The 115,343-nt window shown below is 61.8% G+C and carries 98 protein-coding genes and 2 pseudogenes (1 of these 100 running past the window's edge); 61 read left to right on the forward strand and 39 right to left on the reverse strand.

The features are described from left to right. Positions 1–2: 2 nt before the first annotated feature. Together G9X64_RS29400 and G9X64_RS29405 are read right to left on the reverse strand one after the other, a co-directional pair. Complete coding sequence (locus G9X64_RS29400) at positions 3–4,145, reverse strand: AAA domain-containing protein (RefSeq protein WP_171377940.1); 4,143 nt, start codon at positions 4,143–4,145, stop codon at positions 3–5. Positions 4,146–4,785: 640 nt separating this feature from the next. Further along, positions 4,786–4,968 carry a hypothetical protein gene (locus G9X64_RS29405; RefSeq protein WP_003548476.1) on the reverse strand — a complete coding sequence of 61 codons (183 nt, stop codon included), beginning with the start codon at positions 4,966–4,968 and terminating at the stop codon, positions 4,786–4,788. Between the two features lie 70 nt (positions 4,969–5,038). Here G9X64_RS29405 and G9X64_RS29410 point away from each other — a divergent pair, with 70 nt between their 5' ends. Next, complete coding sequence (locus G9X64_RS29410) at positions 5,039–5,680, forward strand: alpha/beta hydrolase family protein (protein WP_171377941.1); 642 nt, start codon at positions 5,039–5,041, stop codon at positions 5,678–5,680. Positions 5,681–5,724: 44 nt separating this feature from the next. Here the strand turns inward: G9X64_RS29410 and G9X64_RS29415 are convergent, their stop codons facing one another. The 3 genes from G9X64_RS29415 to pcaQ are packed head-to-tail and all read right to left on the reverse strand — an operon-like array spanning position 5,725 to position 7,892. Beyond that, the gene (locus G9X64_RS29415) at positions 5,725–6,396 is read right to left on the reverse strand and encodes an RES family NAD+ phosphorylase (RefSeq protein WP_171377942.1); all 672 of its coding nucleotides are present in this window, start codon (positions 6,394–6,396) and stop codon (positions 5,725–5,727) included. Continuing rightward, on the reverse strand, positions 6,393–6,914 hold the full coding sequence (locus G9X64_RS29420; RefSeq protein WP_171377943.1) for an MbcA/ParS/Xre antitoxin family protein: 522 nt from the start codon (positions 6,912–6,914) through the stop codon (positions 6,393–6,395). Before G9X64_RS29420 ends, G9X64_RS29415 begins: the two co-directional genes overlap by 4 nt. 57 nt (positions 6,915–6,971) lie before the next feature. Then, entirely contained in the window at positions 6,972–7,892 is a 921-nt protein-coding gene (gene pcaQ / locus G9X64_RS29425; protein WP_171377944.1) for a pca operon transcription factor PcaQ, read from the reverse strand. Positions 7,893–7,987: 95 nt separating this feature from the next. Between pcaQ and pcaD the strand changes: the two genes are divergently transcribed. From pcaD to G9X64_RS29450, 5 genes are all read left to right on the forward strand, one after another. Further along, the gene (gene pcaD, locus G9X64_RS29430) at positions 7,988–8,797 is read left to right on the forward strand and encodes a 3-oxoadipate enol-lactonase (protein WP_171377945.1); all 810 of its coding nucleotides are present in this window, start codon (positions 7,988–7,990) and stop codon (positions 8,795–8,797) included. After that, the gene (pcaC, locus tag G9X64_RS29435; protein WP_171377946.1) at positions 8,794–9,198 is read left to right on the forward strand and encodes a 4-carboxymuconolactone decarboxylase; all 405 of its coding nucleotides are present in this window, start codon (positions 8,794–8,796) and stop codon (positions 9,196–9,198) included. The genes pcaD and pcaC overlap by 4 nt, the downstream gene beginning before the upstream one ends. A gap of 9 nt (positions 9,199–9,207) precedes the next feature. Then, complete coding sequence (gene pcaH, locus G9X64_RS29440) at positions 9,208–9,957, forward strand: protocatechuate 3,4-dioxygenase subunit beta (RefSeq protein ID WP_003553667.1); 750 nt, start codon at positions 9,208–9,210, stop codon at positions 9,955–9,957. A gap of 2 nt (positions 9,958–9,959) precedes the next feature. Further along, positions 9,960–10,571: a protocatechuate 3,4-dioxygenase subunit alpha gene (pcaG, locus tag G9X64_RS29445; protein ID WP_171377947.1), complete on the forward strand. Its 612-nt coding sequence runs from the start codon at positions 9,960–9,962 to the stop codon at positions 10,569–10,571. 206 nt (positions 10,572–10,777) lie between these two features. After that, entirely contained in the window at positions 10,778–11,824 is a 1,047-nt protein-coding gene (locus G9X64_RS29450; RefSeq protein WP_171377948.1) for a 3-carboxy-cis,cis-muconate cycloisomerase, read from the forward strand. On the opposite strand, the gene G9X64_RS29455 is transcribed toward G9X64_RS29450, so the two are convergent. Next, positions 11,821–12,285, reverse strand: coding sequence for a helix-turn-helix domain-containing protein (locus tag G9X64_RS29455; protein ID WP_281360285.1), 465 nt, complete (start codon positions 12,283–12,285; stop codon positions 11,821–11,823). The two genes, G9X64_RS29450 and G9X64_RS29455, sit on opposite strands and share 4 nt — an antisense overlap. A 61-nt stretch (positions 12,286–12,346) precedes the next feature. Between G9X64_RS29455 and G9X64_RS29465 the strand changes: the two genes are divergently transcribed. Continuing rightward, positions 12,347–13,114: an SDR family oxidoreductase gene (locus tag G9X64_RS29465; protein ID WP_171377949.1), complete on the forward strand. Its 768-nt coding sequence runs from the start codon at positions 12,347–12,349 to the stop codon at positions 13,112–13,114. Between the two features lie 93 nt (positions 13,115–13,207). Here G9X64_RS29465 and G9X64_RS29470 read toward each other — a convergent pair whose 3' ends face one another. The 7 genes from G9X64_RS29470 to G9X64_RS29500 form a co-directional block, all read right to left on the reverse strand. Further along, positions 13,208–14,038: a shikimate dehydrogenase family protein gene (locus G9X64_RS29470; RefSeq protein WP_171377950.1), complete on the reverse strand. Its 831-nt coding sequence runs from the start codon at positions 14,036–14,038 to the stop codon at positions 13,208–13,210. 4 nt (positions 14,039–14,042) lie between these two features. Then, entirely contained in the window at positions 14,043–15,110 is a 1,068-nt protein-coding gene (locus G9X64_RS29475) for a Gfo/Idh/MocA family protein (RefSeq protein ID WP_171377951.1), read from the reverse strand. Positions 15,111–15,151: 41 nt separating this feature from the next. Beyond that, positions 15,152–15,916 carry an amino acid ABC transporter ATP-binding protein gene (locus G9X64_RS29480; RefSeq protein WP_281360286.1) on the reverse strand — a complete coding sequence of 255 codons (765 nt, stop codon included), beginning with the start codon at positions 15,914–15,916 and terminating at the stop codon, positions 15,152–15,154. 53 nt (positions 15,917–15,969) lie between these two features. Beyond that, positions 15,970–16,611, reverse strand: a complete 642-nt coding sequence (locus G9X64_RS29485) for an amino acid ABC transporter permease (RefSeq protein ID WP_129419371.1) — start codon at positions 16,609–16,611, stop codon at positions 15,970–15,972. Between the two features lie 10 nt (positions 16,612–16,621). Continuing rightward, the gene (locus tag G9X64_RS29490) at positions 16,622–17,290 is read right to left on the reverse strand and encodes an amino acid ABC transporter permease (RefSeq protein ID WP_171377952.1); all 669 of its coding nucleotides are present in this window, start codon (positions 17,288–17,290) and stop codon (positions 16,622–16,624) included. A gap of 31 nt (positions 17,291–17,321) precedes the next feature. Further along, positions 17,322–17,765 (reverse strand): type II 3-dehydroquinate dehydratase, encoded by a 444-nt coding sequence (aroQ, locus tag G9X64_RS29495; RefSeq protein ID WP_171377953.1) that lies wholly within the window; start codon positions 17,763–17,765, stop codon positions 17,322–17,324. 228 nt (positions 17,766–17,993) lie between these two features. Then, complete coding sequence (locus tag G9X64_RS29500; protein ID WP_130785015.1) at positions 17,994–18,824, reverse strand: transporter substrate-binding domain-containing protein; 831 nt, start codon at positions 18,822–18,824, stop codon at positions 17,994–17,996. Between the two features lie 248 nt (positions 18,825–19,072). Between G9X64_RS29500 and G9X64_RS29505 the strand changes: the two genes are divergently transcribed. Next, positions 19,073–20,968, forward strand: coding sequence for a bifunctional sugar phosphate isomerase/epimerase/4-hydroxyphenylpyruvate dioxygenase family protein (locus G9X64_RS29505; protein WP_171377954.1), 1,896 nt, complete (start codon positions 19,073–19,075; stop codon positions 20,966–20,968). Positions 20,969–20,976: 8 nt separating this feature from the next. Here the strand turns inward: G9X64_RS29505 and G9X64_RS29510 are convergent, their stop codons facing one another. Next, complete coding sequence (locus G9X64_RS29510; protein WP_131605632.1) at positions 20,977–21,651, reverse strand: GntR family transcriptional regulator; 675 nt, start codon at positions 21,649–21,651, stop codon at positions 20,977–20,979. Between the two features lie 73 nt (positions 21,652–21,724). Continuing rightward, a complete protein-coding gene (locus G9X64_RS29515; protein ID WP_168310360.1) occupies positions 21,725–22,393 on the reverse strand; it encodes a GntR family transcriptional regulator in 669 nt (222 codons plus the stop codon). Positions 22,394–22,877: 484 nt separating this feature from the next. Here G9X64_RS29515 and G9X64_RS29520 point away from each other — a divergent pair, with 484 nt between their 5' ends. The 3 genes from G9X64_RS29520 (at position 22,878) to G9X64_RS29530 (ending at position 25,125) form a co-directional block, all read left to right on the forward strand. After that, entirely contained in the window at positions 22,878–23,708 is an 831-nt protein-coding gene (locus G9X64_RS29520; RefSeq protein WP_168315241.1) for an MBL fold metallo-hydrolase, read from the forward strand. Between the two features lie 151 nt (positions 23,709–23,859). Next, positions 23,860–24,234, forward strand: a complete 375-nt coding sequence (locus G9X64_RS29525) for a GFA family protein (RefSeq protein WP_168315240.1) — start codon at positions 23,860–23,862, stop codon at positions 24,232–24,234. A gap of 24 nt (positions 24,235–24,258) precedes the next feature. Further along, entirely contained in the window at positions 24,259–25,125 is an 867-nt protein-coding gene (locus G9X64_RS29530; protein WP_171377955.1) for an alpha/beta fold hydrolase, read from the forward strand. Between the two features lie 119 nt (positions 25,126–25,244). On the opposite strand, the gene G9X64_RS29535 is transcribed toward G9X64_RS29530, so the two are convergent. Together G9X64_RS29535 and G9X64_RS29540 are read right to left on the reverse strand one after the other, a co-directional pair. Beyond that, on the reverse strand, positions 25,245–25,997 hold the full coding sequence (locus tag G9X64_RS29535; RefSeq protein WP_171377956.1) for a polysaccharide deacetylase family protein: 753 nt from the start codon (positions 25,995–25,997) through the stop codon (positions 25,245–25,247). Further along, positions 25,997–27,085, reverse strand: a complete 1,089-nt coding sequence (locus G9X64_RS29540; protein WP_171377957.1) for a glycosyltransferase family 4 protein — start codon at positions 27,083–27,085, stop codon at positions 25,997–25,999. The genes G9X64_RS29535 and G9X64_RS29540 overlap by 1 nt, the downstream gene beginning before the upstream one ends. A gap of 179 nt (positions 27,086–27,264) precedes the next feature. On the opposite strand from G9X64_RS29540, the gene G9X64_RS29545 reads away from it, so the two are divergent. The 3 genes and pseudogenes from G9X64_RS29545 (at position 27,265) to G9X64_RS29555 (ending at position 30,705) form a co-directional block, all read left to right on the forward strand. Continuing rightward, positions 27,265–28,983, forward strand: coding sequence for an adenylate/guanylate cyclase domain-containing protein (locus G9X64_RS29545; protein WP_171377958.1), 1,719 nt, complete (start codon positions 27,265–27,267; stop codon positions 28,981–28,983). Further along, on the forward strand, positions 28,983–29,861 hold the full coding sequence (locus G9X64_RS29550) for an FkbM family methyltransferase (RefSeq protein WP_168315235.1): 879 nt from the start codon (positions 28,983–28,985) through the stop codon (positions 29,859–29,861). The genes G9X64_RS29545 and G9X64_RS29550 overlap by 1 nt, the downstream gene beginning before the upstream one ends. A 294-nt stretch (positions 29,862–30,155) precedes the next feature. Further along, a pseudogene (locus G9X64_RS29555) lies at positions 30,156–30,705 on the forward strand (RES family NAD+ phosphorylase). A 42-nt stretch (positions 30,706–30,747) separates the two neighbouring features. On the opposite strand, the gene G9X64_RS29560 reads toward G9X64_RS29555, so the two are convergent. Next, positions 30,748–31,653 (reverse strand): NAD(P)/FAD-dependent oxidoreductase, encoded by a 906-nt coding sequence (locus G9X64_RS29560; protein WP_171377959.1) that lies wholly within the window; start codon positions 31,651–31,653, stop codon positions 30,748–30,750. Positions 31,654–31,784: 131 nt separating this feature from the next. On the opposite strand from G9X64_RS29560, the gene G9X64_RS29565 reads away from it, so the two are divergent. Beyond that, the gene (locus tag G9X64_RS29565; RefSeq protein ID WP_168310369.1) at positions 31,785–32,240 is read left to right on the forward strand and encodes an Rrf2 family transcriptional regulator; all 456 of its coding nucleotides are present in this window, start codon (positions 31,785–31,787) and stop codon (positions 32,238–32,240) included. 345 nt (positions 32,241–32,585) lie between these two features. Next, on the forward strand, positions 32,586–34,376 hold the full coding sequence (locus G9X64_RS29570) for an ABC transporter ATP-binding protein (RefSeq protein ID WP_168315233.1): 1,791 nt from the start codon (positions 32,586–32,588) through the stop codon (positions 34,374–34,376). 67 nt (positions 34,377–34,443) lie between these two features. Here the strand turns inward: G9X64_RS29570 and G9X64_RS29575 are convergent, their stop codons facing one another. Beyond that, positions 34,444–34,923: a class I SAM-dependent methyltransferase gene (locus G9X64_RS29575; protein ID WP_168315232.1), complete on the reverse strand. Its 480-nt coding sequence runs from the start codon at positions 34,921–34,923 to the stop codon at positions 34,444–34,446. 173 nt (positions 34,924–35,096) lie between these two features. On the opposite strand from G9X64_RS29575, the gene G9X64_RS29580 reads away from it, so the two are divergent. Continuing rightward, entirely contained in the window at positions 35,097–36,323 is a 1,227-nt protein-coding gene (locus G9X64_RS29580; RefSeq protein ID WP_168315231.1) for a DUF3095 domain-containing protein, read from the forward strand. A gap of 58 nt (positions 36,324–36,381) precedes the next feature. Here the strand turns inward: G9X64_RS29580 and G9X64_RS37175 are convergent, their stop codons facing one another. Next, positions 36,382–36,699 carry an adenine nucleotide alpha hydrolase family protein gene (locus G9X64_RS37175; protein WP_376766412.1) on the reverse strand — a complete coding sequence of 106 codons (318 nt, stop codon included), beginning with the start codon at positions 36,697–36,699 and terminating at the stop codon, positions 36,382–36,384. Here G9X64_RS37175 and G9X64_RS37325 point away from each other — a divergent pair. After that, a complete protein-coding gene (locus tag G9X64_RS37325) occupies positions 36,598–36,822 on the forward strand; it encodes a hypothetical protein (protein ID WP_246271064.1) in 225 nt (74 codons plus the stop codon). The two genes, G9X64_RS37175 and G9X64_RS37325, sit on opposite strands and share 102 nt — an antisense overlap. A gap of 1 nt (position 36,823) precedes the next feature. Here G9X64_RS37325 and G9X64_RS29590 read toward each other — a convergent pair whose 3' ends face one another. Then, entirely contained in the window at positions 36,824–37,069 is a 246-nt protein-coding gene (locus G9X64_RS29590) for a hypothetical protein (RefSeq protein ID WP_168315230.1), read from the reverse strand. Positions 37,070–37,183: 114 nt separating this feature from the next. Here G9X64_RS29590 and G9X64_RS29595 point away from each other — a divergent pair, with 114 nt between their 5' ends. Both G9X64_RS29595 and G9X64_RS29600 read left to right on the forward strand, forming a co-directional pair. Then, positions 37,184–37,717, forward strand: coding sequence for a DUF4142 domain-containing protein (locus tag G9X64_RS29595; protein WP_168315229.1), 534 nt, complete (start codon positions 37,184–37,186; stop codon positions 37,715–37,717). A gap of 50 nt (positions 37,718–37,767) precedes the next feature. Beyond that, positions 37,768–38,751, forward strand: coding sequence for a TIGR03885 family FMN-dependent LLM class oxidoreductase (locus G9X64_RS29600; RefSeq protein WP_171377960.1), 984 nt, complete (start codon positions 37,768–37,770; stop codon positions 38,749–38,751). Positions 38,752–38,822: 71 nt separating this feature from the next. Here the strand turns inward: G9X64_RS29600 and repC (G9X64_RS29605) are convergent. Both repC (G9X64_RS29605) and G9X64_RS29610 read right to left on the reverse strand, forming a co-directional pair. Continuing rightward, positions 38,823–39,087, reverse strand: a pseudogene (gene repC / locus G9X64_RS29605) (replication initiation protein RepC); the annotation flags it as partial. Then, positions 39,088–40,425: a nucleotide sugar dehydrogenase gene (locus tag G9X64_RS29610; RefSeq protein ID WP_171377961.1), complete on the reverse strand. Its 1,338-nt coding sequence runs from the start codon at positions 40,423–40,425 to the stop codon at positions 39,088–39,090. 475 nt (positions 40,426–40,900) lie between these two features. On the opposite strand from G9X64_RS29610, the gene G9X64_RS29615 reads away from it, so the two are divergent. The 10 genes from G9X64_RS29615 to G9X64_RS29660 all read left to right on the forward strand — a co-directional run bounded on the left by G9X64_RS29615 (position 40,901) and on the right by G9X64_RS29660 (position 55,539). Beyond that, positions 40,901–42,244 (forward strand): adenylate/guanylate cyclase domain-containing protein, encoded by a 1,344-nt coding sequence (locus G9X64_RS29615; protein ID WP_171377962.1) that lies wholly within the window; start codon positions 40,901–40,903, stop codon positions 42,242–42,244. Between the two features lie 154 nt (positions 42,245–42,398). Next, positions 42,399–44,288 carry an ABC transporter ATP-binding protein gene (locus tag G9X64_RS29620; RefSeq protein ID WP_168310376.1) on the forward strand — a complete coding sequence of 630 codons (1,890 nt, stop codon included), beginning with the start codon at positions 42,399–42,401 and terminating at the stop codon, positions 44,286–44,288. Then, positions 44,288–46,195 (forward strand): ABC transporter substrate-binding protein, encoded by a 1,908-nt coding sequence (locus G9X64_RS29625; protein ID WP_171377963.1) that lies wholly within the window; start codon positions 44,288–44,290, stop codon positions 46,193–46,195. Before G9X64_RS29620 ends, G9X64_RS29625 begins: the two co-directional genes overlap by 1 nt. Before the next feature lie 3 nt (positions 46,196–46,198). Next, complete coding sequence (locus G9X64_RS29630) at positions 46,199–47,197, forward strand: ABC transporter permease (RefSeq protein ID WP_017957812.1); 999 nt, start codon at positions 46,199–46,201, stop codon at positions 47,195–47,197. After that, the gene (locus tag G9X64_RS29635) at positions 47,197–48,369 is read left to right on the forward strand and encodes an ABC transporter permease (RefSeq protein WP_168315224.1); all 1,173 of its coding nucleotides are present in this window, start codon (positions 47,197–47,199) and stop codon (positions 48,367–48,369) included. Before G9X64_RS29630 ends, G9X64_RS29635 begins: the two co-directional genes overlap by 1 nt. Before the next feature lie 96 nt (positions 48,370–48,465). Next, the gene (locus G9X64_RS29640) at positions 48,466–49,674 is read left to right on the forward strand and encodes a glycosyltransferase family protein (RefSeq protein WP_171377964.1); all 1,209 of its coding nucleotides are present in this window, start codon (positions 48,466–48,468) and stop codon (positions 49,672–49,674) included. Positions 49,675–49,683: 9 nt separating this feature from the next. After that, positions 49,684–50,931: a glycosyltransferase gene (locus tag G9X64_RS29645; protein WP_171377965.1), complete on the forward strand. Its 1,248-nt coding sequence runs from the start codon at positions 49,684–49,686 to the stop codon at positions 50,929–50,931. Next, positions 50,928–52,073: a glycosyltransferase family protein gene (locus tag G9X64_RS29650; RefSeq protein WP_246271066.1), complete on the forward strand. Its 1,146-nt coding sequence runs from the start codon at positions 50,928–50,930 to the stop codon at positions 52,071–52,073. The genes G9X64_RS29645 and G9X64_RS29650 overlap by 4 nt, the downstream gene beginning before the upstream one ends. A gap of 182 nt (positions 52,074–52,255) precedes the next feature. Further along, a complete protein-coding gene (locus G9X64_RS29655; protein ID WP_171377967.1) occupies positions 52,256–54,970 on the forward strand; it encodes an ABC transporter transmembrane domain-containing protein in 2,715 nt (904 codons plus the stop codon). Positions 54,971–55,071: 101 nt separating this feature from the next. Next, positions 55,072–55,539: a cyclic nucleotide-binding domain-containing protein gene (locus G9X64_RS29660; RefSeq protein ID WP_020052920.1), complete on the forward strand. Its 468-nt coding sequence runs from the start codon at positions 55,072–55,074 to the stop codon at positions 55,537–55,539. 330 nt (positions 55,540–55,869) lie between these two features. On the opposite strand, the gene G9X64_RS29665 is transcribed toward G9X64_RS29660, so the two are convergent. Then, positions 55,870–57,201 (reverse strand): MFS transporter, encoded by a 1,332-nt coding sequence (locus tag G9X64_RS29665; protein WP_171377968.1) that lies wholly within the window; start codon positions 57,199–57,201, stop codon positions 55,870–55,872. Between the two features lie 378 nt (positions 57,202–57,579). Here G9X64_RS29665 and cyoA point away from each other — a divergent pair, with 378 nt between their 5' ends. The 5 genes from cyoA to G9X64_RS29690 are packed head-to-tail and all read left to right on the forward strand — an operon-like array spanning position 57,580 to position 62,616. Further along, positions 57,580–58,746, forward strand: a complete 1,167-nt coding sequence (gene cyoA, locus G9X64_RS29670; protein ID WP_171377969.1) for a ubiquinol oxidase subunit II — start codon at positions 57,580–57,582, stop codon at positions 58,744–58,746. 42 nt (positions 58,747–58,788) lie between these two features. Then, on the forward strand, positions 58,789–60,792 hold the full coding sequence (cyoB, locus tag G9X64_RS29675; RefSeq protein ID WP_171377970.1) for a cytochrome o ubiquinol oxidase subunit I: 2,004 nt from the start codon (positions 58,789–58,791) through the stop codon (positions 60,790–60,792). A gap of 5 nt (positions 60,793–60,797) precedes the next feature. Further along, positions 60,798–61,418 carry a cytochrome o ubiquinol oxidase subunit III gene (cyoC, locus tag G9X64_RS29680; protein WP_025397699.1) on the forward strand — a complete coding sequence of 207 codons (621 nt, stop codon included), beginning with the start codon at positions 60,798–60,800 and terminating at the stop codon, positions 61,416–61,418. Next, entirely contained in the window at positions 61,415–61,816 is a 402-nt protein-coding gene (gene cyoD, locus G9X64_RS29685) for a cytochrome o ubiquinol oxidase subunit IV (RefSeq protein WP_168310385.1), read from the forward strand. Before cyoC ends, cyoD begins: the two co-directional genes overlap by 4 nt. Then, the gene (locus tag G9X64_RS29690) at positions 61,813–62,616 is read left to right on the forward strand and encodes an SURF1 family protein (protein WP_171377971.1); all 804 of its coding nucleotides are present in this window, start codon (positions 61,813–61,815) and stop codon (positions 62,614–62,616) included. The genes cyoD and G9X64_RS29690 overlap by 4 nt, the downstream gene beginning before the upstream one ends. On the opposite strand, the gene G9X64_RS29695 is transcribed toward G9X64_RS29690, so the two are convergent. The 3 genes from G9X64_RS29695 to G9X64_RS29705 form a co-directional block, all read right to left on the reverse strand. Then, positions 62,597–64,525 carry a hybrid sensor histidine kinase/response regulator gene (locus tag G9X64_RS29695; RefSeq protein ID WP_168315216.1) on the reverse strand — a complete coding sequence of 643 codons (1,929 nt, stop codon included), beginning with the start codon at positions 64,523–64,525 and terminating at the stop codon, positions 62,597–62,599. The two genes, G9X64_RS29690 and G9X64_RS29695, sit on opposite strands and share 20 nt — an antisense overlap. Before the next feature lie 70 nt (positions 64,526–64,595). After that, complete coding sequence (locus G9X64_RS29700) at positions 64,596–66,002, reverse strand: FAD/NAD(P)-binding protein (protein ID WP_171377972.1); 1,407 nt, start codon at positions 66,000–66,002, stop codon at positions 64,596–64,598. Positions 66,003–66,351: 349 nt separating this feature from the next. Further along, positions 66,352–66,969 (reverse strand): flavodoxin family protein, encoded by a 618-nt coding sequence (locus G9X64_RS29705; RefSeq protein ID WP_168315214.1) that lies wholly within the window; start codon positions 66,967–66,969, stop codon positions 66,352–66,354. A gap of 122 nt (positions 66,970–67,091) precedes the next feature. Between G9X64_RS29705 and G9X64_RS29710 the strand changes: the two genes are divergently transcribed. From G9X64_RS29710 to G9X64_RS29735, 6 genes are all read left to right on the forward strand, one after another. Next, positions 67,092–69,053, forward strand: coding sequence for an ABC transporter ATP-binding protein (locus G9X64_RS29710; RefSeq protein ID WP_171377973.1), 1,962 nt, complete (start codon positions 67,092–67,094; stop codon positions 69,051–69,053). Between the two features lie 92 nt (positions 69,054–69,145). Then, positions 69,146–71,065: an ABC transporter ATP-binding protein gene (locus G9X64_RS29715; RefSeq protein WP_168315213.1), complete on the forward strand. Its 1,920-nt coding sequence runs from the start codon at positions 69,146–69,148 to the stop codon at positions 71,063–71,065. 1,109 nt (positions 71,066–72,174) lie between these two features. Further along, the gene (locus G9X64_RS29720; RefSeq protein ID WP_168315212.1) at positions 72,175–73,917 is read left to right on the forward strand and encodes an adenylate/guanylate cyclase domain-containing protein; all 1,743 of its coding nucleotides are present in this window, start codon (positions 72,175–72,177) and stop codon (positions 73,915–73,917) included. Between the two features lie 490 nt (positions 73,918–74,407). Continuing rightward, the gene (locus G9X64_RS29725) at positions 74,408–74,722 is read left to right on the forward strand and encodes a hypothetical protein (RefSeq protein ID WP_171377974.1); all 315 of its coding nucleotides are present in this window, start codon (positions 74,408–74,410) and stop codon (positions 74,720–74,722) included. Between the two features lie 202 nt (positions 74,723–74,924). Then, the gene (locus G9X64_RS29730) at positions 74,925–75,965 is read left to right on the forward strand and encodes a LacI family DNA-binding transcriptional regulator (protein WP_171377975.1); all 1,041 of its coding nucleotides are present in this window, start codon (positions 74,925–74,927) and stop codon (positions 75,963–75,965) included. A 131-nt stretch (positions 75,966–76,096) separates the two neighbouring features. Continuing rightward, positions 76,097–77,134 (forward strand): LacI family DNA-binding transcriptional regulator, encoded by a 1,038-nt coding sequence (locus G9X64_RS29735; protein WP_168315209.1) that lies wholly within the window; start codon positions 76,097–76,099, stop codon positions 77,132–77,134. Positions 77,135–77,167: 33 nt separating this feature from the next. Here the strand turns inward: G9X64_RS29735 and G9X64_RS29740 are convergent, their stop codons facing one another. Both G9X64_RS29740 and G9X64_RS29745 read right to left on the reverse strand, forming a co-directional pair. Then, positions 77,168–78,460: an MFS transporter gene (locus G9X64_RS29740; RefSeq protein WP_171377976.1), complete on the reverse strand. Its 1,293-nt coding sequence runs from the start codon at positions 78,458–78,460 to the stop codon at positions 77,168–77,170. A gap of 137 nt (positions 78,461–78,597) precedes the next feature. Further along, the gene (locus tag G9X64_RS29745; protein WP_168315208.1) at positions 78,598–79,797 is read right to left on the reverse strand and encodes a multidrug effflux MFS transporter; all 1,200 of its coding nucleotides are present in this window, start codon (positions 79,795–79,797) and stop codon (positions 78,598–78,600) included. 194 nt (positions 79,798–79,991) lie between these two features. On the opposite strand from G9X64_RS29745, the gene G9X64_RS29750 reads away from it, so the two are divergent. Next, positions 79,992–80,732 carry a TetR/AcrR family transcriptional regulator gene (locus tag G9X64_RS29750; RefSeq protein ID WP_171377977.1) on the forward strand — a complete coding sequence of 247 codons (741 nt, stop codon included), beginning with the start codon at positions 79,992–79,994 and terminating at the stop codon, positions 80,730–80,732. 29 nt (positions 80,733–80,761) lie between these two features. Here G9X64_RS29750 and G9X64_RS29755 read toward each other — a convergent pair whose 3' ends face one another. Beyond that, positions 80,762–81,202 carry a response regulator gene (locus G9X64_RS29755; protein ID WP_168310400.1) on the reverse strand — a complete coding sequence of 147 codons (441 nt, stop codon included), beginning with the start codon at positions 81,200–81,202 and terminating at the stop codon, positions 80,762–80,764. Between the two features lie 282 nt (positions 81,203–81,484). Between G9X64_RS29755 and G9X64_RS29760 the strand changes: the two genes are divergently transcribed. Continuing rightward, the gene (locus G9X64_RS29760) at positions 81,485–82,024 is read left to right on the forward strand and encodes a L,D-transpeptidase family protein (protein ID WP_171377978.1); all 540 of its coding nucleotides are present in this window, start codon (positions 81,485–81,487) and stop codon (positions 82,022–82,024) included. Positions 82,025–82,089: 65 nt separating this feature from the next. Here G9X64_RS29760 and msrA read toward each other — a convergent pair whose 3' ends face one another. Continuing rightward, on the reverse strand, positions 82,090–82,794 hold the full coding sequence (gene msrA / locus G9X64_RS29765) for a peptide-methionine (S)-S-oxide reductase MsrA (RefSeq protein WP_168310402.1): 705 nt from the start codon (positions 82,792–82,794) through the stop codon (positions 82,090–82,092). Positions 82,795–82,993: 199 nt separating this feature from the next. Between msrA and G9X64_RS29770 the strand changes: the two genes are divergently transcribed. From G9X64_RS29770 to cueR, 5 genes are all read left to right on the forward strand, one after another. Next, a complete protein-coding gene (locus G9X64_RS29770; protein ID WP_171377979.1) occupies positions 82,994–88,459 on the forward strand; it encodes an alpha-2-macroglobulin family protein in 5,466 nt (1,821 codons plus the stop codon). Then, positions 88,459–90,537: a penicillin-binding protein 1C gene (gene pbpC, locus G9X64_RS29775; protein ID WP_171377980.1), complete on the forward strand. Its 2,079-nt coding sequence runs from the start codon at positions 88,459–88,461 to the stop codon at positions 90,535–90,537. The genes G9X64_RS29770 and pbpC overlap by 1 nt, the downstream gene beginning before the upstream one ends. A 103-nt stretch (positions 90,538–90,640) precedes the next feature. Continuing rightward, positions 90,641–93,250 (forward strand): malto-oligosyltrehalose synthase, encoded by a 2,610-nt coding sequence (gene treY / locus G9X64_RS29780; RefSeq protein ID WP_171377981.1) that lies wholly within the window; start codon positions 90,641–90,643, stop codon positions 93,248–93,250. A 106-nt stretch (positions 93,251–93,356) separates the two neighbouring features. Continuing rightward, complete coding sequence (locus G9X64_RS29785) at positions 93,357–95,882, forward strand: heavy metal translocating P-type ATPase (RefSeq protein ID WP_171377982.1); 2,526 nt, start codon at positions 93,357–93,359, stop codon at positions 95,880–95,882. 9 nt (positions 95,883–95,891) lie between these two features. After that, positions 95,892–96,281 carry a Cu(I)-responsive transcriptional regulator gene (gene cueR, locus G9X64_RS29790; protein ID WP_168310407.1) on the forward strand — a complete coding sequence of 130 codons (390 nt, stop codon included), beginning with the start codon at positions 95,892–95,894 and terminating at the stop codon, positions 96,279–96,281. Between the two features lie 19 nt (positions 96,282–96,300). On the opposite strand, the gene G9X64_RS29795 is transcribed toward cueR, so the two are convergent. After that, positions 96,301–96,609 (reverse strand): hypothetical protein, encoded by a 309-nt coding sequence (locus tag G9X64_RS29795; RefSeq protein ID WP_171377983.1) that lies wholly within the window; start codon positions 96,607–96,609, stop codon positions 96,301–96,303. Between the two features lie 153 nt (positions 96,610–96,762). Between G9X64_RS29795 and G9X64_RS29800 the strand changes: the two genes are divergently transcribed. From G9X64_RS29800 to G9X64_RS29810, 3 genes are read left to right on the forward strand one after another with little or no spacing between them, the layout of a single operon-like run. Further along, on the forward strand, positions 96,763–97,302 hold the full coding sequence (locus G9X64_RS29800; protein ID WP_168310409.1) for a sigma-70 family RNA polymerase sigma factor: 540 nt from the start codon (positions 96,763–96,765) through the stop codon (positions 97,300–97,302). Then, positions 97,289–98,056 carry an anti-sigma factor family protein gene (locus tag G9X64_RS29805; protein WP_168310410.1) on the forward strand — a complete coding sequence of 256 codons (768 nt, stop codon included), beginning with the start codon at positions 97,289–97,291 and terminating at the stop codon, positions 98,054–98,056. The genes G9X64_RS29800 and G9X64_RS29805 overlap by 14 nt, the downstream gene beginning before the upstream one ends. Before the next feature lie 20 nt (positions 98,057–98,076). Further along, positions 98,077–98,787 (forward strand): Bax inhibitor-1/YccA family protein, encoded by a 711-nt coding sequence (locus G9X64_RS29810; protein WP_168266777.1) that lies wholly within the window; start codon positions 98,077–98,079, stop codon positions 98,785–98,787. Between the two features lie 223 nt (positions 98,788–99,010). Here the strand turns inward: G9X64_RS29810 and G9X64_RS29815 are convergent, their stop codons facing one another. From G9X64_RS29815 to repA, 4 genes are all read right to left on the reverse strand, one after another. Then, complete coding sequence (locus tag G9X64_RS29815) at positions 99,011–100,144, reverse strand: RHE_PE00001 family protein (protein ID WP_168310411.1); 1,134 nt, start codon at positions 100,142–100,144, stop codon at positions 99,011–99,013. A gap of 180 nt (positions 100,145–100,324) precedes the next feature. Then, positions 100,325–101,539 carry a plasmid replication protein RepC gene (gene repC / locus G9X64_RS29820; protein ID WP_171377984.1) on the reverse strand — a complete coding sequence of 405 codons (1,215 nt, stop codon included), beginning with the start codon at positions 101,537–101,539 and terminating at the stop codon, positions 100,325–100,327. Positions 101,540–101,693: 154 nt separating this feature from the next. Continuing rightward, positions 101,694–102,689 carry a plasmid partitioning protein RepB gene (repB, locus tag G9X64_RS29825; RefSeq protein WP_171377985.1) on the reverse strand — a complete coding sequence of 332 codons (996 nt, stop codon included), beginning with the start codon at positions 102,687–102,689 and terminating at the stop codon, positions 101,694–101,696. After that, positions 102,686–103,882 carry a plasmid partitioning protein RepA gene (repA, locus tag G9X64_RS29830; RefSeq protein WP_168310414.1) on the reverse strand — a complete coding sequence of 399 codons (1,197 nt, stop codon included), beginning with the start codon at positions 103,880–103,882 and terminating at the stop codon, positions 102,686–102,688. The genes repB and repA overlap by 4 nt, the downstream gene beginning before the upstream one ends. Before the next feature lie 203 nt (positions 103,883–104,085). Here repA and cobF point away from each other — a divergent pair, with 203 nt between their 5' ends. The 5 genes from cobF (at position 104,086) to G9X64_RS29855 (ending at position 108,427) form a co-directional block, all read left to right on the forward strand. Further along, a complete protein-coding gene (cobF, locus tag G9X64_RS29835) occupies positions 104,086–104,850 on the forward strand; it encodes a precorrin-6A synthase (deacetylating) (RefSeq protein WP_171377986.1) in 765 nt (254 codons plus the stop codon). Positions 104,851–104,923: 73 nt separating this feature from the next. Further along, on the forward strand, positions 104,924–106,303 hold the full coding sequence (gene cobG, locus G9X64_RS29840; RefSeq protein WP_171377987.1) for a precorrin-3B synthase: 1,380 nt from the start codon (positions 104,924–104,926) through the stop codon (positions 106,301–106,303). A gap of 2 nt (positions 106,304–106,305) precedes the next feature. Further along, positions 106,306–106,938 carry a precorrin-8X methylmutase gene (locus tag G9X64_RS29845; protein ID WP_168315196.1) on the forward strand — a complete coding sequence of 211 codons (633 nt, stop codon included), beginning with the start codon at positions 106,306–106,308 and terminating at the stop codon, positions 106,936–106,938. Continuing rightward, positions 106,935–107,666, forward strand: coding sequence for a precorrin-2 C(20)-methyltransferase (locus tag G9X64_RS29850; protein WP_168310418.1), 732 nt, complete (start codon positions 106,935–106,937; stop codon positions 107,664–107,666). The genes G9X64_RS29845 and G9X64_RS29850 overlap by 4 nt, the downstream gene beginning before the upstream one ends. Further along, positions 107,663–108,427, forward strand: coding sequence for a precorrin-3B C(17)-methyltransferase (locus G9X64_RS29855; protein ID WP_168315194.1), 765 nt, complete (start codon positions 107,663–107,665; stop codon positions 108,425–108,427). The genes G9X64_RS29850 and G9X64_RS29855 overlap by 4 nt, the downstream gene beginning before the upstream one ends. On the opposite strand, the gene G9X64_RS29860 is transcribed toward G9X64_RS29855, so the two are convergent. Further along, a complete protein-coding gene (locus G9X64_RS29860) occupies positions 108,391–109,161 on the reverse strand; it encodes a cobalt-precorrin-6A reductase (protein WP_168315193.1) in 771 nt (256 codons plus the stop codon). The two genes, G9X64_RS29855 and G9X64_RS29860, sit on opposite strands and share 37 nt — an antisense overlap. Between G9X64_RS29860 and cbiE the strand changes: the two genes are divergently transcribed. After that, positions 109,160–110,392 carry a precorrin-6y C5,15-methyltransferase (decarboxylating) subunit CbiE gene (gene cbiE, locus G9X64_RS29865; RefSeq protein WP_171377988.1) on the forward strand — a complete coding sequence of 411 codons (1,233 nt, stop codon included), beginning with the start codon at positions 109,160–109,162 and terminating at the stop codon, positions 110,390–110,392. The two genes, G9X64_RS29860 and cbiE, sit on opposite strands and share 2 nt — an antisense overlap. Before the next feature lie 4 nt (positions 110,393–110,396). Further along, positions 110,397–111,155 (forward strand): precorrin-4 C(11)-methyltransferase, encoded by a 759-nt coding sequence (cobM, locus tag G9X64_RS29870; RefSeq protein WP_171377989.1) that lies wholly within the window; start codon positions 110,397–110,399, stop codon positions 111,153–111,155. Between the two features lie 96 nt (positions 111,156–111,251). Here cobM and G9X64_RS29875 read toward each other — a convergent pair whose 3' ends face one another. Both G9X64_RS29875 and G9X64_RS29880 read right to left on the reverse strand, forming a co-directional pair. After that, on the reverse strand, positions 111,252–112,064 hold the full coding sequence (locus G9X64_RS29875; RefSeq protein WP_171377990.1) for a TIM barrel protein: 813 nt from the start codon (positions 112,062–112,064) through the stop codon (positions 111,252–111,254). A 161-nt stretch (positions 112,065–112,225) separates the two neighbouring features. Further along, positions 112,226–113,254 carry a LacI family DNA-binding transcriptional regulator gene (locus G9X64_RS29880; protein ID WP_171377991.1) on the reverse strand — a complete coding sequence of 343 codons (1,029 nt, stop codon included), beginning with the start codon at positions 113,252–113,254 and terminating at the stop codon, positions 112,226–112,228. Between the two features lie 130 nt (positions 113,255–113,384). Between G9X64_RS29880 and G9X64_RS29885 the strand changes: the two genes are divergently transcribed. The 3 genes in view from G9X64_RS29885 to G9X64_RS29895 are tightly spaced (at most 21 nt apart) and all read left to right on the forward strand, a layout consistent with a single transcriptional unit that may run on beyond the window. After that, on the forward strand, positions 113,385–114,473 hold the full coding sequence (locus tag G9X64_RS29885; protein ID WP_171377992.1) for a fatty acid desaturase family protein: 1,089 nt from the start codon (positions 113,385–113,387) through the stop codon (positions 114,471–114,473). Positions 114,474–114,494: 21 nt separating this feature from the next. Next, on the forward strand, positions 114,495–114,809 hold the full coding sequence (locus tag G9X64_RS29890) for a MocE family 2Fe-2S type ferredoxin (protein ID WP_168310425.1): 315 nt from the start codon (positions 114,495–114,497) through the stop codon (positions 114,807–114,809). An 11-nt stretch (positions 114,810–114,820) separates the two neighbouring features. Continuing rightward, positions 114,821–115,343, forward strand: partial view of an NAD(P)/FAD-dependent oxidoreductase gene (locus G9X64_RS29895; protein ID WP_171377993.1) — the beginning only. Its footprint extends 704 nt past the window's final position; the window shows 523 of its 1,227 coding nt (coding positions 1–523); its start codon is at positions 114,821–114,823; its stop codon lies off the right edge, out of view.

Raw genomic sequence — 115,343 nt, forward strand, 5'->3', positions numbered from 1 at the left:
GCTCAATTCTCAATGGAAATTATGCGCCTAACCGGCTCAGTTCTGCGTGGAAAACAACAGACTTCATCGACAAGCGACTCAGGATGTTGCGGCTCAAGTTGCTTGTGATCGCCGACAAGGACTACCCATGCACCCGCTTGGATCGGGACGGCAAGTTCGCTCGCTGTGCACCTGGCAGCCTCATCAACGATCACAAGATCGAAGGGTGTCGACGTGAGGCCTAAGGCCGATCGGCCTAGGCCGACGCAAGTACCCGCCACGATCTGGCGCGTTCCTGCGAGGAATGTCTCGAGGCTTCGCTGTTCCGTCGAAACGGTTCCGACAAAATCTCGGGCAAGGGCCGCTACAGTCTGGAACCTTGCAACTCGCTCAGCGCTCGGTCGCGTATCGATCGGTACTGATTTCAGCGCAGAGCTAACGAGCGTCGCCACGATCTCTTCCTCAGACGTCTCGAGAGGCAGCGCGCCACCAAGACCTAGCTCCAGAATTTGCCGATCGATAGTTTCTCGAAGGGCATTCACGCGCTGTTCCGAGTTTTCCTCGTCCTTCAGAGCGAGCAAACGTGAAGCAACTGGACGCACGGCCAACTCAATACTTGTCAAAGCATCCGCCAACTCGTCAGGGATTCCCAGCCCACGAGCTGCGACGCCAAGGCGCTCGCGCATCTCAGCACGGAACCTGTCTTTCTGAAGCTGTTCGACGCGCTCGACATGGAACGGCAGCAGTCGATCGGAAACAACGCCTTCATTCCCGACACGCAGAATGCTTGGCACCTCACCTGCACGCGCGAATAATTTTAAGACGGCCTCAGCCGCATTGTTGACCGCCTCGTGCGCTTGGCTTGCGAGAAGAACGTTGCGTGCCAGTCCGCTAGTAAGGGCCGCATGCACGAGAGCGGCTATGAAGACAGTCTTCCCGGTCCCCGGGGGCCCTTGAACGAGAGCAAGCGGCCGTGTGGCGAGTACGGAGGACAGCGCCTCAGCCTGTTGATCGTTGAGCTCGTACTGAGCCTTCAATTCATCCGCAGGCCTCCGATCCGATAGAAGCTGCGGGCGTGACGCAGTGCGAGGATCCAGAATCCTGATAAGATCTTTCGTTCGTGACGTCCGCCCTATTATCCTCTTGACTGCCGCTTGCCGCCTGTCGAGGCTCGATTCCTCCATTCGGCTCCGGAAACGAAGTTCATCGCCTTCTTCGACAAGTGGAGGTCCACCACCCTGGTCGTGACGCACGCTTTCCAGATACAGCGTATCAGTTTTCGAGCGCTGAAGGTCAAGTTGACCGACGGGACGCCAGTTGCCGTTTCGGTCTTCTCGTTCGACCATCACTCGATCGCGACGGTTGTAGTCGAACGACCCGCTGAGAAGGTCGAAGTGGACTTTGTGGCGGTTTGCACCCCGGTCAAAAACGCTTGCGCTGGTGACCTGACCATACGTGACAAGTTCGCGTTCCTCGTCGACAAGGGTCTCCCAAAGTCTTGCCACATCAATCTGTCCGGTAGGGGAGCCTTCCGCAGCAATCGCTTCGATCAGGTCGTCCTCGGGGGGCTCCCCTTGAATAATGTCGCGCTCTTCCCCGAGTTCTTGGACGGTGTCTGCAGCCTGCGCCTCCATCGCCTTGACGTTGGCCTCCCCCAAAGCCGCGACGACATCCTCACGCTCCAGTATCGGCAGTATTGCGCTGAGACCAGTTGTTGGACCATCCACGACGACAATCGGCGTATCTATGTATCCAAATTCAAACCTCTGATTCGACTTAATCTTTGACTGCTCAATCGGGCGCCTATCGAGACGGAACGGCTTCCCGCCCGCGTCAACTCGGATCTCAAGCTCTTCGCAAGCGCCGCGGATGATCAGGGCCCGATTCCACTGTGCCTTTCGGAGAAAGTACCTTCCCTCATCTGAGAGCAATGGACCTGCCTCGACGTGTTGACTTGTCAGCCGTAGAACCTGGCTTTCTTCACTCGCGACATCATGGCTGTTAAGTGCGTCGATCAGCGGAAGCAAGGTGGCGTTTGCTGGTTCGTCATTGCGAACTTTGACAATGGCCTCGCGCACCCATGAAGCAGGCTTTGACGTACTCCCTTCAAGCAGCTCTTTTGCGATCTCGGTGACAGCAAAGCAGTCACGCTCGTAACGACCGCCGCTTTCGGGAGAGTACCGGGAAGTCGCCGTGTCGCCGTCACTCAATGCCGTGAAATCGATCAGATCCACAATCACTGGATCGCCAGGCTCTGCTACGTTCAGAAGGATGTTCGCAGGCTTCAAATCGCCATGTGCCAAACGCAGGGCGTGGAGTCCTTCAACCCTTCCAGAAATTGCAGCGATGAATTGCAGCCGCGAACTCTCATCGAAGTCCGATTGCTGTTCAGCAAGCACTCGCTCAACATTCGGAAGGTCGATCCACTCCTGCACCATTACGATCGCGTCGCCGAGCCACATTGTGCCGACTATCTTTGCACACCCCTCGGGTTCGAGAGCTGCCAGCTCGGCGACCTGGTCAAGGAAGTCAAGGATCCGAGGACCTTCCTTTGTCTGGTCTCCCCAAGCAGCCCGCTTCCAAACCTTTACTAAAAGATCTCTGCCATCCTTGGCTGCACGCCAAAGGGCCCGGGTTTCATCGTCGCATAGGACTTCAGAAGGTGGATAGGCTTGGAAGAGGGCCATCTGACTCTTGATCGCACCACGATGCCGTTCCAAACCTTCGATGACCTCCGCGGGCGTGGGACGTACAGAGACAGCAGCGTTGAAAGCAGTCAAAGCGGCGCCGGCATCTTTGAATCTTTGCATCGGTTCGAGCGCAAGGGCGCTTTCGAACCAGCCATGTAGCTCAAGATACTCTCCCGTGGCATCAGCAGAGGAAGACCATTCAGGGAATCCACTTGCCGCCTTAGGGGTCACGCCTAGAAGCAGGCGATGTATTACTGAGGCTGCCAGAAAGACATCCCTTCGCTTTGGTGTCGTTTCGACCCCGAACAGGTCTTCAGGAAGCTTTCCAGTGGACAAGAATTGAAAGCGCGATTCTCCAAGAGAACGTACGTCGGGATAACTCGCTGCCATTAGGTGGGAAATGCGGACGGTCGATGGCCGCTGGACCCAGACGCTATGTTGACCGAGGTCGAGGTGTGCCGCTTCCGCAAGGTGCAATGCGTCGATCGAAACAAGCAATTGCCGCGCCAACTCAATACGATCGGAGCGGCTAAGTTCGCTGAGCTCGGTTCCGGCAAAGTCGGCCAGTCTTTGCAGACGTCTCCTGCGCTCGAAGACTTCCCAGTATCTGACACCAAAGTTTGGATCTCGCGTCTTGCCATCGATGATCACATTATCGCAGTGATCACAGCGATCCTGCAGATACGCAATCACCTCTTGTTCCCGGCCAGCAATCTCGCCACGACCTTTCTCGGTCTGAAACCGCGTTTCCGCTTTTGTAAAATCCCACAGCCTCAGCACTCCGAGGGTCGGTGATTCTCTCTCATCGCTGGCTTCGAATTCGGCATAGATGCCTTGAGGGTGCTCAAAAGATGGAGCCGTGGACGTAGCGTAGTAGCCCCCATACGTACGCCTTCCCGGCACGAAGACGCCTTTGCTGACGTTGAAGAATTTAGCGAGCTGATCCTTCCACTCCGGCGAGGTGAGCAGGCCAGCCGGTGAGGCTTTGCCGAAGGTTTCGATTCGCTTCGGGACTGATTTCAAGGCAGATGTGAATGCTGCAACGGGCATGACAGCACGTCGTTCAGTCTCAGCCACCCCGCCGAAATCCGCGACTTTGGTCAACACAACCAAACCCTGCACCTTTGGCACGATGACGTTTGAGCCTTTGGCGTGACGTTTTAAGTGTGCTTCGAGCTGGATGTATATATTTCGTGCATTCGCAGAGATCTTTGCCACAGGAGAGGGTCCATGATCCTTTCCAGCATTGAACCAATTGCCGTCCCGGCTCTCGATTGGACCGTTCCAATGTTTAAGATCAACGACAAGAATGCGATCGTCCGCCACGATGATAACATCTATCTCGCGGCTGGAGCCCGCAGCCGTAGCTAGATCAAGGTTCGTGTAGGCAAACCAATGCGGAGGAAGCGATGCAAGTGACTCAATTCCCTTGACTTCGCGCTCGTGCAGCCCATTACCGCAGTTGATGATTTTCAAGCGAGCCTCCCCCACAAACCTGGCGGCGATCTTAGCGCGACATCGCCAAGTGGCAAACTCTAGTAGATCGAGGCGCTTGCGTTTGTTGGGGAAAACGAGTTAGCGCAAGTTATGGCGCCACCTGAATGGCCGCTGCCACTCTTCCCGCTTTCGCTCCCGATCCCCACGTTACAGAAGCGAACTGAAATCGCATTTCGGAAGCCGTTTTCAGCTGGGCTGCAGTCCTGTGGTCGCCGCTGGGTTAAAGTTTAGTGGCAGGTCACCCCACGCAAGCCACAGCAGCAACCTGCCGAACCGTCCTTGCCGGAAACTGATGTTGCACTAGCCGAATGACTGGCTGAGTCTAGCATTTTTTCTATGTCGTGGAAATGTCAGCTCTTCGGCCGCCGTTACTTCGATCTGAATGGCAGATATGGGCGGGAAGCCGTCGTCCCTATACCGCGTCCCGAGCGCAATGGCTGGAAAGCAAAAAGGGCGCTCGACCCTTGCGGGGAGCGCCCTTATCCTGTCGGACACGAGCAGCTCGACGACGTCGATACCGCGCGCATCCATTTTTCAGGCAGGACGGGTATATGGACCCTTTCCGCCGGGGTTTCAAGAGGCGGTTCAGCGGTTCCACACGATAATCGACCGTAGTCGATCAGGAGGCGACCCCGGTGATCGGATTGACCACGGGTCGTTCGCTTTTGTCCCTGACCCCAGCCGGCTGCACCACCGGCGGCGCCATCGATTCCGCGTCGGCGGGCTCCGGCTTTTCGGGAACGGCGCCGACATCCTTGGGGCGCCGCTGCTCGGGCTTTACGTTTTGATCATTCGTCGACATTGTCAGACTTCTTTCAAAGAAAAAGTCACGGCCGTCGACTTGGTTCCGGCGATGGGATGGAGGATTACCTATGCTTGACAGGTTTCTGCTGCAAGGGCCCGAGGATGCCCGCTTCACGATCCTGCTGGCGCATGGCGCCGGCGCACCGATGGATTCGGCATCGATGACAGCAGCGGCAAATGCACTCGCCGGCGTTGGCTTCCGTGTCGCCCGCTTCGAATTCGCCTATATGGCCGCCCGCCGTACCTCGGAAGTCCGCAAGCCGCCACCGCGCGCCGAAACGCTCAATCCCGCATACGAGGCGGCCATTGCCGAACTCGGCGCCAGCGGCCCGTTGATCATCGGCGGGAAGTCGATGGGCGGCCGGGTCGCCAGCATGGTCGCCGACGATCTCCATCGTCGGGGAAAGATTGCCGGCCTGCTCTGCCTCGGCTATCCCTTCCATCCGCCCGGCCAGCCGCAGAAGCTGCGCACCAGCCATCTCACGGGGCTGACGACGCCCGCGCTGATCTGCCAGGGAACGCGCGACGAATTCGGCACGCGGGACGAGGTGGCGGGCTATGATCTGTCAGACAGCATCGAAATCCTCTGGCTCGAGGACGGCGACCACGACCTCAAGCCGCGCAAGATGATCTCCGGTTTCTCCAGTGCCGACCACCTCGCCACGATGGCGAAAGCGGTGAAGGCATGGGCCGAACGATTGCCGGTTTGAGCATCACCATAGTCTCCGGTGTCGGCAGCCTGCCCGTGCCGCCTTCAGGCCGCAAGCTTCCTGACATCGATGCGCCGCTCGGTGGCGGAAACGGTGATTTCGAAGTGGTCGGCCTGCACCACGCCCTGAATATTGCGCGGCCGGTGGGCGACGATCGCCATTCCACCCCTCAGCCGGACACTATCATAGAGGATACCGGCGCCGCCGCTCGAGCGCACCTCTTCTCCCAGCACCTGCGACGCCGCATAGCTGGTGCCGTCATAGACATCGGGCCGCAGCGTCTGCTCTCCGCGAATGTCGAGGTAATCGCCAATCAGATTGGCCGAATAGCTGCGATAGGTGCGCGCCATCGTCGCGACCCCGCGCGCGAAGGCCTCGCGCCTGAGATGATGGCCAACCTCGGCCGCAGCTGTGCGAAGATCGTCGGCGGCATACCAGGCGCCGAGATCGGGGCCGTTGAAGCGCATTCCTCCCGGCGCGACATGCAGGAATGCCGCCATGACGATGCTGGCATTGGCAACGCCATAAACCCACTGGTCCTCGGGAAGCCGTTGGATGCGGTCGGCGACGAGGCGGTCGTTGGTCCAGCCGACGAGTTCCATCACAGCTTCGAGATCGGCCGCCCTCGTTACTGTCTCAAAAAGCCCGATCGGTGGAAATTGCGACGGGATCAGCCGGTACGACGGACGCGGCGCCTCGGAAAAACGATCGCTCACCGGAAGACGATGTCCGCATCTTCGTAAGGTGTGAAGGCTTCGTCGAGCATATTCGGCTGCATGTAGAGGCCGCCGCGGGCGCCGTCGAGAAACCGGCGTACGGTCATCAACCCGTCCTGGGTCCCGTTCGTCACGATATCAAGCGGCGGATGCCCGCCGAAAACCGGCGCCTGATGCGGCGTGCGCAGCCAGGCGACGCCAGCGCGTTCATCGGAAAACAGCACGCCGAGCGCCTGATGGATGCCGAGCACGGCCGAGATGCGGGTCAGCGTATCGACATCGAGCGTGAAAGCGCCGTGCTCGCGCGCCTGTTTGGCCCAATTGTGATAGGTCGACCGGGAGGGATAGCCGAGCATGAGCAGACGCTGCTCCTCGCTCAGCCCCCAGAGATCGGCGATCGCCAGAAAAGTTCGCAGGGCCGGGGCGCTCAACTTCTTGCGGTTGGCCGGAGCAAACCGCTCCATTTCGAGCCGCTGCGGCCTCTGGTCTTCCCGTTGCTCCCGTCGCGCATGCTGCATGAAAGCCTCCTGTCTTGAACTAGACTTAGTCCAAATCTGGGCATTCATCAAGCAAATTTAAAGGCTCGCCTCGCTTGCCGCCTCGCGGATCGTCTGCATCAAAATCGATTGCGGCAGGGACGGCACGGCGTCGGCGCGCATCGTCAATCCGACAGGCCCCTTTGTCTCGCCGGTATCGACAGGCAGAAGCGCCAGCCGCCCGTCGGCGACATCGCCGGCCACGACGCCGTTGGAAATGATCCAGATCGCGTCGCTTGCCCTGAGGAAAGCGCGGCCGAAGGAATCCGACACCGTCTCGATCTGGTTCGGCAGGCTGGAAACGCCGTTGGCGATAAGGAAATTCTCGACCACCGGCCGGATGATCGACCCCCGCGTCGGCATCAGCACCGTGTAGTCGCCGAAGCCGGCAAACGGCGATTGCCGGTCGTCGAGCAGTGGATGGCCGGCGCGCACGGCAAACACCACCTGCTCGGAATAAAGATGTTCGAAGGAAAAGCCCGCCATCATCTCGGCGCCGGCCAGGCGCCCGACGACAAGGTCGAGATCACCGACGCGAAGCTGTTCCAGCAGCACCGCATTCTCGCCGGTGACGATCTTCACCCTGCTCCAAGTCTTTTCCTTGAGGAAGAGTTCCATCGCCCGCGGCATGATGCGCGATGACACCGTCGGCAGCGCGCCGATACGGATCGGCGGCGCATCGGCGAACTGCTCCTGCGACACGGAATCGAGACCCTGGCGCAGCGCCGTCAGCGCCGCACCTGCGTGCCGCAGGAAGACCTCGCCGTAGCGGGTGATCTTGATGCCGCGGCCGTCGCGCTCGAAAACATCGACACCCAGCACCTGTTCCAGTTCGCGGATCGTCTTGGTGACCGCCGGCTGGCTGACATGCAGCAATTCGGCGGCCTTCATGACGCTCTTCTGCCGCGCCACCTCGACAAAGGTTTGCAGATGGCGGAACTTGACCCGGCTGTCGATCATCGCTCGCATAACTCCAGGGTTATCGAAACGCCAATAAATATCATTTTACTTAACCGGATCAACCAGTCAATTTCACCATTCAGGAGGAGAGTGACGTGCAATTCGCCCGCATAAACGACGTGACGATCCATTATCAGATCATTGGTGCCCCTGCCGACAGGCCGGTGATCGTCTTCGCCAACTCGCTGGGCACGGATTTCCGCATCTGGCGCGACGTCGTGGTGCGGCTTGCCGGTGAATTCGCCATCGTGCTTTACGACAAGCGCGGCCATGGCCTTTCCGATGTCGGCCAGCTCCCGTCATCGATCGAGGACCATGCGACGGATCTCGCCGGCCTTCTCGATCTGCTGTCGGTCAAGGATGCCGTCATCTGCGGCCTGTCGGTCGGCGGCCTCATCGCCCAGTCGCTCTATCACCGCCGCCCGGACCTGGTCCGCGCGCTCATCCTCTGCGACACCGCCCACAAGATCGGCACGATGGAGAGCTGGAACGCCCGCATCGCCGCCGTCGAGCAAAACGGCATCGGCAGCATCGTCGACGCGGTCATGGAGCGTTGGTTCACGCCCGCCTTCCGCCGGCCCGAGAGCACCGCCTATGCCGGCTATTGCAACATGCTGACGCGCCAGCCCGTCGGGGGCTATGTCGCCGCCTGCGCCGCGATCCGCGACGCCGATTTCACCGAGGTCGCAAAGACGATCACCGTCCCGACGATCTGCATCGTCGGCGACCAGGATGGCTCGACGCCGCCCGATCTCGTGCTTTCGACCGCGAAGCTGATATCAGGCGCTCGCTACGAAGTGATCCGCGATTGCGCGCACATTCCCTGCGTCGAGCAACCGGAGGCGCTGACGGCGATCATCCGCGCCTTCCTCACATCCATTCCGCCTGGAGAAGCAAGCCCATGAATGAGACCGCCTCCCCTTCCGAGCGCTATCGCCAGGGCATGGCGACCCGCCGCGCCGTGCTCGGCGACGCCCATGTCGACCGCGCCGCCGCCACATCGACCGAGTTCGACCGCCCCTTCCAGGAGTTGATCACCGAAGCTGCCTGGGGCCATGTCTGGTCGCGCCCGGGACTGACGAAGCGCGAGCGTTCGATCATCACCATCGCTCTTCTTGCCGCGCTTGGCCAGGACGACGAGGTCGCCATGCATGTGCGCGCCACCGCCAATACCGGGGCGACCCGCGAGGATATCTGCGAGGCGCTGTTGCATGTGGCGATCTATGCCGGCGTTCCCGCCGCCAATCACGCGATCAAGATCGCAAAGCAGGCTTTTGAACAGATGGACGCCGAAAAGGCGGCCTGAGGGAGGAACATGTCCGAACGACCGAACCGCAAGCCCGAGACCGGCGGCTTCTTCGCCCGCGACCGCGCCTGGCATGCGCCGGCGCTGACGCCGGGCTACAAGACCTCCGTACTGCGCGCACCGCAGCGCGCGCTGCTGTCGCTCGATGGCACGATTTCCGAAACCACCGGCCCGGTCTTCGGCCATTCGATGATCGGCGAACTCGACAACGACCTGATCCTGAACTACGCGCAGCCCGGCGAAAGCGCCATCGGCGAGCGCATCATCGTCCATGGCCGTGTGCTCGACGAGCGCGCCAGGCCGGTTGCAGGCGCCTTGGTCGAGTTCTGGCAGGCCAATGCCGGCGGCCGCTATCGCCACAAGAAGGAAACCTATCTGGCGGCGATCGACCCGAATTTCGGCGGCTGCGGCCGCGCCATCACCGACGAGGATGGCCGCTACCATTTCCGCACCGTCCGCCCCGGTGCCTATCCCTGGCCGAACGGCATCAACGACTGGCGCCCCGCCCATATCCATTTCTCGATCTTCGGCCATGGCTTTGCCCAGCGCCTGATCACCCAGATGTATTTCGAAGGTGATCCGATGATCTGGAAATGTCCGATCGTCGGCACCATCCCCGACAAGGCGGCGATCGAGCAACTGATCGCGCCGCTCGACTGGGGCAACACCATCCCGATGGATTCACGCGCCTATAAATTCGATATCGTGCTGCGCGGCCGCCGCTCGACGATGTTCGAAAACAGACCGGAGGGCAACTGACCATGCAGCAGCTCGGCTACCTCAAGGAAACCCCATCGCAGACGGCCGGCCCCTATGTGCATATCGGCCTGACGCCGAATTTCTGCGACATAACGGGCGTCTACGACACCGATCTCGGCATCGGGATGGTCAACGACAAGACGCTCGGCGAGCGTATCACCGTCACCGGACGGATTTTCGACGGCGCTGGGGCGCTGGTGCGGGATGCGGTCATCGAGATCTGGCAGGCCGACAGCGCCGGGCTCTACAACAGCCCGTCGGAAATGCGCGGCGCCGCCGACCCGAATTTCACCGGCTGGGGCCGCTGCCCGACCCGCGTCGAGGACGGCGTCTACCGCTTCGAGACGGTCAAGCCCGGCCGTGTCCCCTTCAAGGACGGCCGCAGACAAGCCCCGCACATCACCTTCTGGATCGTCGCCCGCGGCATCAATATCGGCCTGCATACGCGCATGTATTTTCCGGAAGAGACGGAGGCCAACGCCGCTGACCCGCTGCTTTCGCGCATCGAACATCGCGAGCGCGTCGCAACGATGGTCGCCACCCGCGACGGCGCGACCTGTCATTTCGACATCCATCTGCAGGGTCCGAAGGAAACGGTGTTTCTGGATATCTGAAGGCCGGCGTCGCGATCGGCTTGCTGGGGCGGTGATGTGCGGGTAGCGTCCCCCTCACCCTACCCTCTCCCCGAGGGGAGAGGGGACGTGCCCAGCGCCTGATCACCCGCCCATAAAGCGCGGACGCCGCCTCGAGTCCCTTGTCCCCAGCGGGGAGAAGGTGGCGGCAGCCGAATGAGGGGTGACAACCACGAACCGAGACGATCATGACCGCATCGCCCTTCGACCACCCCTTCCTTTCCGGCCTGCTCGGCGACGATGAAATCGGGCCCTATTTCTCTGCCGAGGCGGATATCCGGGCCATGCTTTCCTTCGAGGCCGCGCTCGCCAAGTCTGAAGCGGATCATGGCCTGATCCCTGCCGAAGCGGCAAGGCGCATCGCTGACACCTGCGCCGCCTTCTCGCCCGATGTCTCCAGTCTTCGATCGGTAACGGCAAGGGACGGTGTCGTCGTTCCCGACCTCATCAAACAGCTGCGCGCTGATGTCGGCGAGGAAGCGGCCAAAAGCCTGCATCTCGGCGCGACCAGCCAGGATGGAATCGATACCAGCCTGATGATCCGCCTGAAGGCCGTCGTCTTCCTGTTTGCCGGCCGGCTTTCCACTATTGTCGCGGGGCTCGATGCGCTCGACGGCCAGTTCGGCCAAAACCGGCTGATGGGCCATACCCGCATGCAGGCGGCGATCCCCATCACCGTCACCGATCGCCTCGATGCCTGGCGCGCACCACTGACGACCTATCGCGACCGTCTGACCGAGCAGAGTTTTCCCGTCCAGTTCGGTGGTGCGGCCGGCACGCTGGACAAGCTCGGGTCGCAGGCCGCGGCCATCCGGGCCTCGCTCGCCCAGGAACTCGGCCTCACCGATGCGCCGCAATGGCAAAGCGGGCGTCTGCCGATCGCCGACATCGCCGGCCTGTTCGCGTCGATATCGGGCAGTCTCGGCAAGATGGGCCAGGATATCGCGCTGCTTGCCCAGACCGGCGGCGAGATCGAAATCTCGGGCGGCGGCACTTCGTCGGCCATGGCGCATAAACAGAATCCCGTTTCCGCCGAAGTCCTGGTCTCGCTCGCGCGCTTCAACGCCACGGCGCTCTCGGGCATCCATCAGTCCCTTGTCCACGAACAGGAACGCTCGGGCGCTGCCTGGACGCTCGAATGGCTACTGCTGCCGCAAATGGCGATGGCAACCGCCGCCAGCCTGCGGCTGGCCAAGGAGCTTACGGGAAATATCAAGAGGCTTGGAACGGCCTAGCTCAGAACCTGAAGTCCGTGCTTTTGCACGATCGAGAGCAGCTTCAACGCCATCCCGCTTGGCCTTTTGGCTCCGCTTTCCCACTTCTGCACGGTGGATTCGCTGGTATTCAGATATCGGGCGAAAACCGGCTGGCTGACGTGATTGCTTTCCCGCAATGCCTTGATGGCCTCGGGACCAAGCGCGTGCGGCGAAACCAGGCAGCTTTCATCGAAGGAGCGCATCGTTTCCTTGTCGATGGTTCCTATTTCATGCATAGCCTTCGCGGACGTGTGAATCGCCTCGAACGCATCGCTCTTGTACTTTATGCTTTTTGCCATGTTCGATCCCCAGACGCCGCCCAGATCATCGGCCTTGCCTTCCGCGACCTGCCTGATAGCTTTCGATAACTCGGAATCCGATATTCGCGCTTTGCGAGCCGCCTTGGTAACCCAGCCGGTTTTTAAAAGCCGTTCCTCCATACCTGGAAGTAGCACCCGGTGCTATGTTTTCAAGTTGACCTCCTAAGATGAGAGCAGCCTCGTGACCTTTCCCCTTTTCGATCTCTCCGGCCGCCGCGCCCTCATCACCGGCTCCAGCCAGGGCATCGGCCGCGCATTGGCGGTCGGGCTTGCCGAGCATGGCGCCTCGATCATCATCAACGGCCGCAATGCGCAGAAGGCGGAAGCCGCCGCCGAAGATATCCGTCGCAGCCATCGCCATGCCGTCAGCGCCGCCTTCGACGTCACCGATGCGGAGGCCAGCCGCACCGCCATCGCCTATATCGAGGCGGAGATCGGCCCGATCGACATCCTCATCAACAATGCCGGCATGCAGTTTCGCGCACCGCTGGAGAACTTCCCGGTCGACAAATGGGACGAGATCTTCAAGACCAACGTCTCCAGCCTGTTCTATGTCAGCCAGCCGGTCGCCCAGGCGATGATATCGCGCGGCCGCGGCAAGATCATCAACATCGCCTCCGTCCAGGCCGAACTCGCCCGTCCCGGCATTGCGCCCTACACCGCGACAAAGGGCGCGGTGAAGAACCTGACGCGCGGCATGGCGACCGACTGGGCGAAACACGGTCTGCAGGTCAATGCGATCGCACCCGGCTATTTCCGCACGCCGCTCAACCAGGCGCTCGTCGACGATCCCAAGTTTTCTGGCTGGCTGGAAACCCGCACGCCGGCCGGCCGCTGGGGCGAGGTCAAAGAGCTTGTCGGCGCGGCCGTCTTCCTAGCCTCGGATGCCTCCTCCTTCGTCAACGGCCATATGCTGACCGTCGACGGCGGCATCACGGCCTCGCTCTAGGTCACCGACTCACCAAGCGCATCCAGATTTTGGATGAAGCGAGTTTGACGAGAGCAAGGTAGTTCGCCTTTCGGCATCATGCTCTGAACCGCATCATCCGAGTTTGGCGATCGCCCGCAGATTGTCGGCCGTCGTCGTCGGGAATTCGAAGAATTCGAGATAGGCGGGGATCTGTTCGAACAACATGTCTGTCCCAACCTGAAATGCGCAGCCGCGCGCCCGCACGGCCTCGAGAAAGGGGGTTATCTCCTTCGTCATCACGACTTCGCCGACGAAGGTCGACGGAGAAATGCGGTCGATGTCGATCGGCAGCGGGTCGCCCCGTCGCATTCCGAGAGGTGTCGCGTTGACGACGATGTCGAAACCATCAGGATCGGCGGAGCCGACCGTCACTTCAAGATGCGGATAATATTTCCTCAGCCTGTCCAGCAGCGCGGTCGCGGTCGCCTCATTGGCGTCGAAGATGGCGAGATGCTCCACGCCCGCCTGTGCCAAGGACGCCGCGATCGCCGAGCCGACGCCGCCTGCACCCGCGATGAGCGCATGGGCTCCCTCAACTTTTTTACCCTTGCGCAAAAGGCCGCGAACGAAGCCCTCGCCATCGAACATGTCACCGATCAGCCTGCCGTCCGAACCGAGACGGACCGCATTGCAAGAGCCGGCGACTTTCGCACTGGTCGAGGTTTCGTCGAGCAGCGCCATCGTCGAAATCTTGTGCGGCATGGTGATGAGAGCACCGTGGATATTGGATAGCCGGAACAGAAGCTTCAGAAATGCCGGATAGTCCGCCGGCCGGCAGCCCATCGGCACGACGACGGCATCAATTCCGTTCTTCTCGAAGTATGGATTGTAGATCAGCGGCGCCTTGAAGGACTCCGTCGGATAGCCGAGATGCGCGATGAGTTTGGTCGTCCCGGTGATCATGTGGTCAGACTTTCTGGGGATCGGAAGAGGCGCTGACGTTAGCGAGGTGGATCATCTGTCCCCAGCGCGCCGATCTCTTGATCGCTTCGACGACCCTGAGAGTGGCGAGGCCCTCCCGGCCACTCACCAGAGGCGTGGCATCGCCACGAATGACGTCGCAAAAATGTCTGAGCTGAACGCAAAGGGGATCGGCTGCTTGGTAAGGCACCCGCTCCTCGGCAAGCTGCTCCAGCCAATCGGGCCTCGAAGGGCTCGTCCAAAGCGTCAAATCGGGAATTCCGAGCGAACCCCTGGTGCCGCCGATCTGGTAGCAGAATTGATCGTAATGGGGAAAAGCGGGATTCTCCCCGGTGGTCGTCTCCCAGCTCCAGGGCGCGGCCACGGCATCACTGCCGTTGAGGGTTGCAAGCACCCCGCTTGCGAAACGCAGCGTGACGACGGCCGTATCCTCGACGGCATGGTACCGTGCGGCGTGTGATTCCATCGCATGGACGGCTTCGACCTCGCCGAAGAGATATCGGAAGAGATCGACATCGTGGATCAGGTTGACGAAGACCGGGCCGGCGCCCGCTTCGCGCCGCCAGGGGATATCGAAGTAGTCGTCGGGCTTGGCGACCCAGAACGTGCCGTGCACCGTGATGATCCGGCCAAGCCTTCCGCCGTCGACGATCTGCTTGACCGCCTGGATCATCGGGTTGTGACGCCTGTGATGGCCAACCAGCAGCGGTGTGCCCGCCTTCTCGCCGGCGGCGACCAGTGCGGCGGCAGCATCGACATCGTCGGCGATCGGTTTCTCGATCAGGGCAGGGATGCCGGCAGCGACGATCTCCATTCCGTTCTCGACGTGAAGCTGGTTCGGCGTCGCCACGATCACGCCGTCAGGCCTGTCCTCGACGCGGATGTCTAAGAAGCTCTGGTACCATCGGGCGCCGACAGTCTCGGCAAAGTCACGACCGGCGGCAGAAGGGTCGATCACCGCCGAGAGAACGGTGCCGGGCTCGGACGTGATGCGCTCGGCGTGGCGCCTGCCGATGAGGCCGACTCCCATGACTGCAATCTCTAACGGCTTCATAGCCGGCTCCCATAATCTGCCAGACGCATCGACTGAGCCCCTTACTTGCGCAGGATTTCTCCGAGGAATTTCCTGGTTCGCTCATGCTGTGGGTTCGTGAAGAACTCGGCCGGCGGGGCTTCCTCGACGATCGCGCCGCTGGCCATGAAGATCACGCGATCGGCGACCTGGCGGGCAAAGCCCATCTCGTGCGTGACGCAGATCATCGTCATGCCCTCGTCGGCCAGCGCGATCATCGTATCCAGCACCTCTTTGACCATCTCCGGGTCAAGCGCCGACGTCGGCTCATCGAACAGCATCACTTTCGGCCGCATGCAAAGCGCACGGGCGATGGCGACACGCTGCTGCTGGCCACCAGAAAGCTGCACCGGATATTTGTCGGCCTGCTCCAGGATCTTGACCCGCTCGAGCAGCCCGCGTGCCCGTTCCTCGGCCTCCGCCCTACTGATGCCGACTGCCTTCATCGGCGCCAGCATGCAGTTCTGCAGCACGGTCAGATGCGGAAACAGATTGAACTGCTGGAAGACCATGCCGACCTCACGACGGATCGCATCGATGGTCTTGGCCTGATTGCCCAAAAGAATCCCGCCGACGCGGATTTCACCCTTTTCGTAGGTCTCGAGATGGTTGATGCAGCGAATGAGCGTCGATTTCCCACTGCCGGAGGGTCCGCACAAGACGATCCTCTCGCCGCTGCGAACCGATATGTTGATGTCGCGCAGGGCTTGAAAAGCACCATACCACTTCTCCACCCGCTCCATGGTGATCATGGTTTCCGCGCCTTGAGCGAGACTGGGACTGGTCATCAGTAGAACTCCATATTGGCGGGCTGGACTGCATCGAAGACGAGGGATGCTGATCAGCGCGCGGAGGCGGCAAACTTTCGTTCGAGGCGAGCGCCAAGAATCGTCAGTGGGCAGCACATCAGGAAATAGAGAATGCCGACGATGCCGAAGACCGTCAGCGGTTGGAAGATCTGGTTGGAGATGATGTTGCCGGCCCGCGTCAGCTCGGTGAAGCCGACGATCGATGCAAGCGAGGTGCCCTTGATCAACTGCACGAGGAAACCGATCGTGGCGGGCAGCGAGATGCGCAGCGCCTGCGGCAGGATGACATCCTTCATGCGCGAGATATATCGGAGGCTGAGAGCCTTTGCCGCTTCCGTCTGGCCGCGCGGAACCGCTTCGATCGACCCGCGCCAGATCTCGCCGAGATAGGCGCTCGCATGCAGGGTCAGGCCGATGGCGACGGCCACCCAGGCATCGAGCATCAGCCCCACCAGCGCCAAGCCGTAATAGACGACGAACAGCTGCATCAGCAGCGGGGTTCCCTGGAAGACGGCGATATAGCCGGCCGTGACGCGTTCCAGCAACGGTATGCCCGAGGCGCGCGCAAGGGCGACACCGAGCCCTGCAATGCCGCCGCAGACAAAGCCGACGGCGGACAGGAGCACGGTCCATTTCAGGCCGATCAGGAGGAAGACGAATTCTTCGTGACCCATGGAATTCCTCCTACTTGACCGGATATTTGAAGTAGCGCGTCGAAAACAGCGCGAAGATGCGCATCATCAGCCAGGAGATCACGAAATAGAAAACCGTGACGGTGAAGTAGACCTCGAAGCTGCGGAAGCTCTCCGACTCGATGCGCTGCGAAACGGACGTCAGCTCGTAGGCGGAAATCGCCGATGCGATGCTGGTGGTCAGCGTCAGCAGGACGAACTGGCTGGTCAATGACGGATAGATCGCCCGTAATGCCGGCTTGAGGATGATCAGCCGGAAGACCTGAGCCTTGTGCAGACCAAGCGCCAGACCCGCCTCCATCTGTCCCTTCGGGATCGACTGGACGCCGCCACGAATGATCTCGATCGCGTAGGCACCACCGTTGATGCCGAGCGCGATAATCGCCGTCGGTGTCGGATCCAGCCTGATGCCTGTCAGCGGAAGCGCGAAGTAGATGAAAAAGATCTGCACCAGAAACGGCGTGTTACGGATCAACTCGACGAAGGCGATGACCAGCCATCGCGCCGGCTTGAGGGCGGAGTCGCGCAAGGCGACGCCGCCAATTCCGATGATGATTGCCAGCAGCATCCCACAAATGGCAAGCAAGAATGTCCCGAGGCAGCCGAGCAGAAGGCTCGGCAGGCTATCTATGACCGGGGTGAAATCCAACTTATAATTCATGGCGATCCTTCTGGTCCGTCTTCCTGAAAGTTCAGTCGCGCTTGACCATTCCAGCCATCGCCTGGACAGCCAGCTCGTAGCCGTCGGCTCCAAAACCGATCATGATGCCCGTGGCAACGCGCGAGATGAGCGAATTGTGGTAGATGCTTTCGCGCGCATGAACATTCGAAATATGCAGCTCGATCTTCGGCGGGTCGAACATTTTCAACGCATCGAGAAGAGCGATCGATGTGAACGTATAGCCGGCAGGATTAATGATGATGCCACAGGCGTCAGTCCGGGCCTGGTGCACGCTCTCAACCAGTTCGCCCTCGAAATTGGTCTGCCGAAACTCGACGTCGAATCCCAGGGCCTTTGCCTTGGTCACGCATCGTTTCCTGATGTCGGCCAGCGTCGTGGTTCCATAGATCGCCGGCTCGCGCTGACCGAGAAGATTAAGGTTCGGCCCGTTGAGCACAAAGATTGGTTTGTTCATGATCGCGCTCCTGGATGCGGGCAGAGCCTTAGGCATGGCGGTTGCGTTGCCGGGCATCGCATGCCCGGCCTTGTCTCGTGGGGTTTGCCTCTATGAGGACATCATCCTCGGCTTTCTGCCGGGGATCCGCCGCCGTGGATGCTCGGGACAAGCCCGAGCATGACGGAAGAGCGGTTGGCGGGCCCTATATCAGCCGGAAAGCCGGGCCTCGTCCGGCTTGCCGTTCGCTCAGTTCGCCGCGAACGGAATGCCTTCCAGCGTTTCAGGGAATTCCGGGACCGGAACCTTCATCCACTTGTCGTAGACCGCCTTGAGTTCGCCGTTGGCCTTGATCTTGTCGATGAAGGTGTTGAGCGCTGCATTGATTTCCTTTTCGCCGAGACGCGTGCAAGCACCGTTGTAGAGCTTCTGGAATTCAAGCTTGTTTTCGAATTCGCCCGGACGGGCCTTCTCCACCCGGTCCATGTAGAAGATGTTGCCACCAAGCGTCTCGACCTGGCCGGACACCAGCGCCTGGACGCTCGCGGCATCTCCATCATAGCGCCGGATCGTCGTGCTCGGCGGTGCGTTCTTGGTGACCTGCGTGTCCTGGGCAGCCCCCTTGGCGACGCCGACCGTGAACTTGGCCATGTCGTCATTCGTCTTGATCTCAGCCGATTTCGGACCAATCAGGACGATGGCATTGGCGACATAGGGCTTGCTGAACTGCACGGCCTTTGCGCGATCCGGCAGCATCGCCATCGTCGCGAACAGAACATCGACGCGGCCGGCCGTCAGCGCGGGAATGCGGTTATTGACTTCAAGCGGCACGAACTCGACGGAAACACCCAGTTCCTTGGCAAACAGCGTTGCGATGTCGGCATCGAGGCCGTCCTGTTTGCCGCCGCTGGTCACAAAGCCCCAAGGCGGGTTGTCACCCTGAATTCCGACGATGATCTTGCCGCGAGCCTTGATTTCATCAGGCGTGATGGCGGCGGCCGGTTGCGCCAGGGTGACGGCAGCCACCAGGGCCGCGGCTCCGAGCATCGCGTTTCGGCGCGTCAGCATAGATTTGAACATGTGATTCCTCCTCCTTTGGCGGTCACTCGACCGGACAGCCACCTCACCTTTTGACTGTGAGAGGAATGATTGCCAGAGACGAGCGCTCAAATCAACAGAGTTTTTCAAAATCATATGAGAATTTATAATAAGACACTCTATTTGAATTCCTCACGATATTTGCCATAATAGTAGCGAGCGGTTTTCCGGGACGCATCGTGGCGTTCGGCGCTCGTTTGATCTCGCACGGTTATCGGAAGGGCTTTGACATGAGGACCTCGATTGCGACTGTAACGATCAGCGGCGAACTTCCCGAGAAGCTCGAGGCGATCGCCCGGGCGGGCTTCGACGGCGTCGAGATCTTCGAAAATGACTTCCTCGCCTTCGACGGAAGCCCGGCCGATGTCGGGAAACTCGTCCGCGACCATGGCCTGGAGATCACGCTGTTTCAGCCATTTCGTGATTTCGAGGGCATGCCGGAGCCGCTGCGAAGCCGCACATTTGACCGTGCGGAACGGAAGTTCGACGTGATGCAGCAGCTCGGAACGGATCTGGTGCTCGTCTGTTCCAACGTCTCGCCGGCAGCCATCGGCGGCATCGATCGTGCCGCAGCGGACTTTCATGAACTCGGCGAGCGTGCCGCCCGGCGTGGACTGAGGGTGGGCTATGAGGCGCTTGCCTGGGGCCGCCATATCAGCGACCACCGCGACGCCTGGGAGATCGTCCGTCGCGCCGATCATCCGAATGTCGGTCTTATCCTCGACAGCTTCCACACCTTGTCGCGCAAGATCGACGTCAATTCGATCCGCTCGATTCCCAAAGAGAAAATCTTCATCGTCCAGCTTGCCGATGCCCCGCTGATCGACATGGACCTGCTCTACTGGAGCCGCCATTTCCGAAACATGCCGGGTGAAGGCGACCTTCCCGTCACGGCGTTCACCGAAGCCGTCGCGGCGACAGGTTATGACGGCTATTTTTCCCTGGAGATCTTCAACGACCAGTTCCGAGGCGGTTTGCCGCGGGCGATTGCGGCCGATGGCCATCGCTCCCTGATCTATCTTGGCGATCAGGTGCGACGCAATCTCGGCATCGGCAGCATGACCGGAGCGGCAATGCCGGAAAGGCCCTCCGTAAAAGGAGTCGGCTTCGTCGAGTTTGCCACGGACGAACAGGATGAAGTCGAGTTGGTTGCATTGCTGCGCACCCTCGGATTCAAGAAGACGGCAATCCACCGCACGAAGAAGGTCTCGCTTTTCGAGCAGGGCGAGATACGGATCCTCGTCAATGTCGATCAGGCAGGATTCGCCAATGCGGCCTACGCCGTGCACGGTACTTTTGCATATGCCATGGCCCTGGTCGTCGACGATGCCGCCAAGGCGTATGAGCGCGCGCTTGCCTTGGATGCCGAGCCATTTGCCCAGCCTGTCGCGGAGGGTGAACTTGAACTGCCTGCCATTCGGGGTGTGGGGGGCGGAATCGTCTATCTCATCGACGACAAGAGCGCATTGGGTCGCTTCTCCGAAATCGACTTTCAGCCGGTCACGGACGACACCGACACGCCGTCTGCAGGCCTCTTGCGCATTGATCACGTCGCCCAGACGGTCGGTTACGATGAAATGCTCACCTGGCTTCTATTCTACACGTCCATTTTCGAGACGCGGAAGACCCCGATGGTCGATATCATCGATCCGGCCGGGGTGGTGCGCAGTCAAGTCGTCGAGAACGACACCGGGGCGCTGCGCATTACCATGAACGGCGCCGAGAATCGCCGCACTCTGGCGGGACATTTCATTGCCGAGAAATTCGGGGCCGGCATCCAGCATCTGGCGTTTTTGACCGACGACATCTTCGCGACCGCCGAAAGTCTTCGTGTCTGCGGTTTCAGATCGCTCCACATTTCGCCGAACTACTACGACGACGTCGAAGCACGCTTTGGCCTCGATCCGGCATTGACAGAGCGGCTGAAGGCGGAAAACATCCTCTATGACCGCGACGAGCATGGCGAATATTTCCAGCTCTATAGCGGAACCTATGGGGAGGGTTTCTTTTTCGAGATCGTCGAGCGCCGCGGCTACCGCGGCTACGGCGCCCCGAACGCAATTTTCCGGATCGCCGCTCTGAAAAAACAGATGCGACCGGAGGGAATTCCGAAAGACGCCTTTTGAGCTATGGTTTAGGCAATCCGGCCGCTCTTGAGCACATGTTCGACGCCACTTTGAACGTGCCGCCTGACGACGTCGGTGGCGCCGGCGACGTCGCGCTGAATGGAAAGCTCGAACAAAAGCCTATGGTCATCGACGACGGGCTTTCCGCGAAAACTCTCGGCCAGCATATGGTAGCGGAGAAAGCGGTCGAAGACGGATGACAATGTCGCCATCAGCGTCGCCGAATTGCAGGCCGAGACGATCGCCTGATGGAACTCCCAATCGTATCGGACCCAGTCGACGGTCCTCGAGACGTCGCCGGCAAGGAGCTTGCGTTCCGCGGCAGCCAGCCGGTGATGGGCAGCCACGATGCGCCCTTCCCATTCAAGATTTCCCGCGGCGAAGGCAAGGCCGATCGCGTGCGTTTCTAGAACGATCCTGAGGTCGGCGAGCTCCAGAAGTTCGCGGCGCGAAGCAGGGCTCACTTCAAAGCCACGCTGCCCCTCGGCGACGACGAGGTTTTCCGTGGTCAGGCGGCTCAAAATTTCGCGCAGCGATGAAATACCGATGGAATAGCGCTCCTTTGCCTGCTCCAGCTTGATCTTGGCGCCCGGCGGCAATGTGCCCGATATGATATCCTCGCGGATCTGCCGGAAGACGACATCGCTTACTGTTTCAGCCGGGTCGTGGACTTGCTTGAGCATGGCTTTTCCTGTTTCGCCGAAACACAATTTACGTCGTGAACCTAAAGTTCGAAGAGAAACGTCCGAACCATTTCTATCTCAGCGTCCCTCTCGCCAGCGCATGTTCGACCCCGCCTTGAATATGCAGGACAAGCACCCGCTTGGCGGTCTCCGCGTCCCGTCGCAATGCCGCCTCCAAAAGCTGCTGATGTTCATTGGCCGCGACATCGCCTCGATAGGACAAGGCAACCATCTGATATCTGAGATATCTGTCGAAGATCACCGAATGCGTCTCCATCAGCAATTTCGACCCGCAGGCGGATATCAGGGCTTGATGGAACTCCCAGTCGTAGCGCTTCCAGTCCTCGGCCCTGCTGGTGTCGCCGGTTGCCATCACCTGTTCCATCCGCGCCAATTTGTAATGCGCCGATACCAGCGGAGCTTCCCACTCCACGTCGCCATGGACGAAGGACTGCTCCAGCGCATGTGTTTCCAATAGAAGCCTTAGCGCCGCCGTCTCCTTGAGGTCTGAAACGGACACCGGGGACACTTCGAAACCTTTCTGCCCCTCGGCGAGGACAAGCCCCTCGGAGGAGAGCCGGTTCAGCACTTCCCGAAGCGTGCTGATGCTGGTCTCGTAGGTCACCTTCAGGCTTTCCAGCTTCAACTTTTGTCCGGGAGCCAGCCGACCAAAAATAATGTCGGCCCGAATGCGCCTGTAGCTGCTCTCGGCGATGGTCTCGTTGATAACCGGCTGCAACATGGCGAGTCTCTTATATTTCATGTATCGTCGGATATATCGCTTTCTGGCACTCGCAATCAAGGAACCATTCGCCGAATAGGAAGCACAATTTTCTCATATGATGCCGGTTTCCCCAGAGAACCGGGCGAGCGTCACCCGCCACATGGCGTTTCGGCAGGGCCCTTCGGCGCGGCTTTCGTGTTGCTATTAAGGCTGGATTTTCGGCTCAACATGGTGGCAATTGTTTTTTCAATCGCGCGCAACCATCTAATACGCATGACTTACGGGAAAATGTCCCCTGCCCTCAGCAGCCTGTTTACCGAAAACCAACCATACCGGGTTGCTTTCCGAACCGAAAGCCGATTGCTTAGGAAAATCTACTTCTTCTTCCGCTAGCGGTTAGGAGAATGAAAGGGGGTACAGGCAAACCCGTGGAATTCTGCTGCTTCGCATCGGGATAAACTATGACTACGATGGGGATGCGGGAAGGCCGGTTTGAAGAACGATGACGACAGAACTATTTCAGGTAAAATTTTGGGGCGTCCGCGGCAGCATTCCCGTGTCGGGCCCCGAGTTCGATCGCTACGGCGGTAACACTTCCTGCATCGAAATTCGCTGCGGAAAACATCGGATGATCTTCGACGCCGGTTCCGGCCTGCGCGAGGCCGGGCTGTCGATGCTCGCCGACGGCGTCAGCGACGTCGACCTGTTCTTCAGCCACTGCCATTACGACCACATCATCGGCCTGCCCTTCTTTAAGGCGATCTATTACCCCTCGATCAACGTCAACATCTGGTCCGGCCACCTCGATGGCAAGATGAGCACGCGGGAAATGGTCGATCAGTTCATCAGCCCGCCCTGGTTTCCCGTCAAGACCGACATCTGTCAGGCGACGATGAACTTCCGCGATTTCCATGCCGGTCAGGTGCTGACTCCCCACGAAGGCATTGCGATCAAGACCTTCATGCTGAACCATCCGGGCGGCGCCATCGGCTACCGCATCGAATGGCAGGGCCGTTCGATCGCTCTCGTCTATGACATCGAGCATATCCCCGGCAGCTATGATCCGGTCTCGCTGGAGATGATGCAGGACGCCGATCTCGTCGTCTACGACTGCACCTACAATGAAGACGAGATGCAGCGTTTCAAGGGCTTCGGCCATTCGACCTGGCAGCATGGCACCGAGCTTGCGAAAATGGCGGGCAGCAAGCGCTTCGCGCTGTTCCACCACGCCCCCTCCCGCACGGACGAACAGCTGGCGGAGATGGAAACGCAGGCGCAAGCCGCCTTCCCCGAATCCTTCGCCGCCCGCGACAATCAGATCGTGGTGATCTAGCAGGCCGCCCAAGGCCGCCTTCATCTTGCCAGTCCGAACCTTTTCGGCGGAGCCCTTCCGTCGAACTGGCATGCCCGCGAAATCTCGACGGAACAGATGCTGGGCCGGACCGTTTTCCCGGCAACGCAAAATCAACCAACAGGCATCCGTCATGACCGTGCTTTCCGGAAAGTGTCTCTGCGGGCAGGTGAGTATTTCTGTCCGGGGCGAACCCTTGCGCGTTGGAATCTGTCATTGCACGGACTGCAGGCAAGAAAGCGGTTCGGCCTTTACCTTTTATGGGATCTGGCCCGCGGGCCAATTCGAACATTCAGGGGAAACCGGCGCGTTCCAAGGTCGGCATTTCTGCACCGGTTGCGGCTCGCGGCTGTTTTCCGCCGATGACCGGGAGGCGGAAATCAAGCTTGGTATCCTCTCCGAGGCGCCGACACCTCTGGTGCCGAGCTACGAACTCTGGGTCAAACGCCGCGAACCGTGGCTGCGACCGGTGGAAGGCGCCAAGCAGTATGACGAAGACCGAAAGTGAAGAACGGTTCCGAGGAGTTTTCCGATGGCCACTCTCGTCCGACATCGCTGGATGACGGTTGCAGGCGTCGAGACTTTTTACCGCGAGGCCGGCCGGGAAGATGCGCCGGTCTTGTTGCTGCCGCACGGATATCCCTGCTCGTCCTATGAATTTCGCAATCTCATGCCGCGCCTTGCCGACCGTTGGCGCCTGATCGCACCGGATTTCCCGGGTGCGGGCTACAGCGGCACGCCTGATGATTTCGACTACAGCTTCGATGGATACGCCGCCTGGCTGGAGGCCTTCGTCAGTGCGATGAATGTCGACCGGTTCGTCCTCTACCTCCACGACTTCGGCTCGCCGATCGGTGCCCGGCTGGCGATCAGAGGCCCTCGGCGCATTGCGGGGCTGATCATACAGAATGGCGATATCCCCTATGAAGATGCCCTTGGACCGAAATATGCCGATATCGAGGCGACGTGGACGCTTCCGAGATCGGAGATGAGGAGGGTGCTGGCGGAGGCGATCAGCGAGGAGACTTTCAAGGAGGAGTTCCTCAACGATCTGCCGCCTGCTTTGGCCGATACCATCCCGCCCGATCTCTGGAAGCTGCATTGGTCGCTGATCACGCCGCGGCGCAAGGAAATCGCCATAGACCTGATCGCCGGACTGAAGGAGAACCGGGCCTGGTTTCAGGAACACCGCAAATACCTCAGCGAATACCGGCCGCCGACCTTGATCGTCTGGGGTCCGAACGACCACTACATGCCGGAAAAGTCGGCGCGGGCCTATCTGCGCGATCTCCCGGATGCCGAACTGCATCTGCTCGGCGGCGGCCACTGGCTGCTCGAGACGCATCTCGATGAGGTCGTCGCGCTCATACGCAAGTTCCTCGGGCGAGTGCACGCGTGACCGCCGCTTTTAGCGACCGTTCCAGTGCATAACCCCGTCGGAATCGATTTCGGAAAGGATTATGCGTGGATTCAAAGTGATAGAGCGTCCTTGGCGCGTCTGAAAAGACGCGCAGCGCTCTATGTCTCGAGGAGCGCTGACGCCGGCGACCAGCGGACGGCGGGATGCCGGCCGGTCGTCGCGAACAGGGCCGACAGGAAATCCCATGCGGCCGTATCATGCACCAGATGGTGGGTGAGCACACCGATAGGCTCGTCGCTGCCGGCAAACCGGTCGCGAAGCTCCGCCACCAGCTCGGCCACAAGGTCCGCCTCGCTTCGTCCGCCGCGCGTGCCATGCCAGTCGATGATGTCGACATGGGTGTTGAGGAGCGGCATCGGGCCGTGCTGCCTTGCCCGGCCGTAGACCGAAAGGGCTGCAAATCCGAGACCGGGCAGCGCCGGGATGAGGGCCGCGTCGATCCGGTTCCACGGCGGCACCAGTACCGGCAGGAAGCGGGCCGGATGCAGCCGCTGCAGCAGCCGGAATCCTTCACCCAACTCGCCGAGCACGACATCTGCCGGCCGGTCGCCGCCGAGTTCCTGCTTCTTTCTCTCCGGCCCCGCATGGTTCGCATGAGACCAGCCATGCACCGCGACAGCGACGGCTGGTTCCTCCACCAGGCGCGCGGCCAATGCCTCGCCGGTCAGGCCCGGAATGACGGCGAGCGTCAGCGGAACCTGGCTTTGACCGGCGAGCGCCATCAACGTCTCCAGCGCCGGCGTCGGTTCGACGGCGTCGTCATCGCGCAGCCAGAACCGCGCCACGCGGCCGGCGGCCTGCCAGCGGTCAAGCTCGCGGCGCAGGGGGTCCCAGACTATGCCGTCGGTCATCACGTCACTCCTGTTGCCGCGCTGTCGCGCAAAATTCCGTTCAATAACTGCGCCGCCGTCGCAAGCGAGCGTTGCCCGAGCACGAAGCGCCGCGCCGCCTGCCCCATGGCGTCACGTCTTTGCCTGTCGTCAAGCAGGCCAGCCACGGCCGCGGCATAAGCGGCGACATCGCCATCCGGCGTCAGCAGGCCGGTCACGCCAGCCTCGACCACCGCTGGCACGCCTGCCGTTTGCTGCGCGACGACAGGCAGGCCGGCGGCCTGGGCTTCCAGGTAGGCAAGACCATAGGCCTCGCCGCAGCCGGGCCAGACATAGAGGCCGCCGCGTCCAAGCAGTTCGGCGATCTCGACGGCAGTCCGCTCGCCCAGCCATTCGATCCGGCCAGGAACGTCGGCAAACAGCGCCTGCACCTCCTGGCGCATCGGACCATCGCCGATGACGGCCAGCGTCCAGGGCCGGTCTTCGATCAGCCGCAACGCTTTTGCAAGCATCGCATAACTGTCCATCTTGTCGCCGGCCCTCATCATCGCGACCGTCATCAGCCGGCGCGGATCGGGCGCCGGCGACACCTTCTCGAACAGGGCCGTGTCGATGAAGGGTTTCAGCCCGGCAAGGCGCGCCTGCGGAAAGGCGGCGGCAAGCCCGGCCTGGTCACGCTCGGTGAAGCTGATATTGACCGCCGCCCGCATGATCGCCTCGCCCACCAGCTTCTGTGATGCTGCCCAGCCGGTTCGATCGCGTTTTGCCGCATAAGAGGCTTCGGCGGTGACGTAGGGAATAGCGAATTCGGCTGATATCGCCGGCCCGAGGGGATCGGGCGATTTATAATAGGGGTGATAGCAGAACCAGAGTTCCGGTCGCGGCCCGGATTTCCATCTCAGCCGCAACCGCTCCAGTTCGGCGCCGATTACAGGTTCGAGCGCGGCTGCCGCCTCCGGTGTCGAGACATGGGTGCGGAATTCGGAGGCGACGTCGACCTGATGTCCGCCGAGCTCCAGCGCCCGGATCAACAGCCGCGCCATCAGTCGGTCGCCCGACGGCACCGGATGGTTCGGCGATTTCATCGGCGCGTAGAAAGCCACCCGCATTGGGACACCTCAGGTAAGACACACTGTTTACAACTTTCGCGCCTGTCGGGAAAATTCCGCTATTGTCCCTTTGCCGAAAACTTGCGCATAAGCATATGGAATGTGATCGCCATCGAAGCAATTCCGCCTCTTTCCCAATCTCTATGGGCCTGCGGTTACATCGACAAGAACGGGAATGAATGACGACGGTCTCGGCCACAGGGATTTTTTCGGAGCGTACGATCAGAAGGGCGAGGCTCGGTTCCGGCCTCGTCATTTTCATCTTCGTCGTGCTGCATTTGTCGAACCATGCGATTGGCCTGATTTCCGTCGCCGCCGCCGATAAGGCCGCCCACCTCTTTCTGGCGATCTGGCGTAATCCCCTCGGTACCGCCATCTTCTATTCGTCGGTGCTCATCCATATCGCGCTGGTGCTGCGCGCCATCTATATGCGCCGCAGCCTGGTCATGCCGAAGGGGGAAATGGCGCAGATCGTGCTCGGCCTGATGATCCCGTTGCTTCTCCTTGATCATGTCATCGGCACGCGGATCGCCCACGAGTTCTATGGCTATATCGACGACTACGAGACGGTCGTCGGTTCGCTGTGGATCAGGTCTCCGGCGAGCGGCGCGCGGCAGGCGCTCGCCGTCGTCGCCGTCTGGATCCATGGCTGCATCGGCATCCATTTCTGGCTGCGCTACCGCCCTTGGTACCCGGACTTCGCACCGCTGATGCTGGCGCTCGCCATCCTCGTGCCGGTGCTCTCGCTGCTCGGCTTCGTCGAAATGGGCAGGACGCTCGCCGACCCTTCCTACCAGCAGTCAATGACGCTCAGCGCATACAAGGAGGGCGTCAACACCCGTTACGCCTCGAACCCGGAAGTTCACCGTCAGGTCGCCATGATCCGCGCCGGGCTCTACGGCGCCTTCTCGGCCTCGCTGCTCATCGTCGTGGGCGCCCGCGCCCGGCGCAAGCTGAAGGAGCGGCTTGACCAGGTCGCCGTGAATTATCCGGGCGGCGAGGTGATCCGTGTGCCGCGCGGCTTCTCGGTGCTGGAGGCAAGCCGGCTCGGCGGCCTGCCGCATTATGCCGTCTGCGGCGGCAAGGGCCAGTGCTCCACCTGCCGCGTGCAGATCCTTGGCGATTACGAAAGCCTGCCTGCCCCCGACAAGATGGAACAGACGACACTGAGGCGCATCAATGCCGGCCCGGATGTCCGGCTCGCCTGCCAGCTTCGCCCGAACGGCAACGTTGCCGTCGCGCCGCTTCTCGTGCCGGCGATCGAGGCGGCCCTTCCCGCCAACAGTCAGGAGACGAGTCCCGGGCGGGAGCGCGAGATCGCCGTGCTCTTCGTCGATATCCGCCATTTCACCACGCTGACGGAAACCCGCCTGCCCTTCGACGTCGTCTTCCTGCTGAACCGCTATTTCGCCATCATCGGCAAGGCGGTGGAGCAGTCGGGCGGTCGGCTCGACAAGTTCATCGGCGACGGCGCCATGGCGCTCTTCGGGCTCAACACCGCGCCGGAGGAAGCCTGCCGCCAGGCGCTCAACGCGGCAGCAGCGATCGTCGCCGAGATCGAGAAACTCGCCGCCGAGCTGGCCGACGAACTGGCGCTGCCGCTGCGCATCGCGATCGGCATTCACACCGGCCCGGCCGTCGTCGGCACGATGGGATATGGGCGGGTGCGCAGCATGACGGCGATCGGCGACACCGTGAATGTTGCGAGCCGGTTGGAAAGTGCTGCCAAGGAGTTCGAGGCGGCGATCGTCATCTCCGAACCGGTCGCGAACCTTTCGGGTGCTAACCTCGCCGGCATCGAAAGCCGTGAAATCAGTGTGCGCGGCCGGGCCCTGCCCTTGAAAGTCTACGTCATCCCGAGAGAGAAAGCGGCCGAACCGCTCGAAGGAAAAACCTGATGCCCGGCAAGCCCTGGCTGACCGCCAAATACTGGAGCCGCCGGCTGCGCAAGGCACGCAATGCGGCCGCTTCGCGCTTCTTCGACACCCGCTTCGGCCGCCGCCTGCTGATCGAGAATATCGGCCCGCGCGTCGTCTCGATGACGGTCGACGCCGGCGATCACCTGATGACCTTCTCGCCCGCCGACTATATCGGCCGCAAGGTCTTCCGAAAGGGCCATTTCGAGCGCGAGGCCGTCGACCGGCTGATCGTCATCCTGCGCGAGCGCGGCCTTTTGCGAAAAGACGCGACGCTGCTCGAGATCGGCGGCAATATCGGCACCCAGACCGTCTATTTCGCCCTCAGCGACACCTACATCAAGATCGTCAGCATCGAGCCCGATCCACGCAATTTCCCGCTGCTTCAACTTAACATCCGCCAGAACCGGCTGGAGGAGAAGGTCCGGCTCGTCAATTGTGCCGCCGGCGAGCACGAAGGCGAGATCGACTTTTTCCTCAACCTCAACAATCACGGCAAGAGCAGCGCCATCCGCCAGAGCCCGAGCGACAGGAAGATCAGCGTGCCGGTAAAGCCGGTCTCCGAGATCCTTGCCGGACTTTCGGTCGACCCGGCCGCAATCGGCCTCGTCTGGATGGATATCGAGGGCTACGAGCCAGTCGCATGCCGGTCGATGCAGCCGCTGCTTGCCCGCCGCGTGCCGCTCTACATGGAATTCACGCCGCTGTTCTACGGCCCGGAAGGAACGAAAGCCTTCATATCCATGCTGTCCGGCTTCTACGAGGACTGCCTCGTTCTCTTCGAGGACCGCGAGGTGGAGATGAAGGTTCGCGATCTGCCGGGCGATTTCGATCAGTACAACGTGCTGTTCCTACCTTGAAGTGGATCGCAATCTTTCAGAGTCACATGCCGCGCTTTAGGTCATCGATTTTGCGCATTTCATAATCGCGAAGTCCCAGTACACTTTTGCGCGACCCGCCCTAGGTTTTTGATCGCGAAATGCACGCGATATTTGGTCGCCAGGCGTTCCACGCAAACTTGCTCAAAGGGTACCCGGCCAGCCATCCGTAACGCCGTTGGCGGTTGCTTCGAGTTTCGGCCACTTCATGACCGACGCGACCATATTTTGATCAGCAGCGGTGGTCTCGCCCCGGCGTCAATAGTGAGGGCCCTTATGGCCGTCGAGGCGAAACCGAATCCGCGCATTCGATTTGAGGTGGGCGATCTTGGAAAGGTGCCCGCGAACCGTCGCGTTTCGGGCACCGGCGCTAGTTATGTAATGGCCCCATTTGTCCATTGCTCAACGGGGCGGCCGGGACGCTTCACTGACGGAAGCTATGGTATCTACTACGCAGGCGACAGTGAAGAAGTCGCTGTCGCCGAAACCATACATCATCATCAGAAGTTCATGAGCTCAATGCCTCAGCGTCCAGGTGGACATCGGACTTTCGTGTCCTGGTAGGCAGCGTGGACGGAGGACTAGACGACGTCAACGCGGTGCCTGGCGCCCTGCATCCGGACGATTACACCGCTTCCCAGATTGCGGGACGCGAACTTCGTGCAGCTCGTGGAATAGCGTTCGAATGCCCGGTCAACGTTGTATCGGCATTTTCTGGCCGGACGCCATAACCATTCCGGTCCAAGGGCGGCATTACTGCTATCACTGGAACGGCAAGCGGGTGGATTTCGTGCGTCAGTACGACACCGGGGAGTACTGGCGGTAATATAGCCAGTGGCTTTCATCCGCTTGACGTGCTGTTTCCGCCTTATGCGACAGACTGCATGACAAGCGATTGATGGCAGTGCACGCCGGCGAGAACGCCCGAGGCGGAGGCCAGCGTGGCACTGTGCATGGCGCTAACCGCATCGCCGGCGGCAAAGACACCCCTGACGGTGGTTTCCTTGTTATCGGCGATCCGGATGATTGGCCCGAACGGGCCGTCGTCGAAGGCGCAGCCGAGCTGTTGGGCAACCGGGCTCGCCATCGTCGTTTTCGGCGCGACGAACACGGCATCGAGCGGCACGACGCGGCCATCGGCGAGGCGAACGGCCTCAAGCTTCAAATTGTCGCCCAACAATTCCACGATAGGGCTGCGTTCGATCCGGACATCACGAGCCGTCAACTTCACCAATTGCTCTTCATCGGGCTCGAACAGCGCTTGGGTGAAAAAGGTCGTTTCGCCCCAGTCCGGGATCATCATGGCCGAATGTGCCGAATGCGGATGGTTCGCGAGAACGCCGAGCTTGCCGCCGCCGACCTCGAAACCGTGGCAATAGGGGCAGTGCAGCGCGGAGCGGCCCCATCGCTCCTTGAGGCCGGGGATTTCGGGCAGCGTGTCGCTGACGCCGGTTGCGAGCACGATGCGCGCGGCTCGTTCCTCGCCGCCGTCTTCGGTGCCGATAGTGAAGGCGTCACCATCGCTTTGCGCCCGGACGACTTTCCCCTCGCGGATGGTGATGGTCGGATAAAGCGAAAGCTGCCGTTTTCCCTCCCGCATGATCGCCGCCGGCGTCTGGCCGTCCTGGCCCAAGAAGCCATGCGAGGCTTCAGAAAAACGATTGCGCGGCGCGCCGGCATCGACGAGCAGAACCCGCCGCCGCGCCCGGACCAGCTGCATGGCTGCCGACAAGCCGGCGAAGTTTCCGCCGATGATGATGGCTTCGAACGACATGGAATTCTCCTCGGATATTGAACTCATGAATCAACATAAGTTACATGATCCGGCGCCGTCAAGCCTCATGTTACTTGTCTTGTTACGATCAGCTTGCGATAATGACCCGCCCGATCGACAGGAAGAGAACCATGCGCAATGACAGCCGCCTTTCACGCATGCTGCACGTGCTGATCCACATGGATAAGCACCAGCATTCGGCGACCTCCGACATGATCGCGAAAATGCTGAACACCAATCCCGTTGTCGTCCGCCGCACCATGGCCGGCCTTCGCGAACAGGGCTACGTCCGCTCCGAAAAAGGCCATGGCGGCGGCTGGACGCTGGTGCGTCCCTTGTCCGACATCACCCTGCTCGACGTCTATAACGCCATCGGCGAACCGCATCTCTTCGCCATAGGCCCGGCCGACGACCAGCCGCAATGCCTGGTGGAACAGGCGGTGAATGTCGCCCTCGGCGACGCGATGAAGGAGGCCCAGGCCCTGCTCCTCCAGCGGCTGGGCGGCGTGACGCTGGACAAGATCGCGGCCGACTTCGAGGCGAAACTGGCCACGCGCCCAGCCCCATCCTATTCCTGCGCCTCCTGAGCGGTCGCAAGCTCACAAGGTGTGTCGTTTCCGCATCACTGTCCGTAAGGTTGCAAATATCCGCTTGGCAATGGCGAATTGCTTCGGTACAAAAAGCTTACCGCTTTAGTTCGAACATAAGGGAGGCGTTGCATGACACCAGCGATCATCGAAACCTTCCCGTGCGGAATGTCCCGACACTAGGTCATTTCCATTCGCGGCCCGCCTTAAGCGCGCCCGACATGCGGTTTTCCCTTAATTCATAGCCCGATTGATCCGGCGGGATCATTTCGTCTCCCGCTTGGGCTGTGCCATCCAACTCTCTATTTTGAGGACCGGTCGCCGACACGGCGCCGAGCGATTAAAATGACTCGCAAGAAGCTCGATTTCCGCGCCGATGCCTATCGCCATGTGCTCGGCTTTGTTTTCCATCATTGGCGCCATCGGCCTGTCTTGGTGGGCATCATCATCGTGCTGGTCATTGCCAGCACCCTGGCCGAAGTCATGGTGCCGGTGTTTTCCGGCCGGATCGTCGATGCCATTGCCGGCGGCAATGCGGCTGACAGGGCGCTGCGCGCCTTCGTCGTCGTCGTGGCACTGGGCCTGACCAGCGTGGCGCTGCGCTGGTTCATCTTCAACGGCATCATCCGGCTGACGCTGCGCACCATGGCGGATGTGACGAATAACGGTTTCCACAAGGTGCAGCGGTTCTCGACCGACTGGCACGCCAACAGCTTCGCCGGTTCGACGGTGCGCAAGATCACCCGCGGCATGTGGGCGCTCGACCAGCTCAACGACCTGCTGCTGATCGCCCTGCTGCCGTCCATCGTCATGCTGGTGGGCGCCAGCATCGTGCTCGGCAGCTACTGGCCGATCATGGGCCTGATCGTTGCCGCGGGCTCGCTCATCTATATCGGCGTGACGGTGGCGCTTTCCATGGGCTTCGTGTCGCCGGCGGCACGGCTTGCCAATGCCTGGGACACCAAACTTGGCGGCGCACTGGCGGATGCCATCAGCTGCAATTCGGTGGTCAAGGCCTTCGGCGCCGAAGGCCGCGAAGAGGTGCGCCTGCGCCACGTGATGGCGAAATGGGACAGCCGCACGCGGCGGACGTGGAAGCGCGGCACCTTGAGCGGCACGATCCAGGGTTTCCTGATGGTTTCGATGCAGGCAGGTATTCTGGGAACGGGCCTGGTCATGTGGCGGCAGGGGCTGGCGACGCCTGGCGACATCACCTTCGTGCTGGCCATGTTCTTCGTCCTGCAAGGCTATCTGCGCAATGTCGGCCAGGACATCCGCAATCTGCAGCGTGCCGTCAACGACATGGAGGAACTGGTGCTGCTCGACAAGATGCCGCTCGGCATCGAGGACAAGCCGAACGCCACGCCGATCGAGATTGGCGAGGGCGAGATCGTCTTCGATCGCATCACCTTCCAGTATGGCGCGCATCCCAACCCGCTTTATGAGGATTTCTCGGTCACCATCAAGCCGGGTGAGCGCGTGGGCCTGGTCGGGCATTCGGGCTCGGGCAAGACGACCTTCGTCAAGCTCATCCAACGCCTCTATGACGTCAATTCGGGCGAAATCCGCATCGACGGACAGGATATCGCGGCGGTCAAGCAATCCAGCCTGCGCGGCCAGATCGCCATCGTGCAACAGGAGCCTATCCTGTTCCACCGCACGCTGGCGGAAAACATCGCCTATAGTCGGCCGAACGCCTCGCGGCGCGAGATCGTGCAGGCTGCGAAACAGGCGAGCGCCCACGACTTCATCATGGACCTTCCCAAGGGCTATGAGACGATGGTGGGGGAACGCGGCGTCAAGCTCTCGGGCGGCGAGCGGCAGCGTGTCGCCATTGCCCGGGCCTTCCTGGCCGATGCGCCGGTGCTGATCCTGGACGAGGCGACATCGAGCCTCGACAGCGAGAGCGAGGTGCAGATCCAGCAGGCCATGGAACGCCTGATGAACGGCCGCACGACGCTGGTGATCGCCCACCGGCTGTCCACGGTGCGGGCGCTGGACCGGCTGCTGGTCTTCGACAAGGGAAAGATCGTCGAGGAAGGCGATCACCAGGCACTGATCAGGCTCAATAACGGTATCTATCGCCGACTGTTCGAACGGCAGGCGCTGGAACTGACCAAGGGTCTGGTGGCGTGACCGAAACACGACAGCGCCGCGCGTCTTTTCGAGAGCCACGGCGCTGTCGCACTTTCAATTGCTGATGCTACGTCCTGCGATACAGGAAATAGCGGCCTTCCTTGATGCCGTCTGGCAGCGGCAGCGCCATCAGCTCGGGATGCTGCAGGGGTAGCCCGCTGACGGCGATGCCGTCATGGGCGAGCACGCCGGCCATCAGCTGCGGCAGCCAGGTCAGCGTCACCGCGTCGATCTCGTCATGGCCGGTGCCGATATCGGCATGGGCAAGGGCCGCGCCGATGCCGACGAAGGCCTGGCCGGACTCGCGGATATTGCCGGTCACCATGTCTTCCGCCGCTGGTGTCGAGGCCGAATAGGAACGGACTTCCCAGTCGAAAGCGACGATGCGCCTGCCGGGAAAGTTCTCGCGCAGGTGATCGTAGGTGCGGCCGTTGCCGAGGCCGAACTCCAGCACCGGGCCTGGCGTTTCCCCCACCAGATCGATGATCGAGTTCAAGATGTCGCGTTGGGCCGTCAACCGGCGAATGAAGCTGTCGAGGCGGCTCATCTAATCTATATCCGTCATGAAATCGTCGGCGGTCCTGGAGCAATTCCAGCAAAAGCGCGAGGGCGGTTTTGCGTCCGGAATTGCGTAAAAACAAAAAGATAGAGCATTTCCGGGGGTCCGAAAAAGCACGAAATGCTCTAACACATGAAACCTTGCCAAGTCGATCGCCGTAAATGGGAATTGGCGTTGCAGTGGCGACATGGGTCTGTGCTAAGCTGGACGATATGAAAACCGTGACCGACGAAGATTTCTTTGCCGAAGTGCCGCTCTTCAGCGAATTCGAGGGCGTGACCGACGCCGCCAACTACCGGCCCCTGCCGGACGGATGGGTGCTGGCGCTGGCCGACATCGTCGGCTCGACGCCGGCGATCGCCGCCGGCCGTTACAAGGACGTCAACATGGCGGGCGCCAGCGTCATTTCGGCGGTGTTGAATTCCGTCGGCAAGGGCGACTATCCCTTCGTCTTCGGCGGCGACGGTGCGCTGATCGCGCTTCCGGGATCGTTGGAAAAGGCAGCGCGCGACGCCCTTGCCGCCGTGCAGGTCTGGGTCGAGGAGGATCTGGGCCTGACGCTGCGCATCGCCATCGTGCCGGTCGCCGACACCCGTGCCGAGGGCCTCGACGTTCGCGTCGCGCGTTACTCCGCAAGCCCTTATGTCACCTATGCGATGTTCTGGGGCGGCGGTACCAGCTGGGCCGAAAGACAGATGAAACTCGGCCGGTACGGTATCGATCGCGCGGCCCCGGGAACGCGCCCGGATCTCACCGGCCTTTCCTGCCGCTGGAGCCCGATCGACGCCAGGCACGGCGAGATCGTCTCGATCATCGCGATTCCCGGCGAGGGCCGGCCGGGGCAGGAATTCCGCGACCTCGTCAACGGCATCGTCGCCATTACCACCGAGCAGAGCCGGGACAGCCATCCCGTGCCGGCGGATGGTCCGAACCTTGCCTTTTCGCTGCACGGCATCAACCGCGAAGCCAAGGCCACCGCGCCGGCTGGCCGGCGATTGCGGCAGAAGCTCATCATCTTCCTGCAGCTCGCCATCACGGTCGTGTGCTACAAGCTCGGCATTCCGCTCGGCCGCTTCGACGCCCGCCGCTACAAGCGCGACGTCGCCGGCAATTCCGATTTCCGCAAGTTCGATGACGGGCTGAAGATGACGATCGACGTCGACGCCGAACATCTGAAACGGATCGAGACGCTGCTGGAAGCGGCACGCGCCAAGGGCATTGCCCGCTATGGCCTGCATCGACAGGCCTCGGCACTGATGACCTGCTTCGTGCCGACGCCAATCTCGCGCGATCACATGCATTTCATCGACGGCGCGGCCGGCGGTTATGCGGTGGCCGCAAGCCGGATGACCGGCAAGGTGCTCGCGACAGTGCCCCATCAAACGTGATCGTCCGAAGAAAAATAAACCCGTCGCTTTGACGGCGACGGGCTGATCTCGCTCTGGTTCAAGCAAAGACTTTATCGGGAACGGCAGCGACCGGTCCGGGTGGTTTCCTTGTCGCCGTCATCGCTGGCTGTATATCGACCGTGACGACACGATCCGGGCCAATGACGTCTAGCGACTTTTGCGCGTCGGTCTCGTCGGCCTGGACACCATACGGCAGTCGAACTGCAATGAACTGCGCATCGTATCCATCCGCTCGAACTTCCGAGACTGCGGCTTGCGCGAGAAGACCGGCGACAAGCGCGTCTACGCCACCGCTTATCCCAAGAACGAAAGTTCGGCAGGAAGCCTGGCGCAGATAACGCCCCAGGAAATCGATCCCGCGCCGAACCTCAAGCGCCGCATCGAAATCGGCAGTGACCCCGAGGTGTCCGAGATATTGACAGCTGGTCTTGGTCCATTTGCGATCCGTAGCCTGTTTTATCGTTATCTGCCGAGGTAACTCAGGAGAGCAGAGGCTGCTCTTTCTTCCAGTCCCGGTAAGGGGTCAGCATTTGCCCAGGAAAGCGCCGTTCGATCTCTTCTTCCACGAGCGTAATCCGTGAAAGGGTTTCCTCCCTATCCCTGATGTCGTCCTCGCTATGCTTTTCCAGCGAGTTCATGGCAGCAAAAACCTCATCGCTCGTCATCCCCTCAAGCCGGGTCGCGAAATCCGAAACGTCCTCATTCAAAATGTCATTGGCTACCATTACTGCTCTCCCTGCTTGCGCTGAAAAACATAGGGATATGAAATTTGTTCCTTCTCTCGGAACTCGATTGCGTTGCGAAAGTTTATGGGGCGATCGACAACAGGAGTATCCTGCATGAAAAAAACCCTCATTCTGGCATCTATCCTTATGGCAACCGCCGGATCCGCTACCTTCGCCCAGTCCACAGCCGAGAAAACCGGCGTCAACTCCGTGATGGGTGTCGCACCGAAGACCGAAGATTTCGTCCTCGAGGCAGCCAGCAGCGACATGTTCGAGATTGAATCCAGCAAGCTCGCCCTGGAACGGTCGGACGACAAGACCAAGCCATTTGCACAGCAGATGCTGACCGATCACCAGAAGACGTCGGACGAGTTGAAGGCTATGGTCACATCCGGAAAGGTGAAGGGGACGATCCCCGCCGCCATGTCCTCTTCTCATCAGGGAATGCTGGACGATCTGAAGAAACTTCAGGGCGATGACTTCACCAAGCAGTATCATTCTGACCAGGAAGACGTGCATGAGGACGCGGTCGATCTGTTCAAGCGTTACGGCGACGAGGGTGAAAATGCCGAGCTGAAGGCTTGGGCGGCAAAAACCCGGCCGGCTTTGGAGCATCATCTTCAGATGGCAACGGACCTGAACAAGTAATCGTGTACCTGCCCGCGCTAGCATGGCGGGGGCTTTTTCTTGGTCAAGCTATGCTGATCGGCTACCACGCTTCGCACGAGCAATTCTCTCCTAGCCAGCTCCTGGAGTACGTTCAGGCAGCGGAAGGGGCCGGATTTCAGGCTGTGATGACCTCGGATCACCTTGCGCCGTGGAGCGCGAGGCAGGGGAATTCCGGGAATAACTGGGCCTGGCTCGGCGCAGCCATGGTGAAAACAACAGTCCCGTTCGGGAGCCTCGCCATACCGGGAAGCTGGCGCTATCATCCGGTGGTGCTGGCTCACCTGATCGCAACCCTGTCCGAAATGTTCCCGGATCGCTTGCGGTGGATCGCCATGGGCAGTGGCGAAGCGTTGAATGAGACGGCCGTCGGCCGCGGATGGCCAGAGAAGGCGGAACGAAACCTCAGGACAGAGGCTGGCGCCGAGATGATCAGACGCCTGCTAACGGGAGACGTTTTGAACTGCGATCAACCGGATTTAAGAGCGCAGGACGCGAGGCTTTGGACCCTCCCCGAAAAACCTCCAGCGCTGTTTGGAGCAGCTTTGACCTTAGAGACCGCTCGCTGGCTCGGCACATGGGCTGACGGGCTGCTGACTGTCCGAAAGCCGCGGGAGGAACTGAAGCCGCTGGTGGAAGCATTTCGCGCTGGAGGCGGCGAGGACAAGCCTCTGGCACTTCAGCTCCAGGTATCATGGGCGCGGACGGTGGACGAAGCTCGACACGCCGCTTGGGATCAATGGCGGAACGCCACGGTGCAACCGGACCTGCTTGCTGAACTCAGGACGCCTAAGGAGTTCGACGAGGCGACCCGGAACGTAAAACCAGGTGACATTGACGACGTAATTCCCTTGGTAACCGAAGGTCGCCACCTCCTCGACCTCATCATTGAATGCGCGGGCTGCGGATTTGACGAGGTCTACGTGCACAGTGTCGGTCGAGACCAGAATGGCTTCATCAACTTCATGCGAGATGAGGTCTTGCCCAAAACCGCACTGTTCCATCAGCGCTCATAAACGGAAAGTTGCCAGCCGGAAACTCTCATAGTTTCTGTCAGATGATCCTTTTTTTCAGACATATAACTGTATCAAGCACCGGTGGTGGCGGCTCCACCCTTTGCCCTTAGCTGCGTAAAAAGCATCGGCCCTAGCGAAAACTCCCCTCGCCGCGGCTTCGCTGTCAAGTCCCGAAGGTAGCCGCCAGCCGAATTGATGTGGCCCGCCCGTTCGTGAATGCAGGCGATTGCAATCGCCGCCCCGACTTGCCCGAGGTCTTCACAGGTCCTCCTCGTAGGCCGATGGGCTGACGCCCAACATTTGCCGGATGGTCACAGCAGCCGCTAGGCGTTTCCGTCATGCCTTGATGACGTGATCGGCCGAAAGGCCGAGCCGGTTGAAGACGTTGCGCGTGTCGATGATCAGTGAGGCATTTTTTGCGAGCGCCGCATAATCCACCCTGTCGTGATCGGTCGCGACCAGCACAGCATCGTAGCTGGCAATGGCGTCCGAGGTCAGCGTCAGCGACTTGCGGCCTTTCAGCACTTGGTATTCGCGCGTCGGCGGAATCTCGGCGACGAAGGGATCATGGTAATCTGCGTGTCCGCCACGCTCCTCGATGATCTCGATCAGCCGCAGCGACGGGCTCTCGCGGATATCGGCGACGTTCTTCTTATAGGCAAGCCCGAGCACCAGCACTTTGCTGCGGCTCAGCGCCTTGCCGGCGCGGATGTCGAGTGCTTCGGCAAGCTTGCCGACGACATAACGCGGCATTGCCGAATTGATCTCGCCGGCGAGCTCGATGAAACGGGTCGGCAGCTCGTATTCGCGTGATTTCCAGGTGAGGTAGAAGGGATCGATCGGGATGCAATGACCGCCAAGGCCGGGGCCGGGATAGAAGGGCATGTAGCCGAACGGCTTGGTCTTGGCCGCGTCGATCACTTCCCAGACGTCTATGCCCATCGCCGCATAGACGGTCTTCAGCTCGTTGACGAGGGCGATATTGACCGAGCGGAAGATGTTTTCGGTGAGCTTCACGGCCTCGGCCGTCGCATTCGAAGAGACCGGAACGACCGATGATACCGCCGCACCATAGAAGGCCTTCATCAGCGCCAGCGCCTCGGGCCCGTCGCCGGCGACGACCTTGGGAATCGTGGCTGTATGATAATGCTGGTTGCCGGGATCCTCGCGCTCCGGCGAAAAGCCGACGAAGAAGTCCGAGCCGGATTTCAGCCCGGTGCCTTCGAGAATGACCTTCACCACATCGTCGGTCGTGCCGGGATAGGTGGTCGATTCCAGCACGACGAGCTGACCGGGGCGCAGATGCGCGGCGATCGAGCGCGACGTCGCCTCGACGAAGGAAAGGTCGGGATCGCGATGTTTGGTGAGCGGCGTCGGCACGCAGATGATGACGACGTCGCACTCGGCAAGGCCGGCAAAATCGGTCGTCGCCTTGAAGCGGCCGGCATCGATCTCGGCCGACAGCGCCTCGTCGCTCACCGCGTCGATATAGGAGCGGCGGGCATCGAGCGCCACCATCTTGCCCGGGTCGATGTCGAAGCCGGTGACCGCAAAGCCGCTGCGCCCCACCGCCATCGCCAGCGGCAGCCCAACATAGCCGAGGCCGATGATGCCGGCGCGAGCCGTGCGGGTTTCGATCTTCTGCAAAAGCGTATCGAAGGAGGAGCTGGCCAAGGCGGGATCTTTCAAACGGGGAAGAGAAGGCTGATCTAATGCATGATCCAGGCAAATTAAACCCGGGCGCCGATCTTCCTCTTACGCTGGCGGTGCTGCTGTCCTGTTCGCGCCGATGGCTGCCCCTCATCAGCCGATCTCCTAACAAGGACAACACCCTTAGCCGGGTGTGGCGGAAATGACTCAGGCCCGGCCGTTTGCTGCAACTTCAGCGCACAAAAAAATACAGATCCCATTGTTTCGCATTTGCAGCATCCCTATTTGAATTTTGATATTGAACCACCGCGAAAGGACTACCCATCCGATCCCGCTATGGGGAGCTGAGGGGCGCCGCTGCCGGGCTTTCGGCAGATCGTTGACACAATAATACCGCTCGTACATCCTGATTTCCTTGTGACCTGCGCATGAAAAATGTGCCGGCCGGGGGACTTGTGGCTCTTGGGGATGGCGTGCCTTTATGAGGATCATACCGAGAATGAGCACGATCGAATCCAGCGTGTCCTCCATCCTGTTGGACCGGGTCGCTGAATGGCTGACGAACTCTTCGCTGGCCGGAGACGAGCTTGAAAACATCGTGCGCGGTTTCTGCGAAAGGCTCACTGCCGCGGGCCTGCCGCTTGCGCGCGTGCATCTTTCCTTTTCGATGCTGCATCCGCTCTATGATGCGCTCAGCTTCACCTGGCGGCGCGCCAGCGGCGTCACCATCGAGGGCTTCCGCATGCCCGCCGGGCAGAAGCCGGACCGCTTCCTGCAGAGCCCTTATTATTACCTGCTCGACAACAATCTACAGCACATACGCCGCCGGCTGGTGCAGGATGGGCCGAACGAGTTCCCGATTTTCGAGGACCTGCGCAAGGACAGCATCACCGACTATCTCGCCTTCGTGCAGCCCTTCGGCGACGGCTCGGTGCAGGGCATGATGGGCTCCTGGTCGACCGACCATCACACCGGCTTTTCCGACGACATGATCGACGCGCTGCTCAGGATGCAGAACCATCTGGCGGTCGCCGCCAAGATGGCGGTGCTCGGCAAACTCGCCAACAACATGCTGACCACCTATCTCGGCGGCGACGCCGGCAAGCGGGTGTTGAACGGCCAGATCCGCCGAGGCGACGGTGAAACGATCCGCGCGGCCCTCGTCATGGGCGACATGCGCGAATCCACCGTCTATGCCGAAAAGGAAGGCCGGCAGGCCTATATCGACACGCTGAACCAGTTCTTCGACGCGATCGCCGCCCCGTTCAACCGCAATGGCGGCGAGATCCTGAGTTTCCTCGGCGACGGCTTTCTCGCCGTCTATCCTTGCGGACGCCACAAGGACCCATCGAAAATTGCCTGCGAGGCGGCGCTTTCGGCCGTCCATCAGGCGCAGGCACGGGTCGCCGAACTCAACAGGGACCGCGAGCAGAAGGGCCTGACCAGGGTCGGCTACGGCATCGGCCTGCATGTCGGCAACGTCATGTTCGGCAATGTCGGCCTCAAGGACCGCCTGACCTTCTCCGCCTTCGGCTCGGCCGTCAACGAGGTCCAACGCCTGCAGATCCTGACCAAGAAATACGGCCGCGAGGTCGTCGCCAGCCAGGCCTTCGCCGGCTATTGCGGCGGCGAGTGGACGACACTCGGCGAGGAGAAGCTGCGCGGCATCCGCCAGAAGGTGACGGTGCTGCAGCCACGCGCGCCAGCGCCGGCCATCAACGTCGAGGAGAGCTTCCGCGAGGCCGTGCAAAACGGACTTTCAGAAGCCGAGCAGGTCATTCTCCTGCATCGCGACGCCAAGAAACATGTCGAGCGCACCAGCATGGAGAAGTTCATCCAGTAACAACCTGCAACCCCTGTCATAATCTGCGCGTCTCGCCCGGGGAACTTCGGCGGGACGTGCTGGTTTATCTATGATTGTCATCAGCTAGACACCCTGTTTGCGGTACGCTAGTGTGCCTTAACGGGAACATAGAAGACTGGGGAATTTCATTGGTATGGCGTCTGCAGCGGATCTGTTGCGTATTGAAAATCTCGACGTCTCCTTCTCGGTTTTCGGTGACCGGCTACGCGTCGTAAAACAAGCCAATCTTCGCATTCTTCCGGGCAAGGTCACCGCTCTCGTCGGTGAATCCGGCTCCGGAAAATCGGTGATCAGCCAGTCGATCATGGGCATCCTGCCCAATCCGGCCAAAGCCTCGGGCAGTATCCTTTTCACCGATCCGCTCGACGGCAGCACGACCGATATCCTGTCCTTTCCGCGAGACAGCGAGGAAATGCGCGACCTGCGCGGCCGGCGCATGGCGACGATCTTCCAGGAGCCGATGACCTCGCTCTCGCCGCTGCATACGATCGGCAATCAGATCAGCGAGGTGCTGCTGATCCATACCGAGGCCGACAAGCAGGAAGCCCGTGAAAAGACCGAGGAGATGCTCGGCCTGGTCGGCTTCTCCAATCCACATCGCACCTATGACATGTATCCGTTCGAACTGTCCGGCGGCATGCGCCAGCGCGCGATGATCGCCATGGCGCTGATCTGCAAGCCGGCGCTGTTGATCGCCGACGAGCCGACGACGGCGCTCGACGTGACGATCCAGGCGCAGATCCTGGAACTGCTCCGCGAGCTGCAGGCCAAGCTCGGCATGGCGATGCTGCTGATCACCCACGATCTCGGCATCGTCGCCAACATGGCCGACGAGGTGGTCGTCATCTATCACGGCGAGATCATGGAAGCAGGACCGGTCGAGGATATCTTCCGCAATCCGCAGCATCCCTATCTCAAGGGCCTGATGGCCGCCGTTCCGCATTTCGACATGAAACCCGGCGAGCGGCTGAAGGCGCTGCGCGATGTAAAGGTCAATCTCGAGTCTCTGGTCGGCAAGAAAAAGCCGCTCCAGGCGGAGGCGCCGGGCATCCTGCTGTCCGTCGCCAATCTCTCGAAGACCTACAAGACGCGCAAGCGCAGTTTCTTCGGCAAGCACGAAGCCACCGTCCTGCGCGCCGTCGACGACGTCAGCTTCGACATCCGCCGCGGCGAATGTCTGGGCCTGGTGGGCGAGTCCGGCTGCGGCAAGACGACGCTCAGCAAGATCCTGATGCGCGCCATCACGCCGGACAGCGGCGCGGTGGTGTTCAATGACGGCAAGGAGGTCGTCGACGTCCTCTCCGTCAAAGGCTCAGAACTGCAGGACATGCGGACCAAGATCCAGATGGTGTTCCAGGACCCGGTCTCCTCGCTCTCGCCACGCATGACGGTGCGCAACATCTTAAGTGAACCGCTCGAGATCCATGACCGCGGCGACAGTGACGAGCGCAAGCGCAAGGTCGAAGGGCTGATGGCGGCAATCGGTCTCGACAAGCGTTATCTCAGCCGTTACCCGCACAGTTTTTCGGGCGGCCAGCGCCAGCGCATCGGTATCGCGCGGGCTCTCGCACTCGGCCCGAAGCTCGTCATCCTCGATGAGCCGGTCTCGGCGCTCGACGTCTCCGTGCAGGCGCAGATCCTCAACCTGTTGAAGGACCTGCAGAAGGAACTGGGGCTGACCTACCTGTTCATTTCGCACAATCTCGCCGTCGTCGACTATATGGCCGACCGCATCGCGGTGATGTGCAAGGGCCGCATCGTCGAGATTGCGCCGCGCGAGATCATCCTGCGCGATCCGGTGCACCCCTATACGAAATCGCTGCTCGCCGCCGTCCCCTTCCCCGATCTCGACCGGCCGCTCGATTTCAAGGCGCTCAGGGAAAACGGCGCCGCCGACAAGCAGAACTGGGGCGCGACCTTCACCGCCGAGCATGACGACGCTTCCGAACTTGCCTATGCCGACCTCGGCGACGGCCATCTGGTGCGCGCCCGCAAAGGCGCCGATGCCAAGGAGTTGCGCTGATGGTGACGCGTCGCATTTTTCTGGGCGGCCTCGTCGGCGCGGCGATCGCGCCCGCGGTGCTTCGGGCCGAACAGGTCGGCGAGCCGGAATTCCTGAAGGAGCGGCTGGCATCAGGTAGCCTGCCGCCGATGGCCGAGCGCATTCCCGCTCGCCCGCGCATCGTCAACCTGAAGGAGATGGGGCTGCAGCCCGGCACCTATGGCGGCACGGTGCGCACCATCATCGGCGGCCAGCGCGACATCCGGTTCATGACGATTTACGGCTATGCCCGCCTGGTCGGCTATGACAAGCACCTGCACTTCCAACCGGATATTCTGGCCGATTTCCACGCCGAGGACGAGAGGGTCTTCACTTTCACGCTACGCGAAGGTCATAAATGGTCAGACGGCCAGCCGTTCACGGCCGACGATTTCCGCTATTGGTGGGAAGACGTCATCCTGAACGAGAAGCTAACGCCAGGCGGCGGCGCGCTGGAGCTTCGTCCGCATGGCAGCCTGCCGCGCTTCGAGATGCTCGATCCGCTGACGGTGCGCTACACCTGGGAAAAGCCCAACCCGATGTTCCTGCCGACCCTGGCGGGGCCCTTGCCCCTCGTCATCGTCGGGCCGGCGCATTACCTGAAACAGTTCCACAAGAAGTTTCAGTCCGACGAAGCGAAGATGGAACAGATGATGAAGGCCAGCCGCGTCAAGAAGTGGCAGGACCTGCACATCAAGATGGCGCGCTCGTACCGTCCTGAGAATCCGAACCTGCCGACCCTCGATCCCTGGCGCAACACGACGCCACTGCCGGCCGAGCAATTCGTCTTCGAGCGCAACCCGTTCTTCCACCGCGTCGACGAGACCGGCAGGCAGCTACCCTATCTCGACCGTTTCGTCCTTAACGTCTCCTCCTCGTCGATCATCGCCGCCAAGGCGGGGGCCGGCGAAGCCGACCTGCAGGTGACCGGCATCGATTTCAACGACTACACCTTCTTGAAGGAGGCCGAAAAGCGCTTCCCGGTGAAGGTCAATCTCTGGAAGCTCGCGCGTGGCTCGCGCATCACGCTGCTGCCGAACCTCAACTGCGCCGACGAGGTGTGGCGCGGCCTTTTCCGCGACGTGCGCCTGCGCCGGGCGCTGTCGTTGGCGATAAACCGGCACGAGATCAACATGGTCGCTTTTTACGGTCTGGGAACGCCGAGCGCCGATACCGTCCTGCCCGATAGCCCGCTCTTCAAGCAAGAATATGCCGATGCCTTCGTGAAGTTCGATCCCGACGAAGCCAACCGCCTGCTCGACGAACTCGGCTTGACCAAACGCGGCGACGACGGCATTCGGCTGCTGCCGGACGGGCGTCGCGCCGAGATCACCGTCGAGACCGCCGGCGAGAGCAATCTGGACACCGACGTGCTGGAACTGGTGCGAGATCACTGGGCCAATATCGGCCTGGCGCTTTATACCCGGACCTCGCAGCGCGATGTCTTCCGCAATCGCGCCATGAGCGGTTCGATCATGATGTCGATCTGGTACGGCCTCGACAATGGCGTGCCGACCGCCGACATGTCGCCGGCCGGCCTTGCGCCCACACTCGACGATCAGTTGCAATGGCCGCTCTGGGGCATGCATTACCTCTCCGCCGGCCAGGAGGGGGTCGCACCCGACCTGCCGGAGGCAGCCGAGCTGGTCAACCTGCTCAGCCAATGGGGCTCGACGGCGAAGTTCGAGGAACGCCAGGCGATCTGGCACAGGATGTTGTCGATCTATACGCAGCAGGTCTTCTCGATCGGCCTCATCAACAGCACGCCGCAGCCGATCCTTCGCGCCGCCAAGCTGCAGAACCTGCCGGAGAGAGCGCTCTACGGCTTCGACCCCACCTCCTATCTCGGCGTCTACATGCCGGATGCATTCTGGTACAAGGAGGCCTGAGGCGTGCTCAGATACATTCTCTGGCGCATCGCCGCCATGGTGCCGACGCTCTTCGTCATTTCGGCGCTGGTCTTCACCATCATCGAGCTGCCGCCGGGCGACTTCTTCGAGAGCCAGATCGCCGAGCTGCGGGCCTCCGGCGAGACCGCCAATCTCCAGGAAATCGAAGAGATGCGCCAGCAATACGGCTTCGACAAGCCGGAAATCGTGCGCTATTTCTATTGGGTCGGCGGCATGCTGCACGGCGATTTCGGCTATTCCTTCGAATACCAGCTCCCGGTCTCGGACGTGGTCGGCGAACGGCTGTGGCTGACGATGCTCGTCTCCTTCACGACGATCTTGCTCACCTGGCTGATCGCCTTTCCAATCGGCATTTATTCGGCGACGCACCAGTACAGCTGGAGTGATTACGGGCTGACCTTCCTCGGCCTGCTCGGCATCGCCATTCCGAACTTCATGCTGGCGCTGATCCTGATGTATTTCGCCAATGTCTGGTTCGGTCTGTCGATCGGCCATCTGATGGACCAGCAATATCTCAACGCGCCGATGAGCTGGGAAAAGGCGAAGTCGATCCTCGGCCATCTTTGGATCCCCGTCATCATCGTCGGCACCGCCGGGACGGCCGGCATGATCCGGCGACTGCGCGCCAATCTTCTCGACGAGATGCAGAAGCAATATGTGACGACTGCGCGGGCCAAGGGCCTGCATCCGATGCGGGCCTTGGTCAAATATCCGCTGCGCATGGCGCTCAATTTCTTCGTCGCCGATATCGGCTCGATCCTGCCGTCGATCATTTCGGGCGCCGAAATCGTGGCGATCGTCCTGTCGCTGGAAACGACCGGGCCGATGCTGATCAAGGCGCTGCAGAGCCAGGACATGTATCTCGCCGGCTCCTTCCTGATGTTCCTGGCCTTTCTCAACGTCATCGGCGTACTGATCTCCGATATTGCCCTCGGCTTCCTCGATCCCCGCATCCGTCTGCAAGGCAGGAGCACCAAATAATGTCGCCCCTTCCCGCACCCGGCGCGCCGCTGCCGCACTACGTCTCGACCGCTCCCTTCGATCCCCAGGCGACCGAAAACTTGACGGCGGCGCAATCGCGCATCCATCTCGCCTCGCAGAAGCAGCTGATGTGGTGGAAGTTCAAGCAGCACAGGCTGGCCTTGATCTCCGGCATCTTTCTCGCCGCCGTCTACCTGATGATTTTGATCGTCGAGTTCCTGGCGCCCTACGGGCTGCACACGCGCAATGTCGATTTCATCCATGCGCCGCCGCAGCGCGTCCACTTCTTCGACAAGGGCAGCTTCGTCGGTCCCTTCGTCTACGGCCGCAGCATGACGCTCGATATCGACACGCTGCACCGGGTCTATACCGACAGGCCGAACGACGTGCAGCCGATCCGTTTCTTCTGCCGCGGCGATGCCTATAAGTTCTGGGGTCTTGTCACGTCCAACTATCACCTCGTCTGCCCGGCGGTCGGCGGCCAGATGTTCCTGCTCGGCACCGACCGGCTCGGCCGCGACGTGCTCTCGCGCATCCTCTACGGGGCGCGGATATCGCTGACCATCGGTCTGATCGGCATTTCGATCAGTTTCGTGCTCGGCATCATCATCGGCGGCCTCGCTGGCTATCGCGGCGGCGTTTTCGATCTCATCGTCCAGCGCCTGATCGAAGTGCTGCAATCGCTGCCGAGCCTGCCGCTGTGGATGGCGCTGGCCGCCATCATGCCGGTGACGTGGAGCCCAATCGTCATCTATTTCGGCATCACCGTCATCCTCGGCATCATCGACTGGACGGGGCTGGCGCGTGCCGTACGCTCCAAACTCCTGGCGTTGCGCGAGGAGGATTATGTCCAGGCCGCGCAGCTGATGGGCGCCAGCACGCCGCGCATCATCGGCCGGCATCTGGTGCCGGGCTTCATGTCGCATCTCATCGCGTCGGCGACGATTTCAATTCCCGGCATGATCCTTGGAGAGACCGCGCTCTCCTTCCTCGGCCTCGGCCTTCGTCCGCCGATCACCAGCTGGGGCATTCTGCTGACCGAGGCAAAAAGCGTCAGCGTCATCGCCTTCTATCCCTGGCTGCTCTACCCGATCATTCCTGTTGTTCTTGTCATTTTGGCGTTCAACTTTCTGGGAGACGGCTTGCGTGATGCGGCAGATCCCTACAAATAGCAGGAAACGCGGCGGCCCATCACGGCACCGCCCCCGCCTCTTGGCCTCCGGACGGTGGGGGCACAAAGTATGTTGCTGACCCCAGAAGGGATGCCCATGTCCAGACGTCTCGAAGATGCGCGCATCCTCATGTACAGTCACGATACTTTCGGTCTCGGTCATCTGCGCCGCTGCCGCGCCATCGCCCACGCGCTGGTCGAGGATTATCGCGGCCTCAACATTCTGATCATTTCGGGTGCCACGATCGCCGGCGCCTTCGACTACCGCGCCCGCGTCGACTTCGTGAAGATCCCGAGCGTCATCAAGCTCCGCAACGGCGAATATACGTCGCTCGCCAGCCATATCGACCTGCACGAGACGCTGAAGATGCGCGAATCGAGCATTCGCCACACGGCCGAGACCTTCCAGCCCGATATCTTCATCGTCGACAAGGAACCGATGGGATTGAAGGGCGAGGTCGAGGATACGCTCGCCTATCTCAAGGCCCGCGGCACCGTCCTGGTGCTGGGGCTTCGCGAGATCATGGACGCCCCGCATCTGCTCGAGGCAGAGTGGAAGAAGAACAGCATCATGCAGAAGATCGACCAGTATTACGACAGCGTCTGGGTCTACGGTCCGCCTGACTTTTACGATCCGCTGATCGGCCTCGACGTGCCGGCCAGCCTGCGCCGGAAGATGGATTTCGTCGGCTTCCTGCAGCGCAGCGTTTCCAGGGGCAAGACCTCGATCAACGCCCGCAAGGACAATTACATCCTCGTCACAACAGGCGGCGGCGGCGACGGCTCCGATCTCGTCCACGACGTCATGAATGCCTACGAGGCCGACCCGACGCTGACGCAGAAGGCGCTCGTGGTGCTCGGGCCCTATATGCCGGCCGCCGAGCGCGCCAAGCTGGTGCAGAAGGGGGAAGCCATTCCCTATATCGAGGTGATCGAATTCGACAATCACATGGAAGAGCTGATCGACAGCGCTACCGGCGTCGTCGCCATGGGCGGCTACAACACCTATTGCGAGATCCTCTCCTTCGACAAGCCGGCCCTGATCGTGCCGCGCGTCAAGCCGCGCGAGGAGCAGCTGCTGCGCGCGAAGCGCGCGAGCGAGCTCGGCCTCGTCGACATGCTGCTGCCGGACCAGTCGGTCGATCCGACCATCATGGCCGAGGCGCTGAAGCGCCTGCCCTTGCGCCAGCCACCGTCGAAGAGCGGCGGCAATATGCGTCTCGAAGGCCTGGACCATATCTCGCAGACCGTCGGCCGGTGGATCGACGGCCGCGGCAGCCATCTTTCCCTCGTCGGCGCGGAATAGGGCAAAGCCTTGCCGCCACGCCGCAAGATCCTCGTCGTTCTGAAGGGCTATCCCCGCCTTTCGGAAACCTTCATCGCCCAGGAACTGCTCGGCCTCGAAAAGGCCGGCTTCGACCTGACGCTGATTTCGATGCGCCGGCCGACCGACAAGAAGCGCCATCCCGTGCATGACGAGATCCGGGCGCGCGTCGTCTATCTGCCGGAATATCTGCACGAGGAGCCGATCCGCGTGCTGAAGGGCCTCATCGCCGGTTTCTCCAAACCCGGCTTCAAGGCGCTGATGAAACGCTTCCTCGCCGACCTCAAGCGCGACATCTCCCGCAATCGCTTCCGCCGTCTCGGCCAGGCGCTGGTTCTCGCGCGCGAATGGCCGGACGGGGGTGAATGGCTGCATGCCCACTTCATCCACACGCCGGCCTCGGTGACGGAATATGCGAGCATCCTGACGGGCACGCCCTGGACCTGTTCGGCGCATGCCAAGGACATATGGACGTCGCCCGACTGGGAGCTCAACGAGAAACTCGGCAGCGCCCGCTGGACCGTCACCTGCACCAGGACGGGCTACGATCATATGCGGACGCTGACATCACGCAAGGCGGCCGTGCACTTGAGCTACCACGGTCTCGATCTCGCCCGTTTCGGCCATTTTGCCGGCGAGCGCTCGAACCGGACCGGCAGCGACCCCGACGACCCGGCCTTCATCCTCAGCGTCGGCCGCGCCGTCGAGAAGAAGGGCTACGACGTGCTGCTGCGTGCGCTGGCGCTGCTGCCCGCCGACCTTCATTGGCGCATGGACCATATCGGCGGCGGCGAGGAGCTTGCGAAACTGAAGGCGCTGGCCACCGAACTCGGCATTTCCGGCCGCATCGTCTGGAAGGGCGCCATGGCGCAGGAAGACGTGCTCGATCATTACCGCCGCGCCGACCTCTTCGCGCTCGCCTGCCGCATCGCCGCCAACGGCGACCGCGACGGCCTGCCGAACGTCCTGGTCGAGGCCTCGAGCCAGCGGCTCGTCTGCCTCTCGACCGAAGTATCCGCCGTGCCGGAGCTCCTGAAGAACGGTGAAAACGGCCTCGTCGTGCCACCGGAGGACCCGGCGCTGCTGGCCGGAGCGCTGGAGGCGGCGATCCGCGACCCGGCACTGCGCAAGCGCCTCGGCGATGCAGCCGAAAGCCAGGTGCGCGAATATTTCGACTATCACTCCAGCATCAGACAGCTCACCGGCCTGTTCGAGGCCGAATGGCAGAAGGCGTCATGACGGCACCGCGTATCTTCTTCTACGTCCAGCATCTGCTCGGCATCGGCCACATAGCCCGCGCCAGCCGCATCGCCAATGCTCTGGTCAAGGACGGTTTTGACGTGACTGTCGTGACCGGCGGCCTGCCGGTGCCGGGCTTTCCCGGCGAGGGCGTGAAGACGGTGGCATTGCCGGCGGTCGTCGCCAGCAATGCCGGCTTCTCCGGTCTCGCCGATGCCGATGGCCGGCCGGCGGGCGAAGATTTCCTCCATGCCCGCCGCCAGCTGCTGCTTGACGCCTTCAACGCCGCAAGGCCGGATGTCGTCATCATCGAAGCCTTCCCCTTCGGCCGGCGACAGATGCGCTTCGAACTCCTGCCGCTGCTTGCGGCGATCGAAAAGGCCGAACCGCGGCCGAAACTCTTGAGCTCGGTGCGCGACATCCTGCAGGAAAACCGCAAGGCCGGCCGCGACGCGGAGACCGTCACGCTGGTCAAGGATCATTTCGATGCCGTGCTCGTCCACGGCGATCCCGGTTTCGTCAGGCTGGAGGACACCTTCCCACTGACGTCAGAGATCGCCGACAGGCTGCGTTATACCGGCCTCGTCGCGGCCCCGCCGCCGCCGGAACCGACCGAGACATTCGACATCATCGCATCGGCGGGCGGGGGCGCGGTCGGCGCCGCCCTGATCGGCGCGGCAAAAGAGGCGGCAGCGCTGCTGCCGGACAATCTTCGCTGGCTGCTGGTCGCCGGCCCGAACCTGCCTGAAGCCGATTTCGCCGCGCTGTTAGAGGACGCGGCGGCGAATGTGACGCTGGTGCGCTTCCGCAAGGATTTTCCCTCGCTGCTGCGCGGCGCCAAGGTCTCGATCTCGCAGGCAGGCTATAACACGGTCGGCGACCTGCTGCGCACCGAATGCCGGGCGATCCTCATCCCCTTCGTCGCCGGCGGCGAGACCGAGCAGACGGTGCGCGCCGAACGGCTGCGGGCGCTCGGCCTCGCCGATATCCTGCCGGAAGACGGACTGACGTCGAGCCATGTGAAGGAGGCGGTCGAAAAGGCGCTCGCCGCACAGCCACGGGGGCCGGCCTTGCTCGACCTCGACGGGGCGGAGAAAACCGCCCGCATCATTCGCTCCATGATTGCCGAATCCCTCGCCTAATCCAAAATTCCTGTGATATAAGAAATGTTCCGGCGAGAATCGGCATTTCTGCGGCCGGTCGCTTCGCCTTGTTTTCATTGCGATATCGGCGGTCCGGCTGCATGATCCTGTTCTCAAAATTCCTTCCCGTCCCGGCGCCCGGACCGCGCCCCCGGAATTTCCCAGCAAGCTGACGGTTAGCCATGGAAAAAAGCCTCGCCCGCTACATCTGGAAGAACACGCGGCTGCAGCAGCTGTGGATTCTAGCTGTCGTCGCCGCATCGATGGTGCCCTACTTCCTGTCCTTCGACCTGCCGAAGCAGATCGTCAACGGACCGATCCAGGGTGACGGCTTCGAAGGTCCGGGCGCAACGCAGACCTTCATGCACATTGCCTACGACCTGCCGCTGATCGGCCATGTCGAGTTCTTTCAAGGGTTGCAGCTCAACCGCTTCCAGATGCTGATGGCCCTCAGCCTGGTGTTCCTGGCGCTGGTGGTGCTGAACGGCCTCTTCAAGTTCTACATCAACACCTATAAGGGCCGGCTCGGCGAGCGCATGCTGCGCCGTATCCGCTTCGAGCTGATCGACCGGGTGCTGCGCTTCCCGCCCATTCACTTCAAGCGGGTGAAATCGGCCGAAATCGCCACCATGATCAAGGACGAGGTGGAGCCGATGGGCGGCTTCACCGGCGATGCCTTCGTCTCCCCTGCCCTTCTCGGCGGCCAGGCGATCACGGCGCTCGTCTTCATCATCGTCCAGAATTTCTGGCTTGGTATGATCGCCGCCGGCATCGTCGGCGTTCAGGCGGTCGTCATTCCCCGCATGCGCAAGCGCCTGCTGGAACTCGGCCGCCAGCGGCAGCTGACGGCGCGCGAACTCTCCGGCCGCGTCGGCGAAATCGTCGAGGGCATCGGAACGATCCACGGCAACGACACGTCCAACCTCGAAAGGGCCGACATCGCCTCGCGGCTCGGCCGGATCTTCTCGATCCGCTACGACCTTTACCAGTGGAAGTTCCTGGTGAAGTTCATCAACAACTTCCTCGCCCAGGTCACGCCGTTCCTGTTTTACGCGATCGGCGGCTATCTGGCGCTCCAGGGCCGGCTCGACATCGGCCAGCTTGTCGCCGTCATATCGGCCTACAAGGACCTGCCCGGCCCGCTGAAGGAACTGATCGACTGGGATCAGATGCGCCAGGACGTGCAGGTGAAATACCAGCAGGTCTACGAACAGTTCAACGTCGAGCCGCTGATCGACAGCCGCATCCAGGAACTCGCAACCGCCCCGGTCGGCCCGCTGACTGGCGCGTTCGTCATCACCAATCTGACGCTCTCCGACGACAGCGGCGCCCGCATCGTCGACCACGTCTCCGTCGAGATCAAGCCGAATGAAACGGTAGCGATCGTCGGGCCGAACGGCAGCGGCGCTGAAGCCTTCGCCGAAGCGCTCGGACGCATGGTCTGGCCGGACTCCGGCCGTATCACCATCGACGGACGCGATCTCCTGGAGCTGCCGGAATCGATTACCGGCCGGCGGATCTCCTATGCCTCGGCGGACACTTTCTTCTTCCACGGGACGCTCGCCAGCAATCTGCTCTACGGCCTGAAACATGCGCCGATGACCGATCCGATTTACGACGAGCGGGAAGCACTGGAGTATAAATGGCATTCCGCCGAGGCGGAAAAGGCCGGCAATCCGACGCTCGACCTCAACAGCGACTGGGTGGACTACAAGGCTGCCGGCGCCAGCGGGCCCGAGGACCTCTTGAAAGCGATCCGCCCGGTGCTCGACGCCGTCCTGATCTCGCAGGACATCCTCGATCTGGCGCTGCGCTCGACAGTCAATACGAACGTGCATGTGGCGCTCGGCGACCACGTCGTGGCGCTACGCGCCTCGCTCAGGGACCGGCTGCGCGACGAGGGGCTTGACACAATCGTCGTGCCTTTCGATTTCGACGCCTATAACGCCCAGGCAACGGTCGGCGAGAACCTGCTCTTCGGCACGATGAAGCGGCCGCTGATGACCAACCGGAGGCTGGCCGCCCATCCCTATTTCCAGCAGCTCTTCCGTGAGACCGGCCTCAGCACCGATCTCTACGCCATGGGCCTCGAGATCGCCGAGAACGCGGTGGAACTCTTCCACGACCTGCCGCCGGACCATCCTTTCTTCCAGCAGCTGACCTTCATGACGGCGGACGACATCCCGACCTATCAGGCGCTGCTGCAGAAGCTGCAAAGCCGCCGCTTCGAGGACGCCACGCCGGAAGAACGTTCGGCCATCATCCGGCTGAGTTTTGCCTATATCGAGCCGCGCCACCGCTTCGGCTTGCTGCCGAACGAGCTCATGGACAAGATCGTCAGCGCCCGCAAGCAGTTCCACGAGCATATTCCGGCCGATCTCGCCGAGCTGATCGAGCGCTACGACGCCGAGCGTTTCACCCCGTCGGCAAGCCTGATGGACAATGTGCTCTTCGGCCGTATCGCCTATCAGCAGGCCGACGCCTCCGACCGTATCCGCGGCATCATGGGCGAACTCTTCGATGCGCTCGATCTTTATGACGACGTGCTGTCGATTGGCCTCGAATTCGACGTCGGCTCCGGCGGCAAGCGACTGACCATGGTGCAGCGCCAGAAGCTGAACCTGGCCCGCGCGCTGTTGAAGCGTTCGGATTATTTCATCTTCAACCGGCCGCTGTCGGCGCTCGACCAGCGCGTTCAAGATCAGATCACCCGCAACATCATCGAGGGCCTGCACGAAGAAGGCCATCGGCCGGCGATCATCTGGGTGCTCTCCAACGCCCGGCAGGCTGAGATGTTCGACCGGATCCTGCTCTTTGACCGCGGCGGATTGGCGGAAGCCGGAAACTATCCGGAACTTTCCGAGAAAAACGGGATGTTCAAGGAACTGTTATCGTAATATTCTATAGGGGCGGCGATATGGGCGTTCCCGAAGGGACGCCTTGGAGTTTTGAAGACGCCTGGTCCCCGCGGACCCTGCGTCAGGGGATTGAAACGCTCATGCTGTTGAGAGACGAAGTCGAAATGCTGCGACGGGTGCCGATCTTTTCAAGGATCGCGCCGGCAAAGCTCAAGCTTTTGGCCTTTACCTCCGATCGCATGACCTACAAGGCCGGACAGGACCTCTTCCATCAAGGCGATGTCGGTGATGCCGCCTATGTCGTCCTTTCGGGCACCGCCGATATCGTCGTCGCATCGCCGGCGGGCGAGATCAAGGTCGCTGACGTCGAACCCAATTCCATCGTCGGCGAAATCGCCATCCTCTGCGATGTCTCGCGCACGGCAACGGTGCGCGCCACCTCCTCGCTAGAGGTGCTGCGCATCAGCAAGGAGCACTTCCTGAAGCTGCTCAGCGATTTCCCGGAAATGGCCGTGGAAATCATGCGGGTGCTGGCCGACCGCCTGAACCACACCACCGCGGAACTAACCGCGGCCCGGGCGGCGAAGCAGCCCCAGATGGCGCAGTAAGGTTTTCCAGGATTTCGCCGGCCATTTCCGTGCGCCTGGACGAGGCGCAAAATTCCAGCTGTTGATTTTTGGCGAACATGACAGATCACCATAAAAGATGTGGGTGAGATGACCGGTTCGTGCGTTCCAGCAATTCGTCCAGGCCGGCCGATCTCCGGCTGATCGACAAGAAAATCGGCTGACTCTCCACCTCGTCAAGCTGACTTGTCGCGACACTGCCATTCTGTCGGCGATAAACTGAATTGCTTTCTTGCGATCTGATGTTGCTTTCGCACGCCGGGCAACGAAAGCCTGCATGGTTTCCCATGCAGGCCATTTGTTGGACTGCGTCTATTCGCGCTGCTCCAGCGCCCTGCTGAAGGCAAGTGCTGCAAGCGTGCAGATGGCGCCGGACAGCAGGTAGTAGCCGACGAAGGTCAGGCCGAAGCGGCTGGATAGGCTGAGCGCCACCAGGGGCGCAAAACCCGCGCCGATCAACCAGGCCAGATCCGAGGTGAAGGCGGCACCGGTATAGCGGTAGCCGCGGCCGAAGCGGGACGAGATCGAGCCGGTCGCCTGGCCGAAGGAAAGGCCGAGTACGCCAAAGCCGATGATGACGAAAGCGTCATGGCCGCTGTTGCCGGATGCGATCAGGCTCGGCCCGACGAAGCTGAAGACAGCGATGATGACGGCGCAGATGGCAAGCTGGGCGCGCCGGCCGATGCGGTCGGCAATCAGGCCCGACGCGATGATGGTGATGATGCCGACCATGGCGCCGACCACCTGCACCACCATGAAGGTGCCGATCGGCTGGTTGCCGTAAAGGCTCATCCAGCCGAGCGGGAAAATGGTGACGAGGTGGAACATGGCGAAGCTTGCGAGCGGCACGAAAGCGCCGATCATAATGTCGCGGCCATGAACGCGCAGCACGTCGAGAATGGGAGCTGCTTCCAGCTCATGCTGCTCCAGCAGCGTGCCGAATTCCTTGGTCATCACGAGCCGCAAACGCGCAAACAGCGCCACGACGTTGATCGCGAAGGCGACGAAGAAGGGATAACGCCAGCCCCAGGAGAGGAAATCCTCACTGGAAAGATTGGCGACGAAATAACCGAACAGGGTGCTTGCCAGCGCAAAACCGATCGGCGCACCGAGCTGCGGGATCATCGCATACCAGCCGCGGTGCTTGGCCGGGGCGTTGAGCGCGAGCAGCGAGGCAAGGCCGTCCCAGGCGCCGCCGAGCGCGAAGCCCTGGCCGAGGCGGAAGAGCGCCAGCAACGCGATCGACCAGACGCCGATCTCGTTGTAACCCGGCAGGAAGGCGATCGAGGCCGTGGAGCCGCCAAGCAGGAAGAGCGCGATCGTCAGCTTGGTGCCACGGCCGTACAGCCGATCGATCGTCATGAAGACGACGGAGCCGACGGGGCGGGCCAGGAAGGCCAGCGAGAAGATGGCGAAGGAATAGAGCGTGCCCGTCAGCCTGTCCGGCGCGAAGGGGAAAATCAGCTGTGGAAAGACCAGGACCGAGGCAAGGCCGTAGACGAAGAAATCGAAGAATTCCGACATGCGGCCGATCACCACGCCGATGGCGATGCTGCCCGGCGAAACCGGCTTGTCGTCGTGAATGCGCCGCGCGTCGCGTTCCAGCGACGATGATGACGGCCCGTATTGCGATGTTGTAGCCATAAAACGCCTCCCTCGTTGAAGCGCTTTCGCCAAGGCGCCTCAGCCTGATCTTGATCAAACCGGCAGGCTTATCAAGTCCGTAAGACGTAAATAGTTCATCATCGCAGCTCAAAATGAGGCGTGGATGGAAAAAATAGCGTATCACGAGCGCGATTTTCCCATGGGAACGCTGGCGTGGCCGGCTCTCGCGGATATATTGATTGAAACATGCGCTCGCCAACGAATCCTTCTTGATTTCATCAGGATTCCGAAGCTGTAGTGCAACGAGATTTGTGCCGCAGTGCGGCATGCTTGCTGCACTGCGACCAAACACCTCATGTCGCTATCGGGTTCAGTGCGTTAGTCGCGGAACGAACGAAACAACAAGAGCTTAGAGACGTGCTGAAACTCGTGAAGTTTTCCCGCCTTCTATCCGTCTTGCCGCTGCTTTCCCTGGCAGGATGCAACATGGTGGTCATGGCGCCCTCCGGCGACATCGCCGCGCAACAGCGCGATCTCATCGTCATCTCGACGGTGCTGATGCTTTTGATCATCATACCGGTGATCTTCCTGACGCTGTTCTTCGCGTGGCGCTACCGCCGCTCCAATACGTTTGCCACCTACGCGCCGGAATGGCACCATTCGACCCGTCTTGAAATCGTGATCTGGGCAGCGCCGCTCGCGATCATCATCGCGCTCGGCGCCGTGACCTGGATTTCCACCCACAAGCTCGATCCCTACCGTCCGCTCGACCGCCTCGATGCGGAGCGCGCCATTCCGGCCAATACCAAGCCGCTGATCGTCGAGGTCGTGGCGCTCGACTGGAAGTGGCTATTCTTCTATCCCGAACTCGGCATTGCCACCGTCAACGAACTCGCTGCCCCGGTCGACATGCCGATCAATTTCAAGATCACCGCCTCCTCGGTGATGAACTCCTTCTATATCCCGGCCTTGGCCGGCCAGATCTACGCGATGCCCGGCATGGAGACGAAGCTGCACGCCGTCATCAACAAGCAAGGCGAATATGAGGGCTTCTCCGCCAATTACAGCGGAAGCGGCTTCTCGCATATGCGTTTCAAGTTCCACGGCCTCGACCAAGCGGGCTTCGACGCCTGGGTGGCGCAGGTCAAGCAGCAGGGCACGATGCTCAACCGCGACACCTATCTCAAGCTCGAGAAGCCGAGCGAGAAGGAACCGGTGCGTTATTATGCCGGGGCCGACGCCGACCTTTACAACGCCATCCTCAACATGTGCGCCGCTCCGGGCAAGATGTGCATGAACGAGATGATGCATATCGACATGATGGGCGGCGGCGGCAAGGAAAGTGCCGAGAACCGCGAGAAGCTGCGATACGACGACCGTCATGCCGACGAAGGCATCGTGGCGCCCGCTGCCACCGTGCCGGCGACCGGGGCTCCGGCACGCAGCGAGCCCGCCGAGCGGACCGACGGCAACAGCATGCAGCACGACATGCCCGGCATGGACATGCAGCATGAGGGTCACTCCATGCCCGGCATGAGCAATGGCGCCGATCCGGCGCCGGCGCAGCTCAACAACAACAATTAACCTGGCGCTTTGCGTCGCAAGACATAATGAACGGGTTGTTCCATGTTTTCCAATCCTGACCTCCTGAAGTTCGTCTTCGGCCGGTTGACCCTCGATGCCATCCCCTATCACGAGCCGATCCTGGTCGTGACCTTCATCGGCGTCGTCATCGGCGGTCTCGCCGTGCTCGGCATCATCACCTACTTCAAGTTCTGGGGTCCGCTCTGGCGCGACTGGATCTGCAGCGTCGATCACAAGAAGATCGGCATCATGTATGTGATCCTGGCCGTCATCATGCTGCTGCGCGGCTTCTCCGACGCGATCATGATGCGCGTCCAGCAGGCGATCGCCTTCAACGGCTCGGAGGGCTATCTGCCGCCGCACCATTACGACCAGGTCTTCACCGCCCACGGCGTCATCATGATCTTCTTCGTGGCGATGCCCTTCGTCACCGGTCTGATGAACTTCGTGGTGCCGCTGCAGATCGGCGCGCGCGACGTCTCCTTCCCCTTCCTCAACAACTTCTCGTTCTGGATGACCACCGCCGGCGCGATCATCATCATGCTGTCGCTGTTCATCGGCGAATTCGCCCAGACGGGGTGGCTCGCCTATCCGCCGCTGTCGGGCGCGGCCTACAGTCCGGGCGTCGGCGTCGATTATTATATCTGGGGCCTGCAGGTGGCCGGTGTGGGAACGACGCTTTCGGGCATCAACCTGATCGCCACCATCGTCAAGATGCGTGCGCCGGGCATGACCTTCATGAAGATGCCGGTCTTCACCTGGACGGCGCTTTGCACCAACGTGCTGATCGTCGCCTCCTTCCCGATCCTGACGGCAACCCTGGCGCTTCTGTCGCTCGACCGCTATGCAGGCACGAACTTCTTTACCAACGACCTCGGCGGCAATCCGATGATGTACATCAACCTCATCTGGATCTGGGGTCATCCGGAGGTCTACATTCTCGTCCTGCCGGCCTTTGGTATCTTCTCGGAAGTCGTCGCCACCTTCTCCGGCAAGCGCCTCTTCGGCTACGCCTCCATGGTCTACGCCACCTGCGTGATCATGATCCTCTCCTACATCGTCTGGCTGCACCACTTCTTCACGATGGGCTCGGGCGCTTCTGTCAATTCCTTCTTCGGCATCACTACGATGATCATCTCGATCCCGACCGGGGCGAAGATTTTCAACTGGCTCTTCACCATGTATCGCGGCCGCATCCGCTTTGAGGTGCCGATGCTGTGGACGGTCGGCTTCATGGTGACCTTCGTCATCGGCGGCATGACCGGCGTCATGCTTGCCGTGCCGCCGGCCGACTTCGTGCTGCACAATTCGCTGTTCCTCATCGCCCACTTCCACAACGTCATCATCGGCGGCGTTCTCTTCGGCATGTTCGCCGGCGTGAACTACTGGTTCCCGAAGGCCTTCGGCTTCAAGCTCGATCCCTTCTGGGGCAAGATGAGCTTCTGGTTCTGGCAGATCGGCTTCTGGTTCGCCTTCATGCCGCTCTACGTGCTAGGCCTGATGGGCGTTACCCGCCGCGTCAGCCAGTTCGAGGATCCGTCGCTGCAGATCTGGTTCATCATCGCTGCCTTCGGCGTCGGCCTGATCGCGCTTGGCATTGCCGCCTTCCTGATCCAGATCGTCGTCAGCTTCATGAAACGCGAGGAATTGCGCGACGACAGCGGCGATCCCTGGGACGGGCGCACGCTGGAATGGTCGACATCCTCGCCGCCGCCGGAATACAACTTCGCCTTCACGCCTGTCGTGCACGATCATGACAGCTGGTACGATATGAAGAACCGTGGTTATGCGCGTCCGCTGGAAGGCTTCCGACCGATCCACATGCCGAAGAATACCGGCACCGGCGCGATCCTGTCGGCCATCAGCGTCGCCCTCGCTTTCGGCCTGATCTGGTACATGTGGTGGCTGGTCGTCGTGTCCTTCGTCGCCATGCTGGTGGTCGCGATCGGCCATACCTTCAACTACCGACGCGACTTCCACATTCCCGCCGAAGAGGTGACCGAAACGGAAGGCAAGCGCACCGCGCTGCTTGCCGAGCAGGTGTGATGACCATGAGCGATCAGACTATCGACACGGCCGAAAAGCCTGAATTCTACCTGACGGAAGACCATCATCCTGAGAACAGCACCAATCTCGGCTTCTGGCTCTACCTGATGAGCGACTGCCTGATCTTCGCGGTGCTGTTTGCAACGCACGGCGTGCTCGGCCGCAATTATGCCGCCGGTCCGTCGCCGGCCGATCTCTTCGACTTGCCGATCGTTGCCCTCAACACCTCGATGCTGCTGTTCTCCTCGATCACCTACGGCTTCGCGATGCTGCAGATGGAGCGCAACGCAAAGGCGGAAACGCTGTTCTGGCTTGGTGTGACCGGCCTGTTCGGCGCGGCCTTCATCGGGCTCGAGCTCTACGAGTTCATTCACCTGATCCATGAAGGCGCCGGGCCGACGCGCAGCGCCTTCCTCTCCTCCTTCTTCACGCTCGTCGGCACCCACGGGCTGCACGTCACCTTCGGCATCATCTGGTTGATCACGCTGATGGTGCAGGTGTCGATGCACGGGCTGATCGAGGCAAACCGCCGCCGCCTGATGTGCCTCTCGATGTTCTGGCACTTCCTCGACGTCGTCTGGATCGGCGTATTTTCCTTCGTCTATCTGTTGGGAGTTCTCGGATGATTTCGCAAGCACCCGCACATGAGGATGCCCACGAGGCTCACCACGGCCACAGCCACGGCCATCAGGCCGGCCATGGCACGTTCCGCAGCTACATGACGGGCTTCGTGCTCTCCGTCATCCTGACCGCCATTCCCTTCTGGCTTGTCATGGCCGGCGTCTTCGACAGCCCGTTGCTGACGGCGGTGCTGGTGATGGGCCTGGGCGCGATCCAGATCGTCGTCCACATGGTGTTCTTCCTGCACATGAATACCAGGAGCGAGGGCGGCTGGACGATCATGGCGCTGATCTTCACCCTCATCATCGTCGCCATCGCGCTCTCCGGTTCGCTCTGGGTCATGCATCATCTCAACACCAACATGATGCCGATGAGCCCCGAGATGATGAAGAACATGCCGTGACGGTCACGAAGGGGCGGCGTCAGCGTCACCCGCAGGCCCCCTCGGAAAATTCGGAAAGAGGGCGTCATCGGGTAAAACGCGCGATCTTCGCCGTCTGTCTGGTGCTGCTTGCAGCGGCACTCGCGGCACTCGGCACCTGGCAGGTCGAGCGCCTTGCCTGGAAACGCGACCTCATCGCCCGCGTCGACCAGCGTGTGCATGCGCCACCCGTGCCGGCCCCGGCACGCGCTGACTGGAACAGGGTCAATGCCACCGATGACGAATATCGGCGGGTGAGCGCGGTGGGGACGCTGGCGAACGACAAGGAAACGCTGGTCTATGCCTCGACCGCGCTCGGTCCGGGTTATTGGGTGATGGCGCCGCTGACGCTTGCCGACGGCACATCCATCCTCGTCAATCGTGGCTTCGTGCCGACCGACAGGCGCGACCCGGCCACACGCCGCGAGGGGCAACCATCAGGGCCGGTCGAGATCACCGGGCTGATGCGGATGACGGAGCCGAAGGGATCGCTGCTGCGGTCCAATGACATCGCGGCCGACCGCTGGTATTCGCGAGATGTCGCGGCGATCGCTGAAAAGCGCGGCGTCGGTGCGATCGCGCCCTATTTCATCGACGCCGATGCCACCCCCAATCCGGGCGGCCTGCCCGTCGGCGGCCTGACCGTCATCACTTTCCCCAACAACCATCTGATCTACGCGATCACCTGGTACGGGCTGGCGGCGATGGTGTTGGCATTGCTGGTGTTCATTCTTCGCGGCGAGAGGGGTAGCCCGACGCCCCTTATGAGGCGATCCGGCTGATCGCCTCAGCGAGCTGCGCCTGCGAGAAGGGCTTGCCGAGGCGCGGCAGGTCGACGATGCCGGCCCCTTCGGGGATTTCGGCGTAACCGGTTGCGAGGATGATCGGCATATCAGGCCATTCGTCGCGGATCGCTTGGGCGAGCTGTGCGCCCGTCATGCGCGGCATGGCATGGTCGCAAATCACCAGGTCGACCTGCTGCTTGTGCAGGATGTCGAGCGCCTCGGAACCCGCCATCGCCTCGAACACGGTGTGGCCGAGATCCTCGAGCATCAGTGTCGTATTCATCAGCACCAGACCATCATCATCGACGGCAACGATGCGCAGCCGGGGCGTCGCGTTTTCCTCCTGCCGCGGTCGGTCGGCGGTGGCCTCGGTCGTCTGTTCGACACTTGCGACCGGGAACCACAATTCGACCGTCGTGCCTTCGCCGAGGCTGCTCTTCATCATCAGGCGACCACCGGACTGGGACGCAAGGCCCTGCACCATGGACAGGCCGAGGCCGGTGCCCTTGCCGACGCCCTTGGTGGTGAAGAACGGCGTAACTGCCTGCTCCAGCGTCTTGGCATCCATGCCCTCGCCTTCATCGACGACCGCGATGCGGACATAGCGGCCGGGCGGCAGCGGGCTCTTGCCTGACGACACCGATTCCTCGGAAGCGCGCAGCACGATCCGGCCGCCGGATGGCATCGCATCGCGGGCGTTGACGACGAGGTTCAGGATCGCCATCTCCAACTGGTTCGGATCGGTCACGATCGTCGGCAGCCTGACGGGGAACGAGGTCTCGATCACGGTGAGCGGGCCGAGCGAACGGCTCAGAATATCCATCATGCCACGGACCAGTCCGGAGACGTCGATCGGCTCCATGTGCAGTTCCTGCCGGCGGGAAAAGGCCAGCATGCGCTGCGTCAGCGCAGCACCCCGCTGGGCGCCTTGCATGGCGTTGTCGACCAGCGATGTCAGCGAGAGATCCTGCGGCATGCGCTTCTTCAGGATTTCGAGACTGCCGAGCACAGCCATCAGCAGATTGTTGAAATCATGGGCGATACCGCCGGTCAATTGACCGATCGCCTCCATCTTCTGCGACTGGAAGAGCTCTTCGCGCGCCTGCTCCAGTGCCCGCTGGGTCTCCATCTTCTCGGTGATATCGCGGGTGATCTTCGCGAAACCGAGCACATCGCCTTCGTCGTCCCGAATGACGTCGATGACGACGCTGGCCCAAAAACGGGTGCCGTCCTTGCGGACGCGCCAGCCTTCCCTCTCGAACCGGCCCTCGGCGCGCGCAATGTCGAGCGCGGTCTGCGGCACGCCGGCTTCGCGGTCCTCGGGGGTATAGAAGGTCGAGAAATGCCGGCCGATGATTTCATGAGGTCGATAGCCCTTGATACGCTCGGCGCCGAAATTCCAACTGCTGACATTGCCGTCGGGATCGAGCATGTAGATCGCATAATCCGAGACGCCCTGGACGAGCCGACGGAATTGTTCCTCGCTCTGGCGGATCGTTTGTTCAGCTGCTCTGCGTTCGGTCAGGTCGCGGGTGATCTTGGCATAGCCGATGAGCTCGCCGGAGGGACGACGGATCGGATCGATGATCACATGCGCCCAGAAGCGGGTTCCATCCTTGCGCTGGCGCCAGCCTTCCCCCTCGAACCGGCCATGCTCCTGCGCCGTGGCGAGCGCGCGCGCCGGTATTCCCGCGGCGCGGTCCTCTTCCAGATAGAAACGGGAAAAATGCTCGCCGAGAATTTCGGAAGGCGTGTAACCTTTGAAGCGCTGGGCGCCGGTATTCCAGCTGGTTACGATACCTTCGGGGTTCAGCATATAGATGGCGTAGTCGGTGATGGCATCGACCAGAAGGCGGAAGCGTCCCTCTTCGTTAAGAGACGTATCATGTCGATTCAATACTTCCATCGGCCCCTCGGAGTCACCAGCGCATTATAACGCGGCAGGGGGCGGATGGTTCCGAAACGGCCTCGAATTTTCAGACGGCCTTGACCTGCGGATAGAACATCTCACTGATCCGCTCGGCAGCGGCATAGGCCTGCGAGACGATCTCCGGCACTAGATCGATATCGGGCAGGCTTCCGAGGCCGAGCGGGCCGAGGGCAAACAGCCCGGCGACCGTCGAGCCATCCTCCAGGAAGGGCTCGCCGCGCGCGTTGACCGCGAGCCCCAGCGAGAGCTCGTCCGGCATGGCGAGGCCGGCGGAAAACAGGCTTTGCATCAAGGGCGCTGAAAGATCAGGCGCCTGGCAGCGGCAATCGATGATGCGCTCGGCATGGATGACTTCCTCGGCAGCGGAACCGGCCGGCGTAAAGAACAGCCCGCTCAGGCCCCGGCGGCCGGCCCGGCCGCGGCGCAGCACCGTGCGGCCTTCGGCGAGCTCGCGTTTCAGCCGCAGGTGCATGGCTTCCGGCAAGCGGTTTCGATGGCTGTCGTAGATTGCCCTGAGATGGCGGTTGAACTGATGCTTGTCGCGGGCCGGCAACGAGCGCCAGAGCGAGCGGGCATGTTTCCTGAGGCCGTTCATCACCGACTGCCAGCTTCGGCCCGCTTCCTCCGCCTCGCGACAGGCTTCACGGATGAAGCGCACGATCTCCGGCAGGCTCTGCGGCAGCGCTTCGGCCGGGAACACCGGATCGGCGGAATTCGGCGTATGGCTCTGGGGCAGGAAGCCGCGCCGGGAAATGATCGTCACCTGGCCGGCATAACCGGAATCGCGCAGCTGCAGCAGCTGGTCGACGACGCGGATGCCGCTGCCGAGCAGCACCGCATGCGGCCGCGCGACGAGGCGCTGGGCCCTGATCGGCGAAACGTCCTCGCCGCCGGCATCCGGCGCCGTCAGACCGTAGCCGGTGGCGAGGATGACGGTATCAAACAGCGGATTAGCGGGATTGGCGCTTTCGAGCAGAAAGCGGTTGCCGTGGCTCCTGCGGATCGCCACGACCGGATCGTTGCAGACCTGGACGGTGATGTCCCTGCGTGCGGCAAGCGCTTCCGAAAAGCGCTGGTAGACATAATCGCTGAAGATCTCCTTCGGCACGAAGATCTGCCGGAATCCGGGAATGGCGGCCGGCACGGCGGCGCGGAAGGCGGCGTTGCCGCAGAGCCAATCGTTGAAATCGTCGGTGTCGCCGACCGAAACAGAGAGATCGCGGACGCGGGTATTGAGGATCGTCGAGGAACGGGCCGAGGCCAGCGCCTGCCCACCGCTGACCGACGAATTCGGATCGAACAGCTGCAGGTGGAAGGGGGCGCGCACCGTCTTCATCAGCGCGATGGCCGTCATCATGCCGGAAAAGCCGCGCCCGACGATCGCAATGCGCGGTACGGCTGATATCTGCGCCGCCGCGTTGGCTCTGGCGGAAAAAAGTCCCTGAACCGTCATCGCAACTCCTTTGCGGATTCATCCGCACCATGGGTCGATCGAGGTTTCAACGCATAAAACAGCGGTTCACGCGTTGATGAGGTTCATGCGGCCATTCACAACACCTGCCGCGGCATCGGGTCCGAACCAGCGGCCCCGCAAGAAAACTAGGGGAGCAACTAGGCTCGCCATAGTCTATCAAACTAGTAGTGTATGAAAGCGCTAAATGGCGCAGGTGGCAAGAGGTTTGTTGCCACATCACTTCAAGTGATTGAAATACAACATAATTTAGAGGTGTTCCGTGGAAGTCTGGGCGAGTTTTGCATCCCGGACTACAAATTGATCTTTAAACATCAGCTCGGCAGCGCCCTCAGCTGCCCTCGCCCGGATATTGTTTTGCCTTCAGCAGGCCCGCCAGATGCACCGTGTTGCGCGCCAGCATGTCGACGGCTTTCGTCACGACCTTCGGCACCTTGTCGAGATCGACGAAATTGGTGGAACCCATTGCCTCGCCGACCCAATAGGCGACCGCGCTGGCCGGAATGGTGAAGCCGACATCGTTCAGCGCCTGGTAGAGCTCGGCCGACACATGATGGGCGCCGTCCTCATTGCCGACGACGGCGACGGCCGCGACCTTGCCATAGGAAACCATCCGGCCCTGATCGTCGGTCTCCTCGAGGAAGGCGTCCATGCGTTCCAGCGCCCGCTTGCAGACACTGGATGGCTGGCCGAGCCAGATCGGCGTTGCCATCAGCAGGATATCGGCGGAGAGCACCTTGGCGCGAATACCCGGCCAGTCATCGCCGGCGCCTTCGTCGGAGGTGACGCCCGGCTTGACGTTGAAATCGGCCAGCCGGAGCACTTCGGTCTCAACGCCATAAGCGGACATCGCCTTGTCGATGAGACCGATCATCCGGTCGGTCGAGGACGCGTCCTTGGTGCCGCTGCTCTTCAGCGTGGCGTTGAGGGCAAGGGCTTTCAGCGGCATGGGTCTCTCCGGCAGCAGTCGGCGGTTGGCATTCGCCAGCTGCAACCCCTTCGCGCGAAGATTGTTCCCGCCAGGATGCGAGGTGACCTCACGTAAAAATAACCAACTGGTGAATTCTTTACTTGAACCCCCAAATGGAATCGGCAAAAGTGAGGGTGCTATCAATCCCTTCATGGATTTGCCGTCTTTTCGGGCCAGCGTCCGACCACACATCTATTGGAAAAAACACCGTGAGCAGCGATGCGTTAACACGCGCGACGAAGCCTTCGGCTTCGATGGCGCTTGCAACTGCGGCAGGCTGGGGCCGAGGCCTCTTCACATTGGTGCGTATCACCATGATGGCCTTCCGCCACCCCTGGCAATCCGGCTTTGCGATCGGCGCCACCCTTGTTGCCTCCACCTTCCAGCTGATGATCCCGCGCCTTCTCGGCCAGGCGGTCGACCACACCCAGATGGCGATGAGCGGTGGTGCGGCGGGTCTGGTGGCACAGGACGCGCTTTTGACCACGGCATTGCTGCTCCTTGGCGCCAGCGTGCTGCGCGGCCTCTTCACCATGGTTCAGAACTATTACAGCGAAGCCGTCGGCCATCACATCGGCTACGAGTTGCGGCTGGCCTGCTACGAGAAGATCCAGCGACTGTCCTTCAGCTTTCATGACACCGTGCATTCCGGCGACCTGATCACCGTCGGACTGCTCGATCTCGAAGGCGTGCGCATGTATTTTTCCACCGCGCTCGTCCGGATGATCCTGCTCTCGATCCTGATCGGCATCGGCGCCTATATGCTGCTGTCGACCGATATCGTGCTCGGCCTCCTGGCGCTCTCCTTCGTGCCCTTCGTCGGCTGGCGCTCATCGGTGACGCAGCTCAGGCTACGCGCCACCTGGCTCGACCTGCAGGAGCGGCTTTCGGTGCTGACCCGCATCATGGAGGAAAATCTCGGCGGCATCCGCGTCGTGCGCGCCTTCGCCGCCCACGAACACGAGATTTCGAAATTCGAGGCAGCGTCGAAGAGCGCGCTCGCGCTCGCGCATCAGCGCGTCGGCATCCGCGTCACCAATACCAGCGCCATGACCTTCTCCTTCTTCGCGGCGATGGGCCTGGTGCTCTGGGTCGGCGGCGGCAAGGTGATGTCGGGCGAAATCACCGTCGGCACGCTGGCCTCGTTCCTGACCTTCATGACCATCCTGCAGATGCCGGTGCGCCAGCTAGGCCTGATGGTCAATGCCTTTGCCCGCGCCTCCACCTGCGGCTCGCGCCTCTTTGCCCTTCTCGACCTCGACATCGCGATCAAGGATGCGCCGGATGCCAAGAAATTGGCGGTGACAGACGGCGTTCTGCGCTTCGAGAATGTCAGCTTCGCCTATCCGGGTTCGGAAAAGCGCACCGTGCTCGGCGATGTCTCCTTCGAAGCCAGGCGCGGGCAGACGATCGGCATCGTCGGGCCTCCGGGCAGCGGCAAGTCGACGATCGCCCATCTCATTCCCCGCTTCTACGACGTCAGCGGCGGCAAGATCACGATCGACGGCCAGGACATCCGCAAGGTGACGCTGCAATCGCTGCGCCGGGCGGTTGCCGTCGTGCAGCAGGATTCCTTCCTGTTCACGACAACGATCGAGAACAACATCGCCTATGGCGACCCGTGGGCGAAGGAAGGCCGCATCGAACGCGCCAGTGAAAGCGCCCAGCTGCACAATTACGTGCTCGGCCTGCCCACAGGTTACAGCACCGTCGTCGGCGAGCGCGGCGTTTCGCTGTCCGGCGGCCAGCGGCAGCGTCTTTCGATCGCCCGTGCGCTGATGCTGAAACCGGCGGTGATGGTGTTCGACGATTCGACTGCGGCAATCGACGCCGCCACCGAACAGCGCATCCGCGGCGCCATGCGCCGCTATGCCGCCGACCGCGTGACGATCATCGTCGCCCACCGCCTGAGCTCGCTGATGCATGCCGACCAGATCCTGTTCGTCGAAGACGGCCGGATCGTCGAGCGCGGAACGCATGAAGCGCTGCTTTCACTCGGCGGGCGCTACAAGGCACTCTACGACCTGCAGGTCCGGCCGGGCGACGAGGTGTTGAGCGCCTAACAATGGATTCCCTTCTTCTGCCCACCGGGGAGAAGAGCGGATAAGCAATGACTATGCAGGCCACCGGACGTGATGGCCGCGGGAGGAATGGCATGGCCGAGGAACTGGAAACCGAGCGTCCCGACGTTCGCGAGGATGGACGCCGCCCGCCGCGGGCGGTGGTCGGTTCGCACCGCGTCGAGGAGGAGATGTTCGGCAAGGCCTTCGACGGCAATATCGTCAAGCGCATCTGGGTTTTCGTTCACCCCTATCGCCGCCAGGTCCTGTGGTCCGTCGTCGCCGTTCTGACCTTCACGATGATGCAGCTCACCATCCCGCTGATCATCCGCTATGCCATCGACCATGGCATGTCGCCGGGCGGCAACCATTCGGCCCTGGTGTGGTCGATCGTCGCCTTCACGATTGCCATATCAATCAACTATGCGGCAAGCTATGCGCAGGAGACGCTGGTCGGCGGCGTGGCCGAGGACGTGCTCTTCGATATCCGCAAGGCGATGTTTTCGCATCTCCAGCGCGTCTCGCTGTCCTTCATGGACAAGACCGAAGTGGGACGGCTGATGTCGCGGCTGCAGGGCGACGTCAACTCGATGCAGGAATTCCTCGAGACCTCGGTGCTGTCGGTCGGCGATATCGTGCTGCTCTTTGGCATCATTTTCGTGATGCTCTATCTCGATTTCAAACTGGGGCTGCTGACGCTCTCGGTGCTGCCGGTGCTCTTCATCGTCCGGCTATTCTGGCTGCCGCTGGCGCGCAAATCCTTCATGGCCGCGCACGAGACCAATTCAGTTGCCGCGGGCGCACTCGCCGAAGCGATCCACGGCGTGCGCGCCGTCCAGAGCATGGACAGGCAGGGCGTCAACTTCACGCTCTACGACGACAAGGCGCGCGCCAATCTCAAGACGCATCTCACGGCGGCCCGCTACGCGCAGGTGATGGTGCCTATCGTCGACAGCCTGACCGGCGTGGCGATGGCACTCGTCATCGTCGTCGGCGGCGCGCGCGTTCTCAATCAGGCGCTCGATGTCGGCGTGCTCGTCGCCTTCCTGTTCTACATCCAGCGCTTCTTCGACCCGATCCGTTCGCTGACCCTGCAATATTCGGTGATGCAGCGAGCCATGGCGTCGGGCCAACGGTTAACCGAAGTGCTCGACGTGCCGGTCGACATCAAGGACGCGCCCGATGCCAAAGCCTTGTCGCGCGATATGGACGGATCAGTGGAGTTCAAGGACGTCGTGTTCGGCTACAATCCGAAACATCCGGTGCTGAAGCACGTCAGCTTCAAGGTCAATCCCGGCGAGACGGTGGCGCTGGTCGGGCCGACGGGATCCGGCAAATCGAGCTGCATGTCGCTGATCCATCGCTTCTACGACGTCCAGCAGGGCCAGGTGCTGGTGGGCGGCGACGATGTGCGTGATCTGACGCAGGATTCGCTCGGAGCGCAGATCGCCATGGTGCTGCAGGAACCCTTCCTCTTTACCGGCACGGTCTTCGAAAACATCCGCTACCACAAACTGGAGGCGACGCGCGAACAGGTGATCGAGGCGGCGAAGGCCGTCGGCGCACACGACTTCATCATGCGTCTGCCGGAGGGCTACGACAGTGTCCTCGGCGAGCGCGGCGGCAACCTGTCGCTCGGCCAGCGCCAGCTTTTAAGCTTTGCCCGTGCACTGGTGGCGGACGCGAAGATCCTCGTGCTCGACGAGGCGACGGCCAATATCGACAGCTATACCGAGATGCTGATCCAGAAGGCGCTGGTAAAACTGCTCGAAAACCGCACCGGCCTTGTCATCGCCCATCGCCTCGCGACGATCCGCGAGGCGGACCGCATCATCGTGCTGCAGAACGGCGAAATCATCGAAAGCGGCGACCACCGCCAGCTGATGAAGAACGGCAAGCTCTATTCCAAGCTCTATAATCTCAACTACTCCTCCTTCGACGACATTCCCGAAGACGTGCTGGAAGAGACGGCGGCGGCGGATTCGGCGACCTATATCACGCGTCACGCGACATGACACCGCGTCACCAAACATGACATTTTCCGCCCCTGTTGAGACCGGCAGCGGCGCTCAGCAGGAACATGCGACCCGGCTTATCTGGCGACGATACCGGCTAAAGCGAGCGTGGTCAGGCGTATCCAAGCACTGCTTGTGACCCAGCGTCCCGCCCACCGATGCCTTGCCCGATTTCGGTGCTGACCGAATTTTTACCCTCGCCGACGGATAGCCCTCCGCAGGAATTCCTCCCAAACAGCAGTCGTCACCGACTATGCGAAACACCGCCCTTTCTCGCGACAGCCCCTTCGTCAATCTTCGATGAGGCATCGGCGACGAACGAGGCACTCTGGGGTCGAAGCGGACTGGCAAAAGCAACGGCGAACGCCAAGTGATCGGATACGTTACGAAGCGGAGAGCGCCGTCCAATCCAGCGCTTATGGGCGAAGCTCATAGAGGCGGGCATGGTGTACCCAAGCACTGCCCGCCGTTCACCCAATCGATGACCTTACAGGCCGGTTTGTCACCGAGCTCCGTCGCAGAGGTTACGCTGCGCCGACGATTTCGGCCCACCTCAGGTATAGCGGTCAATTTCTGCGCGCCTTATGGATCGACGGGCCAGGCATAATTCACCTCACGATGATATTCGCGACTATCTAGCCAGCCAATTCGAACGTTACATAGCCGCGACCTCCAAGATCATCTCATCCAGACTTCGGGTCTTTCTGCAGTTTTGCTGGAGTGCGGGAGCTACAGAACTCGATCTCGCGCATGCGGCCGTCGCGATGGTCAAGAACCACCGACTATCGTCCTTGCCGTCGTTCATGGGTGTCGATCAGCTCGATCAGGTTCTGGCTGCTTGCGATCGAGCTACTGTCGCCGGTCGTCGAGATTTCGCAATCCTGATGCTCATGTCCCGACTTGGCCTGCGCGCGAAAGAAGTCGCCGCGACCGCCCGTCCGGCGAGGGGCTTCGCGACTGGGACACCTAAGAAGTTATCTACATCCTGGTAACCTGCCGCGCGATGCCCCACCCTACCCCGAGGAAAGGACTAAGTGGCATCCATCATAAGTCCCACAATCTTACGATAGTTATGCTATCCTCGCGCGCATTCGTCCTTGGGGGGCCTCATGGAAAGGAAGCTCGCGGCTATTCTTGCGGCTGATGTGGTTGGCTATTCCGCCCTGATGGAGCGCGACGAGGCTGGCACGTACGAGCGTCTCACGGCGCTTCGAAAAGAACTGTTCGAGCCGAGAATTGCGGATTACCGCGGCCGAATATTCAAGCTGATGGGCGATGGCTTGCTCGCGGAGTTCGGCAGCGTAGTCGATGCCGTGGAATGTTCCGCAACACTCCAGGATTCACTAGCGACCCGCAACGCTGCCGCAGAGGACATCGAACGGATCGAAGTTAGGATTGGCATCAACTTGGGTGAAGTCATCGTTGATGGCGAAGACCGCTACGGAGACGGCGTGAACGTCTCGGCGCGTTTGCAGCAACTCGCCGATCCTGGGGGTGTCTGTGTCTCTGGCAAGGTGGCGCGTGAAGTGGACCGGACGCTTCCCTTCGACTTTGAGTCGATGGGCGACCAACACCTCAAGAACATATCCGAACCGATCGCGGTCTACCGCCTGGTGCGAACGGGTTCGTCACCACGACAGCGCCACGGTGTGTCAATAGCGCTACCCAACAAACCGTCCATCGCGGTTCTGCCCTTCGTCAATATGAGTGGAGAGCCGGAGCAGGAATATTTTGCCGATGGCCTGGTCGATGACCTCATCACCAGTCTGTCAAAAGTCTCAAGCTTGTTTGTTATCGCCCGCAATTCCAGCTTCGCCTACAAAGGCAAGTCGATGGACGTTCGGCAAATTGCCCGAGAACTCGGCGTTCGCTACGTGTTGGAGGGCAGCGTAAGGCGAGCTTCAAACCGCCTGCGCATTACCGGGCAGCTTATCGAAGGCAGAGAAGCGACCAATATCTGGGCCGACAAATTCGAGGGGGACGCCGAAGATATCTTCGATCTGCAGGACCGAATGACCGAGAGCATCGTGGGTACTCTCGAGCCAACGCTTCGGCGCGTAGAGATCGAGCGGGCGCGTCGGAAACGACCCGACAGCCTTGACGCCTACGATCTGTTTCTACGCGCGCTGCCACACACCTATGCGAACACGCCGACTGACAACGAGGAGGCGTTGCGCTTGCTCAACGAAGCCCTTCGCCTGGACCCGAATTATGCCTGCGTGCATGGATACGCGGCCTGGGGATATGAACAGCGCTTCCTGCGCGGCGGCTTCCATCCCGAGGATAGGATAGCGGCACTGAAGCACGCCAATATTGCGCTTGCCATTGGCGCAGACGATCCCCAACCGCTTTGCATGGGGGCATTTGTCCAAGCCACGATCACGCATGACTATGGTCGCGCCATCAATGCACTAGATAGGGCGTTGAAGCTCAATAGCAATTCAGCTCTTGCCTATGGGCTAAGCGCCATGGTGCATATGTTCAATGAAAGCTATGAGCGCTCGTGCGATCATGCATTCAAGGCGTTGCGGCTAAGTCCGTTCGATCCGATGAATTATCACTCCTATCTTGCGCTGGCATGGGTCTGTCTGTTCACGCGTCGGTTTGAAGATGCCGCGACCTATTCAACGTTGGGAATTCAGGTCAATCCTGGTTTCAGCATCCTGCACGCCAGCTTGGTGGCCAGCTATGCGAACTTGGATCGTCTCAGTGAAGCGCAAACTGCGGCCGCGCGGCTGTTTGAGGTAGCGCCCGGCTGGACCATTGGTCAATTTGTTCGGATGGATGTCGTGCAGCCGGAACGGATGGAGGGTTTGGCTGCGGCACTACGGAAAGCCGGCCTTCCGGAGTGATGGTGCAATATCGATGTGGCCCTCTTGCCTGTGTGGCAAGGACCTTGAAGCGAGGTCTCTGGACCCACTTCGGGTTATCGCCGAGACTTCAGATGGCAAATGGCAGGTTTGGTTTGCTCACGCTAGTTGCTTCAAAGACAAGATTGATCCGCCGGATGCGCCACCGGTTTTTTTGACCCAGCACATTCTTAAATGGCCGCTATTGGCGGCGCGAAGCATTCGAAACGGCGTCCATGACTCCATTAAGAAAGATAACATAATAAGAACATCACCACCAAGAAGGAGGATGACGGTTCGCAATCCGGGAATGCCCGTATCACCGACGGTCGCCAGCTGCATGGCGGCCGACGGTGCTGATTGACGCCCTGAGGACGCACGGCGCTCTAACCTCAGGACATGCATTAATGCTTGTCGCAAAGTTTGAACGAACAAACGCCTTGCTGCCGCATTTATTTCCTATCGGGGGACGAGTGCCACTGAGGAGAAAGTTATGAAGAGAGTTATTAGCAGCCTGTTGATCGCAACGGCCCTTGTTGGATCGGCCATTCAGCCCGCTGCCGCGCGTGATCGCCATCATCACGATGACCCGGGCCGGGCTATCGCTGGCGGCGTTGCCGCAGGCGTCGTCGGCGGTCTGATTGGTGGCGCGATCGCCAATAGCGGCCCTCGCTACGTCGATGGGCCGCGATATGTCGATGGTCCCCGCTATGTCGAACCGGCGCCGAGATGCTGGTATGAGGACCGAGATGTCCGCAACCGCTATGACGGCGGCTATCATACCGAAACGGTGCGGGTCTGCGAGTAGCGGGCGGACCTGTCCTTCTTATGCGGCGCGGATCTGATCATTCGTCACCGCTGCCCTTCAACCGAGGCTGCATCTGGCAGCCTCGGTTTTTCTTTGCCTGGGCCAATGCAGTTGGTTCGCAGTTACTCTCCACAGCAAAAATTTCTGGCTGCCTCGGCCGCGTGTCATCCGGCTGTTAGAGATGACCAATAGCTGAAAGCCGATGAATGATGGTCCAGTGAACGGCGCCAAGACGCCAAAGAAAGAACGCATGCGCTTCGTCAGCGCCGAGCAAGTGGCGCAATTGGCGGGCGTTTCTCGCTCCGCCGTCTCGCGCACCTTCACGCCGGGCACCAGCGTGGCGCCTGCAACGCGCGAAAAAGTGCTGCGGGCGGCGCAAGAACTCGGCTACCATGTCAACGACCTGGCGCGCGGCGTGCTTGCCAACCAAAGCCGCCTTGTCGGCATCGTCGCCACCCGGCCGGAAGTGGGTTTTCGCGCACATCTGGCCGCAGCGCTTGCCAAATGCCTGATCAAACGCGGCAGCATCCCGATCCTCATCAATACCGGCCAGACGGAAGACGAGCTGCTCGCCGCCCAGAAGGTGCTGATCGGCCACCGCGCCGAGGCGATCATCATCCTGTCCGGCTCGCCACCAGCGAGTTTCTTCGAACTCGCGCAGCGAAATGGCCAGCCGCTGGTGGTGATCGGCCGTTCGGAACCCGACGCCGACCATGTGCGCGCCGGCAACTCCGAGGCCTCCCGCAAGGCGGCAACGGCCTTTTACGAAAGCGGCAGACGGCGGCTGGCGGTCATCGGCTCCAACACCGGAACGCCTTCCATCATCGAGCGCGAAAGCGCCTTCCTGTCGACAGCCGGATCGCTCGGTGTATCCGTCGTTGTCGGACGCGGCGACGATTCCGACTATGACGGCGGCGTCACCGCCGCACGCGCGCTCTTCTCGCAGACAATAAAGCCCGACGCCGTCTTCTGCGCCAACGATCAGATCGCTTTCGGACTGATGGATGTCGTGCGCCTGGAAGCGCGACTGCGCATTCCCGAGGATGTCGCCGTCATCGGCTTCGACGACGTGCCGGAATCCTCCTGGCTGAGCTATCAGCTGACCACCTTCCGCCAGGATCCGCTGACCATGGCGCAGCGCGCCGTCGAACTGATAGAGCGGCGGCTTGAAAACCCGGGCTTGGCTCCAGGTTACGAACGCGTCATTCCCGAGCTCGTCATCCGCCAGAGCTTCAGACCCTGACCCTTGCCCACGGCTTTTCGCAAGCGCCATCCTGTGGCAAGAAGGGCTGACGGTTTATTTGCCGCATGTCGTTATCCCAAAACCGCTGCACAGTTTTGGGCGACATGCATTGGGGAGGAAGATCGCCTGAGATGAAGGGAATTCGCCAGCTCGCCGAGCATCTCGACATTTCGATCGGAACGGTGTCCCGTGCGCTGAACGGCAAGCCTGACGTCAACGACGAAACGCGCCGGCGCGTGCTCGCCGCCGCCGAGGAGCTCGGTTATGTCGCCAACCAATCCGGCCGCAGCCTTCGCCAGGGCATGACCAACGTCATCGGGCTGATGCTCGAAGTGAGCCGCGAGACGATCGAAAACAGCGACGACTTCTTCCTCGGCGTCACCGACGGGCTGCAGAGCGTCTTTTCCCGTCACAAGCTCGATCTCGTCATGCTGCCCTGCCCCGATGACGAGGACCCGCATGAATATCTGAAGCGCATGGTGGCGCGCCGGCTTGTCGACGCGCTGATCCTCTCGGCGACACGACGAACCGATAGGCGCATCGAGCTTCTGGAAAAGGCCCGCATCCCCTTCGTGGCGCTCGGGCGCAGCGCGTCGGGCGGCAGCTACACTTGGATGGACCTCGATTTCGAGGGCGTGGCGGCGCGCGGCGTCGACCGCCTGGTCGCCAAAGGCCACCGGCGGATCGCCGTAGCCGCCCCCTCCTCCGACATCAATCTTGGCTATCTCTTCGTCGACGCCTACCGCCAGGCGCTGCAACGGCACGGTATTGCCTTCGACCCGGCCCTCGTCATCCGGGTCAAGTCGAGCGAACAGGGCGGCTATCAGGCCGGCCACGAATTGCTGATGATCGAAGAGCGGCCGACGGCGATCATCCTGATCCACGAACTGATGGCGATCGGGCTTTACCGACGGCTCGCCGAGGCCGGCATCGTGCCAGGCCGCGACCTCGCCGTCGTCGGTTTCCGCGAGGAGCCGCGCACGCATTTCCTGCAGCCGACACTGACATCCTTCCGCATGTCGCTGCGCGATCTCGGCATGCAGCTCGGCGAAACCCTGCTCGCCACCATGCCGGCCTATGCCGATCACTATCCGCAGGGCGCCCGCAACAGGATCTGGCCGCTTGAACTCGTCCCGGGCGAAAGCGACGCTTTCACGCTGATGGCCTGAAGCCCGCCGCGCGGATAGTTTCAGGGGTCCGCATCAGACCCGGCTCGGAGCCGCCGAATGCTCCCTGTGTGACAGCTGACGCGTGACGACGAAGACAAGCAGGGCTCCGGCGGCAAGGCAGGCGGCCAGGAAGAACATCGGCGCGATCGTGCTGCCGCTGGCTTCCTTGATCCAGGGCACGACATTCTGGGCGACAAAACCGCCGAGATTTCCCACCGAATTGATGGCGGCAAGGCCCGCCGCGGCCCCCGCGCCCTTGAGGAAACGGGAGGGCAGGCTCCAGAACACCGGCTGAGGGGCGAAGATCCCGGCAGCGGCGACGCAGAGGAAGGCGAATTGCAAAGTGTGGTTCGGGATCAGCGCCGAGAGCAGCAAGCAGGCGGCGCCGATGAAAGCGGGAATGACGATATAGGGCGTCTTCGATTGCGCCTTGTCGGCCAAGGCGGGAACGACATAGAGAGCGATCGCGACCAGCACCCAGGGAATGATGTTGAGGAACCCGTTCACCGTGTTGCTGACGCCGAAGGCCTGGACGATGGTCGGCAGCCAATAGCTGAGACCATAGGCCGAAAGCGGAAAGGCGATATAGCAGAGCGCCATCAGCAGGACACGCGGGTCGATGAGCGCCTTGAATCCGTTTGAGGCATTCTCACCCATGCCGGCATTTTCCGAGGTGAGCCTGCGCTCGAGCCAGGCCTTCTCCTCACCGCTCAGGAAGCTTGCGCTTTCGGGCCGACCGGGAAGATAGAAGAAGGTGACGATGCCGGCGATCACAGCCGGAACGCCCGTCGCCAGAAAGACCCACTCCCAGCCGGCAAAGCCGTAGAGACCGTCGAGATCGAGCAGCACACCGCCGAGCGGCGCACCGACGGCATTGGCGATGGCGCTGAAGATCATGAACAGCCCGACCATCCTGCCGCGATAAGTCGACGGAAACCATAGCGTCAGCAGATAGAGCACGCCCGGAAAGAAGCCGGCTTCGCAGACACCGAGCAGAAAGCGCAGGATATAGAACATCGTAGCGTTCTGCGTGAAGGCGAGCGCGATGGTGACGATACCCCAGGAGACCAGGATGCGGGCGAACCAGACACGGGCGCCGAGCTTGTCGAGAAAGAGGTTACTCGGCACCTCGAAGAGAAAATAGCCGATGAAGAAGAGTGATGCGCCGAGACCATAGGCATATTCGCTCATTCCAAGGGCATCGACCATCTGCAGCTTGGCGAAACTGACGTTCTGCCGATCGATATAGGCGATGAGATAAAGGATGCCGAGAAACGGCATGAGCTTCCAGGTGATTTTCGAGATCAGCCGCTTCTCGTCGACCATAATTATTCTCCGGTATGACCATGCTTGGGGATCGGGTAAATAGCGCGGCCAGCCGATATTCAATCGGGCGCGGCATTTTCTCGCGGCCGCAACCCTGATGATGCGACCGTACCCGAAGCCGGGTACGGTCTCCTTGATCATTCAGCGGCGGCGATGGCGGCGCGGCGGCCGATCGTTGCCTGAGTCAGCACGAAGGCTGAGAAGGCGCAGAGCGCGATGCCGGCGGCCATCGGAACGGCTGTACCGTCGAAGAAGACGCTCGATATGACCATGGCGACGGCGGCGATCACGAAATGCAGCGTGCCCATCAGCGACGAGGCGGTGCCGGCGATCTCACCGTGATCCTCAAGCGCGAGCACCGCGCTCGTCGGGATGACGAGGCCGAGGAAGCCGTAGCCGATGAACAGGAAGGTCGCCATCACAGGCAGCTGGTTGAAACCGGAAGCCATCACCACCGCCATGACGATCATGGCAAGCGCGAAGGCGCTGACCGCAATCCGCATGACGCGCACGAGGCCGAAACGCTCGCCGAGCCAGCCCGTCGCCTGCGATACCGCGAAGAAGGACACCGCATTGATCGAGAAGGCGAAACTGTATTGCGTCGGCGTCAGCCCGTAATGCTGGATCAGCACGAAAGGCGAGTTGGCGAGATAGACCAGGAAGCTCGAAATGCCGAGGCCGCCGATGAAGGTCAGCGTCAGGAAGTTGCGGTCGGCAAGCAGCAGGCGATAGGCCGCCATGGCGCTCTTCAGACCGCTGCCGCTGCGTTCGGCCGGTGAACGGGTTTCGTCAAGCTGGGTGGCGAGCAGGACGAGGCCGATGAAGGCGGCGATGGTCACGGCCCAGAATACGCCGCGCCAGCCGTAGAATTCGATGACGGCGCTGCCCGTCAGTGGCGCCAGGATCGGCGAGATCGAAAAGACCAGCATCAAGAGCGACATCAGGCGGGCGGCCTGCACGCCGGTGTGCATGTCGCGGACGATGGCGCGCGGAATGACCATGCCGGCGGCACCGCCGATACCCTGAACGAAACGGAAGGCGATCAGCGTTTCGATATCGGTCGCCAGCGCACAGCCGATCGAAGCGACGGAAAAGAGGCCGATGCCGAGATAGAGCGGCAGCTTGCGGCCCCACATATCCGACAGCGGACCGTAGACGAGCTGGGCGAGCGCAAAGGAGATGAAGAAGGCGAGAAGGGTGAGCTGGGTGACGTTGTTATCGGCATGCAGGTCCTGGCCGATGGAGGGCAGCGCAGGCAGATACATGTCGATGGCGAAAGGGCCGATGGCCGACAAAAGGCCGAGAATGAGGGCAATGCGAAAGAAGGAAGCCTTCATAAGGGTGATCTTTCTTAAAAGCGCAGCGGAGGCACCGGATCGTCGCCCCGCCGCATTGCTCTTAGAGCGCCATACGTCCTCTCGGACGCACAAATGATGATTGTCCGCGCGAAGACGAAGTTGGGAGCTCATATCTCCAGCGGCGGAAGCAAGAGTGTCAATAAATTTGGACACAGATGTAAAATTATACGCCATTGTCTAAAACGTCAAGACGTCTTATCTTCTCTCTCATGAAAGATCGCATGACACCGGCAGTCCGGATGACGGGGCATACGCAGCGCGGCCAATGCGCCAAGCGCATGTCGATCCTTGATTCCGCGGCCGACGTATTCTGCCGCCAGGGTTTTGCCGGCGCCAGCATCGACGAGATCGCCGCCGTCGCCTGCGTCTCGCGCCAGACGATCTACAATCACTATCGCGAGAAGGAAACGCTGTTCGTCGCCGTCGTCGAAGACGTCATGAACCGCGCCAACGCCATGCTCTTCTCGGTACTGTCATCGTTCCCTGACAGCACCGACGATCTGGAAGACGAGCTGACGGCTTTCGCCGTGCGCCTCAACAAGAACTGCATCTGCAACCACGACGGAAAATTCCTGCGCAAGCTGGTGCAGACCGAAGGCGAGCGATATCCGCACCTCTTCGAAAGCTGGCGCCAGCAGGGGCCAGGCAAGCTGATCACGGCACTTTCCGCACTTTTCGGGCGGCTTGCCCATAAGGGCGCGCTCGCCATCGACGATTTCGACGTCGCCGCGAGGCAGTTCGTGGCGCTCGGCAATGCCGATCTGCAGATGATGATCCTTCTCGGCGGCACACCCACCGATGAAGAGCTGGAAAAGGCGGCGCGCAACGCCGTCCGTACCTTTCTCAAGGCCTATGGCAGGCCGGCGGCCGAAAAGGCAGGCCATCCGCCACAGTTCGCGGCCATGTCCGGCTGATCAGGCCCTAGCGATCGGGCCCCGTCCGATCAGGCAAAGACCGTCATTTGTGAGGGTACGACCGCGAACATGCCGACCCGGCGCGCGGCAAGATATTTCACCAGCTGTTCGACAACCGAAGGCATGACCGGCTTCTGGATCACGCCCACCGCGCCCTTGACGCCATCGGCGACGACTTCGGGATTGCCGGTCATGAAGACGACCGCAATGCCGTGCTCCTGGGCCAGCTGTCGGCCGATCTCAGGCCCGGTCGGGCCGTCGGCAAGATTGACGTCGACGAAAGCGATGTCGGCAAGCGGCGCCAGCCGCAGCGCCTGTTCGCGATCATTCGCAAGGCCCGCAACCTGCATCCCCATGCCTTCCACCGTCGCCTCGAGATCGAGGGCGATCAGGAATTCATCTTCGACGATCAATACTCTCTGTTTCATGAGATCATCTCGTTGCCAGCGCCGCACGACATTGGTGGCCATGATACGTCCCCTTGGTTACGCATAACTCGAAAGAGGTATCCGCTCCGGCAGTCTATCCGACGCGAAACTCATGGCAGTAACGGGCAAGTGGACGATATGTTCCGCGGTGGAACGCCGTTTATTCTATTTAACACATTGTTAACGTTGACAAATTCTTAAGAATAAAGAACATGAAGAAAAAAGGCGGCACCCGATCGTGCTCAGTATCAACTGCGCGCCTTCTGGATGGGGACGCGATAAGGCGGTATTCGCCATTCTGTGAGCATGAAGATGAGGGTCAGGTTGAGAAACAAATTTGTCATTTTAACCGCCGTCGTCGTCAGCTTGTTCGCTTACACGAAATTGATGGCCAGGATCGGCGCAGGCTCACCACCTCCAGATGCGCCGTTGGAGCAACAGGCTGACCTCATTCGCGTTTATAAAGCCGAACGTCGCATGGTCCTTCTCAGAGGGGATACCCCCATCTCAACATACCGGATCTCTCTTGGACAGGCTGCCGATGAGGGTCCCAAGCAACGAGAAGGTGACGAGAAAACACCTGAAGGGCGTTATGAAATAGACTGGCGAAATCCCAAGTCCATGGCGCATCTGAGCCTGCACATTTCATATCCAGGCCCTGATGATCGGCGCAGCGCTGAAGCCGGTGGCTTTCCTCCCGGCGGCAATATCATGATCCACGGGCTTCCCAATGGCTGGGGCCTATTCGGAAACGCCCATCGACTGTGGGATTGGACGGATGGGTGTATCGCGGTCACCAATTCGGAGATGCGCGATATCTGGGCCCGCGTCCCAAACCACACGCCCATAGACATCATGCCCTGAACTGTTGCGACGAACGCATGGCATCCCTGTGTTCAGAGCCGACAATCCAGGACCGACAAGATCGATCAGCCCTTGACCTTCATCACCAGGACCGGTTTGCCACGGTAGTCGGCGGGAAACAGCGACTTCAGGTTCTCGATTTTCGGCAGGTCGTTGTAGACGATATAGGGATAGGTCGGATTGAGCGTCAGGAAATCCTGATGATAGGCTTCGGCCGGGTAGAAACCTGTGGTTTCAGACACTTTGGTGACGATCGGCCGCGGGAAGACATGCGCCTTGTCGAGCTGGCTGATATAATTCTCGGCGACCTTGCGCTGCTCGGGATCGGAGACGAACAGCGCTGAACGGTACTGCGTTCCCCGGTCCGGACCCTGAAAATTCAGCTGCGTCGGGTTGTGCGCCACAGAGAAGAAGATCTGCAGCAACTTGCCGTAGGTGACCTGTTTCGGATCGAACTTCACCTGGACGGCTTCGGCATGGCCTGTCGAGCCGGTGCTGACGGTTTCATACTGGGCCGTTTTGGCGTCGCCGCCGGCATAACCGGAGACGGCGCTCTCGACACCCTTCACGTGCTGGAAGACGCCCTGGACACCCCAGAAACAGCCGCCGGCGAAAATGGCAGTCTCGGTGCCCGAGCTGGCCACCTCGTCAACGGCCGGCGGCGGGATGACGACGGCATCCTCGGCCGCGTCCGCGGCACACACGCCGAGCGAGAATAGAGTGGCAGCAAGGAGCGCGGCAAGGCTCCTGCGGTGGGAAGACGGGGACATGGCGCTACCTCCTGCGGTCGCTCAAATCCTTGCGCATCCTTGCAAAAGCCGCAAATCACAAGGCGGTCACTCACGCCGATGTGACAGCCAGGCGAAAGCGCCTGTGCGAAGTTGAAACAGCGCTCGACTTGAGTTGACAATCTCGCGAGGAGTGAGGACAGTGCCCGCCGGTCAGAGCCAGCATTTCCGGGGGGAACCTATGTCCGTGCGCTCGTTCTTCGCTTTCGCGACAATCGCATTTTCCATGATCGCCATCAGCTTTCCCGCCGTCGCTGCGGACACCAAGCGCGACATCCAGACGATCAAGGACGCCGATTTCTTCGGCTTCGATCTTCGCACCGAGCAGAACGTCTCGCTCGATCAGTGCAAGACCTCCTGCATCGGCGACAAGAGCTGCAAGGCCTTCACCTACAATCCCAAGGTGAAATGGTGCTTCCTCAAATCTGATTTCAAGACGATGAACGCCTTCCCCGGCGCCATCGCCGGCAAGATCGTCGAAACGGCCGGCCAGCAGGAGCGGGATATAGGTGCTGCACCGCGCCTGACCTTCCTGAGCAACGATCTCATCCAGCACGCCCACGACTTCAAGGACAATCTTACCCTCGCCGACGACCAGCAGGGCCAGGGCGTCGACAGCCTGACGGCCAACGCCCGCCTCGACCTCACCGCCAACAACCTGGCCGACGCGCTGAAGTCCTTCCATGGGGCGCTGTCGATCACACCTGACGACGTCGATCTCTGGCTCGAAACCGCCCGCGCAGCTGCCTCGCTCGGCAGCGCCGAGAGCAACACGACGGGACAAGCGGTGGTCGACGCGCTGAACGGCTACGAGCTGACGCGCACCACCGCCAAGCGCGCCGAGGCGCTCGCCGTGCTCGCCAATGCATTGGAACGGAATGCCAACTACCGCTCGGCGCTCGACGCCTACAAGGCGAGCCTGGCGCTTGTCGGCGCCAAGGATGTGCAAGCGGCCTACCTTCAGCTGAAATCGACGCAGGGCTTCCGCGTCACCGAACACACGGTCGATGCCGACAGCGCTACGCCGCGTGCCTGCGTCACCTTCTCCGAGGCGCTGGTCAAAACCACCGACTACACGCCCTTCGTGACGCTGAACGGCGAAGCGCCGAAGGCGCTGGAAACCAAGAACAAACAGATCTGCGTCGAAGGACTGACGCATGGCCAGACCTACAAGATCGGCTTCCGTACCGGCCTGCCTTCATCAGTCGACGAGGTGCTCGAAGCACCTGTCAGCATCGACGTCTATATCAAGGACCGCAGCCAGATGGTGCGTTTCACCGGCGACAGCTTCGTGCTGCCCTCGACGGCGCGCCGCGGCATCCCGATCGTTTCGGTCAACATGACCTCGGCCAACCTGAAGCTCTACCGCATCGGCGATCGTGCCATCGCGCCGCTGCTGACCAATTCGCAGTTCCTGTCCCAGCTCGACGGCTACAGCGCCCAGAACATCCAGGATCAGAACGGCGAACTCGTCTGGCAGGGCTCGATCGACATCGCCAACGAGCTCAACAAGGACATCGTCACCAGCTTCCCGGTCGACGAGGCGCTGCCCGAGCGCAAGCCCGGCATCTATGTGATGACCGCAACGGCGGCAAACGGTCCGGCGCAAGAGTGGGATTCGCAGGCGACGCAATGGTTCCTGGTCTCCGATATCGGCGTCACCACCTATGCCGGCACCGATGGGCTCAACGTCTTCACCCGCTCGCTCGCCTCGGCCAAGCCGATATCAGGCGTCGAACTGCAGCTACTTGCCAAGAACAATGAAGTGCTCGGCACCGCCACCACCGACGAAAACGGCCGCGCCACCTTCACCGCCGGACTGATCCGCGGCACGGCGGCGCTGACGCCCGCCGTCATTGCCGCCAGGAACGGGACCTCGGACTACGTCTTCCTCGACATGACGCGCGCCGGCTTCGACCTTTCCGACCGTGGCGTGACCGGCCGCGCAGCACCCGGCGCGATCGACGTGCTGACCTACACCGAGCGTGGCATCTACCGCGCCGGCGAGACGGTGCATGCGCAGGCACTCGCCCGCGACACCGATGGCAACGCCATCGAGAACCTGCCGCTCACCTTCATCTTCAACCGCCCCGACGGTGTGGAAGACCGGCGGATCGTCAGCCAGACCAGCAATCTCGGCGGCTACTCCATCGATTTCCCGACCCAGGAAAACGCCATGCGCGGCACCTGGACGATGAACATCTATACCGATCCCAAGGGCAGCGCGATCGCCACCAAGAGTTTCCTCGTCGACGATTTCGTGCCCGATCGCACCGACATGGAGATCAAGACCGAGGCCAAGGAAGTCGGTCCGGATACGCCAGCGACGATCACGGTATCGGGCAAATATCTCTATGGCGCCCCGGCCGCCGGCCTGACGCTCGAAGGCGACGTCGTCGTCAAGCCGACGCGCGAGAGTGCTGCCTACAAGGGCTTCCTCTTCGGTCTCGCCGACGAAGAGGCGAGCGAGGATTCGCGTCAGCCGATCGACGGCCTGCCGGAACTCGACGAGAACGGCGAAGCCTCGACGGATCTGACCATCAGCGAGCTGCCGGCAACGACGCAACTGCTGAACGCCACCGTCTATATGCGCATGCAGGAGGCGGGCGGCCGCGCCATCGAGCGCACTTTGACCATTCCGGTGAAGAACGAGAGGGCGTCGATCGGCATCAAGCCGGAATTTTCCGACGAGTTGCCGGAGAACTCGATCGCCAACTTCACGGTGATCGGCGTCAATGCCGATGGACAGAAGCAGGAGGCGAAGGGCCTGCGCTGGAAATTCTATAGCCTCAATCGCGAATATCAGTGGTATCGCGAGGGAACGGCCTGGAAATACGAGCCGGTCTACACCGCCGAGCAGGTCTCCAACGGCAGCGTCGACGCGACGATGGACGGCGGCAAGATCTCCGTGCCGGTTACCTGGGGCCGATATCGCCTCGAAGTGGAAAGCCCCGATGCCGACGGCCCGACCTCCAGCGTCGAATTCGACGCCGGCTGGTTCGTGACCTCGACCTCGACCGAAACGCCCGACGGGCTTGAGATCGCCCTCGACAAGGATAGCTACAAGATCGGCGAAACGGCCAAGCTGAAAGTCACCTCGCGCTATGGCGGCGAGCTGATGGTGACGGCCGGCACCGAAAAGCTGGTTGCCGTACAGAACGCCACGATCGGTGAGACCGGCGGCGAGGTCGACATCCCCGTTACCTCAGACTGGGGTGCCGGCGCCTATGTGACGGCCACGCTCTTCCGCCCCGGCGACGCGCAGGACAGCCATATGCCGATGCGCTCGATCGGCATCAAATGGCTGAAAGTCGATCCCGAACAGCGCGCGCTGCAGGTGACGCTCGACGCGCCCGAAAAGATGCTGCCGCGCGGACCGTTGAATATTGGCCTGCAGGTGGCGGGCGCCGGCGCCAACGAGGATGCCTATGTGACGGTTGCCGCCGTCGATGTCGGCATTCTCAACCTGACGCGCTACGAACCGCCGAACCCGGAGGACTGGTATTTCGGCCAGCGCCAGCTCGGCCTTGAAATTCGCGACCTCTATGGCCGCCTGATCGACGGCTCGCTGGGTGCGACCGGCAAACTCCGGACCGGCGGCGATGGCGGCGCCATCGCGCTGCAGGCAAGCCCGCCGACGCAGAAGCTCGTCGCCTTCTTCTCCGGGCCGGTCAAGCTCGACGCCGAAGGCAAGGCCAACGTCGCCTTCGACATTCCGCAATTCAACGGCACGGCGCGCGTCATGGCAGTCGCCTGGTCGAAATCAGGCGTCGGCCACGGCGTCAAGGACGTCATCATCCGCGATCCTGTCGTGGTGACCGCAAGCCTGCCGAAGTTCCTCTCGCCTGGCGACAAAGCCAATCTGCGGCTCGACATCGCCAATACCGATGCGCCGGCCGGCGACTACAAGCTGCAACTGACCGGCAATGATGCGGTTGGCATCGAGGAAGCGTCCGCCTCGCAGACGATCCGCCTCGAGGCCGGCGCGAAATCCGAACTGACGCTTTCGCTCACCGGCAAACAGCCGGGCGCCGGCAGCGTCTCGATCAACCTCTCCGACGCTTCCGGCCTTTCGCTCGACCAGACGGTCGACGTGCCGGTGCGACCGGCCTCCTTGCCGATCACCGAACGCAGGGTGCTGGCGCTGAAGCCCGGGGCAAAGCTCACCGTCGACAGGAACCTGCTCGCCGACAGCGTGCTGCCCGGCGCCTCGATCAGCGTCAACGTCACCCGTTCGGCCGCCTTCGACATCCCAGCCCTGCTGATGACGCTCGACCGCTATCCCTTCGGCTGCGCCGAGCAGACCACCAGCCGGGCGCTGCCGCTGCTCTACCTCGCCGAAGTGGCGAAGCAGGCGGGCATGGAAAGTGACGATGATGTGAAGAAGCGCGTGCAGGATGCGATCTACCGCGTGCTCTCCTATCAGGCCTCGGCCGGCAGCTTCGGTCTCTGGGGACCGGATTCGGGCGATGTCTGGCTCGATTCCTACGTCACCGACTTCCTGACGCGGGCCCGTGAAATGAAATACGACGTGCCGGAAAGGGCTTTCGTGCAGGCGCTCGAAAACCTGCAGAACACGCTGTCCTATACCACCGACATCAAGGGCCAGGGCGACCAGATCGCCTATGCCATCTACGTCCTTGCCCGCAACAAGAAGGCCGCGATCAGCGATCTGCGCTACTATGCCGATACGATGATCAACGACTTCCCGACGCCGCTCGCCAAGGCGCATATCGCCGCCGCGCTGGCGCTTTACGGCGATGCGCAGCGCTCGAAGAACATCTTCCTCGACGCGCTGCAGATGTCGGAGCAATCGATGGTGTCGCGCGTGAACCTGTCGCGCACCGACTATGGCACGATCCTGCGCGATGGTGCGGCGATCCTGGCGCTTGCTGCCGAAAGCCGGCCGGTACCACCCGTCATCCCGGAACTCGCCAAGGCGGTCGGCAAGGAATGGGAACGCAGCAAATACAAGAGCACGCAGGAAGAAACCTGGATGCTGCTTGCCGCGCGCGCCATCCAGGGCGGTGACGATGGCCTGAAGGTCGATGTCAATGGGGCCGCGCACACCGGCGCCTACATGGCACGCATGACCGGCGATGCGCTCGCCGACCATCCGCTGACGCTGACCAACCAGACCAACGACGCGGTTTCGGCTGTGGTCACCACCGTTGCCGCCCCGACCGTGCCGCTGCCGGCCGGCGGCGACGGCTTCATCATCGAGCGGACCTATTACACGCTCGACGGCGAGGAGGCGAATGTCAGCGAAGCGAAACAGAACGAACGCTACGTCGTCGTCATCCATGTGCGCGAAACCAATGACTGGCCGTCGCGCATCGTCATCACCGACCTGCTGCCGGCCGGCTTCGAGATCGACAATCCCAATCTCGTCGACAGCGCCCAGATGACGAATTTCGATTGGATCGGCGAGATTTCCGCTGCCCATACCGAATTCCGCTACGACCGCTTCGTCGCCGCCTTCAACCGCGCAGCAGGTGACAACCGCGAATTCAACGTCGCCTATGTCGTGCGCGCCGTTACCCCCGGCACCTACGACCATCCGGCCGCCAGCGTCGAGGACATGTATCGTCCCGAGCTTTCGGCCCGCACGGCGACCGGCAAGATGGAGGTCGTGGCGGCGCAATAATGAAGCGGTGGCACAAGTTTGCGATCGGATCCGCCTCCGGCATCGTTCTTGCCGGCGCGGCTCTCTTTGCGCTCGATGCCGCCGACAGGGCCTTTCCACCGCCGCTGGAGAGGGCTAATGCCGTCTCCGCCGAGGTGCTGGATGCCGATGGGCAATTGCTGCGTGCCTTTGCGACGTCGGAAGGCCGCTGGCGGCTGAAGACAGCGGTCGCCGACGTCGACCCGCAATTCCTGCGCATGCTGATCGCCTATGAGGATCAGCGTTTTTACGATCACGGCGGCGTCGACCCCTGGGCGCTCGGGCGGGCCGCCATGCAATTGGTCAGCAATGGCCGCATCGTCTCCGGCGCCTCGACGCTGTCGATGCAGGTGGCGCGGCTGATCGAGCCGCGCGAAGGACGCTCGCTTTCGGCAAAGCTCTTGCAACTGGTGCGCGCCGCGCAGATCGAGCGGCGGCTGTCGAAGCAAGAGATTCTCGACCTTTATCTGACGCATGCGCCCTATGGCGGCAATCTCGAAGGCGTGCGCGCCGCAAGCCTTGCCTATTTCGGCAAGGAACCGCGGCGCCTGACGGTCGCCGAGGCGGCGCTGCTCGTCGCCCTGCCGCAATTGCCGGAACGGCGCCGGCCGGACCGCAATCTCAAGGTAGCCGAGGCCGCACGCAAGCGTGTGCTCGACCGCGTCGCGGTCGCCGAGGCCGTTGGCGACGGTGAAGCCGAACGGGCCGAGGATGTCGCGATCCCGGCCCGGCGCATGCAGTTGCCCGCACTTGCCGCCCATGTCGCCGAAGCGGCACTGCGCAAGGAGCCGACGGTTCTCAAGCATCAGACGACGTTGAAGAAACAGGTGCAGCAGGGGCTGGAGGCGGTTGCGCGGGCAGCGGCAATGAAGCTCGGGCCGAAGCTTTCGCTCGCCATGGTGATGGCGGATGCGCAAACCGGTGCGATCGTCGGCGAGGTCGGCTCGGCCGATTATTTCGACGCCAGCCGCTCCGGCTGGATCGACATGACGCGCGTCAACCGCTCGCCGGGCTCGACCCTGAAGCCCTTCATCTACGGGCTCGCCTTCGAGCAAGGCCTTGTCTCCCAGGAGACGATCATCGAAGACCGGCCCGCCGATTTCTTCGGCTACCGGCCGCGCAATTTCGACATGAGCTATCAGGGCGACGTCACCGTGCGCGAGGCGCTGCAGCTTTCACTGAACGTGCCGGCCGTCAAGCTGCTCGATGCCGTCGGGCCGTCGCGGTTGATGGTACGCTTCCGCCGCGCCGAGGTACGCCCGGTCCTGCCGCCGAATGAGACACCGGGGCTTGCGATCGGTCTTGGCGGCGTCGGCATCACTCTGAAGGATCTGGTGCAACTCTATACGGCGCTCGCCAATCGCGGCCAGCCGGTTCGTCTCGGCGACGGCGTCACCGGCACACCCGGCAAACTCGACGGCGAACCGCTGCTGGAGCCGGTCGCGGTCTGGAACGTCGCCGATATTTTATCCGGCGTCATTCCGCCTGCCGGCGCGCCGCAGCGCGGCATCGCCTACAAGACCGGCACGAGTTACGGCTATCGCGACGCCTGGTCGGTCGGCTATGATGGGCGTTATGTGCTCGGCGTCTGGGTCGGACGGCCTGACAACAGCGCCGTGCCGGGGCTGACCGGTTATGGTACCGCCGCTCCCATCCTGTTTGAAGGTTTCGCCAAATCCGGCATCGCGACGACGCCGCTGCCCCGCCCGCCTGCAGGCGCCGTGCGCATCGCCCAGTCCGAGCTGCCGATCAGTCAGCGGCGTTTCGCATTCAATGCCAGCGGCCTGCTCGCCTCCGGCCGCGAGGCCGCGCCGCAGATCATCTATCCGCCAGAGGGCGCGCATGTCGATCTCGGCGTTGGGCAAGGCAAGCTGTCACCGCTGATGCTGAAGCTCCAGGGCGGCCGCGCGCCCTTCCGCTGGCTTGCCAACGGCAAGCCGCTGCCCGACCTCTCCCGCCGGCGCATCCAGCAATGGCTGCCCGATGGCGGCGGCTACTCCAAACTGACCGTCATCGACTCGGCCGGACGCGCCGCAAGCGTCGGCGTTTTCATCGACTAAAGCATCGTTCTTTGCGCGTCTGAGAAGACTCACCGCGCGGTAAAGGAACAAAAGCCGCGCTGCAACCGTTGGGGACAATCTCCTTCCAACGTCAGACGGCCCCATGACACTTCCGACAGCGACCTACCGGATACAATTCCGCAACGGCATGACCTTCGATCGCGCCTGCGACCTCGTCCCCTACCTCAAGACGCTCGGCATCAGCCACCTCTACGCCTCGCCGATCTTCTGCGCTGTCAGTGGTTCGACCCACGGCTATGACGTGACAGACGTCAACGAAATCGACCCGGCGCTCGGCGGCCGAGCCGGATTCGAGCGCCTGACGGAAACCCTTGCCTCGGCAGGCATGGGGCTGATCCTCGACATCGTCCCGAACCACATGGCAGCCTCGCCGGAAAACGGCTGGTGGCGCGACGTGCTGACATTTGGCCGGCAAAGCGCCTATTTCAGCCACTTCGACATTGACTGGAGCGAACCGCTGACCCTGCCGCAGCTCGGTCAGGACTTCGAGGGAGCACTGGCCGACGGCGAACTGCGCATTACGCTCGACGAAACGCACGGCAATTTCGCCTTCGGTTATTTCGAGACGCTGTTGCCGCTGAACCCCACAAGTTACGGAGCGATCGCTGATCTGCTCGACGATCCGGTTGCCACCAGAATGGCGGAGGCTGCGGCCGTAACCTCCGGCGAGAACTTCAACCGCGCTATGCGCGATATCCTCTTTGAAGGCGGCGATCGGGCAGTCCTCCGGCAGAAGCTCGATGACGTCTCGGCCGATCGCGATTTCATGAGAAGCCTGCATGAGGCGCAGCATTGGCGACTGACCCATTGGAAGGACGCGGCACGACATCTGAGCTATCGCCGCTTTTTCGAGGTGACCGGACTGGTCGGCATCCGCGTCGAAGATCCAGCCGTGTTCGAGGACATGCACCGGCTGGTGATCGAGCTGGTGCACCATGGCAAGGTCCAGGGCTTGCGCATCGACCATGTCGACGGGCTCGCCGAACCCACGGCCTATCTCGACAGGCTGCGGGAGGCGGCCGGACCGGACACCTATATCGTCGTGGAAAAGATCCTTGGCGCCGGTGAGGTCCTGCCGGAGAGCTGGCCGGTCGCCGGCACCACGGGATATGAATTCATCGCCGCACTCAGCGAGCTGTTCATCGACGGCGGCGGTCTGCGTATATTGGACGATGCCTATCGCGGTATCGCCGGAGAGACCGGCAAACTCGAGGAGGGCCGGCGGACTGCCAAGCGGCTGATGGTCGAACGCAATTTCGCCGGTGAGACCGACAGGCTGGTGTCGATCGCGGCCGGCATCTTTCCCGAGGTGAAAAGAGACGAGATCGCCACCGCGCTCACGGAATTGCTGATCGCCTTTCCGGTCTACCGCACCTATGGCGACGGCGGCCCGCTTTCCTGGCAGGATTCAGCGGTGCTTGCGGCCTCCGCCTCGCAAGCCATGGCGCGGCTAGACGATCGGCGTGCATGCGACCATGTGCTGAAGCTTCTCGAAGGCAAGGTCGAAGGTGACACAGCCCACGATTTCCGTATCCGCTTCCAGCAATTGAGCGGACCGGTGATGGCGAAGGCGACGGAAGATACGCTATTTTACCGGTATAACAGGCTGCTTGCCGCAAACGAAGTCGGCGGCGAACCGGACAAGGCGCCTGGCGGCCCGGAGGAATTCCACCGCCGCATGGCCGAGCGGGCGCGGCTGCAGCCGCATGGGCTTTCGGCAAGCGCCACCCACGACACCAAACGCGGCGAGGATGCGCGCGCAAGGCTTTATGCATTGAGCGAGGGCGCGGATGTTTTCGCACAGGCGGTCGAGCGTTGGCGCGAGATGAACCGGCCGTGGCTGAAGGATCTGCCGGAGGGTGCCGCGCCGGAACCCAATGTCGAATGGATGCTCTATCAGGCGCTGGCCGGCATCTGGCCGGAGGATTTCGACAGAGGACAGACGGAAGAACTCCGCGAACGCTTTACCGATTATGCGGTCAAGGCGGTGCGCGAGGCAAAACTGCGCAGCGGCTGGACGGAACAGGATGCCGCTTACGAGGAAGCGGTCACCAACTATGCTGCGGCGCTGGTTTCGCCTGACAATGACGTCTTCCTCGAGGATTTCGAAAGGGTGCTGCAGCCTTTCATCGCTGCGGGTTACCTCAACAGCCTGTCGCAGACGCTGCTCAAGCTGACGGCCCCCGGCATTCCCGATATCTATCAGGGTGCGGAGGGCTTCGATTTCAGCCTCGTCGATCCCGACAACCGCCGGCCGGTCGATCATCTGCGGCTGACGGCCTGGCTTGATGAAGCCGGGCCGATCGCCAAGCTGCCGGCGGCAGCGCTGAAGCAGCGCCTCGTCTGGATCGGCCTGCAGCTGCGCCAGCGGCAGGCAGAGCTCTTTGCTGGAGGCGACTATCTGCCGCTGAAGGTGACGGGCAGCCGGCGCGACCATGTGCTTGCTTTTGCCCGCGTGCATAAGGGTGATTTCGCCATCATCGCGGCGCCGCGGCTGATGTTCGGCTGGCTCGATCCGGGCGTACTCTTTGCCGGTCCGGAATTCTGGGAGGATACGGCGATCGCCGCCCCCTCCCCGCTTCACGGTCTGAAGGCGGATCTGGTGACCGGAAAGACGATCGAGCCCGGGGGCAGCATTTCGGTCGCCGCCCTGCTGGGGAGCCAGCCGGTCGGGCTGATTACCCCGATCTGAGGATCAGCCGCCGTAAAAATCTCGCCCATGAAAATAGTTCTTGACCTTCCAGTCGCTGGAAGGTTGATAAGTATATCCAAGCGCCCTCCGAGCGCCGGAGATAGTCATGGATATCAAGCACGAACACGATCACCATCACAGCCACGCCGATGGCGACGATCATGGCCATTGCGGTCATGAACAGGAGCAGGCCGCAAGCGCCATGATCCGTGATCCTGTCTGCGGCATGACGGTCGATCCGCAATCCGGCAAGCCCTCGCTCGATCATGACGGTCGCACCCATCATTTCTGCTCCGAGGGCTGCCGGACGAAGTTTGCGGCTGCACCTGAGGATTATTTGACGGCGAAGGACCCCGTCTGCGGCATGACCGTCGATCGCTCGACGGCGAAACACTTTCTGAAAGTCGACGGTGAGAAATTCTTTTTCTGCTCGGCGGCCTGCCAAGCGAAGTTCGAAGCCGACCCGTCAGCCTACCGCGACGGCAAGCGCCCGCCGGCGAAGCCGGCGCCGGCGGGCACGCTCTATACCTGCCCGATGCATCCCGAAGTCGTCAGTGATCGTCCCGGCGACTGCCCGAAATGCGGCATGGCGCTGGAGCCGATGGGCATTCCGCCTGCTGACGAAGGCCCGAACCCGGAACTCGTCGATTTCGTCAGGCGGCTCTGGGTCAGCGCCACCCTTGCCGTGCCGCTGCTGGCGCTCGGCATGGGGCCGATGCTCGGCCTGCCGCTTCGGGAAGTGATCGGCGAGCCGCAGGCGACCATCATCGAACTGCTGCTGGCAACACCTGTGGTGCTCTGGGCAGCCCTCCCCTTCTTCCGCCGCGCATGGGCGTCTGTCGTCAACCGCAGCCCGAATATGTGGACGCTGATCGGTCTCGGCGTCGGCACCGCCTATGTCTACAGCGTCGTCGCGACGCTTGCGCCCGGCATCTTCCCGATGAGCTTCCATGGCCATGGCGCGGCCGTGCCCGTCTATTTCGAGGCGGCCGCCGTCATCGTCGCGCTCGTCTTCGTCGGCCAGGTGCTGGAATTGAAAGCACGCGAACGCACCGGCTCAGCGATCCGCGCTCTTCTCGACCTTGCGCCGAAGACGGCGCGGCGCATCGACGACGAGGGTAGCGAGAGTGACGTGCCGGTGGACGATATCCAGACTGGTGACCGGCTGCGCGTGCGCCCCGGCGAACGGGTGCCGGTGGACGGCTCCGTCCTCGAAGGCCAGTCGACCGTCGACGAGTCGATGATCACTGGTGAGCCCCTGCCTTTGGAGAAGTCGAAGGGCGACCCGCTGACCGGCGGCACGATCAACAAGAACGGCACCTTCGTCATGGCCGCCGAGAAGGTCGGCGCCGACATGGTGCTGTCGCGCATCGTCGACATGGTCGCCACGGCGCAACGCTCGCGCGCGCCGATCCAGGGCGCGGTCGACCGGGTGTCGGCCGTCTTCGTGCCGGCGGTGGTCGCCGCTGCCATCCTTGCCTTCCTCGTCTGGGCCGCGATCGGGCCGGAGCCGCGCATGGCGAATGGCCTGCTTGCCGCCGTCGCCGTTCTGATCATTGCCTGCCCCTGTGCACTCGGCCTCGCGACGCCGATGTCGATCATGATCGCGACCGGGCGCGGGGCGCAGGAGGGCGTGCTGATCAAGGACGCCGAAGCACTCGAGCGCTTTTCCAAGGTCGACACGCTGATCGTCGACAAGACTGGTACGCTGACCGAAGGAAAGCCGAAGCTTACCGATATCATCGCCTTCGGCGGTGTCGAGGAAAGCCGGTTGCTGTCGCTGGCGGCAAGCCTGGAGCGCGGCTCCGAACATCCGCTGGCCGAAGCGATCGTTTCCGGCGCCGAGGAGCGTGGCGTCCCGTTCGTGGAGGTCACCGGTTTCGAAGCAAAGACCGGCAAGGGCGTTCAGGGTCTTGCCGGCGATATGATGGTAGCCCTCGGCAACGCAGCGATGCTTACCGATCTCGGCATTGATCCAGCCGCACTTGCCGAGAAGACCGAGGCCCTGCGCGGCGACGGCAAGACGGTGATGTTCGTGGTGTTCGACGGCGCGCTTGCCGGTCTGGTCGCCGTTGCCGACAGGATCAAGCCGACGACAGCAGCCGCCATCAAGGCACTCCACGACAGCGGTCTGAAGATCATCATGGCGACGGGCGACAACGAGCGCACGGCGCGTGCGGTGGCAAAAAGCCTCGGCATCGACGAGGTTCGCGCCGATGTGCTTCCGGAAGGCAAGAAGGCGCTGATCGACGAGTTGCGTGCCAAGGGCGCCATCATCGCCATGGCCGGCGACGGCGTCAACGACGCGCCGGCGCTCGCTGCCGCCGATGTCGGCATTGCCATGGGTACCGGCGCCGACGTCGCGATGGAAAGCGCCGGCATCACATTGGTAAAGGGCGACCTGAACGGCATCGTCAGGGCGCGGCGGCTGGCGGAGGCAACGATGCGAAACATCCGCCAGAATCTCGGCTTCGCCTTCGGCTATAATGCGCTCGGCGTGCCGGTCGCAGCCGGCATGCTCTATCCGATCTTCGGGCTGCTGCTTTCGCCGATGATCGCCGCGGCAGCGATGAGCCTCTCGTCCGTTTCGGTCATTTCCAATGCGCTGAGACTGCGCTTTGCAAAATTATAGGAGATGGCAATGAATATCGGCGAAGCATCGGAACGGTCCGGCCTGCCTTCGAAGACCATCCGCTACTACGAGGATATCGGCCTCATCCGCCCCGACAGGGGCGGAAACGGCTATCGCGACTATGCCACAACCGATGTCCACAAGCTGCGTTTCCTGCAGCGCTCGCGCGGCCTCGGCTTTTCCGTCGAGGAATGCCGGCAATTGCTGGCGCTCTATGAGGACAAGGACCGGGCGAGCGCCGACGTCAAGGATATTGCTCAGACAAAGCTTACCGAGATCGACCGCAAGATCCGCGAGCTGACGGAGTTGCGCCGGACGCTGGAGCATCTCGTGCATGCCTGCCACGGCAACGACAGGCCTGACTGTCCGATCCTCGAAGAGCTTTCGGACGGCGGCTGACCATTTCAGGCAACCTGCATCAGGAAAGCTGTGGCAGGTTCTGGTTGGCTGCCTGCGAGGGTTGAGTCCGCTCGTCGGGCTCCTCGTCTTCGCCGTCATCCAGCACGCCGTCATCCAACCGATGCTTGATCGCCAGCGCATAGATCACGTCGAGAATATTGCGGTCTCTGAGATGACGATCCATCAGCGCCAGAAGCGAGGCCCGGACGATCTTCTTGCTGGTGGCCTTCGGACAACGCGCCTTGACGAAATCATAGAGCGCATCATCCGTCAGCCCTTCCATGGCGCCGTCCACGAGAGCTTCGTAGACCCGCTTCTTTTCCTTCATTCTTGATTTTCCCCTGCAAATCAACGGCGTCATGATCTGTCATGTAACTGTCATAAACAATCGACGATTTGAGGCGTCCGTCCGCTTGAGAAGACTAACGATTTTTTTACGTCTGCTGGGAATAAAACCCGCAGCTCTTGCGTATACTCAATCATGGAACGCAAAGAACGCCCCTTCGACGTCATCGGACAGCTTGCAGCGCTGAGGCGCTATGCTCGCTCGCTGGTGCGCAATTCGGACGAGGCGGAGGATCTGGTGCACGATGCGCTGGTGCGCGCCTTCGAGAAGCGAAAGAGCTTCCGCAGCGGCGGCAACCTGCGCACCTGGCTGCTCTCCATCCTCCACAATGCCCATATCGATCGTCTTCGCCGGAACCGGTCGCTGACGCGCCGCCACGATGAGGCGGCTGTCGAAGCCGATCAGTCGCTGCCGGCCGGCCAGGAACATGCCGTGCGCCTGCAGCAGGTGCGCGATGCCTTCTTCGACCTGCCGGAGGAACAGCGCGAGGCGCTGCATCTCGTTGCGATCGAAGACCTTTCCTACCAGGAAGCCGCCCAGGCGCTCGGCATTCCGGTGGGAACGTTGATGTCGCGCATCTCCCGCGCCCGCGCTCAACTGCGCGAATTCGAGGAGAAGACCCCGCGAGTTTCGCATCTGAGAATCATCGGAGGGAACGGCAATGAAAGCAATTGATCCGATCCTCGATGCCGATCTCGACGCCTATGTGGATGGCGAGCTCGATGTCGCCCGTCGCATCCAGGTGGAATCCTATCTTTCCGAGCATCCGGCGATTGCCGCCAAGGTCATGGCCGACCTCAGCATGAGGGGCGAACTGCGTCTGGCGCTTGCCGGCGAAAGTGCCTTTGGTCGCCCCGAGACCCGCGATGCCGCCCGCCGGCTGGAACGTGGCCTATCCTATGGCCGCATCTTCCATTCGATGCAGCGCGTTGCCGCCGTCGGCATTCTGATCGCGGCAGGCTGGGTGGCGCACAACTCGTTCGGCGCCTTTTCGGCCACCGAGGTGGTGGCATCGGTCCCGGCACCCGCCTATGTCGAGGATGCCGTTCGCGCCTATCAGACCGCGGCCCTGCGCCAATCCATGCCTCCGCAGACGCCGGCCACCTATAGCGCCGACGATATTCGCGCCGCCACCGCGATCGTGATGCCCGAACTGCCCAGGGATTGGAAGGTCGCCGACGTGCAGATCTTCCCGTCCGAATTCGGCCCCAGCGTCGAGATGGCGATCGAACAATCGGATGGAAAGCAACTGTCGCTTTTCGCCGTCCGTCCGGGCGCCTTCGAGGTCAAGCCGGTCAGCCATCTCACGCTGGAAAAAGCAGAAGCCGCCTATTGGCAGATCGGCGAGGTCGCTTATGCGCTTATCGCCGACGATAGCGGTCTCAATCTCGACCAGGCGGCCGAACGGCTCGCCCGCTCTCTCTATTAATTCAAACCGAGGAGATCAGCATGAACCCGATCAATCCCCGCTACGGCGCCGTCGCCGGCTCCCAGGCCCTCTTCGACGAAGGCCTGCGCCAGCATATGCTGCGCGTCTACAACTATATGGCTCTCGGCCTCGTCATAACAGGCCTCGTCGCCTTTGTCGTCGGCTCGACGCCGGCACTCTACGTGCCGATCTTCGGCTCGCCGCTGAAGTGGGTGGTGATGCTTGCGCCGCTCGCCTTCGTCTTCTTCTTCTCGTTCAAGATCCAGACGATGTCGGCCAGCACCGCCCAGATCACCTTCTGGGCCTTCTGCGCCGTGATGGGCCTGTCGCTCGCTTCCGTCTTCCTGGTCTTCACCGGGATGAGCATCGCGCGGACCTTCTTCATCACCGCCACGATGTTCGGCGCCACCAGCCTTTACGGCTATGCGACGAAGCGTGACCTCTCGCGCATGGGCTCGTTCCTGATGATGGGCCTCTTCGGCGTCATCATCGCCTCGGTCGTCAACATCTTCCTGGGTTCGAGCGCGCTGCAGTTTGCGATCTCGGTGATCGGCATCGTCGTCTTCGTCGGTCTCACCGCCTACGACACGCAGAACATCAAAGAACAGTATTCGGAAAACTACGATCAGGAATCGAACCAGAAGCTCGCCGTCTTCGGCGCGCTCTCGCTTTACCTGAACTTCGTCAACATCTTCCAGCTTCTGCTCAACTTCACCGGCGAGCGGGAATAGGACTGCGCTTCTGGGGGCAAAGGAAGCGCAAGAGCGCCTGGTCTGCAGTCTGTGACAGGATGGCGGACTGGGTGCTCACCTAAAGGAAACGGCCGGGTCAACGCCCGGCCGTTTTCGTTTTAAAGCGCATCGCGTCAAATCGGAATCATGCTACGCGCTTTAAGTCTTTGTTTTATGCATGTCGTTGTCCCAAAACCCCATGCACACTTTTGGGCGACATGCATTAGATGATACCCCAGGCGCGATAGCGGCCGCGGCCGGTAATTTCACGAATGCCGATCTCGTTGACGAGATTCAGCGCGCCGCGCGGCGTGATGCGCAGATGACGGGCAATCATCGCCGCAGAGACCATTGGCCGCGACAGGATGAAATCGGCAAGTTCCGGCAGACTGCTGTTCGAACGGCGGCCGCGAAAGCGAAGCTCCATCTGCGTGCGCGCCAAGGTCAAGCGGTCGATTTCCTTGAGGCCGGCCACGGCACCCAGATGCATCGCCTCCAGAAAGGATTGCAGCCGCGTGGCCCGATCGCGAGCCCGACGACGCTCATGGCGTACCAGCTTCAGCCCGCCGTAGAAAGAAAACAGATGCGAGGCGACTTTGCCGCGGGCGCGTAGATGGCTTGCGACCAGAAGGCCGCCGAGCCAGTGCTGACGCCGCAACGGCTCTATCCTTTCCCAGGCTTCGAAGAGGATGACGGCGCCGAGCACCGGCGGCAAGCCATCGGCCAATGGCTGGACGCTTCGCCACTCCGCAAGCCGCTGTTCCTCGTCCCACTCGTCGTCACCGAGCAAGCCGAGAGGGTCTTCGTTGAGTCTTGCCGGGGTAACGGCCGCCGTCTCGCTTGCCGGCGTTTTCCCGGTGTGGATGTCGAGCAGCTTCTGCGAGCGGGCAAGAAGCGCATCGATCTCCGCCATCTCGGCAGCGAGCGGCCCGTCCTCATCCTCGCCCTCTCCGTCGGTCTCGGCCGGAACTGCGGGGCTCTTTGCTTCCTGCGCTTTCCCCTCCCCTTCCCCGCCGGTCGCCGTCAGCGCAGCAAGGCCCGAGACGCCAAGTGCCCAGGAAGGTTCGCCCGTCCAGATGCGCCGACGTGCCCGCAGCACGGAATGGGCGATCGTCAGTTCGTGGGTGGGAGCGCGGCTATCCATATGCGCATCATGCAAAACGAGATCTTCGACATGCACGAGTTCGCCGGCCACCCAGAGCGCGCCGGCGGCGTCGAAGAAATGGCTGCGTTCGGCAAATCCCTCGCCGACCGGCGAGCGCAACACCCGCTCGTCCAGCCGCGCCACCGCATCCTCCGCCGCGGCAAGGGCTGGAAGCAGGGCTTGAAGCATCACACCGTCGATATCGTAGCGCATTGTTAAGCTTTACGGTTTTTCACAAATGGAAGCAAAATACATGTTTCCTTCCGCCATGTATGACATGGTTAACAGTGTATTTCAACAAAACTGGAGGGAATGAAGCCGATACGCTGGCTGATCGACCGGCCGCATATGCTTCTAACAGTCCGAGCTGGCGCGAAGCTTTTTCATAGCCGCTCATCCGGTTATCCTCGCTGTCGGACCATTTGCCCGCATCAGCGCCATAAGCATCGGTCCGAGCGAGAATTCGCCGCGCTCCGCCCGCCGCGTCAGGTCACGCAGGTAGCCGCCGGCCGAGTTGATATGTCCGCCCCTTTCCAGGATGCAGGCGATCACGGTGGCGGCGTTTTCCGGCCCCATGACATCGCAGGCCAGCTGATAGGCGCTGGGGCTGACGCCAAGCGTGGAACGGACAAGGACGGCCGCGGCCATCAGATCGCGCCAGCTGCCGATGCCGCCGCCCGGTCCGTAAGCGATAATCTCCGGGCAGGCCTGCAGCACCATGGCAAGGGGGAAGGATTTCGGCGGCTCGCGCCAATGCCGCGGTTCTTCCTCCGGCTTTGCGCCCTGCTTCGGTTTGAAGCCTGGTTCAAGTTCAGATTTAGGGTGTGGGTTTGAATTATGTATGTGCCGACCGTTTTGGATATCATTGGCGTCTGATTTTTCTGTTTTCGACTTCGATTCCAACGTCTTGACGATCAATTCCCGGAAAGCTTCGAGATCGGCCAGCAGGCTTTCCATCTCGGCAGCCGACGGGCGGCGTGGCAGGCTTGCGGAAAGCAGATTGAAGTGCTTCTGCATCTCGATCCATTCGCCGGCAATTTCCTCCTCCAGAGCGATCTCGATGAGCTTGGTGATGTCACGCCGGCAAAGTGTCAGACGCTCCCTCAGGCGCTTCCATTCGAGCTTGGCGGCCATCACCTGAGCCGCCTGCGCCTCGATCTCGCGAGCGCGCACCAGCAGCGGCGCCAAGCTGAAGCCAAATGCCTCTCCAAGTCCGCCTTCGCCGTTGCGCCGGGCAAAACGTTTCCCGTTCGGACTATCCCGCCGGATGATCAGGCCGGCTTCCACCAGCATCGCCAGGTTCCGCCGCAACGTCGTGCCGGCCATGCCGTGCGTGCGCAACGACAGCTGCTCGTTCGAGGGAAAGACGACGAAGCCGTTGGCCTCGGCAATCTCGTTCTTCGGGTAGAAGGTCAACAGCGCGTTGAGAACAGCGAGCGCACGGTCGGATACGCCGACCATGTCCTTTGCTTCGCAGAGCGCGCGAAAAATCTTCCACTTGTCGACCGATGCGTCCGGATCGACCTTGCTGACGCTTTGCTGACTTGCCAGCATGCCAAGCGTCATCGATCGCCGCCCAAAGGGCGTCGATACATATTGAGGCTCCATGTCCCTCACCTTTTCTCAAGGCAAAAGAAACCTACCACCCAAAAGGATGCCGAAGACGCTTGACAGTGATTCGAGGAAGTGCGATTCTCAGATTGTCCAGATATGAGAAAGGCTTCCGCGGCGGCAACGTTCGGAGGCTTTTTTCTTTTGCGGTCTACTCTCCTGCTTGCAACTTGCCGGCCCGATAGGCTTCGTAAAGCTCATCGAGACGGCGTGAAATGTAAGCGCCGAAATCCGGCGCATCGCCGGTCTTCAACGCGATCGTGAAGGAATTGCCGGCGCTCTTGATTCGACCGGCAATCTTGCCGTCGCTCTTCGGCTTCCAGTCATATTCCGTGGTTTCGGGTTTCGCTTCTTTCTTGGCGAGCTCGGCAACCAAAAGCTCGAAACGGCGGTCGCTCTCTTCCGCCATGAAACTTCCCGAGGCAACGAGCTTCGCAAGCCGCGCGCCCGTCATCCCATTCCAGTCCTGAGCAAGCGCCATCCACCTACGTCGCCCGATGCCAGGCGCGGCTCCGACCGACCTGACGATTTCGGCGGGGATGGCTTTTGCGACGGATATCAGCTTCGATAGCTCCGTCTTGTCCGTCGACAGCGCTTTCATGATGACCGGACGCTCAAAACCCTTGAGCTCGAGATTAAGGGCAAAGACCGCGCGCTCGATATAGGAAAGGTTGCGGCGCGCCGAATTCTCGATGCCCTGCGCGATGACGACATCGGTATCGTCGAGCTTACGGACGATCGCCTGCACCTTGAGGCCGAGCAGCTTGACCGCCTGCAGGCGGCGATGGCCATAGGCGATCTGGTAGCGGTCCTCATCATTGGGATGGCGGCGAACGAGGATCGGCACTTCCTGGCCGTTCTCGGCGATCGACCGCACCAGCTCGTCTTCCATATCGAGGGGCTGGTCGCCAAGGCGGTCACGGACGAAGGAGGAATCAATCAGATCGGGATCGAGTTCGACGATGCGTTCGCCGGAGAGCAAGGCCTCCTGCATCGCCCTGCTCTCTTCCTCCATGCGGCCAAGGGTCAGCGCCATCGTCCGAACCGGCCCGGCCGATCCGCGCGAAGATGGTTCCTCGTAGTTGGCCGCGGCCAACTCCTGCGCCGTATCGTCGAAAAGACCTTTCAGGCGATCGCGTCTGCTCATGCTCGACCCCAGGCTTTGTGAATACCGGCGAGAACCTCGCCGTTGGCGGCATTGACCGATTCCAGCGCCCGGTCATAAGTCGAGCGGCGCACCTGCCCCTTCTCGATCTCGTAGAGCGTCTGCTTGGTCAGGCCGACATCGGCGATCGCCGTCGATTTGAGAATGGTCGCCGTCAAAACATCATCACTGAAGAGGCTGCGCAGCAGCGCGACGATCTGCGACTGCGGCGCATCGAAAGGTTCGTGACGCGTGACGACATATTTGATGAAGTCATGCTGCAGATCGCCGCCGGCCCTGCGCACAACGGAAAGCAGATCCGACGTCATCAGCAGGAACTGCGACATGGAAGCGACGTCGACCATTTGCGGATGGATGGTGATGAGCAGCGATGTTGCCGCGCAGACGGCGCCGAGCGTGAGGTAACCGAGCTGCGGAGGGCAGTCGATCACCACGATGTCGTAATCGGCCTCGACCTCGGCAATGGCGATGCCAACGCGGCGGAAGAACAGCTCGCCAGGTCGCTGCCGGTCGTTCAGTGCCCGTGGCGTCTCATGCTCGAACTCCATCAGTTCGAGATTGCCCGGCACCAGATCCAGCCCGTCGAAATAGGTCTTGCGGACGATCTCCTTCAGCGGCTTGCGGCCCGCATCGTAACGAATTGCGCCATAGAGCGTATCGCCCTCGGAAAGATCGAATTCGGGCTGAACACCGAGCATGGAGGAGAGCGAGGCCTGCGGATCGAGATCGATCGCAAGCACCCGGTAACCCGCCAGCGCCAGATACTGCGCCAGATAGAGCGTCGTCGTGGTCTTGGCCGAACCGCCCTTGAAATTGGTGACGGCAACCGTCTGCAGCTTTTCGCCAGGGCGACGCCACGGCTGATAGGAAAGCGCGTCCTTCGGCTTGAGCTTGGCCATATACTGGCGCAATTCGTTGATCTGGCCGAGCGTGTAGGAACGCCGGCCATTCTGGGCAAGATCCGGCTGCGGTCCCTTGCCATCCAGTGAAAGCTGGCGAAGATAGCCGTCCGAGACGCCGATCATCTGGGCGGCCTCGCCGGAGGAGAATGTTCGTAGCGTCTTTTGCGAGAGCGGCGGGAACAGCTTGTCGCGGAGGAGCTTCAGTTGCCGCGAAAGCTGGTTCGCATGCCGCTCGATCCGTACATCTGTCGTCGATACGCTAATGTTGTCCAAAACACCCAATCCTTTTCGATGCGCTTTTCTGTCAACATAGCGTCAAAAAGCGTATCGAAAGTGACACGATTCGGGATTTGCAGCAACAACAGGGCTTTGATGGCACCCACAGGCCTGGTTGGCCGCGGCCAACTCCCTGTTCGGCCCTTGCGGCGACCAGGCTTTTTCGGCAAGACCGCCAGGACTCAACGGGGAGTATCCGCTTGAAGCATATCAATATCATCGGCATCGGCACGGGCAACCCGGAGCACCTCACCATACAGGCAATCAACGCGATGAACGCGGCCGACATGGTCTTCCTGCCAGTCAAGGGCGCCGGCAAGGAAGAGCTCGCCGAGATCCGGCGGGAGATCTGCGAACGCTATATCTCCCAGCCGGCCGGCAGGATTTCAGAATTCGCAGTGCCGCAAAGGCAGACGACAGACAAGACCTATGCGCAGAGCGTCGACACCTGGCATGGCGAGATTGCCCGCATCTATGGAGAACTGATCTCCGGTCTCCCGGATGATGGCAGCGGCGCCTTTCTCGTCTGGGGCGATCCCAGTCTCTACGACAGCACGATCCGCATCATCGAACGCGTGCGCCGGGAAGGCCGCGTGGCTTTCGACTACAGCGTCATTCCCGGCATCACCAGCATCCAGGCGCTGGCGGCCAGCCACAGGATCCCGGTCAACCTCGTCGGCAAACCGATCGAAGTCACCACAGGCCGCAGGCTGGCGCAGGACGGACTTCTGGCCGACAGCACCGTCGTCATGCTTGACGGCGAACAGGCTTTTGCCAAGATCGACGATCCCGACGCCGAGATCTTCTGGGGCGCCTATCTCGGTACCAAGGACGAGATCGTCAGATCAGGACGACTTGGCGACATTGCTACCGACATTCTGACGCTCAGGGCCGAGGCCAGGCAGCGGCACGGCTGGATCATGGACATCTATCTCCTGCGCAAGGGCCGGGATTTCGACGAATAGCCAGTTCGAAGCGCTTCCAGCATGCTTTGCCGGCCCGGCGGCGATCATGTAAGAAGTGGCCAGAGGATCGAGAATGAGCATTAAGGCCGCAAAGGCGAGCGACAGGACGGGCGAGGCGGATCTGCGCGGTCGCCCGACGGCGATGCGTAGACGCGGCGCCTGCCCCGCCCTTGCGGCGCCCATGCCGACGGGCGACGGTTTGCTGGTACGGCTGCGGCCGGCCAGCGGCGCGTTGACGCCGTCGCAATTCGCAAGCCTTGCCCGCTCTGCCGCAGCACATGGAAACGGCATTCTGGAAATCACTGCCCGCGGCAATCTGCAGATCCGAGGCCTTCGGGCTGAGACGGTCGGACAGCTCGCCGCTGATATCGATGCCGCCGGGATCACCGTGCCGGACGGGCCGGCGATCGAGACATCGCCGCTGCACGGAATCGACCCGGAGGAGAGAAGCGATCCGGCCGCGATGGAAATGGCCTTGCGCAGCACGCTCCACGATCTGCTTGCCTCGCCGCGGCTCGCGCCAAAGCTCTCGCTCGTCGTTGACGGTGGCGGAGCCTTCGGCTTGTCAGCGCTGTCCGCCGATATCCGTATCGTCGCGCAATCCCCCACAGATTGGCTTGTCGCGATCAATGGCGACGGTGAAACTGCAATGCCAGTCGCCATCGGTCCCACGGAGGCTGCGATATCAGCCGTTGGCGAAATTCTGAGCTTGCTGACGACCCTCGGGCAGGGCAGGCGTGCAAGGGATATCGATCCGGCGCTTCTGCGGGCGCGTTTTCCCGCAATGGATGACATTCAATTCATTTCGTCCCGCGCGGCAGGGATGCCGCTTGCCGGCTCGCACAGGCTTGAGGACGGCAAAACCATACTCGGCGTCCGGCCGGAATTCGGGCAGATGAGAGCCTCCGATCTGATCGCCTTGCTTGACCTTGCAACGAATCGTGGCGCAACAGCCGTCCGGCTTGCGCCCGGTCGCGGTTTTTTCTTCATCGGGCTTTCCGCCGATACAGTGCCGGCTATGCACATCGCTGCAGCCAGACATGGCTTCAGCACCCAGCCCGGCGAGAATACCGAGCATATCGCCGCCTGCGCCGGCGCCGGCGCCTGCGGCTCGGCCTTCTACGAGACGCGGACCCTGGCGCGCCGGCTCATTGCCGCGGCACCTGCCCTTTTCGATGGTTCGCTGACACTTCATCTATCCGGCTGTGCCAAGGGCTGCGCTCATGCCCGGCCGGCGCTGACCCTGACGGGCTCCGCGGAAGGTTATGGCCTCATCCTCAATGGGCTTGCGGCGGATCAGCCGGACGAACGGATCGCTGGCGGTCGGATCGATTTCGCTATAGAGAGGCTCGCCCGGGCCATCGAAGACAACAAAGATGCTGGCGAATCGACCGCCGCCTGCCTTACACGGCTTGGCGCAACCGGCGTTTCGAAGGCGCTGCGACAGGAATAGGAATGCCAGACTACGATTATATCCGCAGCGGCGATGCGATCTACGAGCGTTCCTTTGCCATCATCCGTGCCGAGGCCGATCTTTCGCGCTTCACCGAAGACCAAGCCGAAATCGCCGTGCGCATGATCCATGCCTGCGGGCTGGTCGAGGCGGCGGAGCATTTCCTGTTCTCGGCCGATTTCGTCAGCGCGGCGCGCGAAGCGCTGAAGGGCGGCGCGCCGATCTTCTGCGACGCGGAGATGGTATCTCAGGGCGTGACCCGGGCGCGGCTGCCGGCGCTGAACGAGGTGATCTGCACGCTGCGCGATCCCGCGACACCGGAGCTTGCGCGCGAGACCGGCAATACGCGCTCTGCCGCCGCCATGCATCTCTGGCTCGATCGGCTCGGCGGCAGCGTTGTCGCGATCGGCAATGCACCGACGGCCCTCTTCCATCTGCTCGAACTCCTGCGCGACGGCGCCCCGAAACCCGCTGCGATCCTCGGCATGCCCGTGGGCTTCGTCGGCGCGGCGGAGTCGAAGGATGCATTGGCGGAAAATTCCTACGGCGTACCCTTTGCCATCGTCCGCGGCCGGCTCGGCGGCAGCGCCATGACCGCAGCCGCCATCAATGCATTGGCGAGGCCAGGCCTATGACCACAAGCGGCCGTCTCATCGGCGTCGGCACGGGTCCCGGCGATCCGGAGCTCCTCACCCTCAAAGCCGTGCGCGCCATCGAAGGCGCGGATGTGATCGCCTATTTCGCTAAGCAGGGCAGGGGCGGCAACGGCAAGGCGATCGTCGAGCCGCTGCTGAAATCCGGGGTGACACTGCTGCCGCTCTATTATCCGGTGACGACCGAGATCGACAAGAACGACGAACGCTATCAGAGGCTGATCACCCAATTCTACGATCTGTCTGCCAAAGCTGTTGCCGGGCATCTTGATGCCGGGCTGACTGTCGCCGTTCTCAGCGAAGGCGATCCACTCTTCTACGGCTCCTATATGCACCTGCATGTCAGGCTTTCCACACGCTATCCGACGGAAGTGATCCCGGGCATCAGCGCCATGTCGGGCTGCTGGTCGCTGGCGGGCATGCCGATCGTCCAGGGCGACGACGTGCTTACCGTACTGCCCGGTACGATGGCCGAGACCGAGCTGACACGCCGCCTTGCCGATACGCAAGCCGCCGTCATCATGAAGGTCGGCCGCAATCTGCCGAAGATCCGCCGGGCGCTGGCAACGGCCGGCCGGCTTGCGGAAGCCGTCTATGTCGAGCGCGGCACAATGGCGAATGCGGCGATGGAAAGGCTTGCCGACAGGACCGACGGCGATGCGCCGTATTTTTCGCTCGTGCTGGTGCCGGGCTGGGAGGGCAGCCGATGAGCGGCAGGCTTTTCGTGATCGGCACCGGTCCCGGCAACCCCGAGCAGATGACGCCGGAGGCTTTGGCCGTTGTCGACCAGGCAACGGATTTCTTCGGCTACGGACCCTATCTCGACAGGCTGGAGCTCCGCCACGATCAACTGCGGCATGCCTCGGACAATCGCGAGGAGCTCGACAGGGCGGGGGCAGCGCTCGCCATGGCGGCCGATGGCGCCAAGGTCTGCGTCGTCTCCGGCGGCGACCCCGGCGTCTTCGCCATGGCGGCGGCCGTCTGCGAGGCGATTGAGAACGGGCCGGCCGCGTGGCGCGCGGTCGATCTCATCATCCTGCCCGGCATCACGGCGATGCTGGCCGTGGCGGCAAGAGCCGGCGCTCCGCTTGGCCATGATTTCTGCGCCATATCGCTGTCTGACAATCTAAAACCTTGGAATATAATAGAAAACCGTCTTGTATTGGCGGCAAAGGCAGGTTTTGTCATCGCGCTCTATAATCCGATCAGCCGGGCGCGGCCCTGGCAGCTCGGCGAAGCCTTCAAGCTGTTGCGTGAGCATCTGCCTGCAGCAACGCCGGTGATTTTCGGGCGGGCGGCCGGGCGACCGGACGAACGTATCGCCGTCCAGCAGCTGTCGCAGGCAGATGCGTCGATTGCCGATATGGCGACCTGCATCATCATCGGCTCGGCCGAGACACGCATCGTCACGCGGCCAGGCAGACTGGACCTCGTCTATACGCCGCGCTTCATGGCGGGGGGAAACAGGTGATCGATCGCCGCCAGCACCGCCTCGACAGTGTCGACCGCCTTGACGGTCGAGGCCGGCGCGCGCGCCACCATCATCACCTCGATGCCAAGCAGCCGGGCTGCCTCGATCTTCGCATAGGTGGCGGCACCGCCGCTATTCTTGGCGACGATGACGTCGATGTCGTGTTGCCTCAACAGATCGCATTCGCCTTCCAGCGTGAACGGGCCACGCTCGAGGATGTACTCGACATTATTAAGCGCAAGCGGCGGTTCTATGGGATCGACGCTGCGGACGAGGTAGTGATGTTGCGGTGCGGCTTCCGTATGATGCGCGCCCTGCCGGCCCGTCGCCAGGAAGACATGGCGGGGGGAGGGGCCGAGCGCCTCGATGGCCTCCGGAATACTCCGCACCTCCCGCCAGCGATCGCCGGCCGCGCGTTGCCATTCGGGACGGCGCAGAGCGATGGCAGCAATGCCGGTGGTCTCAGCCGCGAAAGCGGCATTGGCCGAAATGCGCTCGGCGAAGGGGTGCGTGGCGTCGATCAGCAGATCATATCCGCCGGCCTTCAGGAAATCGGCAAGTGCGGCAGCGCCGCCGAAACCGCCGATGCGAACCGGAACAGGCTGCGTGGCCGGTTTTTCAGTGCGGCCGGCAAGCGACAGAAGAACATCGCAATCATCACGCGCGGCGAGCGCCTCGGCCAGCAGCCGCGCCTCGCTGGTGCCGCCAAGGATCAGGATGCGGGGTCTTCCCATGTCTGATGTCGCTCCTGCGTCCGGCCAGCGCTGGCTGACTATTATCGGCATCGGCGAAGATGGTCCAGAAGGGCTGGGCGAGGAGGCGAAGAGGCTGATTGCGACCGCACCTGCCGTCTTCGGCGGCGCGCGCCACCACGCGCTTGCTGCATCGCTGATCACAGGTGAAAGGCTTTCCTGGCAGAGCCCGTTCGAGCGCTCGGTCGAGGCCATCATTAAAAGGCGCGGCACGCCTGTTGTCGTGCTCGCCTCCGGCGATCCGTTCCTCTACGGCGTCGGCGCAACAGTCTCGCGCTACGTGGCGGCGGACGAGATGCGCACCATCCCCGCACCCTCGGCCTTCAGCCTTGCCGCGTCCCGCCTTGGCTGGCCGCTGCAGGAGGTCGCGACGATCTCCCTGCATGGACGGCCGATCGACCTGATCCGGCCGCATCTTCACCCCGGGCGGCGCATCATCGCGCTGACCTCGGACGAGAAGGGGCCTGGCGATCTGGCTGCCCTGCTTGCCGCTACCGGCTTCGGTCAGTCGCAGCTTACCGTGCTCGAGGCGCTTGGCGGCGCTCGGGAACGGCAAAGAAGCGCTGTGGCTGCGGATTTCGATCTCGTGGACATCGATCCTCTGAATGTCTGCGCTGTTAATGTTGCGGCAGGGGAGGGGGCTCGCATCCTGCCTTTTACCGCAGGAATCGAGGATGAACTGTTCGAGCATGACGGACAGATCACCAAACGCGAAATCCGGGCGATGACGCTTTCGGCGCTTGGCCCCCGTCACGGCGAACTGCTCTGGGATATCGGCGCTGGCTCGGGCTCGATCGGCATCGAATGGATGCTGGCCGATCCGTCGCTGAAGGCGATCGCCGTCGAGCAGTCGCCCGAGCGGGCCGCACGTGCCGCCCGCAACGCGTCTGCTTTCGGCGTGCCGCATCTCGCCGTCGTCGAAGGTATGGCGCCCGATGTGCTGAAGGGCCTGCCGGAACCGGATGTGATCTTCCTCGGCGGCGGCGGCAGCGAACCGGGTGTTGTCGATGCCGCGATTGCCGCGCTGAAGCGGGGAGGGCGGCTTGTCGCCAATGCCGTGACGCTGGAGATGGAAGCGGTACTGCTCGCCGAACATGCAAAACGTGGCGGCTTCCTCACGCGGATCGAAATATCGCGCGCACAGCCCGTCGGCGGCATGAGCGGCTGGCGGCCGGCCATGCCGGTGACGCAGTGGCGCTGGACGAAAGGATAACGGGATGACGGTGCATTTCATCGGCGCAGGCCCAGGTGCTGCGGATCTGATCACGGTGCGCGGCCGCGATCTCATCGCCCGGTGCCCGGTCTGCCTTTATGCCGGCTCGATCGTCTCGCCCGAACTGCTGCAATATTGCCCGCCGGACGCCCGCATCGTCGACACGGCGCCGATGTCGCTCGACGAAATCGAGGCGGAATATCTTCGCGCCGCTGCGGCCGGCCAGGATGTCGCCCGGCTGCACTCCGGCGATCTCTCGGTCTGGAGTGCAGTGGCCGAGCAGGTGCGCCGGCTTCAAAAACACGGCATCGACTATACGATGACGCCAGGCGTTCCGGCCTTTGCCGCCGCAGCCTCAGCCCTCGGCCGAGAGCTGACGATCCCGGCCGTGGCGCAGAGCCTGGTGCTGACCCGCGTTTCCGGCCGCGCGTCACCGATGCCGAACGACGAAACACTGGCGAAGTTCGGCGCGACGGGCGCCACGCTGGCGATCCATCTGGCCATCCACGCGCTGAAGCAAGTGGTGGAGGAATTGACGCCGCTTTACGGCATCGACTGCCCTGTCGCCATCGTCGTCAAGGCCTCCTGGCCGGACGAGCGCGTCCTGCGTGGCACGCTCGCCGATATCGAAGCAAAGGTTGCCGCCGAACCGATCGAACGAACGGCGATCATCTTCGTCGGCCCCTCGCTCGCGGCCGAGGATTTTCGCGAGAGTTCACTTTATGATCCGGCCTATCAGCGCCGGTTCAGAGGCAGGGAGTAGCTTCGGGCGAAAGGCCGCGCCAGCGCGGCCTCTCGTAACCGTCCAGCGCGCCGTCCCGACACCAATGGCGGTATCAGCCGACATTTCGCTCAGGTCTCAAACCCGAGCGCTGAGATAATCCATGCTGGCGCGAAGCGCACCGGCCGGGTCCTTCAGCGCATGCACCTCCGCCGCGAAGGGCTCGAAGGAGAATGGGCCGTTATAGCCCGCCTGCAGCAGCGCCCTGACCTGGCCGGCATTGTCGAGCAGATCGTCGGCATCGACCAGGACGCGGTGAGAATCGCGCATATCAGCAACAGCAACGGAAGGATCGTTGACGCCGGAGATGTGCACGAGGCCGGCAAGCTCAGGGAAGGTCGCCGCTTCGCCGGCAAGATGATGGTGGAAGGTGTCGTGGACGAGCCTGAAGGTCGATTGCGCACCGAGTTCCTTGATGGCCTCGGCCGCCTCGGTCTTCGAGCGCAGCGAGCAGATCTCGAAGCCGAGCGGCTCGACGAGACCGATAATGCCGGCCTCCTCGAGCATCGGCTTCAGCGCAGCCAGAGACTGACGCAGATTGGCCTGCCGTTCGCCATCGGCGCAGCCGGTGCCGTCATTCTTCGGAACAAGGACGAGCGCCTTGGCGCCGGACGCGCCGGCATAATCGATCAGTTCCCGCGCTTCGGCAGCCCTGGTCGCGTTCCACTCGTTGAAGCGCTGCAGGGCGTTGATCGAGATGATCGTCACGCCATGGCGGGCAGCCGCTTGCCTGATCACGTCGGGTTTGGTGCCGTCGAGAATGGCATTGCCTGAAAGGTCGTTGCGGATCTCGACGGCATCGATGCCGAGCGATCTGGCCAGCGCGAAAAAGTCTTCGATGGCGAGCGATGGTGCTGCCATATGGTTGAGCGCAAAACGGATCGTAGTCATGATTGATATCTCCTCCTGATCTCCGCGTCACGGCGGAGCAGTCCTCGCGAATGGGTCAGGGAATCTCTATCGGAATTCGCGTCGCAATCCATCCGTCATCGCCGGTGGCCGCTTTCATTGCTGAGAGAATTTCCAAAGAAATGATGGACTTCCATCATTGCTTAGATGTTCTCCGAGATATGAATATCGAAAGGCAGGAAGAGTTGTCCGGGAACCGCCGTTTCGCCATTTTCGATGGCGCTTGTCATCAGCACCATCAGATCCTTGCAGAGGGCGGGGAGGGGGGTGCCGATCGCCATGGCGACGATATCGTCGGCAAGACCAGCTTTGCTGTCGGGGGTCAGCTCGTTGACCACGAGAACGATCTTGCCGCCGACGCCTTCTTCGCGAAACGCCGAGATTGCCCCCTCCATGCCGCCGCCGCAGACATAGAGGCCGACAAGATCGGAATGTTTCTGCAGCAGCGTCAACGTTGCCTCATGGGTGATTTCGGCGGTCTCGAGATTGATCAGCGTGTCGACGACATCGAACTCCGGCGCATTCTCGCGAAAATACGAGCGGAAGCCGATTTCTCTGAGCTCATGGCCGTGAAAGCGATGGCTGCCGACGAAACAGGCGACCTTGCCGGGCTGGCGCGCCGTGCGCGCGATCGTCCAGGCGGCGGTGCGCCCGACCTTGCGGTTGTTGACCCCGAGATAGGCGTCGCGCACGCCCGTGGCGAGATCGGAGAGCAGCGAGAAGACCGGGATGCCGCGCTCCTTCAGCTCCTCCACAGCCGTCGTCACCGCCGGATAATCCGGACCGACGAGAGCAACGGCCTGGTTGCGGGCGCCGAGCGTCTTGATCTTTTCGACGATCGCAGCCGGTGTCGCGGCTGACGGAAAGTCGATTTGCGTCTGGATGCGCGCGCTCGTCACCGCGCGCGCTGCTGTTTCAATCTCCCGCACGAAGCTCTGATAGAAGGGCTGCATCGGCTTCTGCAGCAGGAAGGCGAGCCTGTATTGCGGCAGATCCTCGAAGACGCGCTGCTTGATCAGCCCGACAGCGTGATAGCCGATCGACTGCGCCGCATCATAGACCCGTCGCGCTGTTTCCTCGCGCACGCGGTGGCGCGCGTTAAGAACACGGTCGACGGTGGCGACGCTGACGCCGGAGGCGCGGGCGAGATCGGATATGGTGGGACGGCGCATCGGCGTTCCTGATGGATTCGATCATGAATGCAAGTCATTCATGATGGCTTTTGATAGATTATATCAAGCCTGCATTGAGCGCTTTCCAAAGTCAACCTATTCTCCAGGCAAGGGCAACGGGAGGCGGGTAATGACGACCCAGACAAAGAAGCGCGACTACGACCTTCTCGGCGAAAGCGGCCGCACCGCCGTCGAGGCGGGGCTGGCGGCAGCCGAATGGTATCACACCGACATTCCGCGCAAGGAGATGAAGGCGCTGATGCAGCGCTCCGATGCAACGGCAATCCGCGACACGGCCCTCTGGCTCGGCAGCATGGTGGTCTTGGCCGGGCTCGGCATCTATTTCTGGGGCTCGTGGATCGCGCTGCCCTTCTTCCTCGCCTATGGCGTGCTCTACGGCTCGGCCTCCGACAGCCGCTGGCACGAATGCGGCCATGGCACCGCCTTCAAGACGCGCTGGATGAACGATACCGTCTATCAGATTGCCTGCTTCATGATCATGCGCAATCCGGTGACCTGGCGCTGGAGCCATGCGCGCCATCACACCGACACGGTCATCGTCGGCCGCGATCCCGAGATCGCCGTCATGCGGCCGCCCGATCTCTTCCGGCTGGTGCTCAATTTCTTCGGCATCCTCGACGCCTGGCATGCGGTCGTCGACATGCTGCGCAATGCCTTCGGCGGCGTCAGCGCGGCGGAAAAGACCTTCATCCCGGAGATGGAGCAGCCGAAGGCGATCCGTTTCGCCCGCATCTGGCTAGCAATCTATGTCGCGACGATCGCGGCCACGATCGCCATGGGGTCGATCCTGCCGCTGATGCTGATTGGCCTGCCGCGCCTCTATGGCGCCTGGCACCATGTGCTGACCGGTCTGCTGCAGCATGGCGGCCTTGCCGACAATGTGACCGACCATCGGCTGAACAGCCGCACGGTCTATATGAACCCGATCAGCCGCTTCATCTACTGGAACATGAATTACCACGTCGAACATCACATGTTTCCGATGGTGCCCTACCACGCGCTGCCCCAGCTGCACGCGATGATCAAGCACGACCTGCCGGCGCCAAACCCATCGATCTGGTCCGGCTATCGCGAGATGATCCCAGCCTTCCTACGCCAGCTGCGCAACGAGGACTATTTCCTGAAGCGCGAACTGCCGGCCACCGCGCGGCCCTATCGCGAGGAATTCCACAACGAGCTGGCCCCGGCCGCGCAATAAAGACAATCGAGGGAGGACAAGATGAGCGGAAATTGGATTGAGGTTTGCGGCAAGGACGAGATCGATGAGGAGGATGTCATCCGCTTCGATCACGACGGGCGCACCTTCGCGGTCTATCGCAGCCCGGACGACGAATTCTTCGCCACCGACGGGCTTTGCACGCATGAACATATCCATCTCGCCGACGGGCTTGTCATGGATGAGATCATCGAATGTCCGAAACATAACGGCCGCTTCAACTATAAGACGGGCGAAGCCAAGGGCGCGCCGGTCTGCGTCAATCTCAAGACCTATCCTGTCAAGATCGAAGACGGCGCCGTCTTCATCTCGGTCTGAGGGAGGCTGCTGTGGCTCACTTCGTTATCCTGGGCGCAGGCGAATGTGGTGCGCGCGCCGCCTTCGCATTGCGGGAGAAGGGTTTTGACGGCGAGATCACGCTTGTTGGAGCCGAAGCTCTTCATCCCTATGAACGCCCGCCGCTTTCGAAGGCTAGGTCCGCCGATGCAAGCGATCCGATATTCATCGCCGCGGCGGAAAAATATATCGAAAACAGCGTCCGGCTGCTGACCGGCCTCGAGGCAAGGGATCTCGACACCGCATCCAGGATCGTCAGGCTTTCGGACGGGACCGTGCTTTCCTACGACAAGCTTCTGCTTGCGACGGGTGCGGCCGCGCGTTCTTTCCCCGGCGCGCCGGAGGGCAGCGCCCACATTCGCTCGCTGCGGACGCATCACGATGCAACGGCATTGCGCGATGTCATGAAGCCGGGACGGCATATTGCCATCATCGGCGGCGGCTTCATCGGGCTGGAACTTGCAGCGACCGCACGGCTGCTCGGCGCCGAGGTCACGGTCATCGAGGGGCTGGAAC

Source organism: Rhizobium sophorae (assembly GCF_013087515.1).
Classification (GTDB): domain Bacteria; phylum Pseudomonadota; class Alphaproteobacteria; order Rhizobiales; family Rhizobiaceae; genus Rhizobium; species Rhizobium sophorae.

Coding starts and splice junctions, on each gene's coding strand:
- G9X64_RS29405 (WP_003548476.1), bottom strand. CDS start 4,968: ATGTCGACGAATGATCAAAACGTAAAGCCCGAGCAGCGGCGCCCCAAG.
- G9X64_RS29410 (WP_171377941.1), top strand. CDS start 5,039: ATGCTTGACAGGTTTCTGCTGCAAGGGCCCGAGGATGCCCGCTTCACG.
- G9X64_RS29420 (WP_171377943.1), bottom strand. CDS start 6,914: ATGCAGCATGCGCGACGGGAGCAACGGGAAGACCAGAGGCCGCAGCGG.
- pcaQ (WP_171377944.1), bottom strand. CDS start 7,892: ATGATCGACAGCCGGGTCAAGTTCCGCCATCTGCAAACCTTTGTCGAG.
- pcaC (WP_171377946.1), top strand. CDS start 8,794: ATGAATGAGACCGCCTCCCCTTCCGAGCGCTATCGCCAGGGCATGGCG.
- pcaH (WP_003553667.1), top strand. CDS start 9,208: ATGTCCGAACGACCGAACCGCAAGCCCGAGACCGGCGGCTTCTTCGCC.
- pcaG (WP_171377947.1), top strand. CDS start 9,960: ATGCAGCAGCTCGGCTACCTCAAGGAAACCCCATCGCAGACGGCCGGC.
- G9X64_RS29450 (WP_171377948.1), top strand. CDS start 10,778: ATGACCGCATCGCCCTTCGACCACCCCTTCCTTTCCGGCCTGCTCGGC.
- G9X64_RS29455 (WP_281360285.1), bottom strand. CDS start 12,285: ATGGAGGAACGGCTTTTAAAAACCGGCTGGGTTACCAAGGCGGCTCGC.
- G9X64_RS29470 (WP_171377950.1), bottom strand. CDS start 14,038: ATGATCACCGGGACGACCAAACTCATCGCGCATCTCGGCTATCCGACG.
- G9X64_RS29475 (WP_171377951.1), bottom strand. CDS start 15,110: ATGAAGCCGTTAGAGATTGCAGTCATGGGAGTCGGCCTCATCGGCAGG.
- G9X64_RS29480 (WP_281360286.1), bottom strand. CDS start 15,916: ATGACCAGTCCCAGTCTCGCTCAAGGCGCGGAAACCATGATCACCATG.
- G9X64_RS29485 (WP_129419371.1), bottom strand. CDS start 16,611: ATGGGTCACGAAGAATTCGTCTTCCTCCTGATCGGCCTGAAATGGACC.
- G9X64_RS29490 (WP_171377952.1), bottom strand. CDS start 17,290: ATGAATTATAAGTTGGATTTCACCCCGGTCATAGATAGCCTGCCGAGC.
- aroQ (WP_171377953.1), bottom strand. CDS start 17,765: ATGAACAAACCAATCTTTGTGCTCAACGGGCCGAACCTTAATCTTCTC.
- G9X64_RS29500 (WP_130785015.1), bottom strand. CDS start 18,824: ATGTTCAAATCTATGCTGACGCGCCGAAACGCGATGCTCGGAGCCGCG.
- G9X64_RS29505 (WP_171377954.1), top strand. CDS start 19,073: ATGAGGACCTCGATTGCGACTGTAACGATCAGCGGCGAACTTCCCGAG.
- G9X64_RS29510 (WP_131605632.1), bottom strand. CDS start 21,651: ATGCTCAAGCAAGTCCACGACCCGGCTGAAACAGTAAGCGATGTCGTC.
- G9X64_RS29515 (WP_168310360.1), bottom strand. CDS start 22,393: ATGTTGCAGCCGGTTATCAACGAGACCATCGCCGAGAGCAGCTACAGG.
- G9X64_RS29520 (WP_168315241.1), top strand. CDS start 22,878: ATGACGACAGAACTATTTCAGGTAAAATTTTGGGGCGTCCGCGGCAGC.
- G9X64_RS29525 (WP_168315240.1), top strand. CDS start 23,860: ATGACCGTGCTTTCCGGAAAGTGTCTCTGCGGGCAGGTGAGTATTTCT.
- G9X64_RS29530 (WP_171377955.1), top strand. CDS start 24,259: ATGGCCACTCTCGTCCGACATCGCTGGATGACGGTTGCAGGCGTCGAG.
- G9X64_RS29535 (WP_171377956.1), bottom strand. CDS start 25,997: ATGACCGACGGCATAGTCTGGGACCCCCTGCGCCGCGAGCTTGACCGC.
- G9X64_RS29540 (WP_171377957.1), bottom strand. CDS start 27,085: ATGCGGGTGGCTTTCTACGCGCCGATGAAATCGCCGAACCATCCGGTG.
- G9X64_RS29545 (WP_171377958.1), top strand. CDS start 27,265: ATGACGACGGTCTCGGCCACAGGGATTTTTTCGGAGCGTACGATCAGA.
- G9X64_RS29550 (WP_168315235.1), top strand. CDS start 28,983: ATGCCCGGCAAGCCCTGGCTGACCGCCAAATACTGGAGCCGCCGGCTG.
- G9X64_RS29560 (WP_171377959.1), bottom strand. CDS start 31,653: ATGTCGTTCGAAGCCATCATCATCGGCGGAAACTTCGCCGGCTTGTCG.
- G9X64_RS29565 (WP_168310369.1), top strand. CDS start 31,785: ATGCGCAATGACAGCCGCCTTTCACGCATGCTGCACGTGCTGATCCAC.
- G9X64_RS29570 (WP_168315233.1), top strand. CDS start 32,586: ATGACTCGCAAGAAGCTCGATTTCCGCGCCGATGCCTATCGCCATGTG.
- G9X64_RS29575 (WP_168315232.1), bottom strand. CDS start 34,923: ATGAGCCGCCTCGACAGCTTCATTCGCCGGTTGACGGCCCAACGCGAC.
- G9X64_RS29580 (WP_168315231.1), top strand. CDS start 35,097: ATGGGAATTGGCGTTGCAGTGGCGACATGGGTCTGTGCTAAGCTGGAC.
- G9X64_RS29590 (WP_168315230.1), bottom strand. CDS start 37,069: ATGGTAGCCAATGACATTTTGAATGAGGACGTTTCGGATTTCGCGACC.
- G9X64_RS29595 (WP_168315229.1), top strand. CDS start 37,184: ATGAAAAAAACCCTCATTCTGGCATCTATCCTTATGGCAACCGCCGGA.
- G9X64_RS29600 (WP_171377960.1), top strand. CDS start 37,768: ATGCTGATCGGCTACCACGCTTCGCACGAGCAATTCTCTCCTAGCCAG.
- G9X64_RS29615 (WP_171377962.1), top strand. CDS start 40,901: ATGAGCACGATCGAATCCAGCGTGTCCTCCATCCTGTTGGACCGGGTC.
- G9X64_RS29620 (WP_168310376.1), top strand. CDS start 42,399: ATGGCGTCTGCAGCGGATCTGTTGCGTATTGAAAATCTCGACGTCTCC.
- G9X64_RS29625 (WP_171377963.1), top strand. CDS start 44,288: ATGGTGACGCGTCGCATTTTTCTGGGCGGCCTCGTCGGCGCGGCGATC.
- G9X64_RS29635 (WP_168315224.1), top strand. CDS start 47,197: ATGTCGCCCCTTCCCGCACCCGGCGCGCCGCTGCCGCACTACGTCTCG.
- G9X64_RS29640 (WP_171377964.1), top strand. CDS start 48,466: ATGTCCAGACGTCTCGAAGATGCGCGCATCCTCATGTACAGTCACGAT.
- G9X64_RS29650 (WP_246271066.1), top strand. CDS start 50,928: ATGACGGCACCGCGTATCTTCTTCTACGTCCAGCATCTGCTCGGCATC.
- G9X64_RS29655 (WP_171377967.1), top strand. CDS start 52,256: ATGGAAAAAAGCCTCGCCCGCTACATCTGGAAGAACACGCGGCTGCAG.
- G9X64_RS29660 (WP_020052920.1), top strand. CDS start 55,072: ATGCTGTTGAGAGACGAAGTCGAAATGCTGCGACGGGTGCCGATCTTT.
- G9X64_RS29665 (WP_171377968.1), bottom strand. CDS start 57,201: ATGGCTACAACATCGCAATACGGGCCGTCATCATCGTCGCTGGAACGC.
- cyoB (WP_171377970.1), top strand. CDS start 58,789: ATGTTTTCCAATCCTGACCTCCTGAAGTTCGTCTTCGGCCGGTTGACC.
- cyoC (WP_025397699.1), top strand. CDS start 60,798: ATGAGCGATCAGACTATCGACACGGCCGAAAAGCCTGAATTCTACCTG.
- cyoD (WP_168310385.1), top strand. CDS start 61,415: ATGATTTCGCAAGCACCCGCACATGAGGATGCCCACGAGGCTCACCAC.
- G9X64_RS29695 (WP_168315216.1), bottom strand. CDS start 64,525: ATGGAAGTATTGAATCGACATGATACGTCTCTTAACGAAGAGGGACGC.
- G9X64_RS29700 (WP_171377972.1), bottom strand. CDS start 66,002: ATGACGGTTCAGGGACTTTTTTCCGCCAGAGCCAACGCGGCGGCGCAG.
- G9X64_RS29705 (WP_168315214.1), bottom strand. CDS start 66,969: ATGCCGCTGAAAGCCCTTGCCCTCAACGCCACGCTGAAGAGCAGCGGC.
- G9X64_RS29715 (WP_168315213.1), top strand. CDS start 69,146: ATGGCCGAGGAACTGGAAACCGAGCGTCCCGACGTTCGCGAGGATGGA.
- G9X64_RS29720 (WP_168315212.1), top strand. CDS start 72,175: ATGGAAAGGAAGCTCGCGGCTATTCTTGCGGCTGATGTGGTTGGCTAT.
- G9X64_RS29725 (WP_171377974.1), top strand. CDS start 74,408: ATGAAGAGAGTTATTAGCAGCCTGTTGATCGCAACGGCCCTTGTTGGA.
- G9X64_RS29730 (WP_171377975.1), top strand. CDS start 74,925: ATGAATGATGGTCCAGTGAACGGCGCCAAGACGCCAAAGAAAGAACGC.
- G9X64_RS29735 (WP_168315209.1), top strand. CDS start 76,097: ATGAAGGGAATTCGCCAGCTCGCCGAGCATCTCGACATTTCGATCGGA.
- G9X64_RS29740 (WP_171377976.1), bottom strand. CDS start 78,460: ATGGTCGACGAGAAGCGGCTGATCTCGAAAATCACCTGGAAGCTCATG.
- G9X64_RS29745 (WP_168315208.1), bottom strand. CDS start 79,797: ATGAAGGCTTCCTTCTTTCGCATTGCCCTCATTCTCGGCCTTTTGTCG.
- G9X64_RS29755 (WP_168310400.1), bottom strand. CDS start 81,202: ATGGCCACCAATGTCGTGCGGCGCTGGCAACGAGATGATCTCATGAAA.
- msrA (WP_168310402.1), bottom strand. CDS start 82,794: ATGTCCCCGTCTTCCCACCGCAGGAGCCTTGCCGCGCTCCTTGCTGCC.
- G9X64_RS29770 (WP_171377979.1), top strand. CDS start 82,994: ATGTCCGTGCGCTCGTTCTTCGCTTTCGCGACAATCGCATTTTCCATG.
- pbpC (WP_171377980.1), top strand. CDS start 88,459: ATGAAGCGGTGGCACAAGTTTGCGATCGGATCCGCCTCCGGCATCGTT.
- treY (WP_171377981.1), top strand. CDS start 90,641: ATGACACTTCCGACAGCGACCTACCGGATACAATTCCGCAACGGCATG.
- G9X64_RS29785 (WP_171377982.1), top strand. CDS start 93,357: ATGGATATCAAGCACGAACACGATCACCATCACAGCCACGCCGATGGC.
- cueR (WP_168310407.1), top strand. CDS start 95,892: ATGAATATCGGCGAAGCATCGGAACGGTCCGGCCTGCCTTCGAAGACC.
- G9X64_RS29795 (WP_171377983.1), bottom strand. CDS start 96,609: ATGAAGGAAAAGAAGCGGGTCTACGAAGCTCTCGTGGACGGCGCCATG.
- G9X64_RS29800 (WP_168310409.1), top strand. CDS start 96,763: ATGGAACGCAAAGAACGCCCCTTCGACGTCATCGGACAGCTTGCAGCG.
- G9X64_RS29805 (WP_168310410.1), top strand. CDS start 97,289: ATGAAAGCAATTGATCCGATCCTCGATGCCGATCTCGACGCCTATGTG.
- G9X64_RS29810 (WP_168266777.1), top strand. CDS start 98,077: ATGAACCCGATCAATCCCCGCTACGGCGCCGTCGCCGGCTCCCAGGCC.
- G9X64_RS29815 (WP_168310411.1), bottom strand. CDS start 100,144: ATGCGCTACGATATCGACGGTGTGATGCTTCAAGCCCTGCTTCCAGCC.
- repC (WP_171377984.1), bottom strand. CDS start 101,539: ATGGAGCCTCAATATGTATCGACGCCCTTTGGGCGGCGATCGATGACG.
- repB (WP_171377985.1), bottom strand. CDS start 102,689: ATGAGCAGACGCGATCGCCTGAAAGGTCTTTTCGACGATACGGCGCAG.
- cobG (WP_171377987.1), top strand. CDS start 104,924: ATGAGCATTAAGGCCGCAAAGGCGAGCGACAGGACGGGCGAGGCGGAT.
- G9X64_RS29845 (WP_168315196.1), top strand. CDS start 106,306: ATGCCAGACTACGATTATATCCGCAGCGGCGATGCGATCTACGAGCGT.
- G9X64_RS29850 (WP_168310418.1), top strand. CDS start 106,935: ATGACCACAAGCGGCCGTCTCATCGGCGTCGGCACGGGTCCCGGCGAT.
- G9X64_RS29855 (WP_168315194.1), top strand. CDS start 107,663: ATGAGCGGCAGGCTTTTCGTGATCGGCACCGGTCCCGGCAACCCCGAG.
- cbiE (WP_171377988.1), top strand. CDS start 109,160: ATGTCTGATGTCGCTCCTGCGTCCGGCCAGCGCTGGCTGACTATTATC.
- G9X64_RS29860 (WP_168315193.1), bottom strand. CDS start 109,161: ATGGGAAGACCCCGCATCCTGATCCTTGGCGGCACCAGCGAGGCGCGG.
- cobM (WP_171377989.1), top strand. CDS start 110,397: ATGACGGTGCATTTCATCGGCGCAGGCCCAGGTGCTGCGGATCTGATC.
- G9X64_RS29875 (WP_171377990.1), bottom strand. CDS start 112,064: ATGACTACGATCCGTTTTGCGCTCAACCATATGGCAGCACCATCGCTC.
- G9X64_RS29880 (WP_171377991.1), bottom strand. CDS start 113,254: ATGCGCCGTCCCACCATATCCGATCTCGCCCGCGCCTCCGGCGTCAGC.
- G9X64_RS29885 (WP_171377992.1), top strand. CDS start 113,385: ATGACGACCCAGACAAAGAAGCGCGACTACGACCTTCTCGGCGAAAGC.
- G9X64_RS29890 (WP_168310425.1), top strand. CDS start 114,495: ATGAGCGGAAATTGGATTGAGGTTTGCGGCAAGGACGAGATCGATGAG.